Here is a 110,059-nt window from a genome sequence, read left to right as displayed (position 1 = left end):
AGGACGCGGACGGCACGCCCTGGCGCTGGACCGACGGCGCGGCGCTGATCCCGCCCTCGATGCTGCGCGATGCGGTGGCGCTCGAGGTCACCGTGGCTCAGCGGATGCCGCGCTGGATCGCGCCGGAAACCACCAGCGAGATCCAGGTTCCACCCCGCCCTTCAGGCCGCAGCGCGGCCTGACGCCTTTCCTACCGCCCGAGGCCCGGGATCGCGTTCAGCAGCCCGGGCGGCAGACCCTGCGGCAGGTTCAGCGTCTGGTAGCCGCTGGGGATCTGGAAGCGCGCCGGGTCCTGCGGTGCGTAGGCAACCGCTGTGGCCTCGATCCCGCCGCTCTTGCCGTTGGCGGTGCCCTCGCCGCTCAGCAGCACGCCGTCCGCGGTGAGGCAGGCGCGGCCCTGGGCATTGCCCTCGCTGTAGCGCCAGTAGGTGCAGGGCAGGCCGGCCACCCGCCCCGGTCCTTCGCGCAGGAAGCGGGCGTTCGGCCCCGGGGCGGCGGGAATGCCCATCTCCGCCAGCTTCTCGGCCGGCAGCTCGGTCACGAGGCGCATCCCTTCCATCACCATCCGGGCCTGCCCCGTGCGACGGTTCAACAGGCCCCAGCCCCCCTGGCGTGGCAGGTCGAGCCGCAGGGTCCGCGCCGAGGCCAGCCAGGCAGCCTGCACGGTCTCGGGCCTGTTGCCGGTGGTGCGATAGGTCACCGCCACGTCGCGCGTGGGCTCCAGCTGCGGCGTGTTCTGCGCCACTGCCGGAACGGCCAGGAGCGGGAGGGCAAGGAGAGGGAGAAGGCGGAAGGGTGCGCGCATCGGCTATCGGTCCCACGACTCGGGGCGCGCGGGCAAGGCACGGAGCGTTTCAGGCGGGGAGATCCGGTCCCCATCCCTGGGAAGACAGTCCTTCGTGGGCAGGCGCCGGGTGGTTGGGGGCGCTCCCAGGGGAGAGAAAGAATTCTCTCCCCCGGACCCCCACTCATCTTTTTTCGGGACGCTGCCGCGTGGCGGTGGGAGCCGGTCGCGGAAGGACTGCCACCGGTTCTGCCCGGAATTAGAAAAAGCATGTTGTCAGCGCTGGCTGACGGGTTCCTCGCTCCGGCTCGGCGAGCCGGAGCGCACTGCCCTGACCACACGCCTGCGGCAGCGTCTCAAACAAAGATGAGGGGCGAGGGGTCCGGGGAGGGGGAGAAATCCTTCTCCCTCTCCCCGGCCACGGTGCGAACCGTCAGTCCTCGCGCCCGCGCGTCAGGACCTCGCGCTTGCCGACATGGTTGGCCGGGCCCACCACACCTTCCTTTTCCATCTGCTCGATCAGCTTGGCGGCGCGGTTGTAGCCGATGTTGAGATGGCGCTGGACGAAGGAGGTGCTGGCCTTGCCTTCGCGCGTCACCAGATCGACCGCTTGCTCGTAGAGGCCGCGCTCGCCGCCCTCGCCGCCGCCCGGGGCACCGGTCGGGGCGTCGCCGTCGTCCTCGACCTCGGTAACTTCCTCGATATAGGCGGGCTCGCCCTGCTCGCGCAGGAACTCCACCACCGCCTCGACCTCGGCATCCGAGACGAAGGGACCGTGCACGCGGTTCATGCGGCCGACGCCCGCCATGAACAGCATGTCGCCCTGGCCCAGCAGCTGCTCCGCGCCCTGCTCACCCAGGATGGTGCGGCTGTCGATCTTGGAGGAGACCTGGAAGGAGATGCGGGCCGGGAAGTTCGCCTTGATGACGCCGGTGATCACGTCCACCGACGGGCGCTGCGTCGCCATCACCACGTGGATGCCGGCGGCGCGCGCCATCTGCGCCAGGCGCTGCACCGAGGCCTCGATCTCCTTGCCGGCCACCACCATCAGGTCGGCCATCTCGTCGATCACCACCACGATCATCGGCAGCGGCTCCAGCGCCAGCGGCAGGTCCTCGAAGACCGGCTTGCCAGTGTCGGGATCGAAGCCGGTCTGCACGCGGCGCGTCAGCACCTCGCCCTTCTCGCGCGCGCCGGCGACCTTCTTGTTGTAGCCGGCGATGTTGCGCACGCCGAGCTGGCTGAGCGCGCGGTAGCGGCGCTCCATCTCACGCACCGTCCACTTGAGCGCGCCGATCGCCTTGGGGCTTTCGGTCACGACCGGCGCCAGCAGGTGCGGGATGCGGTCGTAGACCGACAGTTCCAGCATCTTCGGGTCGATCATGATGAAGCGGCACTCGTCGGGCCGGTAGCGGTACAGCAGGCTCAGGATCATGGTGTTGATCGCGACCGACTTACCGGAACCGGTGGTGCCCGCGACCAGCAGGTGCGGCATGGTGGCGAGGTCGGCGATCACCGGGCTGCCGCCGATATCCTTGCCCAGCGCCAGGTTCAGCCGCCCCTGCGCCTCGTCCCAGCTCGTATCCGCCAGCAGCTCCCGCAGGTACACGGTTTCGCGCTTGGCATTGGGCATCTCGATGCCGATGACGTTGCGGCCCGGCACCGTCGCGATGCGCACGGCCGTGACGCACATGGAGCGCGCCACGTCGTCGGCCAGGCCGATCACGCGGGCGGATTTAGTGCCCGGCGCCGGCTCCAGCTCATACAGCGTGACCACCGGGCCGGGACGCACCTCGCCGATACGGCCGCGCACGCCGTAGTCTTCCAGCACGCTTTCCAGCAGGCGGGCATTGTTCTGCAGCGCCTCCTCGGTGGGGCCGCTGTCGCGGCGGCGCGGCGCCTCGCTCAGCAGCTCGAGCGGCGGCAGTTGGAAGCCCACCTTGGCGATCTCGGCCGGCTGCGGCGTCAGCCGGCGCGGCGGGGTGGGGGCTGGACGCGGCGGGGTGCGGGCGATGTTCGGGCGGAGCGCCTCGTCCTCGGCCTCGTCGTCGAGCAGCTCCGGATCCGGCTCGCGCGCCGGGCGGCGGCTGATCCCAAGACTGGAGCCCACCGCAGCGCCGCCGAGTCGCGGGGCGATCCGGCGCTGCTCCGGCGCGTCCTCGTCGCGGTCCCGCCTACCCAGGCCCAGGACGCCGCTCAATCCCCCCGCGAGGCCACCCGCGATTCCGCCGGCGCGCGAGGCCGCACGCGGCATCGGACGCGGCATCGGACGCGGCGCCACCACCTCGTCGTCGAGCGGCTCTTCCGGGCGGCCGCGCAGGGTGGGGCGGCCGTCCTCTTCCTCGTCGCGCGGCACGCGGATGCGCGGCGCGGGGCGGCGGCTGCCGGCCGGGGCCTCGGCGGCCGCGTCGGCGGCGCTCAGCAGGCGCTGCAGGTCGGGCGAGGCCGGGCGCTGCCGGTTCAGCAAGCCCTGGAAGGGGCGCAGCAGTGCGCCGAGCCCGGCACCACGGCGCCCGGACCGCGCCAGGCGCTCCCGCCGGCGGGCCGCGCGACTCGACAGCTCGGCCCCCAGCGTCACGCCGCCGCGCGCCGCGGCGAGGCTCCCGGTGGCGGCCACGCGCCCGGCCCGGCGCCAGGCCAGCAGCGGCACGCCCAACGCCACGAAGCCCAACAGCAATGACAGCACCACCAGCGCGCCGGTCGCGGCGGTGCCGCCGAAGGGACCGAAGGAGCCGCGCGCCACGCCGTCCACCGTGTCGTGCACCAGCCGCCCGGCCGCCCCGCCCGGCGCCATGGTGGCGGTGCCGGGAATGCCCAGCGAGAGCGCCACCGCTGCCAGGATCGGCAGCGCGGCCAGCATCGCCGCGACCCGGCCCGCGAAGGGCTTGAGGCTGTTGTGCGTGCCCAGCCGTAGCGCCCAGCACAAGAGGCAGGCGGCGGGCAGCCAGCCGGCCCAGCCGAAGCCCTGCAGCAGCACGTCGGACACGGTGGCGCCCACCGGCCCGGCCAGGTTGTGCGTGGCGCGTGCCGTGGCGGTGGAGAGCGAGGGGTCGCGCGAGTCGTAGCTCAGCAGCGCCACCACCAGCGCCAGCCCCATCAGCCCCAGCACCACGCCCAGGAATTCCGCCCCGCGCCGCCGCATGGCCGCCTTCACGGCCGGCGAGGCGAAGCGCTGCGCCGCCCCGGTCAGGCGTCCGTCGGGAGAAGGGGAACGATCGGCAACGCTGCGCGGCATAGGAAACCCAGGCTGAGACGTGCCCGTAGCCTAGCACGGCAAGCCTCTGTTGCACGGGGTTTTCCGCAATCGAAGCAAAGGGCTGCGACGGTGTGGCCGGGAATCCTGCCCGGATCTTGCCGGCTGTCGGGGCGCGGCGCCCCACAACCCCGGCGACCGCGCGCCGTTCTTGCGACCGGACCTTGCGCGTGGGTCAGGCCTGCGTCCCGCGCCCGAAGCCTCAGGAGAGTGCCATGCGCCTTGCCCCCATCCCGCCGGGCCAGCTTTCGCCCGAGCAGCGGTCGCTGGACCAGCAGCTCCGTGCCGGCATCGCCGAGCATCTCAAGGGCTTCGTGTCGCAACGCGCGGACGGGGCGCTGATCGGTCCCTTTATCCCGATGCTGCACTTTCCCGAGTTCGGCGCGCCGAGTTGGGAGATGATCACCGCGCTGGCCCGCGGGAGCACCCTGCCCAAGCCGGCGCACGAGGTCGCCATCCTGGTGACCGGAGCACGCTTCCGCTCGCGCTACGAGCTTTATGCCCACGAGAAGGTAGCGGAGCGCGCCGGCCTGTCGGCGGCCAAGATCGCCACGATCGTGGCGGGCCAGCGCCCGGGCGACCTGACACCCGAGGAAGCGGTGGCCTACGACCTCGCCAGCGTGCTGACCGGCGGCGGCCAGTTGCCGGAAGCCACTTTCCGCGCGGCGGTGGCGGCCTTCGGTGAGCGGGGCGTGGCGGAGATCGTGTTCCTGATCGGCAGCTACTGCATGGTCTCGGTCATGCTGAACGCCTACGACGTGTCGGTCCCGGGGCGTGAGGAAGGGCTGGGCTGACGCCAGCCCTCCCCTGCGGCGCCCGCCCGGATCAACGGGTTGGTGCCAATGAGTCGCGCCACGGCAGGCGCACGGCTGTCGGCGGGGTACCGTTCAGGCGCCCGTGCCACCTTTGGTTCCCCGCACCAGCACCCCGCACCCTGAAGGTAGGCCGGGCGCCCGATGTCCCGGCAGCGCGCCCCTCAGCCGGCCGGGTCGCGGAAGATCGCGATCTCCGGCGCCGCTTCGCCGCGCGCCAAGGCGCGGTACATGCCCTCGGTGCCGATGGCGATGCCGGGCCGGCCCTGCGCGTCGATCACGATCATGCCGCCGGAGCCGCCATTGGCCGGCACCTGCCGCAGGATCACCTCCTCGGCCGCCTCCTGCGCCGTCAGCCCGCGGTAACGGATCAGCGAGGCCACCTCGTGCGCCGCGGCACAGCGCATGAAGGCCTCGCCCTGACCGGTACAGCTGACCGCGCAGGTCGCGTCCTCGGCCCAGGTGCCCGCGCCGATGATCGGGCTGTCGCCTACCCGGCCGTCGCGCTTGTTGGTCATGCCGCCGGTGCTGGTGGCCGCCGCCAGGTGCCCGTCGCGGTCGATCGCCACCGCCCCCACCGTGCCCATGCGCGACGCGGCCGGCAGGTCGTGGTCCAGCGCCACGCGCCCGGCCTCGATGGCGGCCGCGAGCTGCGCCTGGCGGTGCGGCGTCACGAAGTAGTCCGGCTCCACCATCGTGAGGCCGGCTTCGTCGGCCAGCGCGTCGGCCGCCGGGCCGATCAGCATCAGGTGCTTCGTGCGCTCCATCACCGCGCGGGCGGCCAGGATGGGGTTGCGCACCCGCCGCAGCCCCGCCACCGCCCCGGCCCGCCGCGTGGTGCCTTCCATCACCGAGGCATCGAGCTCCGCCTGGCCCGAGGCCGTCAGCGTGGCGCCGCGGCCGGCGTTGAACAGCGGCTCGTCCTCCAGCCGCAGCACCGCGGCGGTCACGGCTTCCAGCGCCGAGCCACCGGCGCGCAGCACGCGCTGCCCGGCCAGCACCGCGTTCTCCAGCCCGGCGCGATAGGCGGCCTCGCGCTCGGAGGTCATCTCGTCGCGCCGGATGGTGCCGGCGCCGCCGTGGATCAGGATGATGGGTTCCATGCGGCGCAGGATGCCCCCGATCGGCCGGGTGGGCGAGAGGCGTTGGCTGCGCTGCGCACCGTTGAGGACGCAGGCGCGCCACGCGCGGCCATGGCGTGGGCCCGGCATCTCAGGCAGCACCGCGCCGGCCGCGAAAACGCCACCGGACCGGCCGGGCGGCCAGCAGCGCCGCCAGCGCGGGCGTGGCGTAGACTGGCAACGCCGCCAGCGCCATCAGCAGCCGCCCTTCCGGCGTCAGCACCGGTTCGCAGGCCACCCAGACCAGCGAGATGTTGCGATAGCCGCCCAGCAGCAGCGCTTCCACCGGCCGCTGCCCGCGCGAGAACAGCAGCAGCACCGCGAACCCCGCGAGGCCGGGCAGGCAGGCCAGCCCCAGGAGGCGCAGCGCGCCCAGCGGATCCGCCGCGATCACCGGTCCCAGCCCGTGCATCCGCGCCAGCGCCGTCATCGCCAGCACGGCCATCGCCGCCACGGCGCAGCCCCGCCGCATCCGCCCGCACCCCACCCCCAGGCGACGGCACAATGGCCAGGCCAGCAGCGCCGGAAGCACCGTCAGCAGCCAGAGCCGTTCCGCCAGCAGGGCGGGCATGGCACCCAGCATCAGCCAGGAAGCGGCGCCGACACCCTCACCCATCGCCGCGCCGTCCGGCAGCAGGGCCGCGGCGGCCGGAACAGCGGCCAGCAGCGGCAGCGTCAGCAGCGGCAGCAGCACGGGTGCCAGCGCCGTGGAGGCGATCACCGCCACCACCGCCCGCCCCCCGCAGAGCCCGAGCGCGACCGAAACGCCGATCGCCCCGGTGCCGACCGGCGCCCCGGCCGCCAGCACCAGCCAGGGCCTTTGCGCGGGATCGACCCCCAGCGCCCAGGCCGCCGCCCAGCACAGGAGCGGCGCCGCGAGGCCCAGCCCCAGCACCGCGGGAAGCGTTGCCGCCACGGCTCCTCCCGCCTGCCGCGCGGGCAGCAGCAGCACGCAGAGCAGCGTGGTGGCGGCCAGCCAGAACGGCGTCGCGCGATCCGCCAGCGCCGCCAGTTCCGGCACGAGCAGCCCCAGCAGCATGGCCAGCAGCGGAAGTCCCGCCACCGACCGCGCCAGGCCGCGCCGCACGGGGGACAATCGCGTGCGAGGCAGCGGCGGCATCGTGGCGGCCGTCACGAGAACCGGCGGCGTGGGCGGCGGCGGCGGCGGCACAACCGGAGGCGGCAGGATCGGGGATGGCTCCGCGCCCGTGCCCCGGCCGGGAGATGGCGTGACGATCCGGACGGGTCTTACCAGCGCCGCTGACACCGGAACGATGCCGGCAACACCGCCCGTCACCACGTCCGGGACATCGGCGGCTGGGAATCCCGGCGGGTCGTCGGGCGGGGCGCTGAGAAACAGAACAGGGTGGGCAGCGGGCAAGATGCCCTCCCGTGCGGTGAAGCACCGCCGACCGGCCCTTCGGCCGCGGCGGAACAACCGCAACACGCACCCAGCTTTCGTTTCCGTCCTGAAACTTCTCTGGTGCGGAGCCGAAAAATATCCGAAATTCCGGTTTAGCAACGGGGTTCGGAAGTCACCCTCATGCACGACTCCGTGCCGCCACGACGCCTGGGCGGCTACGTCCTAGACAACAGCCGCGCGACCCTGCTCGACCCGCACGGGCAGCCCGTGGCGCTGCGGCCGAAAAGCTTCGCCCTGCTGAACCTGCTGCTCGACCATTCCGGCCGGCTGGTGCGGCGCGAGCAGATCCTGGAAGCACTGTGGCCCGGGCTGAACGTCAGCGACGACAGCATCACCCAGTGCATCAGCGAGATCCGGCGCGCCCTCGGCCAGCAGGGGGTGCAGTTGCTGCGGACCGTGCCCCGGCGCGGCTACATCCTGGAGCTGCGGTTCCGCGAGGATGCCGCCTCGCCCTCTCCACCATCCGAGGCGGGAGCAGCGCCCGCGGCACCCGGCGCTCCCCCGGAAGGTGACGCGGCCCTGCCCGGCTCGGGCCCGGCGCCGGATTACGAGCCACCCGGTCAGTCGGCGATGGCGGGTGAGGCACCGGCTGGCCAGGAGGCGGCTCACATCGCCCCGTCCGACGAGGTGCCGGGCCGCGCGAGCATCGCACCGGCCGGTGAGGTAGCGATCGGAACGGTGCCGATCACCACGGCCCCCATCGGCACGGCACCCATCCGCATGGCACGAGGCGGGACGAGGCCGACGAGCCGGGCGCCGGGCGGCCCGACCCGAGCGGGTGCGGAAACAGGCGAGGCGGCGGCATGGCGGCAGGAACCAGCGCGACGGATCGCCTCACGCCTCGCGGCTTGGTCCGGGCCGCGCGCCTGGGCCCTGGCCGGGCTGCTGGTGGCGGGCGCGGCCGGGGCGATGACGCTGAGACTGGACGCCTCCGCCCCCCCGGAGCCCGCCGCAGCCGAAGCGCCCGCCGGCCTCTCCGCCGCGTCGCGCCCGGATCTTGTGGCGACCTCGCTGTCAGGTCCGGTGGCACCTGCGGCAGTCGTCGCACCCGCCGTCCTGTCGCCCACCCCGGTGGCGAGCGCCTCGCCGTCACCCCTGCTGCAGGCCCAGCAGCTCTACGACAAGGGCCGTGAACTGGCTTATCGGCCGAACGGTCTCCGGCGCGAAAATTGGCAGGGCGCCCGCGCCTTCTTCGAGCAGGCCATCGCGGTGGCGCCGGATTTCGCCCCTGCCTATGTCGAGGCCGTGTTCACCCACACCAACATGGCCACCAGCGGCCTCGCCGCCGATCCCGCCGCCGAGCTGCGCGCCGCGGAGGCGCTGGTGCGGGAGGCCGCGGTCCGCGCCCCCGACCGGGCCGACGTGCAGTCCGCACGCGGCGCCGTGCTGCGCCTCCAGCGCCGCTCGGCCGAGGCGATGGAGGCTTATCGCCGCGCCGTGGCGCTGGACCCGGGCCAGCACGCCTCGCGCGCCAACATAGGATTGATGCTGATCCTCACCGGCCATCCCGAGGCGGCGGCGGAGCCGATCCGCACCTCGCTGGCGCTGACCGGGCCCACCCATCCCTACGTCGGCACCTGGCTCACCTATCTCGGCATCGCCGCGCTGCAGATGGACGAGGGTGACCGGGGTGCCACGCTGTTTCAGCAGTCGCTGGAGCGTCAAGCCTTCCTGCCACCCGACACGCGCCGGCTCTGGCTGGCATCGGCGCTGGCGCTGAGCGGGCAGGGCGAGGAGGCACGCGCGCTGCTGGCCGAGGTGCGGAGCCGCCAGCCGGCGCTGTCCGCCACGGCGCTGCGGCGGGGGGAGCTGTCGGACGACCCGACCTACCTCGCGCGGCAGGAGGTTTTCTACCGCGGTCTGGCGCTGGCCGGGCTGCCGGAGTGAGAGCGGCGTCGCCCCCCCCTCTCAGGTCAGCTCAGATCGAGCCGTCGCTACCGCTGCTGCCGCTGCTGTCGCCGCTGCCATCGTTCATGAGCGGGCTGGGCGGCTTCAGGATACCCGTCAGCCTCTCGATCTGCCGCTTCAGCACGCCGACGGTATCCGACAGTTCCTGGAACTCGGCGCGCGTTACCGGGCCGCCCGAGGGCGGGAGCGGCAGGGTTGGGCTGGACAAACCGGTCTCCAGCGCCGTCCCGCCTCCGTCGGACAGCGTGGTGGCCGCCGCACCTGAGCGGGCGGCGCGCTTCGGGGGTGCCTTGGCTGCTGGCTTGGCGGCACGCTTCGGCGCGGCGGCCTTGCTCTTCTTCGTGGTCCCTTCCGTGCCGCTCTTGCGCGTCGCTGCCATGTTTCGCCTTCCAATCCACCCGGATTCTGGCCGGTGGCGGACAGTATGATAACGAAACGACATTCTTGTCATCCCCGCGCAGGGCACGCCGGAACGGAGGCGACGGGCAGGAGCACGCGTGCCGCGGCAACCGGTTTTCCGCCACGGCCCTGGCCGGCCAGCATCGACCCATGATCGCGCCGGACAGCCCGCCCAACGCGGCGGGGATGGCCGGTCCGCCCCGGCCCGGCAGGAACAGCCCTCAGTTCGCCCGGTGCACCTGCATCGCGTAGGTCCCCTCGTCGCGCCGCGGCTCGTAGCGCAGGTCGGCGCGGGTGGCCCAGCTGTTGATCAGCAGGAACAGCGGCACGAAGGCGGTGTCGTCGGTGGCCATGCGCACGGCCTCGCGCAGCAGCGCCTCGCGCTGCCCGTCGTCCAGCGTGCCGAGCGCCCGGTCGCGCAGCGTGTCCAACGCGGGGTTGCTGTAGCGCACGGCGTTGGACGCGCCGGTCCCCTTCTCGCGGTCGTAGGTGCCGATGATGCCCACCAGCAGCGAGGAGGCGTCGCCGCTGGTGCTGCCCCAGCCCGCCAGCCTGGCCGCGAAGTCCTGCTTGGCCGAGCGCGGCGCGAAGCCGGCCCAGGGCAGCGCCTCCACCTGCGTCTGCACGCCAATGCGGGTCCACATCTGCGCCACCGCCTGCGCCGTGCGCGCATCGCCGGGATAGCGGTCGTTGGGGCTATGCAGCGTCAGCCGGAAGCCTTGCGGGTAGCCCGCTTCGCGCAGCCGCCGCCGCGCGCCCTCCGGATCGGGCTTGGGCACGGTGATCGAGGGCTCGTAGCCGAAGGAGCCCGGCGGCAGCCACTGGCCGGTGGCGGAGGCGGTGCCCTCCATCACGCGCTCGGCCAGTGCCTCGCGGTTGATGGAGATCGACAGGGCGCGGCGCACGCGCACGTCGTCGAAGGGGTTGCGCGGCAGCGGCTTGCCGTCGTTGTCGGTGACGAAGGGCACCTCGGCCCGGCGGGAGCGGTCGAAGTTGATGTACATCACCCGCTGTCCCTGGGTTTCCGCGATCCGCACCTTGGGGTCGCGCCTGAGGCGTGGCAGGTCGGCCGAGGGAACCTGGTCAATCACGTCCACGTCGCCCGACAGCAGCGCCGCGGTGCGCGAGCCGTCGGAGGCGATGAAGCGGTAGCTCACGGCCTCCCAGGGCTGCGCCCAGGCCGGGTCCTTGGCGCCCCACCAGCCGTCGTAGCGGGTGAACTCCGCCCGGTCGTTGGCGCGATACAGGCCGAAGCGGTAGGGGCCGGTGCCGATCGCCGCCTTGCCCGAGGAATAATCCTCGGTGGCGGCACCCTCGCCCGCGTGGCGCGACACGATGAACAGGCTGGCGAGGTCGGAAGGCAGCATCGGGTAGGGACCCGGCGTCTCGATGCGCAGCGTCAGCGGGTCCACCGCTTCGACCTTGCGGATGCCGCGCACGAAGGCGGCGAAGCTGCCCGGGCTGTTGGGCACCTCCGGCACGCGTGCCAGGGTGAACACCACGTCGTCGGCGGTGAAGGGCACTCCATCATGCCAGGTGACGCCGGGGCGGAGCTTGATCTCCCACACCGTCTCGCTCACCGGCTTCCAGCTCAGCGCCAGGCCGGGCTGCATCGCGCCCTGCGCGTCGCGCTGGATCAGCCGCTCGAAGACGTGCGCGCTGGCCGAGGAGTTGGGCGCGGCGTTGTAGAAATGCGGGTCGAAGCTGATCACCGAGCCGCCGATGGCGATGCGCAGTGCCTCGGCCCGAGCGGATGGCGCAGCGGGTGGCGCGGCGAGCAACCCCGTCGCGAGAGATAAGCCCAGCACGGTGCGGCCGAGATGACGTCGAAGGGGAGGAATGGGTCGCGGCATCACGGAACTTCCGACGCAGGGAGTGAAGGCGCGGAAATTAGCGGCTCACGCCGGCCGGGAGCGAGGGTTGGTTACCGGTGGACGCGAGAAAGTGTCGTCGCAATGAACAAGAGGTTGCTGGTTTGTCAGGCAAGGTGAGGCCGATCGCGCTACCCCTTAGGCAGGCGGCGCCTCGTTCCCTAAAGGCACCGAAGCCTGAGCGGCGTTGAAACGGCGATCGCGACGGTCACCGCGCCAGCGGGCCGCACGGGACCCGGGGCACCGGACGAAGGCCCCGCCCCGCGCCCCGATATCCCACCGGTCGCCGTCACTCCCGCCGGGCAGCCCTCAACCCAACGCCCGCCAGCCGATGTCGCGGCGGCAGAAGCCTTCTGGCCAGCGGAGCGCGTCCACCGCCCGGTAGGCCGCGTCGCGCGCCGCACGCAGGTCCGGCGCCGTGGCCGCCACGCCCAGAACGCGCCCGCCGGTGCTCAGCACCGTGCCGTCCGGTCCCGGCGCCGTGCCAGCGTGGAACACCACCGCGCCGGGCACCGCGGCCGCCGCATCGAGGCCGCCGATCACGGTGTTCTTCACGTAAGCGCCCGGATAGCCCCGCGCGGCCACCACCACCACCACGGCGGGGTCCGGGCTCCAGTCCAGCTGTACCTCGCCCAGCCGCCCTTCGGAGGCCGCCAGCAGCACCGGCAGCAGGTCGGATTGGAGGCGCAGCATCAGGGTCTGGCATTCCGGGTCGCCGAAACGGACGTTGTACTCGATCAGCTTCGGCCCCTCCGCCGTCAGCATCAGCCCGGCGAACAGCACGCCCCGGAACGGCGTGCCGCGGCGCGCCATCTCGCGCAGCGTGGGGCGGATCATCCGCGCCATCACCTGATCCTGCAGGGCGTCGGTGAAGGCCGGCGCCGGGGAGTAGGCGCCCATGCCGCCGGTATTGGGGCCGGTGTCGCCATCGCCCACGCGCTTGTGGTCCTGCGCGCCGGCCAGCGGCACCGCGTCCTCGCCGTCGCAGAGCGCGAAGAAGGACACCTCCTCGCCGATCAAGCACTCCTCGATCACCACCGAGGCGCCGGCCGCGCCGTGGATCCCGCCGTCGAGCATGTCGCGCGCCGCAGCTTCGGCTTCCTCCACCGTGGCGGCCACCACCACGCCCTTGCCGGCGGCCAGGCCGTCGGCCTTGACCACCACGGGCGCGCCGCGCTCGCGGATGTAGCGGCAAGCGTCATCGCTGCCGGTGAAGCGCGCCCAGGCGGCGGTGGGCACGCCGGCCGCGTCGGCCACCTCCTTGGTGAAGGTCTTGGAGCCTTCGAGCTGCGCCGCGGCCGCGCCCGGCCCGAAGCAGCGCAGCCCCGCCTCGCGGCAGCGGTCCGCCAGCCCCAGCGTCAGCGGCGCCTCGGGCCCCACCACCACGAGGTCCACGCCCCGTGCCACGGCGAACTCCACCAGCGCCGGGACGTCCTCGGCCGCGATCGGCAAGCATTCCGCCACCGCGGCGATGCCGGCATTGCCCGGCGCGCACCACAGCGTTTCCAGCAGCGGCGAGGCCGCCAGCTTGCGCGCCAGCGCGTGCTCGCGCCCGCCACCTCCGACCAGCAGCACCTTCATGCGTGACAAACCCCCGAAGCGTTTTCCGGCGCGGGCGACGGTTTCGGATGAACCCGCGCACCATCCGGCCAATGCATGGGCGGCGGGCACGTTTCAGCCGCACCCCCGCCCCTGCCCGGCCGGCGCGCGAGCCCCGAAAGCCCGTCGCACCTTTGTCCGACGCCGCGCCGCGTAGCATAATGCCCGGCGATGAGCGATGCCGCCCCCACACGCCGGCCCGCGCGCGGCCGGACCACCGCCGCGACGCTGACCGACAGCCTCCTCGACGCCCCTGCCGGCTCCGGCGCGGGCGTGTCCGGCGCAGGCGGGGCCGCCAGCAACGTGCCCGAGTTCACCGTGGCCGAGATCTCGGGCGCGGTGAAGCGGACGCTGGAGACGACCTTCGGCCGGGTGCGCATCCGGGGCGAGGTCACGGAATGCCGCCCCTACGGCCCCAACCGCTTCTACTTCTCGCTCAAGGACGAGGGCGGGCAGATCCGCGCCGTGATCTGGAGCTGGAGCGCCGGCCGGTCCGGCATCAAGCCCGAGAACGGCACCGAGGTGGTCGCCACCGGCAAGATCACTGCTTACGGCGACCGCTCGACCTACCAGATCGTGGTGGACCGCCTCGACTACGCCGGCGAGGGCGCGCTGCTCGCCCGGGTGGAGCGCCTGCGCAAATCCCTGGAAGCCGAGGGCCTGTTCGCCGAGGAGCGCAAGCGCCCCCTGCCCACCTTCCCGCGCGTGATCGGCGTCGTTACCTCGGCGCAAGGGGCGGTGATCCAGGACATCCGCACCACGCTGCTGCGGCGCTTCCCGTCGCACGTCATCCTCTGGCCCGTGGCCGTGCAGGGCGTGGGCGCCGCGGAACAGGTCGCGGCCGCCATCGCCGGCTTCAACAGCCTGCCCTTCGACATGCCGCATCCCGACGTCATCATCGTGGCGCGCGGCGGCGGCTCGCTGGAAGACCTGATGGCCTTCAACGAGGAAATCGTGGTGCGCGCCGCCGCGAACAGCCGCATCCCGCTGATCTCGGCCGTGGGGCACGAGACCGACACCACGCTGATCGACTTTGCCTCCGACCGCCGCGCACCGACCCCTACCGCGGCGGCCGAGCTCGCGGTGCCGTCGCGCACGGAACTTCTGGCCCAGGTACAGCAGCGCGCGCTTCGCCTGACCCGCGCCGGGCAGAGCACGATCGACGGGGTGCGCTATCGCCTGGCCCGCGCCGCCGCCCTCCTGCCGGACCTGCCGGGCATGCTGCTCAACGCCAGGCAGCGGCTGGACGACCGTGGGGAGCGCCTCGCCCTCGCGCCCCGTGCCCTGCTGCAGACCCGGCGGGCACGGGTGAACGACGCGGCCGGACGCCTACCAGACCTGCCGGCCATCCTGCGGGAATCCCGCGCCCGCCTGGGCGACCGGGCCGAGCGCCTGGCGCTGGCCCCGCGCGGGCTGCTGCGGGCGAAGCGCGCCGCGCTGGGCGACACCGCCGCGCGCCTGCCGCATCCACGTGAAACACTGAACAACCGCCGCGCCGCCCTGCGCCTGCTCGAAGCCCGTGCCGGGGCCGGCGCCGCCCGGGCGCTGGACCGCGCCGCCCGCGCCTTCGGCCGCGTGGGCGACCCGGCGCCGCCGCTGCGCTTCCGCCTGCGCGAAGCCCGGCTGGCGCTCGATGGGCTGGGGGCACGGCTGGAAGGCGCCTCCTACCAGGGGCTGCTGGAACGCGGCTTCGCACTGGTGCGCGACGAGGCGGGGCAGCCCGTGACCCGCGCCGCCCAGGTCACGCCCGCGGCGCGGCTGCGGGTGGATTTCGCCGATGGCACGATCGCCGTTGCCGACCTGCGCGGCGCGCCCCTGCACGGCACCGGTGCCGCATCGCAACCGGACGGTGGTGGTGGGGCCGCGGGCAGCACGTCCGGAGCGGGATCGCCGTCGGGCGAGCCCGACGCGGCGACCCGCCCGGCGCGGACGCGCGGCGGTGCCCGCAGCGGAACCAAACCAACCGAGCCGCCGGCCGATCAGGGAACCCTGCTGTGACCACGACGCGCCGCCTGCTGCTGCCGCTGCCCGCCCTCCTGCTTACCCGCTGCGCCGGCTCCGCCGAGCCCGCGCGCCAGGTGGGCGCCGCCGGCCCGCCGCCGCTGCGGATGAACGAGGCCAACCTCGCCCAGGGTGCGCTGGTCACCGCGCATACCGCGCCCGGCACCGCGGTGACGCTGGACGGGCGCGCGGTGCCGGTTTCGGTGGAGGGCGTTTTCGCGTTGGGTTTCGCGCGCGATGCCGCGCCGGTTTCCACGCTGGTGATGACGCCGCGCGACGGCGTGCCAGACACCCGGCGCCTCGTGATCCGCAAGCGCGAATGGGACATCCAGCGCATCAACGGCCTGCCGGAGCGGCAGGTGACGCCCAACGCCACCGACCTCGCGCGCATCCGGGCGGAGCAGGTGCGCCTCAACGCCGCGCGCGCCGTCTCCACTTCGGTGCCGCACTATGCCACCGGCTTCAGCTGGCCGGTGCGCGGGCGCATCAGCGGCGTTTACGGCTCGCAGCGCATCCTCAACGGGCAGGAACGGGCGCCACACCTGGGCCTCGACATCGCCGGCCCCGCAGGTACGCCGGTGGGCCCCGCCGCGGCGGGGCGCGTGACGCTGGCCGAGAACCTTTACTTCACCGGCAACACCGTGCTGGTGGAACACGGCCAGGGCGTCACGACCCTTTACGCCCACCTGTCGCGCATCGACGTGCAGCGGGGGCAGGAGCTTGCCCAGAACGAGGTGCTGGGCCTGCGCGGCATGACCGGCCGCGCCACCGGGCCGCACCTGCACCTGGGGCTGTTCTGGCATGCCACCTCGCTCGACCCCGCCACGGTGCTGGAAGGCTGAGGCCCGGCAGCGGAGAGCGGGGCGCGGCGATGGTGTCGCTGGCCAGGCGCGGCGAGGACGGAGGGGATCGTGCCGGGCCGGCACCGGAGCGGGCGGGTGGCTGAGCGGTTGCCGGACGCGGCATCCGATCGCGTGCCCGACCAGTCACCGGAGCAGCCGTCGGGACGGTCGCCGGTTCCGGCACCCGGCCCGTTATCCAACCGGGAGGCCGGCCAACTTTCCGGCAGCCCCTCCCCCCAGCCTTCCGACCGGGTGCGGCTGGTGCGCGACGCCAGCGGCGTGGAAGCGATCCACGCCCGTTTCCACGCCCATGCCTACGACCTCCATCGCCACGCCGAGTGGCTGGTGGGCGTCACCGACCATGGGGTGCAGGACTTCCTGTGCCGCGGCGCCCGCCGCCGCTCCACCCCGGGCCGCGTCATCCTGATCGAGCCCGAGGAAGCGCATGACGGGCAGGCCGGGGCGGCCGGCGGCTTCAGCTACCGCATGCTCTACCTGCCGCAGGACTGGCTGCGCGGCGCCCTGAACCACGGGCCGGGCGGCGTTGCGCGCGAAGGCGGCTTCCGCGCCAGCCTCTGCGACGACGCGCCCCTGGGCGAGGCGATCCGGCGCGCCTGCCGCCTCCTGGAACAGCCGGGCGAGCGCCTCGCGCGCGACGCGGCACTGGACGCGGTTGTCGGGCGCCTGCGCCCGCAGCTGGGCCTCGCCCCGCGCCGCGATCCGGCGCACGGCGCCCCGCCCGTGGCGCGGCGGGCGCGGGACTGCCTCCATGACAACCTCGCCGCTGATCCCGGCGCCGATGCCCTGGCCCGCAGCGCCGGGGCGGCGGACCGTTTCCAGCTGGCGCGGGCCTTTCGCGCGGCCTACGGCACCTCGCCTCACGCCTACCTCGTGCAGATCCGCTTGCTGCGGGCACGGCAACTGCTGTCAGAGGGCGAGCGCCCGGCCGCGGTGGCGGCGGCCTGCGGCTTCGCGGACCAGAGCCATCTCGGCCGGCGCTTCCGCGGCGCCTACGGCGTGACGCCCGCCCGCTTCCGCGCACTGTGCACGGATGTTCCAGACAGCGCCGCCGTGCCGGGCTGATATCGGCGAAAGGTTCCGGCTTTCCCTGGCCAGGGCGCGCATCGGCGTGGCGGGGTGGCCGCGCCCGACATCATGCCGCCCACTCCTGGGGCGTGGAACAAGGACGCGACATGCAGTTCGACACGAAGGTGGCCATCCTGGTGCTGGAGGACCTGGCCGTGTGGCAGAAGCTCAATGTCTGCGCCTTTCTGGCCACCGGCATCGCGGGCGCGGCACCGGAGGCCATGGGCGAGCCCTACGAGGACGCCGAAGGCCGCCCTCACGCGCGGCTCCTCGGGCAACCCATGCTGATCTTCGCGGCCACGCCGGAGGTCCTGGCGCGCGCCTGGCGGCAGGGCATCGAGCGCGAGTTGACGCGCGCAGCCTATGTCCGCGCCATGTTCTCGACCGGCCACGACGCGGCCAACCGCGAGGTGTTCCGGGCCGAGCCGGCAGAGGCGCCCGATCTCGTGGGCCTCGCGCTACGGGGCCCGAAGCGTGACGTCGACAAGGCCACCAAGGGCGCCACGCTGCACCCTTGAGGACCGGCGGCGCATGTGCCGCCGCCCGTGATCCCGTCGCGACGGGCGGGCGTTCCGCCGCGCGGGTGGCCGTGGCTCAGCCGGTGCCGCCGTCGTCGGTCTTGTCGCTCTCGGCCACCCGGCGCAGTTCCTCGCGGCTCAGCCCCGCTGGCACCGAGCCGGTGAGCGCGCCGTCGCCCGCATCCTCGTGCGCGCTGTCCTTGGGCGCCCCGCCTTGCGTGTGGTCGCGGTCCGCTTCGCCCTGTTCCGCACCGGGCTGCGCGTCCTTCTGGTCTCGCCGCTCGCTCATGATGGTGTTCCCTTCCGGCATCTGTGGGAAACAACGCCCGGACGACGCGGCGGATGCCGGCGAACCCGTCCGACAATGCGGCGGCAGGGCACCATGGGAGCTCGACACGCCCGACATGGCTCCGGAGCCTACCGTCACGCTCCCCTTCGCTGCCTGGGGCCACCCGCTCCGTACCGGGAAGCAGCCAGGCAGCGGAAGCGCGACGCCGGCCGAGAGGCTTTGGACGCCCGACGGCCGCTCCTTCTCAGCCCTGTTCCGCCGCCATCAACCCGCGATACGCCAGCTGATCCGCCTGCATCCGCCGGAACACGGCGTACTTCGCATCGTGGTAGCGCCGCACCGCCTCGTCGCCCGGGGCCAGCACGCTGCCGGCGCGGCTCATCGCCACCATGGCGGCCGGCAGGTCCGCGTGTGCGCCACCCGCCACCGCGCCCAGCATGGCGGAGCCCAGCAGGATCGCTTCCGGCTCGTGCGGCAGGACGAGGCGGCAGCCGGTGGCGTCGGCGTGCTCGCGCAGGAACACGGGGTTCTTGGTGCCGCCGCCGCAGGCCAGCACCGTGTCGATGCGGTAGCCCTCGGCGTTCATGGTCTCGATGATGTGGCGCGTGCCATAGGCCACCGCCTGCACCGTGGCGAGGTAGAGCACCGCTAGGTCGTCCGGCCCCGCCTGCAGCCGCAGCCCCGACACCATGCCGCGCATCGTGGCATCCGCCAGCGGCGAACGATTGCCGTGGAAATCCGGCATGACGTGCAGTTCCGCCGTCAGCAGCGCCGGGAAGCGGAGCCCTGCCGCCAGCCGGGCCAGGCGGTCGTTGAGCAGCGCGTAGATCGTGGTGCCCGCCGCGCGTGCTTCCTCCGCCATCGCCGGGTAGGCGGCGTGGGTGGTGATGACGTGGTCGATAAGGGCGCCGGTGGCGGACTGCCCGCCCTCGTTCAACCACAGCCCGGGTTGCATCGCGGAGAAGTAGGGGCCCCAGACGCCCGGCACGAAGCGCGGTTCCGCCGACACGGCCATGTGGCAGCTCGAGGTGCCGCCCACCAGCGCCACCCGGCGCCGCAGCGCCGCCGCGTCCGGCGCCGCGCCGTCCAGCGCCACGCCGATCACGCCGAGGCCGCCGGCATGGGCGTCGATCGCCGAGGTTCCCACCGGAATACCCGCCTCCAGCCCGAGCTCCGCCGCCGCCGCGGCGCTGAGGCCGCCTGGGATCGGGGAGCCCACCGGCAGGATCTCGGTGCCCAGGCGGCGGAAGCCCTCGTCCGCCACCTCCGCCAGCCCGACCGCCCGGAAGAACCCGGCATCCCAGCGCTCCTCGTGGCTGAGATAGGTCCACTTGCACACGGTCGAACACAGCGAGCGCGTGGTGCTGCCGGTGGCGCGCCAGGTCAGGAAGTCCGGCAGGTCGAAGAAATGCTCGGCGCGCGCCCAGCACGCGGGCAGGTGGCGCTTCAGCCAGAGCAGCTTGGGCACCTGCATCTCGAGCGAGATGCGGCCGCCGACGTAGCGCAGGACCTCGTGCGGGCCGGCGTTGATGTCCTCCGCCTCACCCCCCGCACGGTGGTCCATCCACAGCACCACGTCCTGTTCCCGCTCGCCATCCGGGCTGACCGAGACCGGGGCGCCGGCCGCGTCCACCGCCACCAGCGAGCAGGTGGCGTCGAAGCCCAGGCCGCGCACCCGCACCGGACCGACCTTGTTCTCGGCCTCGCGCAGCGCGGCGCGCACGCTCTCGCACACGGCAGCCCAGATGTCGGCCGAAGACTGCTGCGCGAAGCCAGGCCGCGGCCGCCACGTGCGGATCGGTCGCACGGCTTGGCCCAGGCTGGTGCCGTCGGGGGTGAAGGCGCCGGCGCGGGCGCTGCCGGTGCCCACGTCCACGCCGATCAGGAGGTCCTGCATCGCGTTCGCTTTCCTTGGGTGATGTTCGGGAAGTGCCCGGCACCGCTCATGCTTCCCCGCCCGCCGCGAGGTCGAGCCGGCTGCCGGCCTCGTGCAGCAGCGTCGCCACGCGGGGCCGCACCGGCGGGTTGGCCACCACGCGCTCGAAGGCGGCGACGGGCGCGAAGAAGGCAGGGCGCAGCCGGCCGAACTTGCTGCTGTCCACCACCAGCACGGAACGGGCGGCGGAGCCCATCGCCACCTGCTTCACCGCGACCTCGTGGAAATTGGTGCAGGTGACGCCGCGCATGGCATGGACGCCGCCGGCCGAGATAAAGGCCGTGTTGATCCGCAGGCGGCGCAGCGTGTTCAGCGCTTCCTCGGATGCGAAGCTCGCCGAGGCCGGGTGGAACAGCCCGCCCAGCAGGATCAGCTGCGTCCGCGGCCGGCGGCTCAGGATCGCCGCGACGTTCAGCGCGTAGCACAGCACCGTCAGCGGGATGCCGGGCGGCAGCGCCTCGGCCAGGTGCGGCGTGGTGGTGCCGCAGTCGATGAAGATCGTATCGCCCTCGTGCACCAGCGCGGCGGCGTGGCGCGCGGCGCGGCGCTTGCCTTCGGCATGGGTGTCCTGCTCGTGCTCCAGCACGTAGCGGGCGCGGTGGCTGCCCTCGCCCGGCGGGGTTTCGCCCGCCCAGCCCTCACTTGGCGGGACCTCCCCCGAGAGGGTATCCCCCGGCAGCGGCAGGACGTGGCCGCCCAGCAGCACGAAGGGCTGGCCAGGCGCGGCAAGGTCGCGGCGCAGCGTCATGGAGGACACGCCCAGCGCGGTGGCGGCCTCGCGCAGCCGGGTCGGCCCGCCGCGACGGAGGAGGTCGTGCAGCTGGGCTAGCCGGGCGTTGCGCCGGGCGCTCACCAGTCCCGGCCCCTCCACACCCGACATTCCCACTCCCCTGCACGACGGTCCGCTTGACGGCGCGGCCGGTTAATGTGACGTTTGTCACAACAGTTAAAAGACTAACACATCGGGGGTCAACGGCAGCCGCGGGGGGTTTAATCCCGTTCCGGGCTTCCACGAACCCCCAGGGGAACCCCCTCAGGGAATTTGCCGCCGTGACAGCCACCGCCACCCCGCCCGCCGACGCTGCCGCGCTGGCCGCCCTGATCGACCACACGCTGCTGAAGCCCGACGCCACCGCCGCCGAGTTGCGCCGCTGGTGCGACGAGGCGCGCGAGCACCGCTTCTGCTCGGTCTGCGTGAATCCGGTGAACGTCGCCACCGTGGCCGCGGCGCTCGAGGGCAGCGGCGTGAAGACCTGCTCGGTGGTGGGCTTCCCGCTGGGTGCCGCCCTGCCCGAGATCAAGGCCGCCGAGACCGCGGCCGCGGTGCGCGACGGCGCCGACGAGATCGACATGGTGATCAACATCGGCGCCCTGAAGGACGGGCAGCTGGACGCGGTGCGCGACGACATCGCCGCCGTGCGCGCCGCCTGCAGGGGCCAGGTGCTCAAGGTCATCATCGAGACCTGCCTGCTGACCGACGAGGAAAAGCGCACCGCCTGCCGCCTGGCGGTGGAGGCCGGTGCGGATTTCGTGAAGACCTCCACCGGATTTTCCACCGGCGGTGCCACGGTGGCCGACATCGCGCTGATGCGCGAGGTCGTGGGGCCGGCGCTGGGTGTTAAGGCCTCGGGCGGGGTGCGGAGCTGGGACGCGGCGCAGGCGCTGATCGCTGCCGGCGCCACCCGCATCGGCGCGAGTTCCGGCGTGGCGCTGGTCACCGGCGCGCCCGCGGCCAAGAGCGGCTACTGAGCAACCATCGGGAGGAAAGCAAGATCATGACCGGTATCAGCAGGCGCTCCTTCGGCGCCCTTTCCGCGGCGGCCCTCCTGGCCACCGGCACGGGCCTTCCCGCCTGGGCGCAAGCCTCGGCGGCCGTCGACGCCAGCAAGGTGTCGGCCGACATCAACGCCAAGGCGGGCAAGAAGCGCACCATCGCCACCGTGGTGAAGGTGGACGGCATCGCCTGGTTCGACCGGATGCGGGTCGGTGTCACCCAGTTCGGCAAGGACCAGGGCCACGACACCTGGATGGTGGGCCCCAGCCAGGCCGATGCCGCGGCGCAGGTGCAGCTGGTGGAAAGCCTGATCGCCCAGGGCGTGGACGCGATCTGCATCGTGCCCTTTTCGGTCGAGGCGGTGGAGCCGGTGCTGCAGAAGGCGCGCAACCAGGGCATCGTGGTCATTTCCCACGAGGCGTCGGGCCTCACCAACATCGACTACGACATCGAGGCCTTCGACAACCACGCCTACGGCGCCAAGCTGATGGAAGTGCTGGGCCGCGACATGGGTGGCGAGGGCAAGTACGTCGCCACCGTGGGCTCGCTGACCTCGCAGTCGCAGATGGAATGGATCGACGGCGCCGTCGCCTACCAGAAGGAGCACTTCCCCAAGATGCAGGAGGTGACGCGGCGCATCGAGACCTACGACGACGCCACCACCGACTACAACAAGCTCAAGGAAGTTCTCACCGCCTATCCGGACCTCAAGGGGATCGTGGGCGCGCCGATGCCGACCTCGGCCGGTGCGGGTCGCCTGATCGCGGAGCGCAACCTCAAGGGCAAGCTGTTCTTCTCGGGCACCGGGCTGGTCTCGGTGGCGGGCCAGTACCTGCGCAACGGCGACGTGAACTACATCCAGTTCTGGGACCCGGCGGTGGCCGGCTACGCCATGAACATCCTGGCGGTGATGGCGCTGGCCAAGAAGGACATCAAGCCAGGCCTCGACCTCGGGCTGGCGGGCTACAACAGCCTGCAGGCGCCCGATGCCAAGAAGCCCAACGTGCTGGTGGGCCAGGGCTGGGTCGGCGTCACCAAGGACAACATGGCGCAGTACAACTTCTGACACGGCGCCGGCGCCGCGTTTTTCCGGCCGGGGTGGCATAGGCGCCGCCCCGGCCTTCTTTACTGTTTCGGGCTTCACTGTTTCGGGTTCGCATGACCGCTCCGCTGATCGACCTGCGCCATATCGGCAAGAGCTTCGGCGCCGTGCGCGCGCTGGATGACGTGTCCCTCGCGATCGGTCGGGGCGAGATCCACTGCCTGGCCGGCGAGAACGGCTCGGGCAAGTCCACGCTGATCAAGGTGATCTCCGGCGTGTGGCAGCCCGACCAGGGCGAGGTCCTGATCGATGGGCAGCGCGTCGAGGGCATGACGCCCCGCACCGCCATCGCCCACGGCGTTCAGGTGATCTACCAGGACTTCTCGCTCTTCCCGAACCTGTCGGTGGCCGAGAACCTGGCGCTGAGCACCGAGCTGCAGGAAGGCCGCAAGCTGGTGCGCTGGGGCCGCGTGCGCCGCATCGCGGCGGAAGCGGTGCGCAAGCTGGGCGTGGAGCTCGACCTCGACGCGCCGGTGGAAACCCTGCCCACCGCCGGCAAGCAACTGGTCGCCATTGCCCGCGCGCTGATGTCCGACCCGCGCCTCCTGATCATGGATGAGCCAACCACCGCGCTGACGGGCCGGGAGGTCGAGGCGCTGTTCCGCGTGGTGCGCGACATCCAGAGCCGCGGCATCGCCGTGCTGTTCGTGTCCCACAAGATGCGCGAGATGCTGGAAATCAGCGAGCGGCTGACGGTGATCCGCTCCGGCCGCGTGGTGGCCGCCGGTCCCATCCGCGACTTCGACGAGGCCGCGATCACCCGTGCCATGACGGGGCAGGAAATCGCGCCCGAACCCTATCGCTGGGAAGCCACGCCCGGCGCCGCGCCGCTGCTGGAGGTCTCCAACCTCACCGTTCCCGGGCAGCTCGACGACGTGTCGCTGCGGGTGATGCCGGGCGAGATCGTGGGCATCTCCGGCCTGCTCGGCTCCGGCCGCACGGAGCTGGCGCTGGCCCTGTTCGGCATGAAGCCCGGCCACGCGGGCGAGGTCCGCATCGACGGCCGCCCCGTGCGGCTGAACAGCGTGCAGGACGCCATCCGCCACGGCATCGCCTACGTGCCGGAGGACCGGCTGACCGAAGGGCTGTTCCTGACGCAGACCATCGACCGCAACATGCTGGCGACGTCGCATGCGCGGCTCAGCCAGGGCGGCGTCATCCGCTGGGGCCAGGCGGCGCGCGAGGCCGCGGGCATGATCCGCGAGATGGCCATCGCCACGCCCACCGGCGACCGGCCGGTGACGCAGCTCTCGGGCGGCAACGCCCAGCGCGTGGTGATCGGCCGCTGGCTGCTGAACGACCCGCGCCTCTTGATCCTCAACGGCCCCACCGTGGGCGTCGATGTCGGCTCCAAGGCCGGCATCCATCGCAAGATCCGTGAACTCGCCCGCGCGCGCGGCCTGGGAGTGCTGATGATCTCCGACGACCTGCCGGAGCTGGTGGACAACTGCAACCGCATCCTGGTGCTGCACCGCGGCCGCGTGGTGTCCGATACGCCGGTGGAACACACGAGCGAGGCCGCGCTGGCCGAGCAGCTGGGAGCCCTGGCATGAGCACCACCACGGGAACCCCCACGGGCACCCCCGCGCCCACCACCGCCACCGGCGGACTCGCCCTGGCACTGCGCCGTTATCCGGAGCTGATGGTGGCCGCCGTCCTCCTCGTGGCCGTGGTCGTCATCGGCACGATCAACCCGGTCTTCTGGCAGCCGGCCAACCTGTTCAGCCTGCTGCGCGCCTCGGTCATCACCGGCATCCTGGGGCTGGCGGTGATGATGGTGATGCTGTCGGGCGGCATCGACGTGAGCTTCCCGGCCTTCGCCATCGCCGCCATGTACCTGACGGTCAAGGCGATGATCGCCTGGGGCTTCGACGGCGTGCTGCTGCCCTTCCTGATGGCCACCGCGATCGGCACCGGGCTCGGCCTCGTGAACGCGGTGTTCGTCTACTACTTCCGGATGATCCCGCTGATCGTGACGCTGGGCACCGGCACGGCGGTGCGCGGCTTCATCCTGGGCGTGGTCGGCACCAGCCAGATCAACATCGACCAGATGCCACCGCTGCTGATCAACTTCGCCCGCGGCGAGTTCCTCCACGTCACGCAAGGCGACGGCTCCACCGCCGGCTTGTCCTCCATGGTGCTGGTCTACGCCGCCATCGCGGTGCTGGTGCACCTGATGCTGCGCCACACCATGATGGGCCGCTCCATCTACGCGCTGGGCGGCGGCGAGGAAGCGGCGCGGCGCGTCGGCTTCAACGTCCGCCGTACCACCTTCTTCATCTACGGCCTGGCCGGCGCGCTGGCGGGCTTCGCCGGCCTCCTGCACGGCGCGATGATCTGGACCGCCAACCCGCGCGACATGGTAGGGCTGGAGCTCGACGTGATCGCGGCGGTGGTGCTGGGCGGCGCCTCCATCTTCGGCGGGCGGGGCAGCGTGATCGGCACGGTGCTGGGCGGGCTGACGCTGGTGGTGATCACCAACAGCCTGATCATCTTAGGGGTAGACACCACCTGGCAGCGCGTCGTGGTGGGGCTGATCGTGATCGCGGCGACCGCGGCCACCGCCTGGCGCGACCGCAAGCGCCTGGCCTGAAGGGAGCCAACCGCATGAGTGCCCTCGCGCAGCGCCTGCGCCGCTTCGACACCAACCTCCTTCAGCTGCTGCTGCTGACGGTGGTGATCTTCGCGGGCATGGCGGCGCTGAACCCGGACCGGTTCCTGCGCCCCTACGTCTTCGAATCCCTCACCTTCGTGGCGCCGGAGCTCGGGCTGCTCGCCATCGCGATGATGGTGGCGATGCTGACCGGCGGCATCGACCTGTCGGTGATCGGCATCGCCAACCTGAGCTGCATCCTGGCCGGGCTGTTCTTCCACTCCGTCGGCGCGCCGCGCGGGCCGGACCTCGTGAACCTGCCTTGGCCCCTGGTGGCCTCCGGCATCGGCATCGCGCTGGGCACCGGCCTCGTGGCCGGGGCGATCAACGGCTTCCTGGTGACGCGCGGCCGCGTGACGCCGATCCTGGCCACGATCGGCACGGGCCAGGTCTTCACCGGCATCTGCCTCGTGCTGACCGGCGGGCCGGCGGTGGTGGGCTTCCCGGCGCTCTGGGGCCAGATCGGCAACGGCACGGCCTTCGGCATCGCGGTGCCGCTGATCGTGTTCCTCCTGGCCGGCGCCGCGGTGTGGTTCATCCTGGCCCGCACCGCCTTCGGCATCGAGCTGGCGCTGATCGGCACCAACCCACGCGCCGCGGCCTTCGCGGGGCTTCGCACCGGGCGGACGGTGTTCTTTTCCTACGTGCTGACCGGGGTGCTCGCCAGCATCGCCGGCATCCTGCTCTCGGGCCGCACCAACGCGGCGAAGTCGGACTACGGCGTGAGCTACCTGCTCCAGGCCGTGCTGATCTCGGTGCTGGCGGGCACCAACCCGGCCGGCGGGCGCGGCAGCGTGGTGGGCGTCGGGCTGGCGCTGGTGGCGCTGATGCTGCTGTCCTCGGGCCTGCAGATGATGCGCTTCTCGAACTTCCTGGTGGACCTGATCTGGGGCGGCTTCCTGCTCCTCTCGATCGCGCTCGCCGCCTGGCGGAACCGGGTGCGCTGATGATCGCGACGATCCCCCTCTTTCCCGGCCTGGCCAATGAGACCTCGCGCGAAATCCTCCGCGTGGGTGAACTCTCGGCCACGCTGTTCCGCTTCCGCACCGGCATCCCGGCGCTGCGCCTGGCGAACACGCGGGGTGAGGTCGTGGTGCTGCCCTGGATGGGCGGCATGGTCTGGTCCGCCCGCTTCGACGGCGTGGAGCTCGCGATGGAGAGCGGCTTCGACGCCCCCCGCCCGGCCACCACCATCGCCGAGACCTATGGCTGCTTCGCCTTCCACAGCGGCATCCTGCGCAACGGCGTCCCTGCCGCGGAGGACACCCACCCGGCGCATGGCGAGTTCCCCTGCGCCGCGATGGACCACGCCTGGCTCGAACTGGATGAGGACGCGGAAGGCCCCAGCCTGCGCGTGGTCAGCGCCCGCGATCACGTGATGGGTTTCGGCGCGCACTACCTGGCGCAGCCCTCGGTCACGCTGCGGCCGGGCAGCACGCTCTTCGACATCGGCCTCGCGGTGGAGAACCGCTCCGGCAAGCCGATGGAGCTGATGTACATGTGCCACGTGAACTTCCGCTTCGTGGCCGACGGGCGCTTCCTCCAGCCCGCGCCCTTCACGCCTGATCGCACCGCGGTACGCCGCGCCGTGCCCGCGCATGTCGAGCCCAACCCCGACTACCTCGCGCTGATCGACGCGCTGGCCGGGGACCCGGCCCGCATGGAGGTCCTGCACGAACCCGCGCTCTACGATCCGGAGCAGGTCTTCTACCTGCGCGGCCTCGACACCGACGCGGCGGGTGACACGACGCTCGCGCTGCAACGGCCGGGCGGCGACGGCTTCGCGATGCGCTACGCGCCGGCGAGCTTTCCGCACACGGTGCGCTGGGTGCTGAACGACCCGGACCAGAAGGTTGCCGCCTTTGCCCTGCCCTCGACCTGCGAACCCGAGGGCTACGCGGCGGAGAAACGCAAGGGCAACGTCCGGGTGCTGCCGCCGCACGGGCGCGCGGCGTTCACGCTGCGCGCCGGATACCTCGATCAGGATGCCATGACGCGAACGGCCGCGGAGATCGCCGCACTGGGAGAACGAGCCGCATGAAAACGCGCATCGGCGTGGTCGGCAGCAACATGGTCGACCTCGTGACCTATACCGACCGGATGCCCGAGGCCGGCGAAACGCTGGCCGCACCCTCCTTCTCCATGGGCCACGGCGGCAAGGGCGCCAACCAGGCCGTTGCCGCCGCGCGCCTGGGCGCCGACGTCATGCTGGTCAGCCGCGTGGGCGAGGACCTGTTCGGTGAAGGCACGATCAAGAACTTCCGCTCCGTCGGCATCGACGCGCGCCATGTCCGCCCGGTACCGGGCACGCAGAGCGGCGTCGCGCCGATCTTCGTGGACCCTTCGGGCGAGAACCGCATCCTGATCGTCAAGGGCGCCAACGACCACCTGCTGCCCGCCGACGTGGACGAGGCCGCGGCCGACCTGCGGGAATGTGGGCTGATCCTACTCCAGCTCGAGATCCCGTTGGAAACCATCTACTACACCGTCGCCTGGGCGGCGCGCGAAGGCATCGAGGTGCTGCTCAACCCTGCGCCGGCGGTGCCAGAGCTCGATGTGGAGCGCATCCTTCAGGCCACCTTCCTGGTTCCCAACCAGACCGAGCTCACCATCCTGACCGGCATGCCGGCCGACACGCGGGAGCAGGCGGAGGCCGCGGCCCGCAGCCTGGTGTCTCGCGGTATCCGCACCGTGATCGTGACGCTGGGTGCCGAGGGCGCCCTCCTGGTGAGCAGCGCCCCCACCGTCCACATTCCTTCCGTGCCCGTGCGGCCGCACGACACCAGCGGCGCCGGCGACGCCTTTATCGGCGCCTTCGCGCAGCACTACGTCCGTTCGCACGACGTGGCGGCGGCGATGCGCCAGGGCGCCGCCTATGCCGCGGATTCCATCACCCGCCCTGGGACTCAGAAGGCCTTCGCCGACGCGGAAGGCTTCGCGCGCTTCCGCGCCTCGCTGGGCGAGCAGGGCTGAGGCGCGACAGCGCTGGTTGAGCGCTGCAGGCCCCGGGGAGGGGGAGAAGGAATTCTCCCCCTCCCCGGACCCCTCCGCCCTCATCTTTGTTTGAGACGCTGCCGCGGGAACGTGGCCAGGGCGGTGCGCTCCGGCTCACCGAGCCGGAGCGAGGGACCTGTCAGCCGGCGCTGACAACATGTTTTTCTAATCTCGGGTAGAACCTGTGCCGGCCGTTCCGCGACCGGCTCCCACCGCCACGCGGCAGCGTCCCGAAAAAAGATGAGTGGGGGTCCGGGGGAGAGAATTCCTTCTCTCCCCTGGCCACGGCCCGCGCCCGGTCAACCCTCCGCCAGCAGCTCCCGCACCATCGGAATGACCCGCCGCCCGTAGAGTTCGATGCCCCGCATCATCCGCGCGTGGCTCAGCCGGCCGTGGCTGTACTTCAGGTCGAAGCGCGCGAGGCCGAGCGTGCGCACCGTCGCCGCGATCTTGCGGGCCACCGTGTCGGGGGCGCCGACGTAGAGCGAGCCGCGGTCGCACTCCCGCTCGAAATCCGCGCGCTGCATCGGCGGCCAGCCGCGCTCGGAGCCGATCTGGTCATGGTGCTGCTTGTAGGCGGGCCAGAGGGCCTCGCGCGCCTCCGCGTCGGTGTCCGCGACGTGGCCCGGTGAGTGGACCCCGATCGGCTGCGGCGTGCGCTCGTAGTGCCGGTAGGCGCGCTCGTGCAGTTCGACGTGCTGGCGGAAGCGTGCCGGATCGCCGCCGATGATCGCCAGCATCAGCGGCAGGTCGTAATGCGCGGCGCGGACCACCGATTCCGGGGAGCCGCCGGCACCGATCCAGGTGCGCAAGGCGCCGTTCTCCACCGGCGGGAAGACGGGCTGCGCTTCCAGCGCCGCGCGGGTGCTGCCCTGCCAGGTGACCGGCCCGCCTTTCCGCAAGAGCGAGAACAGCTCCAGCTTCTCCTCGAACAGCCGCTCGTAGTCGCGTAGCTCGTAGCCGAAGAGGGGGAAGGACTCCGTGAAGGAGCCGCGCCCCAGGATCACCTCCGCCCGGCCGCCCGACAGGGCATCGAGCGTGGAGAAGCGCTGGAACACACGCACCGGATCGTCCGAGCTCAGCACCGTCACCGCCGTGCCCAGCCGCATCCGGCGCGTCTGCCCGGCAATGGCACCCAGCACCACCTCGGGTGCCGACACGGCGTAGTCGGCCCGGTGGTGCTCGCCCAGGCCGAACACGTCCACGCCGACCTCGTCCGCCAGCACCGCCTCGGCCACCACGTCGCGGATGACCTGGGCGTGCGGGGTGGGGATAGCTTCGGCTGCCCCGGCAGCGCTGCCGCCCGAAGCATCGTCGGCCGTGACGTCGCCGAACGTATCGAGCCCGAGTTCCAGTGCCTGTACCACCCGCATGTCCCCGCTGTGCAGCGCCGGGTTCAACTAGGCCATCGCGGCAGATGTCTTGCACCCCCTGCCGCCGCGTTGCGGCCTCGCACCTACACCATGGCGCCCACCATGGCGCCGGGTCGTTCCGGCTCGCGAAGCGCCCACTGCCGTCGGACCGGCGGCGCGGCCCTGCTTTCGCAGCCTACCCCTTTCCGCCTGCAGGATGGGGTGAGGAACGACCCGCCGCCCACTTTGCGCTGCCCCGCATGGCGGGGAGCCATCATCCCGCAACTCCACCAGCACAGGATGAGAGGGCGCGCCGGACATACCGTTCTGTATAGATCATCAAAATAAAGCACACGGCTTTGCGACCTTGAAAACGCACAGCTCTCTCGCTGATCTGCCCCCGATGCGGCATGATGGCGGATGGGCACCTGCATGTGGCAAAGCCCGGATGCCTGCCAGACAGGGTGTGACGCCTTGATGGCGCGCCCGACCGGGCACGGCGCCCACGAGGATTGGGAGTAACCTGCCGTGCCGAAGACCGGGAGCGCCGTGCTCCTTCCCGACACCAGCGCCGCGCCGCACGAGCGGATCATCACCGTGGCGCGAGAGTTGTTCTGTCGCGACGGGATTCACGCCACCGGGGTGGACCGCATCCTTTCCACGGCCGGCGCCTCCAAGATGACGCTCTACACCCGTTTCGGCTCCAAGGAGGCACTGATCCGCGCGGCGCTGCGCCAGGAAGGCGAAGACTGGCGCCGGGATTTCGCGGAGCGGGTGATCGCCGCCTCGGACACGCCGCTGGGGCGGCTGCGCGCGATCATCCCCGCGCTGGGCGAATGGTTCGGTGGCGGACGATTCTACGGTTGCGCCTTCATCAATGCCGTGGCCGAGCACACCAAGGGCGATCCCGGGCTGCGCGCCCTGACCGCGGAGCATCACGACGCCTGCCGCAAATTCCTGACCGGCCTGGTTCAAGACGCGGGCTTCGCGGCGCCGGAAGACTTCGCCCGGCAGCTGATGCTGCTGATCGACGGCACGGTGACGACGCTGATGGTCAGCGGCGACGAAGGCGCGCTGCACGTTGCGGCGCGGACGCTGGAAACCTTGCTGGCGGCTGAAGCACGAAACGCCGCGCCGCAGCCCGCCGCCGCCACCGGCTGATCTCGGACGCCCCGAACCAGGGATGGGCAGCGCTGCCTTCAGCGCTGCCCCTTTGATCCCCGGCCCTCGTCCCGGCCAGCCTCCGGCAGATCACGAGACGATGCGGCGCCGCGGAACGAACGGGTCAGGCTGAGCCTGCGGGTCGGTCCGGATCCGCGCCGCACCGGCCGCGAGCGCCGGCCAAGGTGACGTGGGCACGATGCGCCGGATGCGAACGACTCGCGAAGAGAGTCGTTGCGGCAACCCCCGGCGGTCACGTACCGTTCTGTACCGGACTTCCAGCCAGAGCAGACCATGACACCTTCCGATCAAACGGGGTTGTCGCGGCGTCTCCTTCTGGGCGGCACCGCCACCGTGCTGACCGTCCAGCCGCAGTTCGCCCGCAGCGCCCCGATGCCCCCGCCCGCCGCGCCGGCAACGGCCCCAGCACAGGCAAACCAGATGAAGATTTCTCTCAACGTCAACGGCGCTCGGCGCGATCTCGAGATCGACACGCGCACTTCGCTGCTCGACGCCCTGCGCGAGCACCTGCACCTGAGCGGCACCAAGAAGGGCTGCGACCACGGCCAGTGCGGCGCCTGCACGGCGCTGGTGAACGGGCGGCGCATCAACACCTGCCTGACGCTCGCAGTGATGCATCAGGATGACGAGATCACCACCATCGAGGGCCTGGGCACGCCCGAGCATCTCCACCCGATGCAGGCGGCCTTCGTGAAGCACGACGGCTATCAGTGCGGCTACTGCACGCCGGGGCAGATCTGTTCCTCGGTCGGCGTGCTGCGGGAGATCGAGGCCGGCATGCCCAGCCACGTGACCGCCGACCTGAACGGCGAGGTCCGCGCCACGCCCGAAGAGATCCGCGAACGCATGAGCGGCAACATCTGCCGCTGCGGCGCCTACTCCAACATCGTCGAGGCCATCACCGAAGTGGCGGGGAGCGCGGCATGAAAGCCTTCACCTACGAGCGCGCCACGACGCCGGCGGCCGCCGCGGCCGCGGCCGCGCGCAACCCCGAGGCGCGCTTCATCGCGGGCGGCACCAACCTGCTCGACCTGATGAAGCTGCAGATCGAAACGCCAACGCAGCTGATCGACGTCAACGGCCTGGGCCTCAACAAGATCGAGCCGACGCCCGAAGGCGGGCTGCGCATCGGCGCGCTGGTGCTCAACGCTGACCTCGCGGCCGACCCGCGGGTGCGGCGCGACTACGCCGTGCTGAGCCGCGCCCTGCTGGCGGGTGCCTCCGGGCAGCTGCGCAACAAGGCGACCACGGCTGGCAACCTGCTGCAGCGCACGCGCTGCCCGTATTTCTACGACACCGCGCAGCCCTGCAACAAGCGCACGCCGGGCTCGGGCTGCTCGGCGATCGGCGGCTCCACCCGCGGCCTGGCCGTGATCGGCGCGAGCGAGCACTGCATCGCCACCCACCCCTCCGACATGGCGGTGGCCATGCGCGTGCTCGACGCCACCGTGGAAACGGTGAAGGCCGACGGCACCACGCGCGCCATTCCGATCGCGGAGTTCCACCGCCTGCCCGGCGACACGCCGCACATCGAGACCGCGCTGGAAACCGGTGAGTTCATCACCGCCGTCACGCTGCCCCCGCCGGTCGGCGGCGCGCAGAGCTACCGCAAGGTGCGCGACCGTGCGTCCTACGCCTTCGCGTTGATCTCGGTGGCCAGCGTGGTGCAGCCCGATGGCAGCGCCCGCGTGGCGGTGGGCGGCGTCGCCCACAAGCCCTGGCGCGTGGAGGCCGCCGAGGCCGAGGTAAAGCGCGGCGCCAGGCCCGGCACCGCGGCGATCCTGGCGGGCGCCAAGCCCACGGACGAGAACGCCTTCAAGATCCCGCTGGTGGAACGCGCCCTCGGCGTGGCCCTGGCCGAGGCGAGGAGCTGAGCGCCATGAAGTTCGACACCCCCGCCACCACCAATCCGATCGACCGCATGCGCGTCGTCGGCCAGCCGCACGACCGCATCGACGGCCGCTTCAAGACCACCGGCACGGCCCCCTACGCCTATGAGCGGCACGACGTGGCACCCGATGCGGCCTACGGCTTCATCCTGGGCGCCGGCATTGCCAAGGGCCGCGTGGCCGCCATCGACACCGCCGCGGCCAAGGCGGCGCCGGGCGTCCTGTCGGTGATCACCACGCTCGACATGCCGCAGTTGCCCAAGGGTAAGACCAACACCGCCGCGCTGTTCGGCGGGCCGGTGATCCAGCACTACCACCAGGCGATCGCCCTCGTGGTCGCCGAAACCTTTGAGCAGGCGCGCGACGCGACCTCGCTGCTGCGCGTGGACTACGCGCCGGAAGGAGGTGGCCGCTTCGACCTCGCGGTCCTGGCGCCCAGCGCGCCGCCCGTTCCCGGCGACAGCGGCGAGGGCAGCGGCGGCCCGCCCGAGGACCGCACCGGCAACTTCGAGGAAGCCTTCGCCCAGGCTCCGGTGAAGCTCGACGAGACCTACACCACGCCCGACGAGAGCCACGCGATGATGGAGCCCCACGCCTCCGTCGCGCGCTGGGACGGTGACCACGTGACGGTGTGGACCTCGAACCAGATGATCGCCTGGGGCAAGCGCGACCTCGGCATCACGCTGGGCATCCCGGCCGAGAAGGTGCGCCTCGACAGCCCCTATGTCGGCGGCGGATTCGGCGGCAAGCTGTTCCTGCGCGCCGACGCCGTGCTGGCGGCGCTGGGCGCGAAGGCGGTGGGACGGCCGGTGAAGGTCGCGCTGACGCGGCCCATCATGGCCAACAACACCACCCACCGTCCGGCCACCATCCAGCGCATCCGCATCGGTGCCGGTCGTGACGGGAAGATCACCGCCATCGCGCATGAAAGCACCTCGGGCGACCAGCCCGGCGGCCAGCCCGAAACCGCGGTGTCGCAGACCAAGCTGCTCTACGCCGGCGCCAACCGCCTCACCGCGATGCGCCTGGCCGAGATGGACCTGCCCGAGGGCAACGCCATGCGCGCCCCGGGCGAGGCGCCGGGCTTGATGGCACTCGAGATCGCGATCGACGAGATGGCCGAGAAGCTGAACCTCGACCCGATCGAGTTCCGCGTCCTTAACGACACCCAGGTCGACCCCGAGCATCCCGAGCGGCCCTTCTCGCAGCGCCAGCTCATCCGCTGCCTGCGCGAAGGGGCGGAACGCTTCGGCTGGGACAAGCGCAATGCCAGGCCCGGCACCCGGCGCGAAGGCCGCTGGCTGGTGGGCATCGGCGTGGCGGCGGGCTTCCGCAACAACCTGCTGCAGAAGTCCGGCGCCCGCGTGAAGCTCGACGCGCAGGGCGTGGTCACGGTGGAAACCGACATGACCGACATCGGCACCGGCACCTACACCATCATCGCGCAGACGGCCGCCGAGATGATGGGCGTGCCGATCGAGAAGGTGGTGGTGCGCCTGGGTGACAGCGACTTCCCCGCCTCGGCCGGCTCGGGTGGTCAGTGGGGCGCCAACAACTCCACCGCCGGCGTTTACGCTGCCTGCGTGAAGCTGCGCGACGAGGTGGCGCAGAAGCTCGGCTTCAACTCGGCGGATGCGGTGTTCGAGGACGGACAGGTCCGCGCCGGCAACCGCAGCGTGCCGCTGGGCGAGGCCGCGGGCGCGGAGGGCATGGTGGCGGAGGATGCCATCGAGTACGGCGACCTTGCCAAGAAGGAACAGCAGTCCACCTTCGCCGGCCACTTCGTCGAGGTGGCGGTGGACGCCGCCACCGGCGAGGTCCGGGTGCGGCGGATGCTGTCGGTCTGCGCCGCCGGGCGCATCCTCAACCCCAAGTCGGCGCGTTCACAGGTGATCGGCGCGATGACCATGGGCGTCGGCGGCGCGCTGATGGAGGCGTTGTCGGTGGACACGCGGCGCGGCTTCTTCGTGAACCACGACCTCGCCAGCTACGAGGTGCCGGTGCATGCCGACATCCCGCACCAGGAAGTCGTGTTCCTGGATGAGACCGATCCGATGTCCTCGCCCATGAAGGCCAAGGGCGTGGGCGAGCTCGGGCTGTGCGGCGTGGGCGGTGCGGTGGCCAACGCCATCTACAACGCCACCGGCATCCGCGTGCGCGACTACCCGATCACGCTGGACAAGCTGATCGACCGGCTGCCCGAGGTCGCCTGACGACCGGCGGGGCGGGTCCGTCAGGGCCGGTCCTCGCCCGCGAAACGACACGGGGCAGCGGGGGCGCGAAGTCTCTGTCCGGCAAGGGGCCGCGGCACCCGCCGCTTCCAAGACGCCGCCCGGCCCGGCCTGGGCGGAACAGCGGAACATGCTCTAGCCTGCTGGGCATGAGCCATGCCGAACGCCCTACCCCGCCACTTCCCCTGGCGCGCCTCGAAGCCGCGCTGGCCGCGCTGCCCGGGCGCTATCCCGGCCCCGGCGGCGCGGTGGCCGTGGTGCACCGGGGCGAGGTCCTTCTGCGCCACGCCTGGGGTTGGGCCGATGCGGAACGGCGCATTCCTTTCACGCCACGGACCCACGCGCTGATCTGCTCCATCACCAAGCAGTTCACCTGTTCGGTGCTGCTGGACCGCTTTCCCGACCCGACCGTGCTGGACGACCGGGTTCGCGACCACCTGCCGCGGCTGGAAGGGGAGAGGCTGGGCATCCTCGACCTCGCCAACAACCAGTCGGGCCTGCGCGACTACTGGGCGACGGCCATGCTCTGCGGTTCCCCGGCCGAGGCGCCCTTCGGCCCGGCGGAGGCGAAGCGGCTGATCGGGCGCACCCGCTCGCTCCACTTCGCGCCCGGCACGCGCTCCTCCTATTGCAACCAGAACTTCCGCATCCTCAGCGACATCCTCGAAGGGGAAACCGGCCAACCCTTCGACGCGCTGCTGCGGCAGCACGTCTTCGACCGCGCCGGCATGGAGGACGCGGTCCTCAATCCCGACACCTCCGCCGTGGCGGGCGGCACGGTGGGCTACGAGGGCTCGGTGGAAGCGGGCTTCCGCCCGGCGGTGAACCGCATCCACTGGACCGGCGATGCCGGCCTCGCCGCCACGCTGGACGACATGATCGCCTGGGAGCGCTTCATCGACGCCACGCGCGACGAGGACGGCGGGCTGTACCGGCGCCTCGGCACCCCCAACCGCTTCCGCGACGGCACCCCGGCTGGCTACGGCTTCGGCCTGGGGCGGCCGACGGTCCTGGGGCGCGCCGCCACGGCTCATGCCGGGGGATTGCGCGGCTGGCGCTCCTTCCGCTGCAACCTCCCGGCCGAGCGGCTGTCGGTGGTGGTGCTGTTCAACCACATGGCCGACCCCCGCGCCGCGGCGCTGGACCTCTTGCGCGCCGCGCTGGACGAGCCCGCGTCCGGCGACGCCGGGGCGGACCTCCCTGCCCTGCCGTCACACTGGCAGGGCGCGTTCGAGGACGGTGAGATGGGGCTGGGCATCCGCCTGTCCCGTGACGCGCAGGACCGGCTTCGCATCGACCTGGGCAGCGGCTTCGAAACCCTCGCACCCCAGCCCGACGGCAGCGCGGCCGGTGCCTCGAACCGGCTGCGCGAGGAGGACGGGGTCCTGTGGCTGGAACGTCCCAACGACAATCTCCGCAGCACGCTCCTGCCGCTGCCGGAGGCCCCCGTTCCCCAGGGCTTGGCGGGCCGCTACCACTGCGCCGAGCTGGACGCGACGCTGCACATCGAGGAGGCCGGCGGCGTGCTCTACGCCGCCCCGTCGGGCGAACTCGGCGGCGGCATGATGCAGCCGCTGATCCCACTGGGCGGAGCCGGCGGGCGCGGGGACGGTGAGCGCACCGACATCTGGCGCATGCCCTGCCCCCGCGCCCTGGACTTTGCGCCCCCGGGCGATTGGACCATCGCGGCGCGACGCGACGGCACCGGGGCGGTGCGGGACCTGCGCGTCGGGTGCTGGCTGGCGCGCGGGCTGGACTACCGCCGCGTTTGAAACGCCGCGGCGGCAGGGCCAACGGTGCCGGCGCACCCGACAGCGGCGCCGGCAATGACGCCAGCGCCGGGGCGGGAACACCGGGCGGGAACACCGGGCAGGAACACCGGGGCGGTCCGGTGGCGGGCCCGATTATCTCCCGCGAACGTTTCGCGCCGGTCCGCGGCTTTACTTTTGCCCAGCCTCGGGCGGAATGGCAGCGATGACTCCCGATGCCGAGCGGACGGATTCCCCGCAGCCTCCCGCCCCGGACTCCGTCGCCGAGATGGCCGCCGCCCCCGACTGGCAGCGCACCCTGTTCATCATGATGGGCATCCAGGTCGGCATGAACATCGGCTTCACCGTGCTCAGCCCGGTGATGCCGCTGTTTCTGCCGGAACTGGGCGTCCAGGGCGCATCGCAGATCAACCTGTGGTCCGGCATCCTGGCCGCGGTGACCCCGCTGGTGGCCACCTTCGCCTCGCCGCTCTGGGGCCGGGTGGCGGATCGCCGGGGTCGCAAGCTGATGGTGCTGCGCTCCTGCTTCGCCATCTCCCTGTTTATCGGGTTGATGAGCTTGGCGGCCAACGTGTGGCAGTTCCTGGGGCTGCGCGGCCTGATGGGGATCTTCGCGGGCTTCAACGCGGCGGCGATCTCGCTGGTGGCGAGCCAGGTGCCGGCGCGGCGTCTGGGCTACTCGCTGGGCTGGCTCAGCACCGGGCAGCTCGTCGGCACGCTGATCGGGCCGCTGCTGGGCGGCCTTATCGCGGACACCACCGGCTCCTATCGCGCGCCCTTCGTGTTCACCGCCGCCATCTGCGTGCTGTGCGGCGTGCTCACGCTCGTGCTGGTGCGCGAACGCTTCACCGCGCCCAAGCCCACGGCGGCCAAGGCCACGATCTTCCAGAGCTTCGCGGTGCTGGCGCGCGCGCCCGGGCTGATGCCGCTCTTCGTGGTGCTGCTGCTGGCGCAGTTCGGCGTACAGGCGGTGCAGCCAGTGGTGACGCTCTACGTGGAGGAGCTCGTGGGCCCCGTGGGCGCGCTGGCGACGCTGGGTGGCCTCGCCTTCTCGGTGACCGGCCTCGCGGACCTCATCGCCTCGCCCTTTCTCGGGCGCCGGTCTGACACGCTGGGCTATCGCCGGGTGCTGCTGATCTCGCTCACCGGCGCGGCGCTGGCCAGCGCGCCGCAAGCCTTTGTTCCGGACTACTGGAGCTTCGTCGCGGCGCGCTTCGCGCTGGGCCTTTTCGTGGGCGGCATCCTGCCCACGGCCAACGCGCTGGTGGGTCGGCTGGCCCCGGCCGGGGATCGCGGCCTGGTCTACGGCGTCACCGCCTCGGCCATGTTCCTGGGCTCGTCGCTGGGTCCGCTCTCGGGCGGGGCGATCGCGGCCACGCTGGGGCTGCACTGGGTGTTCCTGATCACCGCGCTCCTGCTCGCGATCAACCTCGCCTGGGTCTGGGTCAAGGTGCCGGAGGTCCGCTAGACCTCACGGTCAGGCCGCGCCGCCTCCCGCCGCGGCGACGTGGCCGGCACCCCGGCCGGACTAGCAGGCAGGACGATGCGGCCGAGGTAGCACGGGGGTTCACCGAGGGCTTTCGGGTGCGGGAGGCAGCACCGCGCATCATGAAGGCCGGACCCGCAGCACGGCCGCGGATGGCTTCGCGGCCGCCGGAGGACAGGTCCTTCCGCGTCGCTCAGGCGAACAGGATCCCGAACTGCGCCGCGTTCTCGCTCATGATGTTGGGGGCGGTCAGTGCCTCGTGCTCGGCACTTTCGGAGAAGCCGATCACCACCGCGCTGCGGCCGGCAGCCCCACTGTCGAGCAGATGGGTCCAGTAGTCCACGCCACCCGCATCGCCGGCACGGTCCAGGGTGTTCTGGTAGACCTGCTCGACGAAGGCGCGGTTGGACAGGGAACCGTAGGTTGCCTGGAACTCCTGCGAGTTCACGAAGGCAGTGGCCAGATCGGTGAGCTGGGCCGTGCCGGAGTCGATGGCACCGCGCCAGTAGCTGAGCCCGCCCGCGTCCGGCAGGCGCCCGAGAGCGGTATCGTAAAGGCGCGCCACCTGGGCCGCGGTCTCCGAAAGGTCCCAGATCCCGGCGGACACGACCGAGGCGGTGGCACTCCGGTTCTCATCGCTTTCCGAGATGCTGGCCAGCACCTGCCCGCGGTCGGAGCCACCGTCGAGCTGCCCCGTCCAGAAGCTCAGCCCGCCGGCGTCCGGCGCACGTCCCAGCACGTTCTCGTAGATCTTCGTGACGAAGCCCGCGTTGCTGAGGCCCGTGCCGAAGCGGGCGGTGAACTCACCGGACGTCGCGAAGAAGTCGGCGAGCGCCGAGAGCGGTGTACCGTGCTGGATCTGATCGATCCAGTAGTTGAGGCCGCCCTGCTCAGGCTGCCGATCGAGCGCGGCCTGGTACAGGCGCACGACCTGTGCCGCCGGGTCGGAGGGGTCGAAGACCTCGCGCCCGTCCACGAAGGAGACGACCTCGACGTTGCTCAGGGTGTCCACCGAACCGTCGGCATGGGTGAACAGCGACGTGCCGCCCGATCCGGCGGCGAAGCTCACGGCGCGCCGACCTTCCAGACCGGCCGGCACGACATCGTGGCCCGCGCCGCCGTCGATCGTGTCGTTGCCGGCACCGCCGTCGAGCACGTCGTTGCCGCCGCCGCCCTGCAGCGTGTCGGACCCCGCACCGCCCAGCAGCGTGTCGGCCCCGGCCCCGCCGATCAGCAGGTCGTCCCCCCCGGCGCCGTCCAGATGGTTGCCGCCATCCCCGGCATGGAGCGTGTCGTTGGTGTCCGTGCCGGTGACCGGCGTGGCGGAACCGCCGTCGTTGCCGATCAACCCGCCCTGGATATCCTTCAGCGCGTCCAGCTTCGCCTGCACCGGCGTTGTCCAGTCGTCCTGCAGGATGCCGCCGGTGTCGCCGGAGTTGGGATTCCAGGACCACCAGGCCCAGGACAGGCCGGCGGCCGGCGCGCCGGCATCCACGGTGCCGTCGTTGTTGAAGTCGCCCTGCAGCGTGGCGGTTAGCGCGTCGAGCCAGGCGAGATCCTTGGGATCGCTCAGCTTGGAGCCGAACTCGCCGAGCAGCACCGGCGCGATGCCTTCCGAGGACAGGTAGGCCCAGTGCTCGTTGAACACCGAGGGCAGGCTGGTCTCGAGGTTGGAGCCGCTGAACCAGGGCTGCGCGTAGACCGAGTTCGGGTAATCGTGCGCCGAGTAGACGAGCTTGTTGGCGACATCGAGTTCCACCGGGTGGGTGGCCGCGCCCTCGAGGTTGCCGCCCCACCAGTAGTAGTCACCGTTATACTTCTCGATGCCCTCGACGATGATCAGCCAGTTCGGATTGACGGACTGGATGGCATCGCCGGCGCGCTCGGCCGCCGCGGCCCAGTCGGTGGCGGTGCCGTCGCCCCAGGTGGCGTTGCCATGCGGCTCGTTCTGCAGGTCCGCGCCGATCACCGCGGTGTTGCCGGCGTAGTGCTGCGCCAGCATCTTCCAGTCGTTGATCCAGCCAGCCTCGGTATAGCCGTTGTCGTACCACAGGCCGTTGCCGTTCGGCCCGTCGCCCGCCGCGGAGCGGTGGTGGTCGAGGATGATCTTCAGCCCGATCTGTTCGGCGTAATCGACGATCTTGTCCATCAGCGCGAGGCCGGACAGGCCGGCGAGATCGGGGTTCAGGCTGTAGTTGATGCCCGTGGGCTGGAGGTTGGTGTCGAGCAGCTCGGAAGAGAAGGGCAGGCGGATGGCGTTGAAACCCAACGACACCATCTGGTCCATCATGTCGTGCCAGTTGCGGACGTTCAGCCCGTCCGGCGCGCCGCGCGAGGTCTCGAAGCCGAACCAGTTGACGGCGGACAGGCGCACCGCATTGCCCGCCGCGTCCACGATCTCGTTGCCCTGGGTGGACAGGAAGCCGCCGGCACTCGTCGTGACGCCGTCGTCCCCGCGGATCGTGCCGGTGCCGGTGGCATCGGCCAGCGTCGCGCCGCTCGGGTTCGTCAGCACCACCGAGAAATTCTCGTTAGGCTCCGTCGCCGTGTCGCCGAGCACGGGAACCTGGAAGTTCACGCTGGTCTGGCCGGGGGCGAAGACGATGTCGCCTCCCGTCGCCGTGTAGTCCGATCCCGCCGTGGCGGTACCGTCAACCGTGGCCCAGTGGACGAAGACGGGGCTGTCGGAAGCGTGGGACAGCGTCGCGGTGAAGGTCATGGGTTGGGTGCCGGAATTGCCTTCCACCAGCACGGCATCGCTGACGGACAGCGACGGCAGGTCCGGCCCGGTGACGGTGCCACCGCCACCCGCGTCCAGCGCCGTGAAGCCCGGCGCCTCGGGCGTGCCGTTGGCGGTGAAGCCCAGCGTGACGCTGCCGCCCGGCGAGATGGTGCCGTCATAGCTGGCGTTGCTCAGGGTGACCGTGCCGTCGGCTGCCACGGTTTCCACCGCGTCCCAGACGGAGCTGATGGTCCAGGAAGCCGCGAGGTTGAAGGCCCAGCTGTTCACCGCGCTGCTGCCGTTGTTGGTCACGGTGATCTGGCCCTGGAACCCTCCAGTCCAGCTGTTGGTCGCGCGAAAGACGAACTGCAGTGCCATGACGAACGCGTCCCCTCGGGCGGCACCGCTTCCGGCGCCGTCTCAATATTTATCTGATGTCTCCAAAAAACCTCAACCGACCCAGGGTTGTGTTTGGTAAACACCGCTCGGACGTGATCCGGCGCCCAATGTGGCGCAGGTCGCGTCGGCCGGCACAGAGGCAGTCCTTACCCGCGATAGCTGCGCCCAAGCATGGCTGCGCCATGGCACGGCCTACCTCTTCATCAGCCACGACCTGAAGGTCGTCCGGGCGATCTGCCACCAGGTCATGGTCATGCGGAAGGGCCGCATCGTGGAGAGCGGCAACACCGAACTGACCATCTCCTCGCCGCGTGAGGATTACACCCGCAGGCTGGTCAACGCGGCTCTCACCGTGGAAGCCTGGGGTTCGCAGCGGCAGGCGCTTGTCCGTCAGCGCCGACCCTCTGCCCCGACCCTCTGCCCTGACCCTCTGCCCCTCCGAAGTGCGGGCGCAGGGCTTGGCATCGACCTGTTGCAGCCCTCGGCCTCGTCATCGCGCCGGTCGCGGTGACCAAGAACTGCGGCTCTGGCAGCGGCGGCGACGCGACGTCAGATAAAGGGCCGGCGATCCAGGACCAGGCGCAGCGGCACCGCCGTGCGCACCATCCCCGGCAGCGCCGCCTGCAGTTCAGCCAGGGCGCAGAGCACGCCGAAACATTGGTGCAGGTCCAGCAGCCCCTCATCCGCCTCGGGCGTGCGGAGGAAGCCGACATACTCCTCCGTGAAGGCCTCAAGGGCAGCGCGGCACGCCGTGGCACGGTGGTGCGACTGCCGCAGGGCGCGGTTGAGGCAATACACCCAATCGACCTCGGCGAAGCCGACGCGACGCGCGAGGGGAAAGGCGCCCTCCGCCCGAACCGCGAGGCAGGTGTCCACGAGGGAGGCGGGGAAGGGCAGCGGCCGGCGCGCGTACTCGTGGTTGAAGAGGTAGTGGAAGGTGCCTGCGAGGTGCGGCATCAGCGTGGCGACGCCGTTATGCGGCACGGGCGCGACCTGCCCGCGCCGCCACAGGCCGGTGGCCGGATCCGCTTGCCCGGCGAACCAGCTGAAATAGGCTTCCTCCCAATCCGGCGATGCCTCGCCCGCGACGACGAGGGCGGCGTAGAGGCCGGCACCCTGGTGGGAGGCACGCCAGGGATTGCTGCGCCATTCCAGCTTGCCCAGGTAGCTGTGGAGCGCATCCGGCGCGAGGTAGCGGTGCAGGCCGGACAGCGGGCGTTCGGGGCGCGCGTCGAAGAGTTCCAGCGCGGCAACGCAATGAGCCGTGGTGTGCACGGGGTGGTGCGTCGACTCCCGGTACAGCCCGTCCGTCGGGTCCTGCAGGCCGCGCAGCGCCGCGACCCAGCCCGCGCGTTCCTCCGGCTCTCCCGGGAAGCGGCCGATGGTGTAGAGGATGTTCGCGGCATCCGCGCAGCCGTAGGGATTCACGCCGGGCTCACCCCCTTCGGCCCAGCGCCGGTAGGAGCCGGGGGAGCCGAGGTTGCAGCGCGCGACCGTTTCCGCCGCACGCTCCACGATGTCGTCGATCCGCAGCATCTTCACTCCGGTCATGTCCTGTGAGGCGGTGGACACGAAGATCCCCCATCGCGCGCGACGTCGCGGAAACGAACGGGGCTGCCGATGACCGGCCTGCGTCCTCCCGAGACCTGCGGAAGTACCGCAAATCCCATGTTATTTCGCAATAAGAACTAAATGCCTTGACGAGGCAATCCGGCCGGCGCGACGTTCTGGAAAACAAACGAACAAGGGACGGATATGCGCCTCCTGGCACGCGTTCTTGCGCTGGTGCTGCTGCTGACCACGGCCGCCCGGGCCCAGGATCTCATGATCTGGCACGACAAGGGCGACGACGGCGTGCGCATGATCGAGCGGATGGCCGACGTCTTCCAGCGCGAGAACCCCGGCGTGCGGATCCGTTCCCTGTCTTTCCCGACGGAGCAGTGGTTCTCCCGATCCATTGCCGCGCTGAACACGAACACCGGCCCCGACATCCTGTTCAACGACAACACGCGGATCATCACCGTGCAGACCGCAACGCGGCGGCTGATGGTGATGGACGAGGTGATCGCCGCGATCCCGGAAGCCGACCGGCGCTTCATCACCGAAGGCGACCTCGCGGCCTCCCGCCTCGACGGCCGCGCCATCATGGTGCCCTTCCAGCGGGTCGTGGCGGGGTGGGGCATCCGGCGCTCCTGGCTGGAGCGCCTGCACGAGCCTGTGCCGACGAGCTGGGCCGACACGATCCGCGTCGCCCGCCGCTTCGTGGCCGAGGACCCCGACGGCAACGGCCGCGCCGATACCTTCGGGATCGCGATGCAGGCGGGGAACGCCAGTTCCATGCTCGGCGCGGGGGTGGACCTCTTCGTCTTAGGCTCCGGCGCGCCCCATCCGCTGATGAACGAGAACGCGGAGATCGTGGTGGACCAGCCGGAGGTCGCGCGCCCCACGATCGAGTACCTGCGGATGTTCACGGAATACCGCGTCGTGTCCCCGGAAACGGTGAACCATTCCTTCACCGACATGTACCAGATCATCGAGGGCGGGCGGGCCGGCATGTTCCGCGTGCTCAACCTCAACGTCGCGAAGTGGGACGTGGAAGGGCCGCGCGGCGACTACCAGGTGCTGCCCTGGCCTTCCTTCGGCAACCAGCCGGGCGCCTTCGTCGTCGGCTCCGTCCGCGGCATGGCGATCCCGACTGCCAGCCGGAACCGGGAGGCCGCGGCGCGCTTCGTGCGCTTCATCGTGTCGCGGGAGGCGCAGCAATTCTCGCTGGAGCATATGGGCGGCGTGATCCGTGACGACCTGGACACTTCGGGTGTCACGCCCTCCATGCGTCCCTTCCTGGCGCCCGACCTGCGCCTGCAGACCGACGACTTCCTGTCCGCCCGCTACCCCTGGTACGCGCAGCTGCGGGAGGCCTATTACCGCGAGCTGATCGGGGCGGTGAGCCGCCCGCCCGCGGACTGGGATGCCTTCATGCGCGACACGGCCGTGAAGATGCGCGCGGAAGTCGCGCGGCTCCGGGCCGGCTGACACGTGCCGGCGCAAACAACGACCGCCACCCTGGCGACCTCCGCGGCAGGAGCGTCGCCCCGCCCTGTCCCGATCTTCCTTCGTCGCGCGAACGACGCCTGGCGCAACCGCGTCCTTTACCTGTTCCTGCTGCCCTTCGCGGCGCTAACCGCGCTGTTCGGCCTGTGGCCGATCGGGGAAAGCATCGTCGTGGCCTTCACGAGGTCCGCAACCGCGCTGAGCGACGCGCCGGAATGGGCGGGCCTTGCCAACTTCCGCTCCGTGCTAAGCGATCCCGCCTTCCTTGCCTCGCTCTGGCGTACGCTGTTCTTCACGGTTGCTTCCGTGGCCCTGAACCTCGGCCTGGCGCTCGCCCTCGCGCTGCTGCTGGCGCATCCGCTGCTGCGACGGGGCCGCACCCTGTTCAAGCTCGCGGTTTTTCTTCCCGTGGTCACCCCGGACGTGGCGGGCTTCATCACCTGGAAGTGGCTCGTGAACACGAATTTCGGCGCGCTCAACGCGGTGCTGCTGAGCCTCGGCCTCGCGCCCTTTCCAGGCGTCACGCAGCCCTGGACCGCCTTCGGCACGTTGGTGGCCGTGGAAGCCTGGCACAATGTCGGGCTCTACGCCCTGATCTTCCTCACGAACCTGCAGCTGCTGGACCAGGGCCTGACGGAGGCCGCGCGGATCGACGGCGCCAATGCGTGGCAGCGCTTCCGCTACGTCGTTCTTCCCCAGCTGCGACCCGCCATCGCGGTGAACGCGGTCTACGCCCTGATCCAGTTCCTGAAGACCTTCACCGTGGTGGTGGTCATCACCAAGGGCGGACCGAACTACGCGACCAATTTCGTGTCCTACTATGCCTACTCGAAGTTCGACGTGGCGCTTTACGGAGAGGCTACGGCGATGGCGACGATCCTCTTCACGATGGTCTTCGTCCTCGCGGCCGCCGTGCTCTGGCTTGGTGAAAGGGGAGAGGCGCGATGAGGAAGCTCCTGGCACAAATCGGCCTCTACGCCCTGGCATCGGCGGTCGCGGTCTTCTTCGCCTATCCGTTCTGGTGGATGTTCGTGGCATCGTTCCGGACGCAGGAGCAGATCCTTTCCGCCCCGCTGCGCCTCCTGCCCGAGCGGTTCGACCTCGCGGCCTGGCGCTCCATCCGGCGCCTGGGCGGCGAGGATCTCTCGACCTACGCGATCAACTCCTTCGTCCTGACGACGGCGGCCACCCTTCTCGGCGTCGCGGTCATGGGGATCGGCGCCTACGCCCTGTACCGCCGCCCCAGCCTGCCCGGCTTCCGGCCGGTGCGCTACGGTTTCATGCTGACGATCATGTACCCGCACATGCTGCTGGTGATCCCCCTCTACTTCGTCACCTACCGCCTCGGGCTGCTCGGCACCTGGGCAGGGCTGGTCCTGGTGCTGGCGCTCGTGCCGCTCGTCTTCTTCCTGTTCGACCAGTTCTTCCGCGCCATCCCGCGCGAGATGCTGGAGGCCGCGCAGATGGACGGGGCGAGCGAGGCCCAGACCTTTCTGCGCGTCGTTCTGCCGATCGCGCGTCCCGTCGTGACGACCTCCGTCCTGATCGCCTTCCTGCTGACCTGGAAGCAGTGGTTCCCGATCCTGGTTCTTTCGGCGGGACCGGACACCTACACGCTTCCGGTGGCGCTGCTCGCGCTGAATTCCGAGTGGGGGATCAATGTCCAGGCGACGATGGCGCTGTCCACGCTGACGACGCTGCCCGTGATCGTCCTCTTCGTCCTGACGCAGCGCAAGGTGATGAGCGGGTTCCTTGCCGGCGCCACGAAGGGGTGAACGGCAGGCCGCGCTCGCCCGCGACGCAGCCGCAAGCATTTCTTCGTGATGTCCAAGCCTTCCATAGCCGTGACAATCAGACGTTGAAACGAACCTTCAGCCCTCGTCGAACGGTCAGGCTATCCCGCAAAGTCAATTGCTGCTTCACCGGATATTGCACTGACCAGTCGTTCGATACCGCTCACAACTTCAACAAGCAGCGCGCGCCTGTGAGCCTGACACCCACACCCCCTATGCTGGGGCGTTGAGTAGCATGAGCTCCTGGCTCGGCTCGGGCCGATCATGGGCCAGCAAATGACTTACCTGGGGTGAATGACGGATGGCCACGATCTCCCTGTCTGTGAACGGCGCGACCCACGCCGTTGACGTTCCAGCGGATATGCCGCTGCTGTGGGTCCTCCGCGACGTCATAGGGCTGACGGGAACCAAGTTCGGCTGCGGCGTCGCCCAGTGCGGCGCCTGCACCGTTCACCTCGAGGGCAATCCGGTGCGGTCCTGCATTCTCCCCGTGGGCTCCATCGGCCAGCGACAGGTCGTGACCGTGGAAGCGGTCGGGCAGAGCCCGGTGGGAAAGAAGATCCAGGAGGCCTGGGTCGACCTCGATGTGCCGCAGTGCGGCTACTGCCAGTCGGGGCAGGTGATGTCGGCCGCGGCCCTGCTGGCACGCAAGCCGCAGCCCAACGACACCGACATCGACTCCGCCATGTCCGGCAACATCTGTCGCTGCGGCACCTACACGCGCATCCGCGCGGCCATCAAGCAAGCCTCCCAGGCCTGAGGACGCGCCGCATGGAACCGCTTCGCACCGGCCCCTCCTACGCCCGGGTCGAGTCCGCACCCCCGTCGCGCCGGCATGTCCTGACGGGTGGCCTGGTTCTCGCCTTCGCCGCGCTGACACGTCGGAAGGCGCACGCCGCCGGCGAACAGCCAGGCCTCCAGGCCCTCCAGCAGGAAACGGGCGGGGGCGACACGGGTGATGCCTTCCAGGGCTTCGCCCCCGGTGGCTTCATCCGCATCGGCCGCGACGGCACGGTGACCCTGATCCTGCCCAACGTCGAGATGGGACAGGGGATCTACACCGGCGAGGCCACGCTGCTGGCGGAGGAACTGGAGGTCGGCCTCGATCAGGTCCGCCTCCAGGCCGCCCCGCCCAACGAGGAGCTTTACCGCCAGCCCCTGCTGAAGTCGCAGTCCACCGGCGGCTCCACCTCGGTCCGCGGCGCCTGGGTGCCGCTGCGCCAGGCGGGCGCCGCGGCCCGCACCATGCTCGTCGGCGCCGCCGCCGCCCGCTGGGACGTGCCCGCCGGGGAATGCACGGCACGGCGCGCGACCGTTACCCACGGCCCAACCGGGCGCAGCATCGGCTACGGCGACCTCGTGGAGGATGCCGGCCGGCAGCCCGTGCCCCACGACGTGCCGCTGAAGACGGCGCAACAGTGGGAGATCATCGGCAAGCCCGTGAAGCGGCTGGACAGCCCGGGCAAGACCGATGGCAGCGCGATCTTCGGCATCGACGTCCGTGTTCCCGGCATGAAGGTCGCGACCGTGGCCGCCTGCCCGGTGTTCGGCGGCACGCTGCGCGGCGTGGATGACAAGCCGGCCCGTGCCGTGCCCGGGGTGCGCGACGTGATCCGGACCGCGGACACCGTCGCCGTCATCGCCGATCACTACTGGGCCGCGAAGAAGGGGCTGGAGGCGCTGCGGATCGACTGGAACGGCGGCCCGCACGCCAATCTCTCGAGCCGCGACCTGGTTGAAACGCTCAAAGGTGCCTACGGCAAGCGCGCCGCGGTGCAGGCGCGGCGCGTCGGCAACCCGGACGAGGCCTTCGGGCGGGCGGCCAAGCGCGTCGAGGCGGCCTACGAACTGCCCTTCCTCGCCCACGCCACGATGGAGCCGATCAACACCACCATCCATGTCCGCCCGGACGGCTGCGACATCTGGGTGGGCACGCAGGTTCCCACCGTCGCGCAGACCGTGGCGGCCAAGGAGCTGGGCCTGCCGCCCGAGAAGGTGATGGTTCACAACCAGCTCCTCGGCGGCGGCTTCGGGCGGCGGCTGGAGGCGGATTCGATCAAGCAGGCCGCGGCCATCGCCAAGCAGGTCAGCTACCCCATCAAGATCATCTGGAGCCGCGAGGAGGACATCCAGCACGACCTTTACCGCCCCGCCTACTACGACCGGATTTCCGCGGCCCTCGATGCCGATGGCAAGCCGATCGCCTGGGTGGATCACGTGACCGGCGGCTCCGTGATGGGACACTACTTCCCGGGCGGCCTGGCCGAAGGAAAGCTGGACGCCGATGCGGTGGAGGGGGCGCAGGAGCCGCCCTACGACCTGCCCGTAGTGCACGTGGACTGGACACGGGAAGACCCGCCCATCCCCATCACCTGGTGGCGCGGCGTCGGCCCGACGCACAACGTCTTCGTCGTCGAAAGCTTCATGGACGAGCTGGCCCATGCCGCGGGCCGTGATCCGGTGGAATACCGGCGCGCGCTGCTGTCGGGCAAGCCGCGTGCCCGCGCTGTGCTGGACCTCGCGGCCGAGAAGTCGGGCTGGGGCACGCCGCTCCCGGCCGGGGTCGGGCGGGGCATCTCCCTGCATGACAGCTTCGGCAGCTACCTCGCCGTGGTGGTGGAGGCGGAGGTATCGCCACTGGGCGAAATCAGGCTCCGGCGCGTCGTCGCGGCCGTGGACTGCGGCGAAACGATCAACCCCGACACCGTGGCCGCGCAGATCGAGGGCGGGCTCGTCTTCGGCCTTTCGGCGGCGCTCTACAGCGACATCACCTTCGAAGGCGGCCGCGTGCAGCAGAACAACTTCAACGATTACCGCATGATGCGCATGAACGAGACCCCGCCGATCGAGGTCCACCACATCCGCAACAACGAGAATCCCGGCGGCATCGGGGAATGCGGCACGGTGTCCGCAGCCCCCGCCCTCGCCAACGCGGTCTTCGCCGCCACTGGCCAGCGGCTGCGGCGCTACCCCCTGAACCGGCAGGAACTGGTCCGTGACACGGCCGTGCGGACATCCTCCGCTCCCGTGGGTCGTGGGCCCGCTCTCGCCAGCGCGGCGCGGTAACGCCCCCGGTGCGCCGCGTCCTCCGTTATCTCCTCGCCCTGGTCGCCCTCGCGGTGATCGGGGCCGCTGCCTTCTTCTTCTGGCCCGCTTCCCTGCCGGACGTGAGCGCCGCCAGGGCGCGCGTGCCGCAAGGCGAGGCCTCGATCCGCCGGGGCGAATACATCGCGCGCGCGGCCGACTGCGAGGCCTGTCACACGCTGGGCAACGGCGCGCGCTACGCTGGCGGGCTGCCGTTCCACCTGCCCTTCGGCACGATCTACGCCTCGAACATCACGCCGGACAAGGAAACCGGGATCGGCCAGTGGAGCGACGCGGAATTCGTGCGCGCCGTGCGCCAGGGTGTCAGCCGCGACGGCCACAACCTGTATCCGGCATTTCCCTACACGGCCTACGCGCTGATGAGCGACGAGGACGTGCTGGCGCTGAAGGACTATATCTTCAGCCTGCCCCCGGCCCGCTCCGTGGCGCCCGCGGCCGATCTCAGCTTTCCGTTCAACCAGCGCTACCTGATGCGGGGCTGGAACCTGCTGTTCAAGCCTTCAGGCCCTTATCAACCCGACCCGCAGCGCTCTCCTGAGTGGAACCGCGGCGCCTACCTCGTGGAGGGTCTCGGTCACTGCGGCGAATGCCACACGCCGCGCAACCAGCTCTTCGCGCGCGACGAAGGCAGGAAGTTCGCCGGCGCGCTCACGGCGGGATGGATGGCCTACAACCTGACCTCCGACCGGGAGGTCGGCATCGGCGCCTGGTCCGATCAGCAGATCGCCGACTACCTGTCCAAGGGCCATGCGGAAGGACGCGGTTCCGCCTCGGGCAGCATGGCCGAGGCCGTGGAGTACAGCCTCCGCTTCCTGACCTCCGACGATATCCACGCCATGGTGACCTACCTGCGCACCGTGCCGCCGCAGCGCGGCGGAGCGGACATCACGGTCAACACCGATCCACCCTCGCTCAGGGCCTCCACCGCCTTCTCCCCACCCCCTGAGCAGACGGCGGACGCAACGCTCGGCCTCACCCTGTTCCAGGGCGCCTGCGCGAGTTGCCATGGCTGGAACGGAGAAGGACTGCAACATTCCCACGCCGCCCTGCGCGGGAGCCAGACCGTCAACGATCCCGCGGCGACGAACCTGCTCCAGGTCCTCATCCACGGCAGTCACATGGAAACGAACGACGGAAGCGTCTTCATGCCTGCCTTCGGCCGGGCCTATTCCGATCCCGAACTGGCCGCGCTGGCGAACTACGTCATAGGCCATTTCGGCGGGAAGCCTTCCAAGGTCACCCCGGCGGATGTCGCCAAGGCGCGGAACATCGATTAACGTTCGTGTGAATTACTGGCGTTCACCATCATCTGGTGAACGCCAGTTCCAGTATTATCGGGTCGTCCGGCTCCTGTTTTTCTTGCAGGCAGGAGAACTCTTGACCCATCTTCCGCCATTTCGCACTGGAAATACTTTTAGGCCATGCTCATCGGGCTGGCGAGCACTCGCTTTCCCGCCCGCAGAACAGCGGAGGCGACAGGGCCCGGCACCAGGCTCTCCCTACCCAGGCGCAGGCAGATCCGGACGCGCCCATCGGAGGCTCGACCGTTCTCGTTCCGCCCTCCACCGCATCGGCATGGCTGGTCTGCTACGAGCAGCAAAATGTTGACGTCAGCGCCCCGCGGCAGAAGTTTCACCGCCATGCAACAAGCCGCCTCCCCGCCCTCCGACGACCGGCTGATCCAGACAGCCGCCAAGCTGACGCGCGACCTCGGCGTGGCGCGGCCGGCGCTCTACTGGTCAGACCTGCTGCTTTCCGTGGCACTCGGCTACGGCGCACTGGCGCTGGCCGTCCTGTTGGCGCCCTGGCCGGTGCGGCTGCTGGCGGGCGCTGTTTCCGTGTTCGCGCTGTACCGGGCGCTGAGCTTCATCCACGAGCTGACCCACCTGAAGGCCGGCGCCGTACCGGGCTTCCGCACGGCCTGGAACCTGCTCGTGGGCGTGCCGCTGCTGGTGCCGTCGTTCATGTACGAGGGCGTGCACAACCTCCATCATGCCCGCACCCGCTACGGCACCGCCGAGGATCCGGAATACCTGCCGCTGGCGCTGATGCGGCCCTGGACCGTGGCCTTGTTCCTGATCGGCTCGGCCCTGGCGCCCCTGGCGCTGCTGCTGCGCTACGCCGTGCTGGCGCCGGCCTCGGCGCTGGTGCCGCCGCTGCGACGGGTCGTCGTGGCGCGTTATTCGGCGCTGGCGATCGATCCCGCCTTCCGGCGCAAGCCGCCCGAGGGCCAGGCGCGGCGGGACTGGATGCTGTGGGAAGCGGTGGCCTGCGTCTGGGCCTGGGCACTGGTTGGCATCGGCTTCGTTGCCTCGGGTGCCTTCGTGACCTTCCTGCTGGTGGCCTCCGGCGTGGCGGTGCTGAACCAGTTGCGCACCCTGGTGGCCCACCTCTGGGAAAATGAGGGCGAGGCCATGAGCATCACCGAGCAGTACCTGGACAGCGTCAACGTGCCGCCGCCGGGGCTGCTGCCGGCGCTCTGGGCGCCGGTCGGGCTGCGATACCACGCGCTGCATCACCTGCTGCCCGGGCTGCCGTACCACGCCCTGGGCGAGGCGCACCGCCGCATCGCCGCCGCCATGCCGGAAGCCTCGGCCTTTCACCGCGCCAACTACAAGGGCATGTCCGGGCTGCTGGTGCGGCTGTTCGGCGGCATCGCGCCCGCCGCTCACGTGCAGGAGGAGGTTCTGACGCCCTAGCCTCGGGGCAAGCCCGGAGCCTCGGCGGGGGTCCGGCAACCCATCAGCGCTGCCTCGCCGCCTGGTGGGAAGGTCACCAACCGCTCCTCCACGTCGTCTGCCTTCGCGTGCCTGGCGACGAGGTCGAGCAGCACCTCCGCCGGCAGGTGGTTCTCGCCGCAGCAGGGACAGGCCCTGCAGGCCAGGCCGGTCGACGGGATCTCCCACGGCGTGCCCCGGCCCGCGACGCAGCGCTCCGGCACCCCCCCACCCAGGCCCAGCACCTGGAAGAAGCCCGGGCCGCCGTCGAGAGTGGCTGGCTTGCCCGCGAAGCCGGCGCGGGCCCGTGGCACGGCAACGCTGCCGGGCGATCTCGCCCGATGCGCTGCGCGACAGCGCCCGCACCGGGCGCCTCTGCCACATGCGCAATTCGACAAACCCATAAGGTGCTGCCCAGCCGCGGCCGAGTGCGGCATGCTCGTTGCGGAATCGGCGCGTCTCCTAGCGCTGATCCTGCCGCGCGGTCGCTCGTCCCGCCCGCGCCACGAAAACGGAGGAAGCATGATCAATCATTCCCTGGGCCGGCGCACGCTGCTGGGCGCCGCCGCCACGGCGGCTGCGCTGCGCCAGGTCCACGCACAGTCGCCCGCCCTGCCCAGCGCGCCCATCGCGCTGTCCATCATGGATGTCGCCGGCGCGCTGCAGATCGACCGCCCGGCCATCGAGCTGTTCCGGCAGCAGAACCCGAAACTGATCTCCCGCCTCAACATCCAGGTCGCGCCCTCTCCGGAGCTGGCGCCGAAGCTGAAGGCGCAGCAGGATGCCGGGCGCGTCGACATCGACTTCGTGCTGCTGGGGCTCGGCCCCCTGTCGGACGGCATCAACCAGGGTGTCTGGACGCAGATGCTGCCCGCCTATTCCGACGTGCTGCCGGACCTCGACAAGATCCTGGTGCCCGGCGCGAAGATGCTGCAGGAGAATTTCGGCCGCGGCTACGGCGTCGAGGTGTCCTACACGCCCTCCGGGCCCTTGTTCGAATACATGCCCGACCGCATGACGGCCGCGATCCGCACGCCGGAGGATCTGCTGGGCTGGGCCCGCGCACATCCCAGCCGCTTCGTTTATGCCCGCCCCGCCAATTCCGGCCCAGGCTGGACCATGCTGCAGGGCCTTCCCTACATCCTGGGCGACAAGGACCCGTCGGACCCGCTGAATGGCTGGGACAAGACCTGGGACTACCTGCAGACCATCGGCGAGACCATCAACTACTATCCCACCGGCACCGCCGCCACCATGCGCGAGTTCGGCGAAGGGTCGCGCGACATCATCGCGACCGCCTGCGGCTGGGACCTGAACCCGCGCGTGCTGGGCATCGTGCCGAAGGAAGCCAGGGTCTTCATGCTGGATGGCACGCACTGGCTGCCGGACGCGCATTTCATGGCGGTGCCCAAGGGCGTGGCGCCGGAGCGCGTGGCGGTGGCCGCCCGGCTGATGGCCTTCCTGCTGGAGCCGAAGCAGCAAGCCATGACCTATGACAAGGGCTACCTGTATCCGGGGCCGGTGATCGCGGACGCGCCGCTGTCGATGGCGCCGCAGGAAAGCCAGGACGTGGTCCGGGAGTTCGGCCGGCCGGAATACGAAACCTGGTTCCGGGAACGCCCGACCGCCAGGCCGCTGACGCCCGACCGGCTGGTGGCGGCCTTCCGCCGCTGGGACGAGCAGATCGGCTCCAAGAAGCCGAAGCAGTAGAAATCTGGCAGGGCGGCGCTGTGCCGCCCTGCCGGTGTCGGTCAGTGCGCCTGCTGCTGCTTGGCGCGCGCCACGATCTGCGTCGGGCTGACGAAGCGCAGCGCGATCACCAGCCAGACCAGCGTGGCCAGCATGTAGATCACCGCCATCGCGTCCACCGACTGCACCGCGCGTACGCCCGCCGCGAAGACGGAGTAGTACAGCGCCACCACCAGCGTCTGGCTGGTCGGCCCGGCGGTCAGGAAGGTCAGCTCGAACATCGCGATGGTGCGCACCAGCACCAGCAGCAGCGCCGCCAGCACGCCCGGAAGCAGCAGCGGCGTCAGCACATGGACGAACAGCCGGAAGGTGCCGGCGCCGAAGACGCGCGCCGCCTGCTCGATGCGCGGATCGATCTGTTCCACGAACGGGATCATCACCAGGATCACGAAGGGAACCGTGGGCACCAGGTTGGCCAGGATGACGCCGGCCAGCGTGCCGCCGAGGCCGGTCTGGTACAGCACCGTCGCCATCGGGATGCCGTAGGTGATGGGCGGCACCAGCAGCGGCAGCAGGAACAGCAGCATCAGTGCCTTCTTGCCCGGAAAGTCCCGCCGCGCCATGGCATAGGCCGCCGGCACGCCGAGCAGCCCGGACAGGATCACGACGGAGAACGCGACCTGAAAGGTGGTGAGCAGCACGTCGTGGAGCTGGAACTCCTCCCAGGCGGCGAAGTACCAGCGGGTGGTGAAGCCCGCCGGCAGCCAGGTGCCGAGCCAGCGCGTGCCGAAGGAGCTGACCACCACGGAAGCGATCAGCGCCAGCAGGTTGAGGACGAAGAAGCCCACCGCCACCCACAGGGCGGCCGCCCAGAGGCGCGTGGACAGGCTGGGATTGCTGTGCATGGTTCGCGCCTCCTCAGCCTTTGCCGCCGCCGGCGGGGCCGCGGTAGAAGAATTGCCGCGACGCCAGCACGGCGACCACGACGGCGAGCTGCGTGAAGCCCATGATCATCGCGATCGCCGAGGCGAGGGAATAGTCGTATTCCTCGAAGGCTGCCTGGTAGGCCGCGATGGAGATGACGCGGGTGATCCGTGCCGGCTCGCCCACCAGCACCGCGGACGGGAACACCGAGTAGGCCTGCACGAAGCTGAGGCAGAAGGTGATGGCCAGCCCCGGGATCAGCAGCGGCAGGAAGATGTGGCGGAAGCGCGAGCGCGGCCCCGCCCCCAGCGTCGCCGCCGCCTGCTCCAGCGAGGAATCGATGCCGGTGACGTAGGACAGCGTCAGCAGGAAGGTGAAGGGAAAGCCGGTGATCAGCAGCGACAGGAACACGCCGATATAGCTGTTGGTCAGCTTCAGCGGTCCGGATGTCAGGCCGATCGTCATCAGCGTGCGGCTGAACCAGCCCTGGGCGCCGAAGTAGAACAGCATGCCTTCCGCCACCAGCACCGTGCCCAGCGTGATCGGCAGGATCAGGATGGTGGTCAGCAGGCGCTGGCGCCGCATCAACCGCACGCGGAAGGCGACGGGGATGGCCAGGATCAGGTTCAGCAGCGTCACCGGCACCGCCAGCCGCATGGTGACCCAGATGGTGTCGTACAGGAACGGGTCGGAAAAGAAGCGGGCGTAGTTGCCGAGCAGGCTGCCATCCTTCGGCCGGAAGGACAGCCACAGGCCGTAGAGGAACGGGTAGAGGAACAGCGCCAGGATCACGAAGGCGGCCGGGATCACCAGCAGCGCCACGGAATCCACCCCGCGCGCCGCCAGCCGCAGCCGCAGCGACGGGCGCGCGGTGTCGACCGCGGCGCTCATGCCGCCCCCGCGAAGACCAGGGCGCGCTGCGGCTCGGCCGCCAGGTTCACCTGGGTCCCGGTTTCCACCGGCAGGTCGGTGTGGAAGAACAGGTCGATGCCGCCCGGCGTGGTGGCGATGCCGTGGAACTCGCGGCCGCGATACTCGATGGCACGCACGGTGGCGGGCACGCCGGAGGCGTTCTCGGCCGTGGTGGTCATGTCGTCCGGGCGCACGGCGATGACGCCGGTATCGCCCAGAGGTTCCCGCAGCGTGCCGGTCAGGCGGCCGCCATGGCCCATGTCCAGCGTGACGAGGTTGCCTTCCCGCGCCGCGATGCGGCCGGGCAACCGGTTGCGGTAGCCCATGAAGTCCGCGACATCGAGATGCGCGGGCTGGGCATACAGTTCCTGCGGCGTGCCGACCTGCCGGATCTCGCCTTCGCGCATCACCACGATGCGATCGGCCAGCGACAGCGCTTCCTCCTGATCGTGTGTCACGTAGATGGTGGTGGAGCCGAGCCCTTCATGGATGCGGCGGATTTCCGCGCGCATCTCCAGCCGCAGCTTGGCGTCGAGGTTGGAGAGCGGCTCGTCCATCAGCACCAGCGGCGGCTCGATGACGATGGCGCGGGCGATGGCCACGCGCTGCTGCTGGCCACCGGAAAGCTGCCCGGGAAGCTTTTCCGCCTGCGCCTGCAGCCGCACGGTGGCCAGCGCCTCCTCCACCCGCTTGGCGGCCTCGGCCTTCGGCACGCCCTTCATCATCAGCCCGAAGGCCACGTTGCGCCGCACCGTCATGTGCGGGAACAGCGCGTAGTTCTGGAACACCATGCCGAAGCCGCGTTCCTCCGGCCGCAGGGTGTCGATGCGCCGGTCGTCCAGCCAGATGCTGCCCCCGGTGAGGGGCAGCAGGCCGGCGAGGCAGTTCAGCGCGGTGGACTTGCCGCAGCCGGAGGGGCCCAGCAGCGCGATGAATTCCCCGCGCGAGATGCGGAGGTCGATACCCTTCAGGGCATTGAGGTTGCCGAAGGCGCGCTGCATGCCGTCCAGGCGCAGCTCGCGGAAATTGGCCGCCGATGTCATGCCCGGGGTCCTCCGTCGCTCACTTGGTTCTCCGCGCGCCGATTTCCTCGTCCCAGCGACGGAAGGCCAGCACCATCTTGTCGGCGTCCAGCGGCAGCTCCGTGGGCGTTTCGGCGATCAGCTTGTCGTATTCGGGGCGGCCGAACTCGCGGATGGCGTCCTGGCTTTCCTTGGGCGCCATGTCGAGCGTGACGCCCTTCACCGCCGGGCCGGGATAGAAGTAGCCCTCGTCAAAGGTATAGGCCTGACTTTCCTTGGTCAGCAGGAAGGAGGTCAGGTCCAGCAGCACGCGCAGCCGTTCCTCCGCGATGCCCTTGGGGATGACGAGGTAGTGGGCGTCCACCACCCAGCGGAAGTTCTTGAGCGTCGCGACCTTGGCTTCCTTCGGCACGATGCCCAGCACGCGCGGGTTGATGTCCCAGCCCGTGGTGCTGATGATCATGTCCCGGGTGCCCTCACCCAGTTCCTTCATCGTGACGCCGGTGCCCGTCGGGTAGTATTCGACGTATTGGCCGAGTTCCTTCAGGTAGCCCCAGGTCTTGTCCCAGCCGCCCATCGGGTCGGACGGATCCTTGTCGCCCAGGATATAGGGGAGGCCCATCAGCCAGGTGCGGCCGGGACCGGAATTGGCCGGGCGGGCGTAGGAGAACTTGTTGGGATTCTGCTTGGCCCAGGCCAGGAGCTCCTCGGCGCTGCCGGGCGGCGTCTTCACCTTGTCGGGCATGTATTCCAGCAACGGACCGGAGGGGTAGTAGGACACCACCACGCCCTGGTTCTGCGCCAGGCCCTGCATGCGCCAGGCCGGCTCGAGGAAGATGTCCTGCAGGTTGGGCAGGGCCGCGGCATGGGTCTTGGTCAGTTCCGCCCAGAGCCCCTGCTGGATGCCGGCGGAAAGCGCGTCGGTGCCCACGATCACCATGTCGATGTCGAGGCGCCCGGCATCCTGCTGCGCCTTGATCTTGCCCGGCACCTCGGGCGCCGGCGCCTTGGTGAAGACCATGCGCGACACCATGCGCGGCTTGGCGCGGCGATAGTTGTCGAAGGCCTTCTGCGTCAGGGCCAGGTTGCCCGCCGCGTCGACGATGTTGAGCGTGAGCGGGCTGCGAGGCTCAGGGGTCTGAGCCTGGGCAAGGCCCATGCCGCCCAGCAGCAACCCAGCACTGCCGCTCAGCACGCCGCGGCGTGAAGCATACTGCATCTTGTTCCCTCTTTCTTAGCCACGGCGGTTCTGTCGGGCGGCGGAGAACGCCACCCGGCCCAGGCCATCCGTTATTTGGGAACAATGTTAGAGACCCCTAACATTCCGCGCTACTGCCGCGGCGGATTCGTTGTTCTTAACAGGGCGTCATAATCCTGCCCGCCAGCCCAGGGGATGCCTCGTCCTTGAGACAGGCCGTTGCTGAGGCAGCGGCCGGGCGCCTCGCGCGTTCGGGTCGGAGTAGGCAAGGATCCTGACATGAAGGCGATGGCGCTACGCTCCCCAGGCGGGCTGGAGCGGCTGGTGATGGAAGACAGGCCGGATCCTGGCGATCCTGGTCCGGGTGAAATCCGGGTGGCACTGCATGGCAGCTCGCTCAACTTCCACGATCTCGGCATCGCGACCGGGCGCATGCCCAGCGCGGACGGGCGCGTGCCTCTCGCCGACGGGGCGGGCAGCGTGGAAGCGGTCGGTCCCGGCGTGACGGAGTTCGCGCCCGGTGACGCCGTGGTTTCGTGCTTCTTTCCCGACTGGCAGGACGGCACGCCAGTGGTGGAGGACTTCCGGAGCACGCCGGGCGACGGCACCGACGGCTTCGCACAGGAGCACGTGGTGATGCCCGCGACGGCCTTCACCCGCGCACCCAGGATGTTCGATGCCGTCGAGGCCGCGACGATCACCACCGCCGGCCTGACGGCGTGGCGGGCACTGGTGGTCGACGGCAAACTCAAGGCGGGCGACACGGTGCTGCTGCTGGGCACCGGCGGTGTCTCAATCTGGGCGCTTCAGATCGCCAAGCTGATGGGTGCCACGGTCGTGATCACCTCCTCCTCCGGACAGAAGCTGGAGCGGGCAAAGGATCTGGGGGCGGACTTCACGCTCAACTACCGCGAACAGCCTCAATGGGGCCGCGCCGTGCGGGACTGGACCGGCGGACGCGGCGTGGACCACGTGGTCGAGGTCGGCGGTCCCGGCACGCTCGCCCAGTCGATCGAGGCGGTGCGCGTCGGCGGGCATATCTCGCTGATCGGTGTCCTGACCGGAGCGGCCGGCGAGGTTCCGACGGCGGCGCTGATGGTGAAGCAGGCGAGGCTCCAGGGCATCATCGTCGGCAGCCGGCGGGAACAGCAGGACTTCGTGCGCGCACTCGACAGCGGCGCGATCCGGCCCGTGATCGACAGGCGCTTTCCGCTCGACCAGCTCGGCACGGCCTTCCAGTACGAGCTGGACGGCGGGCATTTCGGAAAGATCGGGATCGAGTGGTGATCGAGACCCGCAGGACGCTGACCACCAGTTCAGTCGAGATCTTCGGCGGTGTCGGTTCCGGCCCGCCTGATCTCGCGTTCTGAGCGGTTCACGCCAGCAGGACACCTAAAGGTTATTGCGGCATCGCGCCGTGGGGGCGCGATGCCGGACGACCGCTCCGCGATGCGGGGATGTTTGCCTGGCCTCCGGGCTGCCGAGCCTGATGTACTTCCCGGCCCGGCTCGGGGTGCCCTTGGCCGAGCTCAGAGTGGCAGGGATCGCAGCCTGGACACGGCGACCATCACCCCACGCAGTTCCGCCAGCCCCTTCAGCCGGCCGATGGCGGAATAGCCCGGGAAGCTCCCCTTGCCGATGTCGTCCAGCAGCTCGTGACCATGGTCCGGGCGCATGGGGATGCGCCACTCGGCCTCGCCGCCCTCACGACGCCGCCCCTGCTCGCGCAGGAGCGTCTCGATCACGGCAACCATGTCGGTGTCGCCGCCCAGGTGATCGGCCTCCATGAAGGAGCCGTCCGGCTCCTTGGCGACGTTGCGCAGGTGCGCGAAGTGCACCTTCGGGGCGAAGCGCCGCGCCATCGCCGGTACGTCGTTCTGCACGCCCGCGCCGAGCGAGCCCGTGCAGAAGGTGATGCCGTTGCTGTCGGACTCCACGGCACCGGTGATGAACTCCAGGTCCTCGGCACCGGAAACGATGCGCGGCAGGCCCATGATCGACCGCGGCGGATCGTCCGGATGGATCGCCATGCGGATGCCCACCTCCTCGGCCACCGGAATGACCTCGCGCAGGAAGCGGGCCAGACGCTCGCGCAGCACCTCCGCCGTCACGCCCTCGTAGCGCTCCAGCATCCGGCGCAGCGCCGGGATGTCGTAGCGGTCGAAGGCCCCGGGCAGGCCCGCCATGATGCTGGCCAGCAGGGTGGACTTGTTGCTCTCGCTGGCGCTGTTGAACCAGGCGCGGGCGCGGTCCATGACCTCGTCGGAATACTCCGCTTCCGCGCCCTTGCGCCCGAGCATGAGGCATTCGAAGGCAGCGAACTCGTGCGCGTTGAAGCGCAGCGCCAGCGCGCCGCCGGGCAGCCGGCGCCGCAGCTCCGTGCGCGTCCAATCCACCACGGGCATGAAGTTGTAGCAGATGGTCTTCACCCCGCAGGCGGCGAGGTTGCGCATCGACTGGCGGTAGTTGTCGAAGATCCCCGTCAGGTCGCCTTCGCCGAGCTTCACGCGCTCGTGGATCGGCAGGCTTTCCACCACGTTCCAGCGCAGCCCGAGTTCCGGGTCGGCCGCGATCTGCGCCTGGCGCTCGCTGATCGCCTCGACGCTCCAGACTTCGCCATAGGGGATCTGGTGCAGGGCGGTGACCACCCCCGATGCCCCGGCCTGACGGATCGCGTGCAGCGGCACCACGTCATCGGGACCGAACCAGCGCCAGCTTTGTTCCATTGTTTCCTCCAGCTCAGGTCGCAGCCGCGGCGCGGGCGCCCTGCGCCAGCAACCGGGCATAGGCCCCGCCAACGGCGGCCACGAAGGCCGGCTGCCGCGGCAGGTCGGTGCCGAACACCGCCTCGGTTTCCAGGATCGCTTCGACGCGCCCTTCCGGGGCAGCGCCCTCCAGGGTCGCGCGCAGGCTGGCGGCCAGGGGATCGCGCACGTCGATCGGCCGGCCTGCCTCGTCGGTGCCGCCGACGTAGCGGATCCAGCCCGCCACCGCGAGCGCCAGGCGTGGGATCGGGAGGCCCTCCGCCAGCCGGTCGCGGATGGTCGACAACAGCCGCTGCGGCAGCTTCTGCGACCCGTCCATCGCGATCTGCCAGGTGCGGTGGCGCACCGCCGGATTGGCAAAGCGCGCGAGCAGCTGCGCGGCGTAATTCCCCATGTCCACGCCGGGCGGTGGCGGCACCGCGGGAATGACCTCCTCCCGCCACAGCGCCTCGACGTAGGTGCGGAACACGGGATCGGCCACGGTGTCGGCAATGGTCTCGTGCCCGGCGAGGTAGCCGAGATAGGCCAGCGCCGAATGCGCCCCGTTCAGCAGGCGCAGCTTCATGTGCTCGTAGGGCAGCACGTCCGTGACGAGCTGCGCGCCGACGCGCTCCCAGGTCGGGCGGATGCCGTCGACGAAGCGGTCCTCGATCACCCATTGCCGGAACGGCTCGTGGCTCACCGCCGCAGCATCGTAGAGGCCCGTCGCCGTTGCGGCCGCCTCGACGTCGGCCGCCGTCGCGGCCGGCACGATGCGGTCGACCATGGTGGAGGGGAAGGCAGCATTCGCTGCGATCCAGCCGGCGAGCCCGTCGTCGCGCAGCGCCGCGAAATCCGTCACCAGCCCGCGCAGCATCCGACCGTTGTGCGGCAGGTTGTCACAGCACAGCACGGTGAAGGGCCGCTGCCCCGCTGCTCGGCGTGCCGCCAGCGCCGCGGTGATCAGCCCGACCGCGCTGCGCGGTGCCGTCGGGTTCTCCAGGTCGTGCCGGATGTCGGGATGCGCCGCGTCCAGCTGCCCGGTGGCGGGATCGTGGCAGTAGCCCTTCTCGGTGATGGTCAGGCTGACGATGCGGCAGGCCGGGTCGGCCATGCGCGCCACCAGCCCGGCCGGATCCTCCGGCGCGACCAGCGTGTCGCGCAGGCAGCCGATGATCCGCGCGTGGGCGCCGGCACCGTCGCGCTGCAGCGTGGTGTAGAGCCCGTCCTGGGGTGCCAGCAGGTCGCGCTGGTCGGGCCGGCGCAGGCTGACGCCGGTGATGCCCCAGTCGCCCGGCTCGATCGCCAGCAGGTCGTCGGTGTAGGCCGCGACGTGTGCCCGCACGAAGGCGCCGAGGCCCAGATGCACGATGCCCGTGCCGAGCCGCGCGCGATCGTAGCCCGGCAGCGTCACGCCGGGCCGCACATGCCCCAGCGTCGCGGCCGAGAGCCGGGGCAGCGAGGAAGCGATGTCGGTCATGCAAAGTCCAGCTGCACCTTGATGGTGCTGGCCGGGTCGTTCTCGATCAGGTCGAAGGCGGCCTGCGCCTCGCGTGCCGGAACCGTCTGGGTGATCATGCCGGCGGGCTGCAGCTTGCCCTCGGCCAGCCATTCCACAACCTGCGGGATGAAGCGGCGGTTGAGGCGGGAGCCGACGATGGTCAGCTCCTTCTTGACGATCTCCTGCTGGCTGATGTTGCAAGGCCCGGGCGAGAAGCCGAGCAGGCCGATGCGGCCGGCGGGGCTGGCGACGCGGCAGGCTTCCTCCAGCAGTGCGGGGATGCCGGCGCCGTCGATCACCAGGCTGGGCCCCAGCCCCTCGTTCTCGTCGCGCACCGCCTGCGGGAGGTCGGTTTCGCGCGGATTGATTGTCACCGCCGCGCCGAAGCCGCGCGCCCGTTCCAGGCGGCTCTCGTCCACGTCGGAGATGATGCAGCGCGCCCCGTGCAGCCGCGCCACCTGCAGCGCCGTCAGGCCCACCGTGCCCGCGCCGTAGATCAGCACCGTGTCCTCCGCGCTGATCCCCGTGCGCGACAGGACGTTGGCCGCCACCGCGAAGGGTTCGGCCAGCGCCGCGATCTCGATCGGCAGGCTGTCCGGCACCTTCACGCAGTTGCTGGCGGGCAGCACCACGTGGTCGCGGAAGCCGCCGTCGCGGTGAACGCCCAGCACCTCGAGGTTGCTGCAAACATTCGGGCGGCCGATGCGGCAGGGATAGCAGTGGCCGCAGGCCAGCACGGGATCGGCCACCACGGCGTCACCGGCCACCAGCCCCTCAACGCCCTTGCCGGTTTCCACCACGTGCCCCGCGAACTCGTGGCCGATCACGCGGGGGTAGCGGGCGAAGGGGTTGGAACCGTGCAGGATGTGCATGTCCGAGCCGCAGATCCCCGCGCGCCGCACGCGAACCAGGACCTCTCCTTCACCGGGATGAAGGGAGGCCTCCTCCGTCCGGATTTCCAGCATTCCGGGTTGGGCAACAGCAATGCTCACCATGGCCGGGTTCTCCCGTCGGGCGCGAGGCCACACAAACGTCGTTCCGCTATCTTGTCGACTAGTCGACAGATGTCTTATAGATGTCGCCAGCCACCGCGGCAAGGATGCCCTGGGCAACCTCGTCGCCAAAAAACCTGTGCGCTGGCCGCGGGCCGGCGAGCCTTCGCGAGCCCTGGAGGAAACGGAATGTCGGTTCTCATGACGCGGCGCGGCCTGGGGGCCGTTCTGGGGGCGGGTGTCCTGTGTGCTCCCTCGCTCCGCCGGGCGCAGGCGCAGAGCGCGAAGTACCGGCTGCGCTACGGCACGGCCTTCCCGTCCGACCATCCCGGCGTCAAGCGCATCCAGGAAGCCGCGGCCGCCATCAACAAGGACACCGGCGGCCAGGTCGACCTGCAGGTCTACCCGAACAGCCAGCTGGGCGGCGAAGCCGACATGTTCACCCAGACGCGCTCGGGCGCGCTGGACTTCATGTCGACCTCGGGCGTGAACCAGACCGTGGTGCCGGTCGGCGGCATCAACGCCGTCGCCTTCGCCTTCGAGAGCTACGACAAGGTCTGGGCCGCCATGGACGGCGACCTCGGCGGCTTCGTTCGCGCGCAGTTCGGCAAGGTCGGGCTCTTCGTGCTGCCGAAGATGCTGGACAACGGCTATCGCAACATCACCACCAGCGCGCGCCCGATCAACAACCCCGGCGACCTGAAGGGGCTGAAGATCCGCGTTCCCGGCAATCAGCTCTGGGTCACGGCCTTCAACGCGCTCGGCGCCTCGCCCACCTCCATCAACTTCGGTGAGCTCTACGCCGCCCTGCAGACGCGCGTGGTCGATGGCCAGGAAAACCCGCTGGCGCTGATCGACAGCGCCAAGCTCTACGAAGTCCAGAAGTACATCGCCCAGACCGGTCATATCTGGGACGGGCACTTCATCTTCGCCAATGCCCGCCGCTGGAACGGCATGCCGGCCGAGATCCAGAACGCCGTCGCCAGGAACCTGACCGACGCCGCCGAGAAGCAGCGGGCCGACATCGCGACGCTGAACGACAGCCTGGTGCAGTCCCTGACCAAGGCCGGGGTGACCTTCAACACGCCGGACAAGCAGCAGTTCCGCGAGGTGCTGAAGAACGCCGGCTTCTACACGGACTGGAAGAAGCGCTTCGGCGACGAGGCCTGGTCGATGCTGGAAAAATATACCGGCGCTCTCTGATCCGGCCGGGGAGGCGCCCCGGCGCCCTCCCCATCCAAGCCCGACAGTGCTTCAGGATCAGGATCCCCCCTCATGAGCCACCTCCCCACGGATGTTGCCGGAGCCGATGCGGTCGGCAGCGCGGCCGCCTCCCCCGGCGCTCAGGTCCTGCGCTTCCTTGACCGGGCGGTGACCAAGGTCACGGAAGCCGTGGCGGCGATGCTGGTCCTGGCGGAGGTCGTGGTGCTCGGCTCCAGCACCGCGGCGCGCTACCTCTTTGACAGCCCCTTCACCTGGTCGGACGAGCTGGCGACGCTGCTCTTCATCTGGCTGGCGGTGCTGGGCTCGGTGGTGGCGCTGCGCCGTGGCGAGCACATGCGCCTGACCGCCTTTATCCGTGACATGGCGCCGCACCGCCGCGCCTGGCTGGACGCGGTGGCGATGATGCTCGTCGCGGCGGTGCTGCTGTCGCTGGTGCTGCCGGCCTACGAGCATTTCGAAACGCTGAACGAGGGGCTGAGTCCGGTCCTGCAGATCAGCGAGGGCTATCGCGGCGCCGCGATCATCACGGGCGTCGTGCTGATGCTGATCACCGCCGTGCAGAACCTCGCGCGGATCGCCAACTGGAAGCAGATGCTGGTGGCGCTGCTGCTGGTCGGCGCCGCCACGGCGGTGCTGGAGTATTTCGGGCCCACGATCGAGGACATGGGCAACAGCAACCTGGTGCTGTTCTTCGTGGTCTTCGTGGTGGGCTCCATGGTGATCGGCATGCCGATCGCCTTCGCCTTCCTGCTGGGCACCGTAGGCTTCGTCGCCTTCGCCACGACGATCCCGGTCTCGATCGTGCCGGGGCGAATGGATGAGGGCATGTCGCACCTCATCCTGCTGGCCGTGCCGCTCTTCGTGCTGCTGGGCGCGCTGATCGAGATGGCCGGGCTCGCGCGCGCCATGATCGCGCTGCTGGTGGCGATGATCGGTCACCTGCGCGGCGGGCTGCAATATGTGCTGCTGGGCGCGATGTACCTGGTGTCCGGCATTTCCGGCGCCAAGGCCGCGGACATGGCGGCGGTGGCGCCGGCCCTGTTCCCTGAGATGCTGAAGCGCGGCAACAAGGAGGGCAACCTGACCTCCCTGCTTTCGGCCTCCGCGGTGATGTCGGAAACCATCCCGCCCAGCATCGTGCTGATCACCGTGGGCTCGGTCACCGGCGTGTCCATCGCGGCGCTGTTCACCGGCGGGCTTTTCCCGGCCGTGGTCGGCATGGTCGCGCTCTGCGTCGTGGTGTTCCTGCAAACGCGCGGCGAGGACGTTTCGCACGCCCCGCGCTACGGCTGGGCACAGCGCTTCCGGCTGCTGCTGGTGGCGCTGCCCGGCCTTGGCCTGCCGGTGGTGATCCGCACCGCGGTGGTAGAGGGCGTCGCCACGGCGACCGAGGTGTCCACGATCGGGATCGTCTACACCGTGCTGATCGGCCTGCTGTTCTACCGCCAGTTCGACTGGCGCAGGGTTTATCCGATCCTGGTCGAGACCGCGTCCCTGTCGGGCGCGATCCTGCTGGTGGTGGGTGCCGCGACGGCCATGGCCTGGGCCCTGACGCAGTCGGGATTCTCGCAGGACCTGGTGCAGCTGATGGCGGCGGTGCCGGGCGGCAGGATCGGCTTCCTGCTGGTGTCCGCCCTGGCCTTCGTGATCCTGGGCAGCGTGCTGGAGGGCGTGCCCGCCATCGTGCTCTTCGGGCCGCTGCTCTTCCCGATCGCCGGCATGATGGGCGTCAACCCGGTGCACTACGCCATGCTGGCGGTCTTCGCGATGGGCTTCGGCCTGTTCACGCCGCCCTTCGGCGTCGGCTTCTACCTGGCCTGCGCGATCGGGCGCGTGTCGCCCGACGTCGCGATCCGCTCGGTCTGGCCGCACCTGGCTGCCTTGTTCGTGGCCCTGCTGCTGATTACGCTGATCCCCTGGATCTCGACCGGCTTCCTGTAGGATGTCGTCGTTCTCCCCGGCCGGGATGGAGGCTGCCGCGACCCAAGGCACTGATGCTTATTCCTGGCGGTCGATCTACACCGCCCTGCGGCAGGAGATCGTCACGCTCCGCCTGCGGCCAGGGGAGCGACTGTCCGAGAACGAACTCGCGGCACGCTTCGGCACCAGCCGCGCCCCGGTGCGCGAAGCGCTGATCCGCCTCGTCGAGGACGGGCTGATCGACGTGCGTCCGCAGCGCGGCAGCTTCGTGAACCGCATCTCGCTGAAGTCCATGGAGCGTGCCCGCCTCGTACGCGAAGCCCTGGAGATCGCCATCATCCGCCGCGCCGCGGAGCAAGGCATCTCCGAGGCGTCCCGCGCGAAGCTGGAGGATGCGATCAAGCGTCAGCAGGCCGCGGCGGACGACCCGGAAGCTTTCACGCGGCTCGATGACCTGTTCCACAGCGGCTTCGCGGCCGGTGTCGCACTTGAGGGCGTGTGGAGCATCATCGAGCGCGAGAAGGTCCAGTTCGACCGGATCAGGTTCCTGAGCCTGCCCCTCGTGACGCCGGTGGAGGTCCTGATCGAGCAGCACCACGCGATCCTGCGCGCCGTGGTCGAACGTCAGCCCGCCGAGGCGGAAGCAGCCGTGCGTCGCCACATGCATGAGGTTCTGCGCATCGCGGACGGGCTGGCGCAGAAGCACCCGGACCTCATCGTCGTCGACAACGACGTGGACTGCTGAGGCCGTTCTCCGGCCGGCTGCAGCATTGCCAGGTTCCCCTCAGCGGCCGACGCCTCGAGGCAGTGTCGCCGCTGATTGGCTAGCCGCCCCGTGTTCCAGCGCCACTGTTCCTCTGGGCCAGCCACCGGTCGCGCAGAGCCACCACCACGGTGAGCACCATGAAGCCCACGGCGGCGCCGAAGACCCAGCGCGGCGCCTCGTGATCGAGGATCCAACCGAACAGGAGCGGCCCGAGGGCGCCACCGATATTGAAGCCGGTCGAGACGATCCCGAAGACCCGCCCAGACCCGCCGGGGGGCGCGGCCGCCTGCACCATCATGTCGCGTGACGGGGCGATGACGCCGGACAGGAACCCCGCGGCACCCATGACAGCCATCAGCACCACCGGTCCGAGATCGGCCACGGCGACGAGCAGGGTCAGCAGCGCCGTCAGCGCAAAGGCGACGGCGGCGACGTCGCCGTGCCGCCGCGTCCGGTCTGCCAGGAAGCCGCCGACCAGGACGCCAAAGGCGCTGAGCATCAGGAACGCCGTCAGGACGGCGTTGGCCTGGGCCAGGGTTATCCCGTAGCCGCCGACCAGGGCCGCCACCGAGAAGTTCTGGATCGCTCCGGTGGAGAAGCTGAGCAGGGTGAAGAACACCGTCAGCGAGACGATCGCCGGGGTGACGATCGAGCCGCCCGCCGCGGTCGGGCTGCCCGCCGGTCGCCGCCGGGCATCGGCCCCGTCCTGCGCCGCGGGCACGCGCATCGGCAGGATGAGGCCCACCAGAAGAACGCCCGCAAGCCCCACCACGCCGAGTGCCAGACCGGGGCCGCCCAGGAGGGCCAGGCCGATCAGGACGGCGGGCGCGATGGCCGTGCCGAGATAACCGGCAAAGGTATGCAGCGAGAAGGCCCGCCCCAGTTGCGTCTTGGGGATGCCGGCCGAGAGCAGGGCATAGTCAGCCGGGTGGAAGGCGGCATTGGCCAGGCCGGTCAGTGCCGCACCGAAAAGCAGCCAGGGATAGGTCCCGACCAGCCCGATGGACAGGAGGGCCAGCCCTCCGAGGCCCAGGCCGGCCGCGAGCACGCGCCGGGCTCCGATCCGGTCCACCAGGAAGCCGATCGGCGCCTGCGCCACGGCCGAGACGACGTTGAAGACCGTGAGCGCGAGGCCGAGCTCGACGAACCCGACCTGCAGCCTGTCACGAAGGAAAGGGAAGAGGGGCGGGAGAGCAAGGATGTAGACGTGGCTGATCAGGTGCGCCAGGGACACGAGCAGCAGGAGCTGGGTCGTCCCCGCCGGCTGCCCGCTTCCCGGACGCGACTGGGCCTCTTCGCCAACGACGTTCAAAGGGGCCTGACTGGATGACAACGGCCTTCCCTCCCTCATTCCTTGCGATGCTGACCGGATCACTGTTCAGTTTGCCCGCAGTTCGGCGGCCACGCATCCCGCAGCCGGGTGTCGGTACCATCCGGTCCGGATCCGAGCCTCGCTGTGGCCCGCCCGCAGTCCCGCGCCGGGCGGCGGCAGGACGGCGCTCGCCTGGGGCGGCTGAACGTCGGATGGAAAACGTCGATGGCCTGATCCCCGAACCGCCGCAGTCGGCGCAGGGCCGCCGCAACGGGCTTTGAGCGCGAGCAGGCCGGCTGCCTGTGGCAAGCAAGCAGACCACGGCGAGCTTCCCGGCGTTTCCGAGGGCTCAGTCCTCAAGGCCGAGCGGCTTCAGCGGTGCCGGACCTTCCCCACGGTGAACGCTGATGCCGAGGCGGAAGGAGTTCGCGACCCTTTCGGCACGCTCGACCATGAGTGCCGCCACGGCGGGAGGGCAGACCTCTTCGGCGGTGGTGCGGAACAATGCGAGCCAGCGCCTGAAATGCGCGTCCCCGACATCGGGCAGGGCCAGGTGCTTCGGCAAGGGCCTGCCATTGTAGCGACCGCTGCCGAGCAGCAGGGAACTCCAGAAGTCGGCGATGGTGCCGAGATGTGCCTGCCACTTCTCGTCAGGAATGGCGCTCCTGAAGACGGGACCGAGGACCTCATCCTCGCGCACCAGGGCATAGAAGCGGTCGACGACCCGGCGGATCATCGCCTCGTCGATTTTCCCGGAGAACGAAAAGCCCGCCTGCGGCCGGTCGGTCGAAGTCGGGTGTGCCGTCATGCGCGGGCCTCCATCTGCCGGACAACCGGGGTACAGGTCCGGAAACCGCTGCGGTATCCGGAGGGCGTCAGACCCGCAAGCGGCGTGCGTACCTCACGAGAGGCTTCCGTTGACCGGTCGCTCAGCCGCGGCACAGGCGCTCGACCGTGGCACGCCCTGCTCCGTCGCCTGCCGCCTCAGGCAGGTTGCGGCTGGCCGCGGCCTGCGCGATCAGGCGATCCCCATCCGCCGGCAGCAGCACACGCGACGCCACGTCCCGCCTTACCGCGGCCCGGACGGTGCACAGGTAGCCTTCCTGGCTGCCGTAGCGCTCCTCGAGCGAGGGGCGCGGATCACCGGCCGCTTCCCGCTCGGCCCTGGTGCGGGCGAAGGGGATGTACCCGCCGGTGAGCCCGCCGCCGCAGGGCTGGCCGCGGAAGAAGCCGTCGGCGACCACGTTCCAGCCGGTATAGGTGCCAAGCGGCGCCTGATGCAGGACCGAGGGCACGCCCACCGTCTCGTTGCCGTCGGCGTTCACCTTCGGCATCAGCGGCGGGATGGTGCCCCGGATCAGCGGCGGCTGGCGGGTGATGACGCCGGAAAAGTCGTTGTAATTCAGCGCCGTTCCGAAATCGTAGTCCATCACCCCCACCGCCAGCTCGTCGGGCCGCGGCGAACCGGGAATGGCGGGAAAGCCCATCGCCTGCGCCGTGTTGGGGGCGAGCTGCCCGTCACGCAGCGTGGGATAGGCGCTGGGCGGCGGTTCCGTCCCCTTGGTTACCCAATCCACCAGCGCGACCGCGAGCGCGCTCATTGTTTCGGTTTCAGGGTTCGGGTTGCGCGGCAGCACGCAACCGGGCGCCGCGGCCGGGGCGAGCGCGAAGCCGCCCACCTTGTCCCCGTCATGCGTCGTGCCGGGGAAGTAGTAGCGGCGCACGTTGGACGGCAGCGGCAGGTCCTCGTGGCCAGAGGTGCCGGTCAGGGCCGCCGTCATCAGGCGCGCGTTGAACTCGGTGGCGCCGAAGGTTTCGAAGATCAGCGGGCAGGTGTTGCTGGCACGGCAGCGGTCCAGCAGGCCCGCGGCGGGGCGGCCGCGGGCCTTGTCCTCGTAGTGCTCCCACCACAACACGCCCTCGCCACCGGGTTCGTAGAGCGTGCCGCTGCCGCTCGGAACACCGAAGCGTAGGTTCACTGCCGTCAGCCGCCCGGCGATGTGCGGATTGGCGCCGTCGAACACACGCCGCCTTGCCTCGTCCCGGTTGAAGCCCAGGTGCAGAAAGGTCTTCAGCGCGTTGCCGGACTGCGAGATCCCCTGCACGACCGCGTGGGTGATCCGGCCCGCCACCGGGTTCGGCGTGCCGGTGTCGTCCCGCGCCTCGTAGCGGAAGAAGGTCGCGACGTCGCGCATTGCGGCCATCCCGACGCCAAGCACCTTCGGATCACGGGCTTCGTAGCGCAGCTCGTAGAGGAGGGCGGGATCGAAGCCGTCCTTGAGGCAGAGCATCCGCGGGTCCGGCTTGCCGGGAAACGGCGTGTCCGTGCAGTCCGCGAAGGCGAAGTCCGACGACGGCACCTCCCGCACGCCTTCCACCACGCCCGAACGTGTTTCCGACACCTTGGTGACCAGCTGTGCCCGCGTGGTGTCGAGCGAGGCGGCGTCGTAGGGCACCGCGGCCCCCAGCACGACGAGCGGGCGGGAACGCGTGCCCGGCTTCGAGTCGGCCATGCGCGCGATGACCGGGCCGGTGATCGGTGAGCCGTCCGCGTTGGTGGCCGTGGGCACCTGCACCGCCCAGTTGCGGTCGGTCTGCACGAGGTCGCCCTGCCAGCCGCTGATGAGCGCGACGTGCCCGAAGTCGCCGGGCGTGCGGGCGCCCTCCCCGGCCTGCACCGGCGTGCCGCGGTTCACCAGGTCGTACCAGAGCACGCCGCTGGCGCGCGTCATGTTCACGGGCTTGGTGAGGCTGTAGCGGGCCACGTAGTCCACGCGCCCTCGGGCGTTGCGGGGTGCCAGCGTCAGGTCCGTGATGATGCTGTTGGCCGGATCCTCGGGATCGAGCTCGCCGAAGGCCTGACCCGTCAAACGCTCCTGCGGGATGGCGCCGGCGACCGGCTCGGTCGCGTCAACGGTGATCCGGGTGACACGCGCCGCGGCCTCCCGCGTGAACAGGCCGGTGCAGCCCAGAACAAGGGCTCCGAGCACCCACGTCGCCGACCGCAAGCGCGAAGACGTCACGATATCCTCCGTATTCTGTTGTTCTTTCTCGGCAGGAGGTCATCGCCCCCGCACGGAGTCAAGCGGAACGGCGGGCGCCGCTGCCCCGGGGTTGCTCTTGACCACCCCCAGGGGTGGTTCCTAGCGTTCCGGCCACACTGGCGCGCGTGACACGACCTGCGCTGGGACGAACTCCCGGGAAACCAGATGGCCACGCACCGCTTTCATCCGCTCCGCTACTTCAACGTCATCGGCACCGCCGAGCCATGCCTGCGCATCTCCGACGGCGACACCATCATCACCGACACGGTCGACGCGTCCGGCCTTGACGCGCACGAGGCCGCCGTCGCGCAGCGGCCGAACCCGATGACGGGCCCCTTCTTTGTCGAAGGCGCCGAACCCGGCGACACGCTCGCCGTGCGCATCGACCGGCTGACGCCGAGCCGCGCAACGGGCTGGACCTACTCGCCCCTTTCCCACACCGTGCTGGACCCGGCCGCGATCGCCGATCAACCGTCGCAGCAGCGCGCGGTCTGGAGCATCGACCGCGAGGCCGGCACCGTCCAACTGCGGGAGCCCGTGAAAGGGCTGGAGACCTTCTCCCCGCCGCTGCAGCCGATGATCGGCTGCTTCGGGGTTGCTCCGGCCGGCGGGCAGGCTCTTTCCACGGCGACCAGCGCACGCAACGGCGGCAACATGGACTACCGCCTGTTCGCGCCGGGAACGACCGCCTGGTTTCCGGTGTCCGTGCCGGGCGCCCTCTTCTATCTCGGCGATGGCCACGCCTGCCAGGGTGACGGGGAGATCGTGGGCACGGGGATCGAGACCTCCTTCGAGATGGAGGTCACGCTGCGGGTCCTGAAGCGGACGATCGGCTGGCCGCGCGGCGAAACGGCCGACGACATCTTCACCGTCGGCAACGCCCGGCCGCTCGATCAGGCGCTGCAGCACGCCACGACGGAGATGCTGCGCTGGCTCGGCGAGGACTACGGCCTGGACAGCCGGGCGGCCAGCCACTTGATGGGGCAGGTCGTCCGCTACGACGTCGGCAACGTGTTCAATCCCGCCTTCACGGTCGCCTGCCGCATCGCCAGGCAGTGGCTGCCGAAGCTGTAGCGCGAAGGCTGCCGGAACCTGCTTCGCGCACGCCGCCACCGGAGCGACGTCCGAGGTGGCCTCAGCCTGCGAGCCGGATCTACCCGCGCCGATGGCAGCCAGTCAGGCTGCCATCCGCCAGTTCGGCGACGCGACGCTTCTGATCAGCCACGCACGAGGGACACACGGGCAACGCGCCCCTGGTCGATGCGTGCGACTGCCCGGCCTGCGCCTTGCCCACCGTGGCTGGCACAGGCCCGGTCACCGCCTGGCTTCCGGTGGCGGAACGGCCCCTCGCCGGCGACGGGCCGGGCCCTACGCCTCAGCGGCCGCGAAAGCCTGCGCGACCGGCGCTTGACCATGCGCCATCCTGGCGATGCTCTAGGTCCCGTCATGCAAGCGATGCCTCAGGAGGTCGACCCGCTGCGGCAGGCGATGGATGCGGTCGCCGCCATGGTCGCCCGCAGCGACCAGCGCCATTGGGCCGCGGTGCTGGAAGGGCTGGCCCGGCGGCTGGAGCGGGAGCCCGCCGCCGTCGCCCGCGCCGTCCTCGCCCTCTTCGAAGGGCCGGGCGCCTGGAACCGGGTGGTGACGGAAGGCGACTGGGCGCTGGACAGCATCGTCCTCACCACCGATGGCGTGGCCAGGGACCGCCCCGGCGTGAGCTGGGAGGAGGTGCTCGCCTATCCCCGCCTGCGCCACGCGATGTACCGGGCCGCCCTGGCCCTCTGGCTCGCGCGCGGGGAGCACGCGCCGCTGCCGCGCGGCGAGGGAGCGCCGGAGAAGCTCGCGGACTACGGCTGGGGCTGCGAGATCTGGGCGCGAGGAGGCCGCTTCCATGCCCGCTACGACCGCGGCGGGCATCAGGCTGCCTGGCGGGTGGATGAGATCTCCGAGGATGAGGCCCGGCAGGGCCTGCTCGGCGGCAAGCACTTCTCCTTCCTGCTGATCGCGATCGAGGCGCGCCTGAAGGCCTCGGGGATCGACCCCTACGAGGGCAGCCCGCATCCCCTGCCCGCCCCCTGACGGAGCCGTTGAATGGACCTGGACACTGCCCTCGACAGCTGGCTGCGGCGTCACGCGGAGAATGGCTCCGCCGTCAGCGCCTTCCTCAACCCGCCCGCGACCGGGGCCGCCCTCGACGCGGCGGAGGAGCGCATCGGCCTCGCCCTGCCGCCAGACCTGCTCCGCCTCTGGCTGCGGGCCGACGGGCAGCGGGCCGTCTTCGACATCACCGACCCCTCGCCGGGCCGCCTCCTCTGCCCGCTCTTCGGCAGCTACAGCTTTCTTTCCCTCGGTAAGGCGCTGGAGGCCTACGCGGGCTGGCTGGACGTGTATGCCGGCGGCGGGCCGGAGTTCGATACGGCCTTCAACGACGAGGTGAGTGTCCAGCGACGCGACGGGGATCCCGTGTACCGGGAATACTGGCGGCCGGGATGGCTGCCCTTCTCGGAAGATGGTGGCGGCAACGCCTATGCCGTGGACCTTTCGCCAGCACCGGGTGGCGCCTACGGGCAGGTGATCGTGATCGGCCCCGACGAGGACCTGCGCCGCGTCCTGGCGCCCTCCCTGACCGCCTTCCTCGCCGAGGCCGCCGCACGCATCACGGTGTTCGCCTCTTCCAGCGGCGAGGGCCCGATCCTGTTCTTCGACATGGAGGACCGGTGATCCGCCACTGATCCCTGCCGCTCTCCTCTCGCCATGCCGGCCTTGGCAGCGGAGCTGCCACGGGACGTGGTGGCCTTCATCGCCCGGCGCGACCGCTGCGATCACGTCCGCGGCGAGGAGGCCGACGATCCAGCCCGCGCCGCCGTCCTCGCCCGCGCGCTGGAGCGGAATTGCAGGGGCACGGATGCGGATCTGGCCCGGCTCAAGCGCCGCCACGCCGGCAACCCCGCCGTCCGGAGCCGGCTGGACGGCTACGACCCGCGGATCGAATGATGCGCCGCCCCCTCGTTCAGCCGCCGGCACTCCGAGGAACCCCGCGCAGGCCGCGCATCCTGTTGCGACCAACCACCTCGCAAGGCTTCGACCGCGCCCGGCACCGATGAGACCCTGCATGGCAAGGACACCGCAGTGACCGCCGACCTCAACGCCTTCACCCATGGCCCGCAGCCACGCCTCGCCGGTACGCCCGGTGGTCCGCTCGCGGGCCTCAGCTTCGCGGCCAAAGACCTGTTCGACGTGGCCGGGTTTCCCACCGGCGCGGGCAATCCGGACTGGGCCCGCACGCACCCCGTACCGCAGCGCCACGCCGCCGCCGTGGCCGCGATGCTGAGGGCCGGCGCCGAGCTCATCGGCAAGACACAGACCGACGAGCTCGCCTTTTCGCTCAACGGCGAGAACGCGCATTACGGCACGCCGGTGAACCCGCGGGCACCGGGCCGCATCCCGGGTGGTTCGTCCTCGGGCTCGGCCTCGGCGGTGGCGGGCGGGCTGGTGGACACGGCGCTGGGCACCGACACCGGCGGCTCGGTGCGGGTTCCAGCCTCCTATTGCGGGTTGTTCGGCATCCGCACCACGCACGGCGCCGTGTCGGTCGCGGGGCTGGTGCCCTTGGCGCTCCGCTTCGACACGGTGGGCTGGTTCGCCCGCGATGCCGACACCCTGCGGCGCCTGGGCCCGGTTCTGCTGCCGGAGGGTTCCGCGCCACCGGCCGCGCGGCTGGTGGTGCCGCGCGACGCCTTCGCGCTGGCGGACAGCGCCGTGGGCGCCGCGCTGGTCCCGGCGCTGGAGGCTCTGTGCGCACGGCTGCCGGCCACCGAGGCGGTGCTCGCGCCGCGTGGGCTGGCAGCCTGGATGGCCGCCTTCCGCACGCTGCAGATGCGCGACATCTGGCGGACCCACGGCGCCTGGATCGAGCGGACGCAGCCGCGCTTCGGCCCCGGCGTGCGGGAACGCTTCGCCGCCAGCGCCAAGATCACCGACGCCGCGGTGGCGGAGGCCGAGGCCACGCAGGCCGAGGTGCGTGCCCGGCTGGACGAGCTGCTCCTCCCGGCGACGCTGCTGGTGCTGCCCAGCGCGCCGGGCATCGCGCCGCGCCTCAACACGCCGCCGGCAGAGCTGGACGAATTCCGCGCCCGCGCCATGTCGCTCACCTGCATCGCGGGGCTGGGTGGGTTGCCGCAGGTCTCGGTGCCCCTGGGGGAGGTGGAGGGTTGCCCCGTGGGGCTCTCGTTCATTGCGCCTCGTGGGGCCGACCGTGCGCTGCTCGACTTCGTGGCGGAACATGCCGCCGCGAGAAGAGCGGGCTGCTGATCGGCCCGGGACGGAAGTTCCCCATGGTTTCGTGTCAGCGCGGGTCCTTCACCAGGCGAGGCGCATGGCTGAGGCTTGCGGCCCTGAGCGCAGCAAGGAATGGCGCATCTGGAGCACACCACGTTGCTTATCCCCGATGGGTCACCAGGATCTGCGCGAGAAGCCGGGGAACTTCGATGAGCCGCACACTCTGCACCGTGCGCCTCGCCTTTGCTGTCTGCCGCGGCTGCCTTGCCGGAACAAGCCTCCGCACAGAGCGGCCCCACGCCGCTGCGGATCGAATCCTACGTCCCCGGTATTGCCTTCTCCGCCATGCAGGCACTGCCTCGCGCGGCGGCCACGCAGTGCGCGGACTGTGTCCAGCTCATGGGCAGGACAACCTCGCCCGCCGCCGCCCAGGTGGCCGCCGCGGGCTGGGCCGTCACCGGGGAGGCCACGCTGGGCCGCTTCCGGGCGGTGGCCTTCGTCGGGCGCGCGCAGGAAGGCACCAGCGGGAGCTGCCTGCTGACCCAGGGCAACCTCGCCGTCTCACTCCCTTGGTCTAGACACGCTTCCGACCCGGCGCGGCAAAGGCTGCAGCATTTCTTCTTGAAGCGGTCCTGCTGACCACCGCCGTGCTCCCCCGCACCATCAGCTGGTAATCCAGGTTGAGGCGACGTGACCTCAAGGAATCCCCTTCCAGCGCCTCGAGCAGCAGGGTCGCCGCAGCGCGCCCCATCAGCAGCCGTGGCTGACGAATCGTCGTCAGTGGCGGGTCGTAGGCAGCGGCGAACTGGATGTCGTCGAAGCCGGTCACCGAAAGATCACCGGGCACCGACAGCCCTGCCAGCCGGGCGCTGCGGACGACGCCGATGGCGATCTCGTCACTGCAGCAGGCCACGGCCGTCACCGGCCCAAGCGCCGGATGCGTCTGCAGGAGCAGGTGCTGGAGCCCCTTCGCCCCCGCTTCCATGGAATAATCCGCGTGGATCAGCAGGGAAGGGTCGAACGCCACCCTCGCCTCCAGCAGCGCGGTGCGAAAGCCCTTCTCGCGCTCACGGGTCAGGATGTTGTTGGCCGCGGCGCCGATGAAGCCAATCCGGCGATGACCCAGTTGCAGCAGGTGGCGGGTCACGGCGGCCATGGCCCTGACATTGTCGATGGACACCGCCGGTATGCCCGATCGCGGGATATGCTCCGAGATCGCCACGATCCGTTGGCGTAGCTGCGGCGCCTCCGGCACCCCCAGCGGCCTCTGACCCGTGAGCAGCAGCAGCCCGTCCACGGCACCGGTCAGAAGCTGCCGGGTCAATCCTTCCTGACGATTGGGTTGATCGCCCGTGCTGCCGATCAGCACGCCGAAACCGGCCGCCTGCGCCGCCTCCTCCACGCCCAGCACGATCTCCGCGAAGAACGCGTTGGCGATGGTGGGCAGGATCACCAGCAGCTGACGGCTGCGCTGCAAACGGAGCCCGCTCGCGGCCGAATGGACCACGTAGCCGGTACTTCCCACCGCGTGGCGCACGCGGTCGCGCGTTTCCGCGTTCACGAGACTCGATCCGGACAGGACCCGGCTCACCGTTGCGACGGACACGCCCGCGAGGCGCGCCACGTCCGACATCTTGGGACGCTCCCGTGCGTCGCCGCTTTCCACCTTGCCGGGTTGTATGGCCATGAATGCGATGATGCGTCGGCCCCGCGCGGCGGTCCAGAACTTCCGCAACGCAGCATTGAAATCGATTGCATAACCCTCCCGGAACGCGGTAGCGATGGGAAACGGCATCGAAACGGTGCCTTCGCCCCCTCTCGTCCCGGGGGCGCCAAGAAGAACGAGAAGCACAACGCTCTCGGGAGGCAACGCATATGCGTATCGGGTTCCCTGCCCTGGCCGGCGGTGTTGCCGTGGTCATGGGACTTCTTTCCACCCCTGCATCGGCGCAGCGCGCCGACGTCATCCACTGGTGGACCTCGGGCGGCGAGGCCAAGGCGGTCGGCGTCTTCGCGCAGGAATACGGCAAGCGCGGCGGAACCTGGATCGACAGCGCCGTGGTCGGCGGCCCCGCCGCGCGTGCCGCGGCGATCAACCGAATCGCCGGCGGCAACCCGCCCACCGCGATGCAGTGGAACAACCTGGTCAGCGTCCGGCAGCTCGCGGAACAAGGGCTTCTCGCGAATCTCGACGACATCGCCAAGCGCGAGAACTGGGCGGCGAACCTGCCGCCGCTGGCGAATGAGCGCATCCGCAACGACGGGCACGTCATCGCCGTGCCGCTGAACATCCAGGCGGCCAACATGCTGTTCTACAGCACCAAGGTCTTCAGTGACCTCGGGCTGCAACCGCCGAAGAACTGGGACGAGTTCTTCACCGTCGCCGACAAGATCAAGGCGGCGGGGATCATCCCGCTGGCGCTGGGCGTGCAGCCGCCGCAGGTCGTGGCCCTGTTCCAGACGGTGCTCCTGGGATCGGGCGGTGCCGACCTGTACCGTCAGGTCTGGGCGCAGCACGACGCCAAGGCCGCGGGCGGGCCTGAGGTGATCAAGGCCTTCGAGATCCTGCGGCGCCTCACCGGCTACGTCGACGATGGCAGCCCGAACCGCCGCTGGAACGACACCACCTACCTCGTGCAGAACAACAAGGCCGCGATGCAGATCGTAGGCGACTGGGCGAAGGGCGAGTTCATCGCGGGCGGCCTCCAGCCCGGCCAAGGCTTCGGGTGCACGCTGGCCCCCGGTAATGCCGGCTACTACATCACGGTGATCGACGTCTTCGCCTTCCCCAAGGCGACCGGCGCCGAGCAGGTCGCGGCGCGCGAGAAGCTCGCGGCCACGGTGATGGACCCGGCGGTACAGGTCGCCTTCAACCAGCAGAAGGGCGGGCTGCCGGCACGGCGCGACGCGACGATGCCCGCGCTCGACGACTGCAGCCGCCTGGGTGCCGAGATCATCGCGCAGCACCCCGAGAACCTGCTTCCCAACGTCGGCATGGCCTACAACGCCGATGCGGAAGGACAGCTCGGCGACCTGATGATCCGCTACTGGACCACCCCGCGCATGACGGCCAAGGACGCCGCGGCGGAGCTTTCCGACATCGTGGCCGGCGCGGAACGGTAGCGCCGGCGAGAGGCCGAGCACGAGAGGAAGCGGCATGCGCGATTCCTTTTTCCGGAACCTGACCCCACGGCTCGTGGTTCTGCCGGTCGTGCTGGTGATGCTGGTGTGCTTCTACGGCAGCATCGTCTGGACGGCCTACATCTCCACCACGCGCTCGGGGATGCTGCCGAACTACGATTTCGTCGGCTTCACGCAGTACGTGCGGCTTTTCGCGACGCCGCGCTGGATCACCGCCTACGGCAACATGTTCATCTTCGGCGTTCTGATGGTCCTGGGCACCCTGGCGCTCGGGACCCTCCTGGCGATCCTGATGGATGCCAAGCTGCGCTTCGAGAACCTGTTCCGGACGGTGCTGCTCTACCCCCTGTCGATGAGCTACATCGTCACCGGCCTGGCCTGGCAGTGGGTGCTCTCGCCCTCGATCGGCGTGCAGAACTTCGTGCGCCAGCTGGGCTGGCCCGACTTCACCTTCGACTGGATCGTGCAGCGCGACTACGCGATCTACACGCTGGTCTTCGCCGCGGTGTGGCACCAGGCCGGTCTGATCATGGCGATCATGCTGGCGGGCCTGCGCGGCGTGGACGGCGAGATCTGGCGTGCCGCCCGGATGGAAGGCCTTCCCCGCGCGCGCGTCTACTGGAGCATCGTGCTGCCGATGCTCAGGCCACTGATGGTCACCTGCGTGGTGCTTCTCGCGATCGCCGTGGTGAAGAGCTACGACCTCGTGGTCGCCATGACCGGCGGCGGTCCGGGCAACGCGTCCGACCTGCCCGGACGCTTCGTGGTGGACCTGACCTTTGAGCGCGCCAATCTCGGCCTCGCCTCCGCCGCGGCGGTGGTGATGCTGGGCACGGTGATCGCGGCGCTCGCCCCCTACTTCTACTTCGAAACCAGCCGGAGGAGCCGATGAGCGACCTCACCCTCGGCATCCCGCGCGCCATCGCGCGGTCCCGCGGCTCGCGCTTCGCGGGCTCGCAGCGGGCCGGCACCTACGCCTTTCTCCTGCTGGTCTCGCTGGTGTTCCTGATCCCGCTGGCGGTGATCCTGCTGACGGCGGTGAAGCCGATGGCCGAAATCCGCGCGGGCTCCATCTTCCTGCCGCCGATGGCCCCGACGCTGGAGCCCTTCGCCAAGGCCTGGTCCAGCGCCTGCACCGGCCTGTCCTGCAACGGCGTCAGCGCCGGCTTCTGGAACTCCGTCCGCATCGTGGTGCCCTCGGTGCTCCTTTCCGTGCTCGCAGGGGCGATCACCGGCTACGCGCTGGCCCAATGGCGCTTCCGCGGGGCCGACCTGATCATGACGGCGCTGATGCTGGGCGCCTTCATCCCGTATCAGGTGATCCTGTACCCCATCGTGCGGATCTTCAGCACGCTGTCCCTCTACAACTCGCTCGCGGGCATCATCACCATCCACGTCCTCTTCGGCCTGCCGGTGATGACGCTGATCTTCCGCAACTTCTACGTCGGCCTTCCGGTGGAGCTGGTGAAGGCGGCGCGCGTGGACGGCGCCGGGTTCTTCCGCATCTTCTTCAGCATCATGCTGCCCATGTCGCGCAACATCCTCGTGGTGGCGATGATCATGCAGTTCACCAGCATCTGGAACGACTACCTGCTGGGGCTGATCTTCGCGGGGCGCGACAACCTGCCGATGACGGTGCAGCTCAACAACATCGTCAATTCCACCATGGGCGAGGTCGAGTACAACGTGAACATGGCGGCGACGCTGCTCACCGCCCTGCCCCCTCTCCTCGTCTACTTCCTGTCCGGCCGCTACTTCGTCAGCGGCATCACCGCCGGCGCCGTGAAGGGGTGATCCATATGTCGGGTATCAGCATACGCGGCCTGAACAAGTCGCACGGGCCGCTGCACGTCCTCAAGAACATCGACCTCGACGTCGCACCGGGGGACTTCACGGTGCTGCTGGGTCCATCGGGCTGCGGCAAGTCGACGCTGCTCAGCGCCGTCGCGGGCCTCGACCCGATCGACAGCGGCAGCATCGAGATCGGCAGCGTGGACGTCACCGAGACCGATCCCAGCCGGCGCGGCATCGCCATGGTGTTCCAGTCCTACGCCCTCTACCCCACCATGACGGTGCGCCGGAACCTGTCCTTCGGCTTGCAGGTCAAGGGCACGCCGCGCGCCGAGATCGAACGTCGCGTGGCGCGCGTGGCCGGGATGCTGCAGATCGAGCAGCTGCTGGACCGCAAGCCGGCGGCCCTGTCGGGCGGGCAGCGGCAGCGCGTGGCCATCGGGCGGGCGCTCGTGCAGGAAGCGCGCGTCTTCCTGTTCGACGAGCCGCTGAGCAACCTCGACGCCAAGCTGCGGACCGAAACACGGGTGGAGCTCAAGCGCCTGCACGGGCAGCTCGGCGCCACCATGCTCTACGTCACGCATGACCAGATCGAGGCGATGACGCTGGCGACCCGCGTCGCGGTGATGCGGGGCGGTCAGGTGGAACAGTACGCCACGCCGGAGGAGCTCTACGAACGCCCCGCGACGCTGTTCGTGGCAGGCTTCGTCGGATCGCCCGCCATGAACTTCCTTCGTGGCACGCTGCGCGCGGACCGTGGCGTGGAGGTGGGCGGACACGTCCTGTCGCTGGAGGACTACAACTTCCTGGCACCCCCGGCCCCGGGACGCGAGGTGATCCTCGGCCTGCGGCCGGAACACGTCCGTCTGGCCGGCGCCGGGGATACGGACACCGTGCCGGCCCTGACACTCTTCATGGAGCCGATGGGGGCCGACACGCTGGGCTGGTTCGACCTGGCCGGGCAGCGCCTGTCCGCCCGCCTTTCGCCGCAGCGGGCCCGCGGTACGGAAGGTCCCGTGCAGCTCGCGCTCGACCTGGGGCACGCCTCGCTCTTCGATCCCGCGAGCGGGGAGCGCCTTTGATCATGACCGTTGCCACAACCAAGGGAAACACCGTGACCGACACCGATCAGCTCTCCATCCAGCTCTACACGCTGCGCAGCATGGGCGAGGTCGACCGGGTGCTCGACGCCGTGGCGGAGGCCGGCTACCGCCACGTGGAAGCCGTGGGCGGCCACCTGGAGGATGCCGCTGGCCTGCGCGCGAAGCTGGACTCGCGGGGGCTGCACACCTCGTCGTCCCACGTCAGCATCGCGGCGCTGCGCGAGAAGCCGGAGGCGATCCTCGAGGCCTGTCGGACGCTGGGCTTCGAGGACCTGTTCATGCCCTCCGTCCCCCCGGCGGAGCGCCAGTCCGGCGCGGACTACTGGCGCTCGCTCGGCGCCGAGCTCGGGGCGCTGTCGGAGCGCTTCGAGCGCGAAGGGGTCCGCCTCGGCTACCACAACCACAACTGGGAGCTCACGCCCAAGGAAGGCGGTCGCAACGCGCTGGAACTGCTGTTCGAGGCCGCGGGGTCGAGCCCGCTGCGCTGGCAGGCGGATCTCGCCTGGCTGATCCGCGGTGGTGCCGATCCGGCCGATTGGATGGCGCGCTACCGCGACCGCCTCACCTCCGTTCACGTCAAGGATCTTGCTCCTGAAGGGCAGAACGCCGAGGAGGATGGCTGGGCCGACGTGGGGTCGGGCGTGATGGACTGGCCGACCCTGTGGCGCACGGCGCGTGAGAACGGCGCGCGGTGGATGGTGGTGGAACACGACAAGCCCGCGGACCCCGCCGCCAGCGTGCGCAACAGCTTCCGCTTCATCAGCGGCATGAAGGGCTGAAGACCGATGCGTGAAACGGTGATCGGCATCATCGGCTGCGGCGTCATCAGCGAGGCCTACCTCAAGGGTGCCGGGCGTTCCGACCTGCTGCGCGTCAAGGCCGTGGCGGACCTGCGGATGGAGGCGGCGCAGGCACGCGCGGCGGAATACGGCTGCGCCGCTCTGTCGGTGGACGATCTGCTGGCCGACCCAGAGATCGAGATCGTCCTGAACCTTACCGTGCCGGTGGCGCACGCGCCGGTTGACCTGCGCATCCTCGCGGCGGGCAAGCACATCTACTCCGAGAAGCCGCTGGTGGCGCGCTTCGCGGAAGCGCGCGAGGTGTTGCAGGCGGCCACCGCCCGGGGCCTGCGCGTCGGCTGCGCCCCCGACACCTTCCTCGGCGCCGGGCATCAGGCCTGCCGCCGCGCCGTGGATGAGGGCCGCATCGGGCAGGTGATCGGCGGCGCGGCCTGCGTCGCCTCGCGTGGCATGGAGCGCTGGCATCCGAACCCGGAGTTCTTCTTCAAGCCTGGCGGCGGGCCGGTGCTGGACCTCGGTCCCTACTACATCACGCAGCTGGTGAACCTTCTCGGTCCCGTGTCGCGCGTGGCGGCCGAGGCGACGCGCGGCTATCCCACGCGCACCGTGGGAAGCGGCCCCTTGAGCGGCAGCAGCATCGAGGTGGAGGTGCAGACCACGGTCAACGGCACGCTGCTCTTCGCTTCGGGCGCCAATCTTTCGATCACCACGAGCTGGGACACCTGGAAGACGCGCCGGCCGCCGATCGAGATCTACGGCACCGGGGGAAGCCTGCAGAACCCGGACCCCAACTTCTTCGGCGGCGAGCCGATGCTGACGCGGGAGGACGGCGAGTGGGAGCCGCTGCCGATCGGGGCGCATCCCTTCGGCATCAACAACCGTGTCACCCGCCTGGGCAAGGAGGTCGCGGACTACCGGATCATCGGGCTGCTGGACATGGCCGCCGCGCTGCAAACGGGCCGCCCGCACCGCGCCAGCGCCGAGATGGCGCTGCACGTGCTGGAGGTGCTGGATGCGCTGGAACGCTCCGCCGCGGAAGGCCGGCACATCCACGTTGAAAGCCGCTGCGAACGCCCCGAGGCGCTGCCCACCGGCACGGGCGAGGAGGTGTTCCGCTGATGCAGACCATCCGGGGTCCCGCAATTTTCCTGGCGCAGTTCGCCGGCACGGAAGCGCCGTTCAACACCCTGCCGGCGATCGCGCGCTGGGCTGCCGATCTGGGCTTCGTGGGGGTGCAGATCCCCTGCACCGGCGCCGACTTCATCGACCTCGACCGCGCCGCGGAAAGCCGCACCTATTGCGACGAGCTGCGCGGCACACTGCGGGAAGCGGGCGTGGAGATCACCGAGCTTTCAACCCACCTGATCGGGCAGCTCGTGGCCGTTCATCCTGCCTATGACGAGGCCTTCGACGGCTTCGCCCCGGCCGCGCTGCGCGGCAACCCGCGGGCGCGGACCGAATGGGCGACGGCGCAGATGCACAAGGCCGCCCGTGCCTCCGCCAACCTCGGCCTGTCGGCGCACGCGACCTTTTCCGGCGCGCTCGCCTGGCCCTACATCTATCCCTGGCCGCAGCGCCCGGCAGGGCTGGTGGAGGGTGCCTTCGCCGAGCTCGCACGGCGCTGGCGGCCAATCCTGGACAGTTTCGACGACGCGGGCGTCGACGTCTGCTTCGAGCTGCATCCGGGCGAGGACCTCCACGACGGCGTCAGCTACGAGCGCTTCCTCGCGGCGGTCGGCAACCACCCGCGGGCCAAGATCCTGTACGACCCCAGCCACTTCGTGTTGCAGCAGCTCGACTACCTCGGCTTCATCGACCACTACCACGAACGGATCGGCGCCTTTCACGCCAAGGACGCGGAGTTCAACCCTTCCCCGCGCCAGGGTGTTTACGGCGGCTACGCATCCTGGCTGGAGCGGGCGGGACGCTTCCGCTCGCTGGGCGACGGGCAGGTCGATTTCGGCGGCGTCTTCTCGCGCCTCACGCAGCACAATTTCGGGGGCTGGGCGGTGCTCGAATGGGAATGCTGCATCAAGGCAGCCGAGGTCGGAGCGCGCGAGGGCGCAGCCTTCATCCGGCGGCACATCATCCCGGTGACGGAACGCGCTTTCGACGACTTCGCGGCCGCCGGCACCGACGAGGTGGCCAACCGCCGCATGCTGGGCCTCGACCGCTGAGCACAGCCCGTGCCGACCGCTTCCAGGGGTGCTCCAGTCCCCGGGCGGCCGGACAAGCTGGTCCGCCATCCTTTCTCACCCGTGCTCGGGTCCGCGAAATACGTCGCGGCCCTCCACGGGCGGGATCGCCACCGGCGTGCCCTCGCGCGCGGAGCGGTAGATCGCCTCCATCAGCACCTGGTCCTGCACGCCCTCCTCGCCCGGTGTCCGCGGCTCGTGGTCTTGCAGGATGCAGTCGGCGAAATGATCGATCTCCAGCGCGAACTGGTTCTTCGCACCCAGGCGCAGCTCCTCCACCGCTTCGTCGTCGCCCTTCCGGCGCGCGATCCGCATCCGCTGGCCGCGATAGGCGAAGGCGTTCTCCAGATCGATCCAGCCCTTCTCCAGCCGGATGCGCAGGTCCTTGCTCTCGTGCGCGCCGTAGCTGGCGGCACAGTTGGCGATGGCGCCGGACGGGAAGCGCAGCATGAACACCGTCGTCTCATCGATCTCGGCGTAACGATCGTCGCCCTGCGGGTTCACGATGCGGGCGAAGACCTCCACCGGCTCCTCGCCCAGCACCGCGCGCACGCCGTTGAGGCAGTAAAGGCCGATATCCGGCAGCGCGCCGCCGCCGGCGAGCGCCGCCTTCAGCCGCCACTGGTCGGCCGGACCCTGCACCTGCGTGTTGGTAGCCTCCAGGACGCGCGGCCGGCCGAGCTCGCCGGAGCGGACGAGGCGGACGGCCTCGCGGTTGAAGGGTTCGTACTGGCAGCGGTAGGCGATCATCAGCTTCACGCCGGCGGCGCGGCAGGCCTCCACCATCTCGCGCGCCTCGGCGGAGGTATTGGCCATCGGCTTCTCGCACAGCACGTGCTTGCCGGCCTTCGCCACCGCCAGCACGTTGTCGCGGTGCCGGCCGTTGGGCGTGACGACGTAGACGGCCTGGACTGCGGGGTTTTCCGACAGGCGCGCCACCTCGTCGTAGCCGTACACGCTGTCCGCCGCGATGCCATGCTGCGCCGCCACCGCCCGAGCCTTTTCCGGGCTACCGGAAACCAGGGCGACGGGGCGTGCTGCCTTGCACTCGGCGAAGGCGGGCAGGATCTCCTCCAACGCCAGGCGGCCGAGGCCCATGACCGCGAAGCCCACGCGCCGTTCCGGTGGCATGGGCGCGGGCGGCGGCGGTGCGGGCTTGTCGGCCTCGCCCTTCCAGTTCTCGAACACCACGGCGCCGCCTTCCACGCCGCCCCGGTCGATCGAGGATGGCGGGGGCGCGGCGGCAGGCGCCGCGGCGGGCAAGGCAGGCCCCTCGGGCGTACCGGGGCCGGTGGGACGAATCGGGTAAGAATCTTGGGTCATGCGGGTTCCTTCGCGAAGGTGGGAGCAGGTCGCGGCCACAGCAGCACGGCCACGGCGGCCAGGGTCGCCGCGCCGGCCGGTACCGCCAGCGCGGCGGGGCCGAGCGCGGCATTGCAGGCAGCGCCAGCCGCGGCGCCGCCAAGCAGGGCGAGCCAGCGCAGGAGGTTCTTGCCCGCCTCCACGGCCTGGCCAGCGGCCAGGTCGCGGGCCAGGCGCACCAGCGCACCGGTCACGAAGGTCACGCCCGGATCCTTCCGCAGCGCCTGGTTCACCGCGCCCATGGCCGCTGCCGTGGCGAGAATGGTGGGGAGGGGCCACGCCCCGTTGGCCAGGAACAGCCCCAGGAAAAGAAGCAGCCCGGCGAGCAGCAGGGGCGGCAGCGCATGGCGCCTCGCCCGCCCGCCAAGCCAGGCCGCCAGGGTGCTGGCGGCGAGAAAACTCGTGACCAGGGCCGCCAGCGGCCAGGCATCAAGCCAGCGCTCACCGGCCAGGGTCGTCGCGAGCTTCGTGGTGTCGCCCGTGACGTAGACCGGCAGAAGCGCCCCTCCGCGAGCAACAACCAGCGCGTCCACGCAGCCTGCCAGGGCGGTGAGGGCCCAGGCCGCCAGCACGGGCGGCGTTTCGTCAGCTCCCCCGGTGGTTCCCGCTGATCGGCTGGCTGGCACGTCGTGCTCCTCGCACATCTCCGCGGTCGGCCTCGCGGCCGCGGCTGCTCCCGGCCCGGCAGGATGCCCGGGCAGTCGCGGAGCAAACGGCGCGGTGGCCCTGGCGGATGGCTGACGGTCGGGAAACAAAGCGTATCGGTCTGCCCGAGACCGGTCCCGGAACCCTCTTCAGGCGGGAGGGCACGGCTTAACGTGCCCTCCCTGCCCTGGGGCCCAACCGCGCCATCGCCCGAAAACTCCAGAAAACAGCCCCGTATGTCGAAGCCAGCCGGCGCGAGCGGCGGCCGGTCGATGGCGCAGCGCGATGCACAGCACCGCTGCGCTGGGCAGAGGCCAGATGACCTTCGTGAGGTGTGGAGGCCCCCCGCTCCCCAGCCGTGGCGCAACGTGCCGAGGCCCATCCGGTCGCCCCGTCACGACGCGGCCTCTCCACACCGCCACGCCATCACCTGCGCACGGCAGCCCGGATCATTTAGTTACGCAACAGATACGATGTTGTACGCTCACGCCCGGGAGCAAGCGAGGTCGTGCCATGCCCATAACGGAGACAGTTCCGGCCACCACCGCCACGCACGGGACCGCAGGGCCACTTCTGGCCGCGTTCGACGCGATCGCCGACAAGGGCGGTGATCCGAAGGAGATCGCGGGCCGCCAGTTCCGGTACATCCTGGATCAGATCCGCGGCAACGCGCTGCCCTTCTTCGGGGAACTTCGCGAGGACCGGCCCATCCTCGTGAGTCCGGCGGCCACGCTCGTGTCGCGGTTCCGCGACGTGGAGGAGATCCTGCATCGCGAAACGATCTTCTCCGTCAGCCCGTACCTGCCACGGATGATGGGCGTCATCGGTCCCTTCGTCCTCAGCCAGGACGTCACGCCGCGCTACGACCACGACATCTCGATCATGCGCCTCGTCGTGCAGCGGGAGGACCTGTCGCGCGTGAAGCAACTCGTTTCGCACCGCGCCGCCAGGATCGTGGAAACCCTGGCGCGAGGCCACGGCCCGTTCGAGATCGTCCAGACGCTCACCCGCAAGGTCCCGGTGCGCCTGGCCGCCGAATACTTCGGCTTCGCCGCGTCGGACGACGCGCAGATGATGGAATGGGCACGCGCCGGCTTCCGCGAGTTCTTCATCAACCTGCGGGATGCGCCCGAGATGCGTGCTCCCGCGGTGGCGGCGGGTACGGAGATGCGCGCCCGGCTCGACGCCCTGCTGGCGGAGCGCATCGCCGGACGCGGGGAGCACAAGGACGACGTCATGGACCGGCTGCTGCGCCTGCGGGCCGCGGGCGTCGTCGATGACGAACTGATCCGCCGCACGCTCGCCGGGCTGGTGATCGGCATGATCGAGACGACCTCGCAGGCCGCGGTGCAGGCGCTGCTGGTGCTGTTCTCCATGCCCGACGCCCTGGCCAGGGCCGCCGCCGCAGCCCGCGCGGACGACGATGCCGCCCTGTCGGACCTCGTGTTCGAGGCCCTCCGCTTCCGTCCCATCAATCCCATGGTCGTGCGGGTGGCCAGGGAGGACTACCTTCTCGCGGCGGGCGAGCCCCATGCGACCCTGATCTCCAAGGGCTCGACGGTCTTCGCCCTGACCTGGTCGGCCATGTTCGACCCGCGCGTGCTGGAGCAGCCGGAAGAGTTCCGGCCCGGCCGGCCCGGTCACCACGTCCTGCACTTCGCCACCGGGCTGCACAGTTGCTACGGCCGTTACATCAGCCAGATCCAGATCCCGCAGATCCTCAAGCCCCTGCTCAGGCTGCCGGGCCTGCACCCGGCCGGCGCGCCGGAATACGACGGCACCTTCCCGCAGAAGCTTCTCGTCAGTACGTCTTGAGGAACTCCAGCAACGCCATGCGGTCGGGCTCCGACAGGTCGGTGCCCCACAGGTGGCCACCATTGCCGTCGCCCGTCCGCGTGGTGTCGACGAGGCAGTCCTGCTGGCCGCAGGAGGTCTCGACGACGAAGCCCAGCCTGACCGGGTCATACTGGCGCGTGCCGAGCGCGAAGATCTTGGGCCGGCGCTCGGGCGGCAGCAGCAGGTCGTACAGCGTCGGCACCGATCCGTTGTGCAGGAACGGCGCCGCCGCCCAGATCCCGTAGATCGGCCGCGCCGCGTAGGGGCCGTAGGGCGCCTTGGTATCGAGCAGCGTGTCGCGCCAGACAACGGTTTCCCGCCGGTCGAGATCCTCCATCACGCGCCGCTGCGCCGCGTCGATGCCGGCCGCCGCGTAGGCCTTCTGCTTGATCCCGTCCACGGCGGCCTGCACGGTTCGGGCAAAGGAAGCGCCCTGGAACGCGGTGCCCGCCGTCACGCCGGCGCAATCCCGCAGCAGCCGCGATTCATCGGCGCTGTAGGAACGTGGCGGGATCGAAAGCGCACCGGTGTCGGGCACCGGGCAGGAAATCCGCAGCGCGGCGACAGGGTCGGTGCCGACCTCCTCCGGATGCATGCCGCGCAACCGTATCAGCCCGGCCGGCGTGCGCTGATCGCTGCCGTACTCGTGGCATCCGGCGCAGCTCCTGCGGAAGATCGCCCCGCCGGTCGCGGCCAGCTCAGGCCTGATCGCGCCGAAGGCCGCCTCCGGCCAGCGGGGCGGGTCGATGTAGTAGGCCAGCCATTCGAGCGCGTGCATGTTCGCCATCGGGATGGAACTGTCGAACAGCGAGTTGGTCCGCCCGGGATCGAGCACGACGCTCGCACCCGCCCCCAGCGTTTCGGTGAAGTTGCGCTCCATCACCGTGTTGGTGTCGATGGTCCACTCGACCCAGTCGTAATCCTTGAAGCCCCAGACGGCGGGGAAGCGCCCGGGCTGGTCGCGGTACGCCTCCACCGGCTCCGGCGGCGCGGCCTTGCGCGACCAGAGCGGCGGGAACTTCACCGCCGCGTCGAGCCTGACCAGGTTCGCGCGGTTGACCTCGAAATTCCCGCCCGCATCGGCCTTGCGCAGCCGCGTGAACAGGAAGTTCCGGGTGCCGTCAAACGCGTCGAGGCGACCGAAGCCGGAGGTCGGGTGCTCCGCGTCGCGCTGCTCCTTCGCGACGCGGATCACGTCGATCAGTTCGAGCCGCGCATCGAGCCTGTCGCGATGCAGCAGAACATTGGCGCCGTAGTAGACCAGGGTCGCAGGGCGGATGAAGGGAGCCCCGATCCCGTAGCGCGCCCAGTCCTGCCGCCCCAGGCGCTTCAGCGCGTTCCAGAGCTTGCCGCGGTCGCTGGTGGTCGCGAGCATCGCGTCGACGGCCTGCGAGTAGAAGAGCTGCAGGTTGAACATGTTGGGCGCGCCGTCGACCCGCACGGTTCTGCCGTTGTGGCGCAGCTCGCCCACGTGGCACGCCGCGCAGTTGACGCCCACGAAATCCATGCCGAAGGTGAAGGGGTTCGTCGCGACCGTCAGGCCGACCGGCAGCCCGTCGTCGCGGCCAGGGTCGGGCAGCAGGCCGAAGCGCGAAAGGTTCTCGACGAAGGGCTTGCTCGAGCCGGGATCGGCAACGTCGACCGCGGTCAGCAGGATCCAGGGCAGGATCTCCGAGCCCTGCGAGACGTGGTAATAGGATTGCCGCTGCTGCGGCGACAGACCGTTGCGGTAGTCGGCGATGACCGCCGGGTCGGCGCGGTCGAACGTCACCGCCATGCCGCGGTCGAGCGCGCCGCTCACGACCGGGATCGCGTAGAGCACGGCTGCGAGCAGGTAGACGCCCAGGACCGCAGCGAGCAGAAGCCGGACGAAACGCACGGCATTGTCCTCCCCGGATTTACTCCGCGACGAACGCCCTCAAGGCGCCGAGCAGCGCCTTCGGATCGTGCCGGCCCTGGTAAACGGGCGGCGGCGCGGGACCGCGCCGCAGCAGGGTATGGATCGCCTCCCAGGCGGTGCGGGCCGAATATTCGATGGTGAAGGCCACGTCCTGCTCGACTTCGACGTACTGGCCGATCAGGCCGAGATTGGTGGACCCTTCCGGAACCGGAGGGGGACGATCGGTGCGCCGGCGCGGCATCCAGATGTTGTTGACGTAGGGCATGTCGCAGGGAATGCAGATCGAGGACGCCATGATCGCGTCCAGTTGTCCGTCGAAGCGCAGCTGCCGCAACACCTCCTCGAGGATCTCCGCCCCGGTGCACTCGTCCATGCGCTTGCGCACGAAATCGCCGCTCCGCTCGGGATACAACCCGTAGCCCCACCAGACCTTCGTGCCGTCCGGCTGCCCGATGACCTCCGGCTGGTGAAAGATCGAGAGCGACACCACCCAGCCCGAATCCTTCAGCGTCACCAGCCCGCCCCGCCCGGGCTCGCTGCCCGTGATCGCGGTCATCCGGTCGATGAACTCGTCCCCCGTGGTGGTGACCGTGAAGGTGACCCAGCGCGAGTCCGGCAGCACCGCGTCGCTGAAGAACACCTCGGGGTCGCCGAAGCCCGGGCGGCTCCGTGCCAGGCGCTGCCACAGCGACCAGGAGGAACGGCCGTCCCGCTTCGGCGGCGGCTCGGTCATCGATCCGGCCGAAAGGCCCGCCGCCTGTGAGCCGGTTGTCAGCAGCACGATGTCCTCCGGCCCGAGCGTGACCGTGCTCACCGCCCCGCCGCGCTCGATCTCCAGCCGCTCAACCGTGATGCGATCGCGCACCGGAGCAAGGCCGATGTCGCGAACCGAGGTGCCCGTCTGGAACGTCACGTCGCGCTTGCGCAGCCAGGCGGCCAAGGGCTCGATAAAGGCCTGGAACTGGCAGATCGGCGTCCGCAGGATGTGCTGCATGTCCGACAGGTCGGGAAACAGGTTCAGGGCGCGGTTGATGTAGCGCCGGAACTCGGCCGCGCCGTGCTGCGGCAGCGATCCCATGATGGTCGACCACAGCAGCCAGAACTCGGTCCGGAAGAAGTCGTCGGGAAAGAACTCCTCGATCCGGCGCCCGTCCAGAAGGGCTTCCGGCATCAGCGAGAGCTTCACGAGATCGATCCCGTGGCGCAGGCTCAGCCCGTAGCGCGGCGAGTGCAGGATCCGGCCCTCGCGGTCGATGATGTGTGCCCAGTCATGGAACGGATGCTGGGCATTGAAGGTGAAGAACTCGTCCCGGACCGACACTGCGGGATCGCGGGTCGATGGCACGTCCGCCAGCAGGCCGAAGGTGCAGCGGAACTCGCTGTCGAAGACGGAGCCTGGAAGATTGTAGCCGCTCTGTGCGTCGCCCCCCAGGAAGAAGCCGCCGCCGAGCCGCGCCTCCGCCTCGTAGATCGTGATGTCCGGGCCGGGCACGCCTGCGTTCCGGATCAGGTAGGCGGCCGCGGCCAGTCCGCCGAACCCACCGCCGACGATATGCGCCCTCATCGCCCTTCCCTCCGGTTGCCGGGTGCGCCATCCAATAGTTACTATATCGGAACTTTTTTTGATCGCCACGAGCTTCCGTCACGGCTGGCCCTGATCAACCTGGCGGCCTCTCATCGGCCAGCGGGCAGCGCTTCGGTCCCGCAGATCGTTTGATCTGGCATCACGGCCGCGGATGCCTTTCAAGCGGAGCCAACTGGCGATCAGGTCGGCAGCCAAGGCGCAGGCCACAGCCCGAGCCCGCGCGCAGGACGGCGTGCCGCGCACCAGATCGGTCAGCCGTCAGATGTCCCGGCCCCGCGTACCGGGTCGGTGCCGTCCGTGGCTGCGCTGGGGCTGCCTTGGGGCTGCCCTGGGGCTGCCCGCTAGGCGCCGGTTCAGATCGCGGTGCGCCGATCCCAGCGCAGCACCCCGCCCAGCGCCTCGCCGAGCGCCGTGCAGCTCTCCGGCTTTACGAAGGCGGGCACGATGGCGCGCGCCCCGGTGTCGCGCGCCAGCGCCAGCGTGTCGCGCCGGCGCGGATGCACGTTCCAGCCGAGCCAGCGCGCCGCGCCCGCCTCCAGCAGCCGCGCCGCCGGGGTGCCGCGCGGCACGTGGCCGGTGAACACGAAGCGGAAGCCTTCCGCCTCGCGCGCCAGCAGCGCGGCGGCCGTGCCGCTCGCCGCGTTGGCCGTCGTCGCGATCACCACGTCCGTCGGCGCCATCGCCCCCTCGCCCAGCCCTTCCCGCCGCAGCGTGCCGAGCGCTTCCCGCGCCGGCGCGTCGATCAGGCCGGTGGTGTCGGCGGCCAGCATCTCCACCTCCGCCAGCAGCACGGGGCAGAGCTTGGGCCGGAAGCCCAGCCGTGCCAGGCGCAACGCCAGTTCCGGCCCGCGCCCGGCCGCCGGCACGGGCAGCACGGCGCCCGCCGCGACCTCCTGCGCGATGATCCCGGCCTGCTCGTCTAGCCCGGTGTCGCGGTCGCCGTAGGAGGCATCGGTCACCACCAGCGCGGCCGCCGGCGGCGAGTCGTAGGGAAACACGATCGACTCCGGCGTCCAGTCGCCGGTGTAGAGCACGCCCTCGCCTAGTCCGACATGGATCCAGACCCCGCCCGGCGCGTGGCCGTCGCGGCCGGTGCGCAGCGGCAGCCCGAGCAGCTCGGCCTCGCCGCGCAGCGGCAGGAGGTGGCGGTCGCCCTCGGGCACCGCGTCGCCCCGGATCTGCGCCCAGGTCGCCGCGGTGGCATAGACCGGCGGGTTGCCCAGCCGCGGCCGGAGGTCCAGCGCCCCGGCATGGTCGCCGTGGGCGTGCGACAGCACGATCGCGTCCACCGGCCCGACCCCGGTGATGTCGGGCCGCCCGCCCGGCTCCGGCCCCTCGCCCAGGTCGAACAGGATGCGCACCCCGCCGGCTTCCAGCAGAAAGGCGGCGGGCTGCTTGCCGCCCAAGCCGCTGACGGCGGTCAGGATGGCGGTGTGGGTCTCGTCGGGCATCGTCGTCTCCGGGCAGGTCGTCACGGCTGTTCGGCGCGGCGCAGCACGGCCAGCACCGTCAGCGGCAGCAGCGTGGTCACGGCCAGCGCCACGAAGGCCATGGCCATGCCGACGCCGACCGAGCCCTGCTCGAACTGCCGCCAGATAAAGCCCGCCACCGTCAGCATCCCGACCGGCGCCACCAGCAGCGAGGCGACCAGTTCCCGCGCCGCCACGGCGAAGACCAGCAGCATGGCGGCCACCAGGCTCGGCGCCATCAGCGGCACCAGCACGCGCAGCATCACGCGCCAGGGCGTGGCGCCGCTGACCCGCGCCGCGGCTTCCAGGTTCGGGCCGATCTGGCGCAGCGCCGCCTGGGCGTAGCGCAGCGGATAAGGCAGCAGGATGCAGCCATAGGCCAGGATCAGGATCAGCGGCGTGTTGTAGGGCGTGATCGGCAGTGCCGGCTGGTTCCAGGCCAGGATCAGCCCCACCGCCACCACGATGCCCGGCAGGGCGTTGGGCAGCATGGCCAGCGCGTCCAGCGCCGCGCGCCCGCGCATCTGCCCGCGCACCATCAGCACGGCCGCCGCGGTGCCCAGCACCCCCGTCAGCAACGCCGCCGCCAGCCCGAGCAGGAGGCTGTTCAGCAGCGCCTGCCAGGCGTCCGACCCTTCGCCCAGGATCGCCGCGAAGTTCTGCAAACCCAGGTTGTTGAGCGCCAGCCCACCCGAAACCCGCCGCGCCAGCGCCGCCGCCAGGATCGCCGCGATCGGCAGCAGCGTGGCGAGGATGGCCGCCACGGTGAAGCCGCCGAGCACCGGCACGGCCCAGCGGCCGAGCGGGCGCTTGTTCAGCGGCTGCGGCTTGCCGGCGGTGGTCTCGAAGGAGCGGCGGGCCAAGAGGCGCCATTGCAGCGCGAAGGCCGCCACCGACAGCAGCACCAGGATCAGCGACAGCGTCGCCGCCCCCGGCAGGTCGATCGGCCAGTCCGACACGCGGTGGTCGATGGCTGTCACCAGCACCTCGAAGCCGAAGGAGCGGCCGAGCGCGGCGGGGGTGCCGTATTCCTCCACCGCCATGGCGAAGACCAGCAGCAGGCTCGCCGCCAGCCCCGGCCAAGCCAGCGGCAGGGTGACGCGGCCGAAGGCGCGCCAGGGCGAGGCGCCGAAGACCCGCGCCACGTCGGCCAGCCGCCCGCCCACCGCTTCCAGCGTGCGCGACACCGCGAAGTACACCACGGGAAAGGCGTGCAGCGCGATCACCACGGCGATGCCCGGCATGGAAAACAGGAAGCCCGCCAGGTTGAAGCCCACGAGCTGCTGGAGGTAGCCGCGCGGCTGCAAGGCGGCGATCCAGCCCAGCGTCGCGATATAGGGCGGCAGCATGAAGGGCAGCAGGAACAACAGGTCCCAGAGCGGCGCCAGGGGGATGCGGAACAGTGCCCGGCAGGCGCCCAGCGGCAGGGCGATCACCGCCGAGAGCGCCACCACCGACAGCCCCAGCGCCAGCGTGTTGCCCAGCAACCCGGGCAGCCGCGGATCGGCCAGCGCCGGCCCCAGCGCGCTGAACGGCGCCGCCAGCGAACCCGCGCCCAGGCGGGGAAACACCGCCTGCAACACCACGAAGAGCACGGGCAGCGCCACCAGCACCAGCAGCGCCGCGACGGTCAGCGGCGCCAACGGCGAGGCGCGCCCCATGCCGCCCGCGCGCATCCCGCGCGCCATGCCGGCAGCGCGCATGCTGCGAAACGCGCTGCCGGCGCGCACCCGGTCAGTGCCCGTTGGCGCGATTGAAGGCGGCGAGGATCTCGTCGCGCTTCGGATACACCACGCTGGCATCCACCGGCAGCACGTTGAGGTCGCGCATCAGCGGCCGGTCGGCGGTGATGTCGGAGCGCGCCGGCATCAGCATGGCGGCGGCCACCGCGGCCTGGCCCTTGTCCGACAGCACGTAGTCGATGAAGCGCTTCGCCTCGTCCGGGTGGCGCGACCACTTCATGATCATCATCGGCCGCGGCGCGACCACCGTGCCGGATGCCGGAAAGATCACCTCGATGGACTCGCCGTTCCGGCGCCCGTCGAGCGAGATGTAGTCCACCGCCCCGAACACCGCCGCCTTGGCGCCCTGCAGCACCGGGTTCAGCGCCTGCGCGTTGGCGCCGGACACCACCGCGCCGTTCCCGTGCAGCTTCTCGAACAGCTCCATGCCCAGCTTGTTCTGCAGCGCCGCCACCAGCTCGAAGGAGGCGCCGGACTGCGACGGGTCGGGGATGGTGACGAGGCCCCGGTATTCCGGCTTCGTCAGGTCGGCCCATTCCGCCGGGCGCGGCGTCTTGCTTTCCGGGTTCCAGGCGATCGCCAGGGCGGAGACGCCCTGCGCCACGGCGGTCTCGGTTTTCAGGCTGGCGGGCACGCTGGCGGCGTTGGGGCTGGCATAGGGCAGCAGCCAGCCGCGCCGGGTGAAGTCCGTCGCCGTGTCCCAGGAAGCGGAGATGAGCACGTCCACCGCCGGGTTCGCCGCCTCGGCCTCGATGCGCGCCATCACCTGCCCGGTGGTGCCCTGGAAGACATTGGCCTTCACGCCCGTTTCGGCCGTGAAGCCGGCGGCGAGCTGCTTGATCAGCCCGGCGGGACCGGCGGTGTAGACGGTGACGTCGGCCCGCGCCGCGACGGGCGCGACGAGGGCGGCCAGCGCCAGGAAGCCGGCAACCGTAGCCTGTTTCAGCATGCTCTGTGTTTCCTTCACCAAGATCATGGGGGCGACGCGAACCAGCACAGCTCTTCCGTCGCGACGGCGATCCCTACCGTTTCGCCGGGCGCAGCCCGCCGGGCACTGTCCAGGCGCAGATCGAGCGGCGGCGCGCCGGGAAGCTGCACCGTCACCGCGTGCCGGTCGCCCGCGAAGAGCGAGCCCGTCACCATTCCGCGCAGCGCCGCTTCGCCCAGGGGCACCAGCCGCAGCGCCCGGCGCGGGATCAGCACCTGTTGCGGCGCATCCGGCGCCGGCCCGGTTCCCCGCGGCAGGATCGGCGCCTCGCCGCCGGGCAGCCACCAGCCATCCGCGCGCGGCGTCACGGTGGCCAGCGTGCCCAGGCGCAGGAACTCCGCCACCGCCGGCGTGGCCGGCCGCCCCACCAGCGCTTCCGGCGCGTCGAGCTGGGCGATGCGTCCGCCCCCCATCACCGCGACACTGTCGGCGAGCGCGAAAGCCTCGGCCTGGTCGTGCGTGACGTAGAGCGCCGACAGGCCCAGCCCAGCCACGAGCTGCGCGATCTCGCCCACCAGGCTTTCGCGCAACTCGCGGTCGAGGTTGGAAAGCGGCTCGTCGAACAGCACCAGCCGCGGCTCGGCGACGATGGCGCGGGCGATGGCCACGCGCTGCTGCTGACCGCCCGAGAGTTCCCCCGGCTTGCGGCGCGCGAAGCCGTCCAGCCCCACGCGCGCCAGCGCCGCGGTGACGCGACGCTCTCGCTCGGCCCGCGCCATGCCGCGCATCTCCAGCGGAAAGCCGACATTGCCGCCGACGCTCAGATGCGGCCAGAGCGCGTAGTCCTGGAACACCATGCCGAGGCCGCGCCCTTCCGGCGGCACGAAGGCCCCTTCCGCCTCCGCCACCACCCGCCCGTCGATCAGCAGCGCGCCGCCGGTGGGTCGCAGCAGCCCGGCCACCAGCCGCAGCAGCGTGGTCTTGCCGCAGCCCGACGGCCCGAGCAGCGCCAGCACGCGGCCGGGCTGCAGCGCGAAGCCGATGTCCCGCAGCACGGGCTTGTCGCCGTAGCTCTGTTGCAGCCCGCGCGCTTCCAGGATCGGCGACGCCGCCGTCGCGGCGAGGTGGCCGCGCCCTTCCACCGCGTTCATCGAAGCCGCGCGCGGATGAAGGACGGCGCGAACGGCCACCGGAACAGCGTGGAGGCCGGCAGCAGCGCCACGGCGTCGCCGAAGCGCTTGCACACGGCCCCCAGCCGTATGGCGTCCCAAAAACCTGCAGCGGCTGTCATCGGCGCGGCAGGTAACGGCTTCGTGCGTCGCTCAGATGACGGTTATGTTTCACTTCCGTGAAGGGGACGTGACCCGTCTCTCGTCATGACCTCCACTTCGACGGCGCAGATGGTTGCGCCATCGGGTAGCGCCTCCAACCAAGCCTTGAGGCTGATGACGCCGTTGCCCCCAGCCCGCTTCTTCACCACCACGGACTGACCACCCGGCACGGCGCTGACCGCGGCCTCACCGAGGCCAACTGTTGGCCAAGCCTGTCACCGCGGCGCGCCTGCCACCCCGCCGTGCCGCCCTCTCCAGCCTGGGTGGCGGTGCCGCGCTCCTCCAGGTCGCCATAGCGGCGCTGCTGACCTGCTACGCAATCCCGGCCACCTACAACGAAAACCGCAAGGCTGCCGGCCGCAAAAACCTGTTGCCCGGCGCGGCCGCAGGCACAACCCTCTTGCGAAAGAGAAGCATTCTTGGGAAAGGCCGGCCCGGTGCGGCCACCAGCCCTTTCTCGGCCGCCATCTCACATTCTCAGCAACGGACCGCTCCCATGCTGGCTGCCTTCCTGATCATGCTGCGAGAAGGCCTGGAAGCCGCGCTGGTGGTGGGCATCATCGCCGGCATCCTGCGACGCACCGGGCGGGCCGCCTGGCTGCCGCTGGTGGGGATCGGGGTGGCGGCGGCGGTGCTGGTGTCGCTGGGGGCGGGCTTCCTGCTCGACCTTCTCAGCGCCGAGTTCCCGCAGCGCCTGCAGGAACTCTTCGAGGCCGGCGTGGGGCTGGTGGCCGTGGCGATGCTCACCGCCATGGTGTTCTGGATGCGCCGGGCGGCCGGCTCCATCCGTGCCGAGCTGGGCCGGCGCGTGGAAGCCGCCTTCCTGGCGGGTGGCGGCGACGGGTCGGGCAACGGCCGCGAGGCGGCACTGGTGGGACTGGTGTTCCTGGCGGTGCTGCGCGAAGGGCTGGAAGCCGTGTTCTTCCTGTTGGCGGTGTTCGGCCAGGCCACCGGATCGCCGGACGGCGCCCCAGGCCTGTCCTACGGGGCGCCGCTCGGCGCGGTGGCCGGGCTGCTCGCGGCCGCGGCGGCGGGCTGGGCGATCTCCTGGGGCGGCGTTCGGCTCGACCTCAGGCGCTTCTTCCGCTGGACCGGGCTGCTGATCCTGCTGGTCGCGGCCGGGTTGCTGGCGGGCTCGGTGCGCGCCCTGCACGAGGCCGGGCTGTGGAACCACCTCCAGGCGCCGCTCTTCGATCTCAGTGGTATCCTGCCCGTGGACGGCATCCCCGGCACGGTGCTCTCTGGCCTGCTCGGCTACCAGGAACGGCCAGCCGTCGGCGAGGCGCTGGCCTGGGCGCTCTTTCTCCTCGCGACGCTGCCCGTCTTCCTGTCCGGGCGGGCCGCGCGCCCCGGCGCCGCGCCATCCCCTTCCGCCACGCTCCGCCCGGCAGCGGCCCATCCCGGCCCCTCACGTCCCGGCACCCCAGCGACCGCGCCGCGGGCGGGGCGCTGAGGCCCGCCGTGTCGCTGCGACGCGCGATCCGCCTCGGTCTGGGCGGCACCGTGATGCTGGCGCTGGGCGTGGGCGTGCTCGGCTATTACGCCGTCCAGCACCGCCGCACCGCTTCCGCCCCGGCGGCCGAGGGCGTGACCGTGACGGTGGGGGCGCAGCGCTGCGATCCCGACCGCCTCGCGGTCGAGGCCGGCTGGAACAGCTTCACCATCCGCAACAACAGCGCGCGGGTGATGGAATGGGAAATCCTGGACGGCGTGATGGTGGTGGAGGAGCGCGAGAACATCGCCCCCGGCATGACCCAGCGCCTGCGCGCGAAGCTGGCGCCGGGGCGCTACAGCATCACCTGCGGGCTGCTGAGCAACCCGCGGGGCGAGCTGGTGGTGCGCCCCGCCGCCGGCGGCGGTGACGCGCCGCGCGGCGCCGATCCGGTGGCGCTGATCGGCCCCAGGGCGGAATACAAGGTTTCCCTGATCCTGGGCTCCGATGATCTGGTTGAGGCCGCGGGCGCGCTGCGTGACGCCGCCGTGGCGGGCGATGCGGCAGCGGCCACCGCGGCGCTGCGGGAGGCACGCACCGCCTACGGCCGCATGGCGCCGGTGCTGCGGGTGGTGTTCAGCGACCTCGACGCCCGCATCGACGGCCGCGCTGCGCTCTACCCGGCGGGCGCATCGGACCCGGGCTTCACCGGCCTGCGCCACCTGGCGCTCTTGCTGGGCGGGGAAGCGGACGGCGCGGCGCTGCGGCCCCTCGCCGACGCGCTGGTGGCGGATGCGGCGGCGCTCCAGGCGCGGCTGGAAGGCATCACCGTGCCGCCGGAGCGCATGGTCTCCGCCAGCCAGCGCTGGCTGCGCGACATGAGTGACCGCCTCGCCCCCGACGCGCCGCCCGGCGTGGAACGGCCCGACCCGGTGGAACTCGCCGCCGGGCTCGAGGGTGTCGGCAAGGTCGAGGCGCTGCTGCGGCCGCTGGCGCCGGCCACGCGCCCCGCCGATACCGCGCCCGCTTCCCCGGCCGGCGCCACCGGCCCGGACGAGGCGGCGCAGGGGCTGGTGACCCGCGCAGCGGCGCTGCAAGCCCTGGGCGCCGCCCTGGGATTCGAGGAGAACGCGCCGTGAGCCGGGCCGGAGACCCGACAAAGGGCCGCTGCCCTTTCCACGCCGCCATGGCGGGGGCGGACGGGGGTCGCACGCCCGGTCCCGGCGTTCAGGCACTCAGGGCCGGGCGGCGCGGGGTGCTGCTGGGCCTGGCGGGGTTCGGGGCCGCGGCCGGGCGCGCCGGCGCCGAGCCCGCGCCGCTGATGCAGGAACCCCCGGGCCGCGACGCCGGGGCCGCCGGTCAGGCCATCGCCTTTCACGGCGCGCACCAGCCCGGCATCCTGAACCCGCCGCCCGCCGCAGCGCTCGTGGCCGCCTTCGACGTGCTGGCGCCCGACCGCGCGGCGCTGGAAGGGCTGTTCCGCACGCTCACCGCGCGCATCCGCTTCCTGATGGCCGGCGGCACCCCGCCCGAGGAAGACCCACGCTTCCCGCCGGTGGATTCCGGCATCCTCGGCCCGCGGGTGGTGCCCGACGCGCTGACCCTGACCGTGGCGGTGGGCGCCTCGCTGTTTGACGGGCGCTACGGCTTGGCGGAACGCCGGCCGCGCCGGCTGCAGACCATGGCACGCTTTCCCAACGACGCGCTGGAACGCGACCGCTGCCACGGCGACCTGCTGCTCCAGATCTGCGCCAACACGCCGCAGGCCGTGCTGCACGCCCTGCGCGACGTGGTGAAGAACACCCCCGCCACCCTGCGGCTGCGCTGGATGCAGGACGGTTTCCTGCCCGAAGCCAAAACGCCGGAACATGCGCCGGGGCAGGCGCGCGAAACCCCGCGCAACCTCCTGGGCTTCCGCGACGGCACCGCCAACCCCGACCCCACCGACGCGGCGGAGATGGCGCGCATCGTCTGGATCCGGCCAGGGGACGAAGAAGGCGACGAGCCCGCCTGGACGGCCGGCGGCACCTATCAGGTGGTGCGCCTGATCCGGAACTTCGTGGAGCGCTGGGACCGCACCCCGCTGGGCGAGCAGGAAGCCATCATCGGCCGCCACAAGAACACCGGCGCGCCCCTGGGCCTCGCCGACGAGCACGCGCTGCCGGACTATGCCGACGACCCGGAGGGGCAGCGCACCCGCCTCGACGCGCATATCCGCCTGGCCAACCCGCGCGACGCGGCCGCGGCCAGCAGCCTGATCCTGCGCCGGCCCTTCAACTACGCCCGCGGCGTCACGCGCGCGGGGCAACTCGACATGGGGCTGCTGTTCATCTGCTTCCAGCGCGACCTGGAGGCCGGCTTCATCACCGTGCAGCGCCGCCTCGATGGCGAGCCGCTTGAAGAATACATCAAGCCCACCGGCGGCGGTTACTTCTTCGCGCTGCCGGGCGTGACGGGGCCCGACGATTTCCTGGCGCGCGCGCTGCTGGCCGGGTGAACCGCATCCCATGAAGGACACCGCGACCATGCGAAGCCATTCCCCCTCCGCGCCGCCGCGCCCCCGCCCGTCACCCGCGCGGCGGGTTCTCGCGCGTGGCGCGGTGGCGGTGGCGCTGCTGGGCTGGAGCCTGATGGCCCCGGCGCCGCTGGGCGGTCCTCTCGGTGCCGGCCAGGCCTGGGCCGCGGGTCCCGCCGTCGCCCCGGCCGAACTCGCCGAGCCGCTGGCGCAGTACAAGCTCTACGTCCTGCGCGAGGCCCGTTCGCTGGTGAACAAGGTCGACGCCTTCACCGCCGCCATCAGGGCCGGTGACCTCGACACGGCGCGCAAGCTCTACGCGCCCACGCGCCTGCCCTACGAGCGCATCGAACCCATTGCCGAGCTGTTCAGCGATCTCGATACAAGCATCGACAGCCGCGCCGACGACCATGCCGAGGCCGAGAAGGACCCGGGCTTCACCGGCTTCCACCGCCTGGAATACGGGTTGTTCCACGAGAACTCGACCGAAGGGCTGGCGCCGGTCGCCGACAAGCTCAAGGCCGACGTGGCCGAGCTGCAGGGCCGCATCGCCGCGCTGACGCTGCCGCCGGAAAAGGTGGTGGGCGGCGCCGCGGCGCTGATCGAGGAAGTGGCCGCCACCAAGATTTCCGGCGAGGAGGAGCGCTACAGCGGCACCGACCTATGGGACTTCCAGGCCAATATGGAGGGCGCGCGCAAGATCGTGGAGCTGCTGCGTCCCCTGCTGGCGCGCGCGGACGCGGCGCTGCTGGCCAAGGTCGAGGCGAACTTCGGTAGCGTCGACGCCGTGCTGCGCAAGTATCGCACGGGCGACGAGGGCTTCGGGAACTATGAGAGCCTGACCACCGCCGACCGCAACGCGCTGCAAGGCCCGGTGACGGAGCTGGCGGAAGACCTGTCGCGCCTGCGCGGCACGCTCGGACTGAGCTGAGCCAAGCGCGCGACGCCTGAACGGCCGTTCCGGCGCGGCCGGAGGCGAGGCCGCGACGTGGGAAGGCGCCGCGATGCCGCGCCTTTCCCGGCCGCGGCACCGCCACCGGTGACGCGCCACGGAAGCCGTTGTCCGGCCGGCGCTGTCAGGGTCGGCAGACGAACCGTTGTCAGGCGCGCCTGGGTTGCCAGAACCGGCGGACGACCCGCCGCAGTTTCAGCCGTGGGGAAAACCCGCGGACCGTTCCGCCCTCACGGCGTCCGGCCGCTGAACTTCGCGTGGAACCAGTCGTCGAGCATGGCCTTTTCCGAGAACAACCGGTCGCCGGAGGTCAGGCGACCCGGGCGCATCTCGAAGGTCTGGTCATGGACGTCGTCCTCGCCCGACCGGATCACCCGGTCTCCCTCGACGAGGCGGTAGCGCAGCCGGATGCGGGGCCAGGTCGCCGACGTCACGATGCGCGTGCTCTGCGCGTCGATGCGCCAGGGCTCGTAGCGCCCCGCCAGATCGACGTCGGTGACCTCCACCTCGAGCGTCTGCCCCGCCGGCAGCCCGCGCCCGGCCAGCCGTTCAATGAAGCGGGCCAGCTCCTGCAGGGCCGGTGCGTCCGCGCCGACGCGGTGATCCCCGTTGATGCTGGCGTCGGTGAAGCGCTCCGGCGCCACGAAGCGCACGCTCGCCTCGCCCGCGCGGGCGTCCTGGAGCGCCACCATCCCGGCGAGCAGGGAACCGAGCAAGGCAGGACCGATGCGAAGCAAGAACCTCTCCGACCATCATGGGAACACCGCTCCCCAGATGGGATGCCCGGCCTCATTCCCAACCTCGCTGCCGGAAAACAGGCCGGACCAGCCCCCACCCCCGTCTCCGTCGCCAGCTTTGGCCCGAGCACCGTCGCGAGCCGAGGCCTGCCAAGGGGCTGCCCTCCGGCGGGCGCGGCGCTCAGCCTTGCACCGAGAACTTGCCGAGCCACAGCGTCAGCCGGTTCGCCCAGTTCAAGAAGGCGGCACCGTGGATCACGTCGGCGATCTCGAACTCGTCCAGCCCCGTCACGAAAGCCGCCACGGCGAAGCGGTGCCGGAGCGGCACAGCAGCGGGTCCGGCGGGCGTGCCGCCCGCGACCGAGCAGGTGGCCTGCAACGCCCTGCCTTGCAGTTGCGGGGCCGGCGGGGTGGCGGCGAACCGCCCCGGCGCGACCCGTCGCCGCCCCTGGTGTCCGGCAGTCCGCCGCGTCGCGCAGCCTAGAGCTTGACGGTCGCCATCCCGGCCGCCGCGTAGCGCGGGCCCGCCGTGCCGCCATTCGGCGCCACCGCCTCGATCGCCGCGAGGTCCTCCGCGGTGAGCGTGACGTCGGGGGCGCCCGCGCTGTCGCGCAGCGTTTCGCTGCGCTTCACGCCGGGGATCGGCACGATGTCGTCGCCCTGCGCCAGCAGCCAGGCCAGGGCGACCTGCGCGTTGGACACGCCGTGGCGCGCGGCCACCGCCGCGATCGCGTCCACGATCGCGAGGTTCTTCGGCATGTTCTCAGGTGAGTAGCGCGGGTCGTTGCGCCGCCAGTCACCGGCGGGCAGCTCGTCCAGGCTGCGGATGCCCCCCGCCAGGAAGCCGCGGCCGAGCGGGCTGTAGGGCACGAAGCCGATGCCGTTCTCCCGACAGGCGGCGAGGACGTCACCCTCGACGTCGCGCTCCCAGATCGAATACTCGCTCTGCAACGCCGCGATCGGATGCACCTTGGCCGCGCGCCGCACCGTCGCGGCAGCCGCTTCGGAGAGCCCCAGGAAGCGCACCTTGCCCTCCCGCACGAGCTCGGCCATGCCGCCCACCGTTTCCTCGATCGGCACGTTGGGATCGACGCGGTGCTGGTAGAACAGGTCGATCGTGTCGATGCCAAGCCGCTTCAGCGATCCCTCGCAGGCACGGCGCGCGTTCTCCGGGCTGCCGTCGATCCCGGCCGGCCTGTTCCCGTCCCAGCGCATCGCGAACTTCGTCGCGATCACCAGCCCCTCGCGCCGGCCCTTGATCGCCGCGCCGACGAGCTCCTCGTTGCGGAAGGGCCCGTACATCTCGGCGGTGTCGAAGAAGGTGATGCCAAGGTCGATCGCCTCGTGGATCGTGCGCGTCGACACCGCATCGTCGGCGGTGCCGTAGTTGATGTTGCCCTCGCGGATCATGGGCATGCAGCCGATGCCGATCGCCGACACCTCGAGACCCTGGCCAAGCCTGCGGTACTTCATGGGGTCATCCTTTCCGAAACCTGCGCGCCGCGACGCGGCGCCGGCGCGAACCGCCCGCCGCACCCGCCATCCCGGCACCGGCGACCAGATCGGCGCCGCCCCTGTTTCCGCAAAGCCCGATCGTCTCGATCTCTTGCCCGATCCTCTCACCGATGCCCTGTGGCACCCCGTGGGAGGCGGAACCCACTTGCCTCCGCCGCGGCACGGCGCGATGGGGGAAGCATGCAGGACCAGCTGACACGGATGCGCGAGATCGCGGAGCGCCACGCCGAGGGCCTGCGTCACCAGACCGGCCTGCCGCGCGTGCTGGTGCACAGCGGCCAGGTCACGCCCAGTCCGACGCACGGCCTCTACGAGCCCTCGCTCGTCCTGGTTCTGCAGGGCGCCAAGCAGATCACGGTCGGCCGGCGCACCCTGCGCTACGACCCGGCGAACTACTTCATCGCGACCGTCGAGTTCCCGGCCTCGAGCTGGGTGATCGAGGGCACCCGGGCGCAGCCCTACCTGGCCTTCAGCCTGAAGCTGGACCGGGCGGCGCTGTGCTCGCTGATCCTGGACATGCCGCCCGCCCCCGAGGGCGAAACCACCGGCTTCGCGGTCAGCGCCGTGACGCCCGACCTGCTCGACGCCCTGTCGCGCCTGCTGCGGCTGCTCGACACGCCCGACGACATCCCGGTGCTCGCGCCGGTGCATGAGCGCGAGGTGCTCTACCGCCTCCTGAAGGGGCCGCAGGGCGGCGCGCTGCGCCAGGTCGCCCGCGCCGACAGCCAGCTGAGCCAGGTCCGTCGCGCGATCGCCTGGATCCGGGCGCATTTCGACGAGGCGCTGCGCGTGGAACAGCTCGCCGAGCTCGCGGGGATGAGCCCGGCCTCGTTTCACCGCCACTTCAAGGCGGCCACGGCGATGAGCCCACTCCAGTACCAGAAGATGCTCCGCCTCCAGGAAGCCCGCCAGCTCCTCGGCAGCAGCGCCGACGTCGCCCGCGCCGGGCACATGGTCGGCTACGGCAGCGCGTCGCAGTTCAGCCGCGAATACGCCCGCATGTTCGGCGCCCCGCCGGGACGCGACACGGAACGCCTGCGCGGCCGCAGGGGCGCGGACGCCTCGAGCGCCGGCTGAGACCAGGGGCACCGCTCCGGAACTGGCGGCGGCCGCGAAGCATCTTTCCCCCGATGCTCCGCCGCGGCGGGGCGGGGATGCTGCCGGACGCGCGTCGAATGGCGCTAGGGCATCAGCGCCGCCGCCGGAAGGCCCCCAGGACGGGCAGCGGCAGAGTCATGAGCAGCAGGACCCAGAGCAGGGCGTAAACGGCATCCAGCCCCTCGTCCTGCAGATCCACGTAGAGCTTCACCGGGATCCCTTGTGGGAAGTAGGCGAAGACCATGACGATGCCGAACTCGCCGATGAGCCGCACCCAGGCGAGCACCAGCCCGCCCAGCAGCCCGCGCGCGGCGAGCGGCAGCGTGACGCGGCGAAACGTCTGCCAGCCATTGGCACCAAGGCTCTGCGCGGCCTGTTCCGCGACGGGGCTGAAGGCCTCGAAAGCATTGCGCGCCGCCAGCACGTAGTAGCCGATGCCGGCATAGACCTGCGCCAGCACGAAGGCGGCGGGATTGTTGTTGAGCGTCAGCCCGAGCCGCGCCAGCCCGCCCCCCACGCTGCCGTAGGGGCCGTAAACCGACACGAGCAGGATGCCCATGGCCAGCGGCGGCGTCGCGGCCGTGGCGAGCACGAGGGCGTCCACCAGCGGCCGGATGGCCGCGCGCGTGCGGGCCTGCCAGAGCGCCAGCGGCGTTCCGAGCAGGGCGATCGCGACGATCGCCACCAGCCCCAGCCCGAACGAGGTTCCCACCGCGCGCGCATCGCCGTAGGCCAGGGTGAAATCCCGCCAGGATGTTTCCCGCAGCAGGGTGGCGAAGGGGGCCAGCATCAGCAGGCAGGCCGGGATGAGCAGCCAGGCGAGCACGCGCGGCGCGGAAGACCTGGGCAGGGGTCCGGTGGTCATGTTCCGTGGTCCGGCGCGGCCGGAACGGGAGGGACCCGTCCGGCCGCACTGCGGTCAGGGGGCGAGGTTGTCGCCCTTGGGCGGTCCGTAGCCGTTTTCGCGCAGCAGCGCCTGCCCTTCGGCCGAGGTCATGAAGCTGACGAACCGGCGGGCCTCGTCCGGGTGCGGGGCGTTGCGCAGCACGGTGGCGTAGAACACCAGCGGCTGGGTGTGCAGCACCTGCTCCTTGCCGTCATGGCCCTTGATGCTGAAGGAAACGGTGTCGTACCACTGCCGTGCCATGGCCGGGTTGCTCAGGTTGATCTCGTCGGGCAGCACGACGTAGGGCAGATGCGCCGAGATCGTGGCGCTCTCGTAGCCGCCCGCCGCATCGATCTGGCCGGCCCGCAGGCGCGTCAGCAGCCCGCCCTCGCCGGAAATCTGCGCCTCGTTCTGCGGGTCGCCGAGGATGGCATGGGCGAGGCCGGGCTGGCGGTAATACTTCTCGGCGAGCAGCGTCGTGAAGATGATGTTCTGACCGCCGGGATCGGAGGCCGGGTCCGTGCGGCCGAGATGAAAGCCCGGCGTCATCAGGATCTTCCACCAGGGCTCGGCGGGCGAGGGCCGGGAGGCCGCCTCGAAGCGCGCCGCGTAGGGCCCTTGCGGATTATAGGCGATGACCATGCGCGTGCTGGCGACCGGCACCGCCTCGTCCATCAGCCCCGCTTCCTTGAGGATGCTCATCGGCCCCGGCGTGATGGAAACGAAGACGTCCGCGGTGACCTTGTGGGAGGCGAGCAGCCGGGCCATGCCGTAGGCACCCTCTCCCTGCCCCTCATAGGTCAGGTGTTCCTGCCGGGCGAAGGCCGGGCCCAGGGCCTTGTCCATGACGACGCCCATGGAACCCGCATAGGTGACGCGGAACGCCTCGTCGGCATGGGAGGGCGCGGCGGCGCCGGTGAGCAGCAGGCCCCCCAGCACGGCCGAGAGCAGACGCTTGCGGTACATGACTTCTCCGCTCGATCACGATATTCCCGAACGGGAACAGCGGTTAGCAGACGCAGCATGGCTTGGCCATGGCACGCACCCGGCAAACGACGCCGAGCGGCAGCCCCTTCGACCCAGGCGGCACGCGGCCGGTCGGGGAGCCGCGTGCGAGGCTGCCGCCGCGGCTTCGGCGGATCGTGTCCGGAGGGGGCCTGCGGCCGCACGGGATGTCCAGGGGCGGAGGCGCCGGCGAACGGGTCTCCAGGCTCACCCACCGGCACCCGCAGCCTGGTTGCGGGCGGGAACCCGTCAGCCGCGGCGGCATCCCGGGCCGCGAGCGGAGCCGCCCACCGAGCGAGAGGGTGATGATGTTCCGCCTGGCCGGGGCTTGATCAACCGGAGACCGGCTGATCTTCTGCCAGCAAGGCTCACGACAGGAGCGGCCCCTTTGAGTTTCACAGGTATCTTCGCGCAGCTCGTGGCCGCGGTCGGCTCCGCCACGGTGGCGGTCCGCCGCATGACCGACGGGACGCCGACGCCGGCCTGGGGCAAGGCCCCCGCCATCCCGACGGCCAAGCCGCAGGGTGCCATCCCGACCCTCAAGATGCCGACGGCCCGGGGCTGGCACGGCGGACGCAAGCCGATCGCGGCACCGGGGCTGAAGGTCAACGCCTTCGCGACTGACCTGGAACACCCGCGCTGGCTCTGCGTCCTGCCCAACGGCGACGTGCTGGTGGCGGAGTCCAGCAGCGTCACCAGGCCCGCCAAGAACCTGTGGGACTATGCCCAGGTCGCGACCATGAAGCGCGCCGCCGCCATGGGCGTCAGCGCCAACCGCATCACCCTGCTGCGCGACGCCGACGGCGACGGCATCGCCGAGATCCGGCACAGCTTCCTGGAAAACCTCAACCAGCCCTTCGGCATGGCGCTGGTGGGCAACACCTTCTACGTCGGCAACACCGACGGCCTCGTGGCCTTCCCCTACGAGCCGGGCGCCAACAGCATCAAGGCACCGGGGCGCAAGATCTGCGACTTCAAGCCCGGCGGCCACTGGACGCGCAGCCTGCTGGTCAGCCCGGACCAGACCAAGCTCTTCGTCGGCGTCGGCTCGATGACCAACATCGCCGACAACGGCATGGAGGAAGAAGAAGGCCGCGCCGCGATCCACGTGATCGACCTCGCCACCGAACAGCGCCGCATCTTCGCCACCGGCCTGCGCAACGCCGTGGGCATGGCGTGGGAGCCCAAGACCGGCGCGCTCTGGACCGTGGTGAACGAGCGCGACGGCCTGGGCGACGAAACCCCGCCGGACTACCTGACCAGCGTGGTCGACGGCGGCTTCTACGGCTGGCCCTACTGCTACTGGGACCGCATCGTCGACGACCGGGTGCCGCAGGACGCCGCCAAGGTCGCCAGCGCCATCACCCCGGACTACGCGCTGGGCGGACATACCGCCTCGCTCGGCCTGTGCTGGCTGCCGGAAGGCACGCTGCCCGGCTTCCCCGAGGGCATGGCGATCGGCCAGCACGGTTCCTGGAACCGCAGCCTGCTCAGCGGCTACAAGCTGGTCTTCGTGCCCTTCGCCGACGGCCACCCGAGCGGCCCGCCGCGCGACATCCTGTCGGGCTTCCTGGCACCCGACGAGAAGGAGTCCTACGGCCGCCCGGTGGGCGTGCACATGGGCCCGGACGGCGCGGTGCTGATGGTGGACGACGTCGGCGACGTCGTGTGGCGCGTCACCGCCGGTTGACGCGCCAGACCAGCTCCGGCGCCGGCGCCTCGCTGGCGGCCAGCGCCGCCAGCACCCGCTGATGATGGGGCGAGCGTTCGCAGACCGGGTCGGCGGCCGCAGCGTCGCCGGCCAGCGCCAGCGCCTGGCATCGGCAGCCGCCCCAGTCGCGCTCCTTCAGGGCACAGGAGCGGCATTCCGCCGGCATCCAGTCGGTGCCGCGGAAGCGGTTGAACGCCTCCGAGTGCTGCCAGATCTCGCCCAGCGCGTGTTCCCGCACGGAGGGGAACAGCATGCCCGGGATGGTTTCGGCGGCGTGACAGGGCAGCGCCAGACCTGACGGCGAGATGTTGACGAAGCGCTGCGCCCAGCCACCCATGCAGGGCTTGGGCTGCGTCGCATGGTAGTCGGGCGTGACGTAGTCGATCGCCATCCGCCCTGCGTGACGAAGGCGCGCGGCCTCGACGGCGGCGGTCGCCGCTTCCAGCTGCGCGGCGCTGGGCAGCAGCGCGTCGCGGTTCACCAGCCCCCAGCCGTAATACTGCGTATGGGCGATCTCCACCCGGCGCGCGCCGAGCTCCGCAGCCAGCTCGATCATGGCGCCGACATTCGCGACGTTCTCGCGGTGCACCACGAAGTTGACCGTCAGCGCCAGGTCGGCCGCGCGGATCATGCGGGCCGCGGCCAGCTTGCGCGCCTGCGCGCCCCGTAGCCCGCCGATGCGCTCGGCGCTGTCGGCGTCGACATCCTGGAAGCTGAGCTGGACGTGATCGAGCCCGGCCTCGATCAGCGCGGCCAGCCGCCCCTCGGTCAGGGTGACGCCGGAGGTGATCAG

90 protein-coding genes (1 of these 90 only partly in view) are annotated in these 110,059 nt (G+C 70.8%); 52 read left to right on the top strand and 38 right to left on the bottom strand.

Annotated elements, in window-relative coordinates; translation table 11 throughout:
• On the top strand, positions 1-182 hold a 182-nt coding region (locus tag ACFFGY_RS01765), incomplete at its 5' end, for a hypothetical protein (protein ID WP_377042647.1).
• A gap of 8 nt (positions 183-190) precedes the next feature.
• Here ACFFGY_RS01765 and ACFFGY_RS01760 read toward each other — a convergent pair.
• Together ACFFGY_RS01760 and ACFFGY_RS01755 are read right to left on the bottom strand one after the other, a co-directional pair.
• Complete coding sequence (locus tag ACFFGY_RS01760) at positions 191-805, bottom strand: hypothetical protein (RefSeq protein ID WP_377042646.1); 615 nt, start codon at positions 803-805, stop codon at positions 191-193.
• Positions 806-1,217: 412 nt separating this feature from the next.
• Entirely contained in the window at positions 1,218-4,019 is a 2,802-nt protein-coding gene (locus ACFFGY_RS01755; protein ID WP_377042645.1) for a DNA translocase FtsK, read from the bottom strand.
• Positions 4,020-4,252: 233 nt separating this feature from the next.
• Here ACFFGY_RS01755 and ACFFGY_RS01750 point away from each other — a divergent pair, with 233 nt between their 5' ends.
• Positions 4,253-4,831, top strand: coding sequence for a carboxymuconolactone decarboxylase family protein (locus ACFFGY_RS01750; RefSeq protein WP_377042644.1), 579 nt, complete (start codon positions 4,253-4,255; stop codon positions 4,829-4,831).
• Between the two features lie 182 nt (positions 4,832-5,013).
• On the opposite strand, the gene ACFFGY_RS01745 is transcribed toward ACFFGY_RS01750, so the two are convergent.
• Together ACFFGY_RS01745 and ACFFGY_RS01740 are read right to left on the bottom strand one after the other, a co-directional pair.
• The gene (locus tag ACFFGY_RS01745; protein ID WP_377042643.1) at positions 5,014-5,952 is read right to left on the bottom strand and encodes an isoaspartyl peptidase/L-asparaginase family protein; all 939 of its coding nucleotides are present in this window, start codon (positions 5,950-5,952) and stop codon (positions 5,014-5,016) included.
• A gap of 109 nt (positions 5,953-6,061) precedes the next feature.
• Complete coding sequence (locus ACFFGY_RS01740) at positions 6,062-7,351, bottom strand: hypothetical protein (RefSeq protein WP_377042642.1); 1,290 nt, start codon at positions 7,349-7,351, stop codon at positions 6,062-6,064.
• A 162-nt stretch (positions 7,352-7,513) separates the two neighbouring features.
• Between ACFFGY_RS01740 and ACFFGY_RS01735 the strand changes: the two genes are divergently transcribed.
• Positions 7,514-9,280, top strand: coding sequence for a winged helix-turn-helix domain-containing protein (locus ACFFGY_RS01735; protein ID WP_377042641.1), 1,767 nt, complete (start codon positions 7,514-7,516; stop codon positions 9,278-9,280).
• A gap of 31 nt (positions 9,281-9,311) precedes the next feature.
• On the opposite strand, the gene ACFFGY_RS01730 is transcribed toward ACFFGY_RS01735, so the two are convergent.
• From ACFFGY_RS01730 to purD, 3 genes are all read right to left on the bottom strand, one after another.
• The gene (locus ACFFGY_RS01730; protein WP_377042640.1) at positions 9,312-9,680 is read right to left on the bottom strand and encodes a hypothetical protein; all 369 of its coding nucleotides are present in this window, start codon (positions 9,678-9,680) and stop codon (positions 9,312-9,314) included.
• Between the two features lie 241 nt (positions 9,681-9,921).
• Entirely contained in the window at positions 9,922-11,553 is a 1,632-nt protein-coding gene (locus tag ACFFGY_RS01725; protein WP_377042639.1) for an ABC transporter substrate-binding protein, read from the bottom strand.
• Positions 11,554-11,880: 327 nt separating this feature from the next.
• Complete coding sequence (gene purD, locus ACFFGY_RS01720) at positions 11,881-13,152, bottom strand: phosphoribosylamine--glycine ligase (protein WP_377042638.1); 1,272 nt, start codon at positions 13,150-13,152, stop codon at positions 11,881-11,883.
• 189 nt (positions 13,153-13,341) lie between these two features.
• On the opposite strand from purD, the gene xseA reads away from it, so the two are divergent.
• The 4 genes from xseA (at position 13,342) to ACFFGY_RS01700 (ending at position 17,617) form a co-directional block, all read left to right on the top strand.
• Entirely contained in the window at positions 13,342-15,168 is a 1,827-nt protein-coding gene (gene xseA / locus ACFFGY_RS01715; RefSeq protein ID WP_377042637.1) for an exodeoxyribonuclease VII large subunit, read from the top strand.
• Positions 15,165-16,013 (top strand): M23 family metallopeptidase, encoded by an 849-nt coding sequence (locus ACFFGY_RS01710; protein WP_377042636.1) that lies wholly within the window; start codon positions 15,165-15,167, stop codon positions 16,011-16,013. The genes xseA and ACFFGY_RS01710 overlap by 4 nt, the downstream gene beginning before the upstream one ends.
• 261 nt (positions 16,014-16,274) lie before the next feature.
• On the top strand, positions 16,275-17,096 hold the full coding sequence (locus ACFFGY_RS01705) for an AraC family transcriptional regulator (RefSeq protein ID WP_377042635.1): 822 nt from the start codon (positions 16,275-16,277) through the stop codon (positions 17,094-17,096).
• Positions 17,097-17,206: 110 nt separating this feature from the next.
• A complete protein-coding gene (locus tag ACFFGY_RS01700; protein ID WP_377042634.1) occupies positions 17,207-17,617 on the top strand; it encodes a DUF2000 family protein in 411 nt (136 codons plus the stop codon).
• Between the two features lie 76 nt (positions 17,618-17,693).
• Here the strand turns inward: ACFFGY_RS01700 and ACFFGY_RS01695 are convergent, their stop codons facing one another.
• The 3 genes from ACFFGY_RS01695 to ACFFGY_RS01685 form a co-directional block, all read right to left on the bottom strand.
• On the bottom strand, positions 17,694-17,906 hold the full coding sequence (locus ACFFGY_RS01695; RefSeq protein ID WP_377042633.1) for a hypothetical protein: 213 nt from the start codon (positions 17,904-17,906) through the stop codon (positions 17,694-17,696).
• Positions 17,907-18,150: 244 nt separating this feature from the next.
• Positions 18,151-19,803 (bottom strand): FGGY-family carbohydrate kinase, encoded by a 1,653-nt coding sequence (locus ACFFGY_RS01690; RefSeq protein ID WP_377042632.1) that lies wholly within the window; start codon positions 19,801-19,803, stop codon positions 18,151-18,153.
• Positions 19,804-19,849: 46 nt separating this feature from the next.
• Positions 19,850-20,722, bottom strand: a complete 873-nt coding sequence (locus ACFFGY_RS01685; RefSeq protein ID WP_377042631.1) for a DeoR family transcriptional regulator — start codon at positions 20,720-20,722, stop codon at positions 19,850-19,852.
• Between the two features lie 170 nt (positions 20,723-20,892).
• Between ACFFGY_RS01685 and deoC the strand changes: the two genes are divergently transcribed.
• The 7 genes from deoC (at position 20,893) to rbsK (ending at position 28,344) form a co-directional block, all read left to right on the top strand.
• Positions 20,893-21,591 (top strand): deoxyribose-phosphate aldolase, encoded by a 699-nt coding sequence (gene deoC / locus ACFFGY_RS01680; protein WP_377042630.1) that lies wholly within the window; start codon positions 20,893-20,895, stop codon positions 21,589-21,591.
• 26 nt (positions 21,592-21,617) lie between these two features.
• Positions 21,618-22,682 (top strand): autoinducer 2 ABC transporter substrate-binding protein, encoded by a 1,065-nt coding sequence (locus tag ACFFGY_RS01675; RefSeq protein ID WP_377042629.1) that lies wholly within the window; start codon positions 21,618-21,620, stop codon positions 22,680-22,682.
• A 92-nt stretch (positions 22,683-22,774) separates the two neighbouring features.
• Positions 22,775-24,271 carry a sugar ABC transporter ATP-binding protein gene (locus tag ACFFGY_RS01670; RefSeq protein ID WP_377042628.1) on the top strand — a complete coding sequence of 499 codons (1,497 nt, stop codon included), beginning with the start codon at positions 22,775-22,777 and terminating at the stop codon, positions 24,269-24,271.
• Positions 24,268-25,311, top strand: coding sequence for an ABC transporter permease (locus ACFFGY_RS01665; protein WP_377042627.1), 1,044 nt, complete (start codon positions 24,268-24,270; stop codon positions 25,309-25,311). The genes ACFFGY_RS01670 and ACFFGY_RS01665 overlap by 4 nt, the downstream gene beginning before the upstream one ends.
• A gap of 14 nt (positions 25,312-25,325) precedes the next feature.
• Positions 25,326-26,318, top strand: coding sequence for an ABC transporter permease (locus tag ACFFGY_RS01660; RefSeq protein ID WP_377042626.1), 993 nt, complete (start codon positions 25,326-25,328; stop codon positions 26,316-26,318).
• Positions 26,318-27,412: an aldose 1-epimerase family protein gene (locus tag ACFFGY_RS01655; RefSeq protein WP_377042625.1), complete on the top strand. Its 1,095-nt coding sequence runs from the start codon at positions 26,318-26,320 to the stop codon at positions 27,410-27,412. Before ACFFGY_RS01660 ends, ACFFGY_RS01655 begins: the two co-directional genes overlap by 1 nt.
• Positions 27,409-28,344: a ribokinase gene (gene rbsK / locus ACFFGY_RS01650; protein ID WP_377042624.1), complete on the top strand. Its 936-nt coding sequence runs from the start codon at positions 27,409-27,411 to the stop codon at positions 28,342-28,344. The genes ACFFGY_RS01655 and rbsK overlap by 4 nt, the downstream gene beginning before the upstream one ends.
• Before the next feature lie 320 nt (positions 28,345-28,664).
• Here rbsK and ACFFGY_RS01645 read toward each other — a convergent pair whose 3' ends face one another.
• The gene (locus ACFFGY_RS01645; RefSeq protein ID WP_377042623.1) at positions 28,665-29,738 is read right to left on the bottom strand and encodes an LLM class flavin-dependent oxidoreductase; all 1,074 of its coding nucleotides are present in this window, start codon (positions 29,736-29,738) and stop codon (positions 28,665-28,667) included.
• A 507-nt stretch (positions 29,739-30,245) separates the two neighbouring features.
• Between ACFFGY_RS01645 and ACFFGY_RS01640 the strand changes: the two genes are divergently transcribed.
• From ACFFGY_RS01640 to ACFFGY_RS01615, 6 genes are all read left to right on the top strand, one after another.
• Positions 30,246-30,878, top strand: a complete 633-nt coding sequence (locus tag ACFFGY_RS01640) for a TetR/AcrR family transcriptional regulator (protein WP_377042622.1) — start codon at positions 30,246-30,248, stop codon at positions 30,876-30,878.
• 294 nt (positions 30,879-31,172) lie between these two features.
• Positions 31,173-31,826 carry an aldehyde dehydrogenase iron-sulfur subunit PaoA gene (gene paoA / locus ACFFGY_RS01635; RefSeq protein ID WP_377042621.1) on the top strand — a complete coding sequence of 218 codons (654 nt, stop codon included), beginning with the start codon at positions 31,173-31,175 and terminating at the stop codon, positions 31,824-31,826.
• The gene (locus ACFFGY_RS01630) at positions 31,823-32,773 is read left to right on the top strand and encodes an FAD binding domain-containing protein (RefSeq protein WP_377042620.1); all 951 of its coding nucleotides are present in this window, start codon (positions 31,823-31,825) and stop codon (positions 32,771-32,773) included. The genes paoA and ACFFGY_RS01630 overlap by 4 nt, the downstream gene beginning before the upstream one ends.
• Before the next feature lie 5 nt (positions 32,774-32,778).
• Positions 32,779-35,001: an aldehyde oxidoreductase molybdenum-binding subunit PaoC gene (gene paoC, locus ACFFGY_RS01625; RefSeq protein WP_377042619.1), complete on the top strand. Its 2,223-nt coding sequence runs from the start codon at positions 32,779-32,781 to the stop codon at positions 34,999-35,001.
• A gap of 167 nt (positions 35,002-35,168) precedes the next feature.
• Positions 35,169-36,791 (top strand): D-aminopeptidase, encoded by a 1,623-nt coding sequence (locus tag ACFFGY_RS01620; RefSeq protein ID WP_377042618.1) that lies wholly within the window; start codon positions 35,169-35,171, stop codon positions 36,789-36,791.
• Between the two features lie 202 nt (positions 36,792-36,993).
• The gene (locus ACFFGY_RS01615) at positions 36,994-38,256 is read left to right on the top strand and encodes an MFS transporter (protein WP_377042617.1); all 1,263 of its coding nucleotides are present in this window, start codon (positions 36,994-36,996) and stop codon (positions 38,254-38,256) included.
• 211 nt (positions 38,257-38,467) lie between these two features.
• On the opposite strand, the gene ACFFGY_RS01610 is transcribed toward ACFFGY_RS01615, so the two are convergent.
• Positions 38,468-41,374 (bottom strand): DUF4214 domain-containing protein, encoded by a 2,907-nt coding sequence (locus tag ACFFGY_RS01610; RefSeq protein ID WP_377042616.1) that lies wholly within the window; start codon positions 41,372-41,374, stop codon positions 38,468-38,470.
• 130 nt (positions 41,375-41,504) lie between these two features.
• Between ACFFGY_RS01610 and ACFFGY_RS01605 the strand changes: the two genes are divergently transcribed.
• A complete protein-coding gene (locus tag ACFFGY_RS01605) occupies positions 41,505-41,906 on the top strand; it encodes a hypothetical protein (RefSeq protein ID WP_377042615.1) in 402 nt (133 codons plus the stop codon).
• Between the two features lie 38 nt (positions 41,907-41,944).
• Here the strand turns inward: ACFFGY_RS01605 and ACFFGY_RS01600 are convergent, their stop codons facing one another.
• Positions 41,945-42,967: a hypothetical protein gene (locus ACFFGY_RS01600; protein ID WP_377042614.1), complete on the bottom strand. Its 1,023-nt coding sequence runs from the start codon at positions 42,965-42,967 to the stop codon at positions 41,945-41,947.
• Between the two features lie 183 nt (positions 42,968-43,150).
• On the opposite strand from ACFFGY_RS01600, the gene ACFFGY_RS01595 reads away from it, so the two are divergent.
• The 8 genes from ACFFGY_RS01595 (at position 43,151) to ACFFGY_RS01560 (ending at position 53,771) form a co-directional block, all read left to right on the top strand.
• A complete protein-coding gene (locus tag ACFFGY_RS01595; protein WP_377042613.1) occupies positions 43,151-44,428 on the top strand; it encodes an ABC transporter substrate-binding protein in 1,278 nt (425 codons plus the stop codon).
• Positions 44,429-44,431: 3 nt separating this feature from the next.
• Complete coding sequence (locus tag ACFFGY_RS01590) at positions 44,432-45,394, top strand: carbohydrate ABC transporter permease (protein ID WP_377042612.1); 963 nt, start codon at positions 44,432-44,434, stop codon at positions 45,392-45,394.
• The gene (locus ACFFGY_RS01585; protein WP_377042611.1) at positions 45,391-46,221 is read left to right on the top strand and encodes a carbohydrate ABC transporter permease; all 831 of its coding nucleotides are present in this window, start codon (positions 45,391-45,393) and stop codon (positions 46,219-46,221) included. The genes ACFFGY_RS01590 and ACFFGY_RS01585 overlap by 4 nt, the downstream gene beginning before the upstream one ends.
• 319 nt (positions 46,222-46,540) lie before the next feature.
• Entirely contained in the window at positions 46,541-46,999 is a 459-nt protein-coding gene (locus ACFFGY_RS01580; RefSeq protein WP_377042610.1) for a (2Fe-2S)-binding protein, read from the top strand.
• Positions 47,000-47,010: 11 nt separating this feature from the next.
• On the top strand, positions 47,011-49,305 hold the full coding sequence (locus ACFFGY_RS01575) for a xanthine dehydrogenase family protein molybdopterin-binding subunit (protein WP_377042609.1): 2,295 nt from the start codon (positions 47,011-47,013) through the stop codon (positions 49,303-49,305).
• A gap of 8 nt (positions 49,306-49,313) precedes the next feature.
• Positions 49,314-50,621 (top strand): c-type cytochrome, encoded by a 1,308-nt coding sequence (locus ACFFGY_RS01570; RefSeq protein ID WP_377042608.1) that lies wholly within the window; start codon positions 49,314-49,316, stop codon positions 50,619-50,621.
• A 363-nt stretch (positions 50,622-50,984) separates the two neighbouring features.
• Positions 50,985-52,043 (top strand): fatty acid desaturase family protein, encoded by a 1,059-nt coding sequence (locus ACFFGY_RS01565; RefSeq protein ID WP_377042607.1) that lies wholly within the window; start codon positions 50,985-50,987, stop codon positions 52,041-52,043.
• Positions 52,044-52,583: 540 nt separating this feature from the next.
• A complete protein-coding gene (locus tag ACFFGY_RS01560; protein ID WP_377042606.1) occupies positions 52,584-53,771 on the top strand; it encodes an extracellular solute-binding protein in 1,188 nt (395 codons plus the stop codon).
• Positions 53,772-53,812: 41 nt separating this feature from the next.
• On the opposite strand, the gene ACFFGY_RS01555 is transcribed toward ACFFGY_RS01560, so the two are convergent.
• The 4 genes from ACFFGY_RS01555 to ACFFGY_RS01540 are packed head-to-tail and all read right to left on the bottom strand — an operon-like array spanning position 53,813 to position 57,827.
• On the bottom strand, positions 53,813-54,655 hold the full coding sequence (locus tag ACFFGY_RS01555; protein ID WP_377042605.1) for an ABC transporter permease: 843 nt from the start codon (positions 54,653-54,655) through the stop codon (positions 53,813-53,815).
• A 13-nt stretch (positions 54,656-54,668) separates the two neighbouring features.
• Positions 54,669-55,565 (bottom strand): ABC transporter permease, encoded by an 897-nt coding sequence (locus ACFFGY_RS01550; protein ID WP_377042604.1) that lies wholly within the window; start codon positions 55,563-55,565, stop codon positions 54,669-54,671.
• The gene (locus tag ACFFGY_RS01545; protein WP_377042602.1) at positions 55,562-56,629 is read right to left on the bottom strand and encodes an ABC transporter ATP-binding protein; all 1,068 of its coding nucleotides are present in this window, start codon (positions 56,627-56,629) and stop codon (positions 55,562-55,564) included. The genes ACFFGY_RS01550 and ACFFGY_RS01545 overlap by 4 nt, the downstream gene beginning before the upstream one ends.
• 19 nt (positions 56,630-56,648) lie before the next feature.
• The gene (locus tag ACFFGY_RS01540; protein WP_377042601.1) at positions 56,649-57,827 is read right to left on the bottom strand and encodes an extracellular solute-binding protein; all 1,179 of its coding nucleotides are present in this window, start codon (positions 57,825-57,827) and stop codon (positions 56,649-56,651) included.
• Positions 57,828-58,085: 258 nt separating this feature from the next.
• On the opposite strand from ACFFGY_RS01540, the gene ACFFGY_RS01535 reads away from it, so the two are divergent.
• Positions 58,086-59,093: a zinc-dependent alcohol dehydrogenase family protein gene (locus ACFFGY_RS01535; RefSeq protein WP_377042600.1), complete on the top strand. Its 1,008-nt coding sequence runs from the start codon at positions 58,086-58,088 to the stop codon at positions 59,091-59,093.
• A gap of 242 nt (positions 59,094-59,335) precedes the next feature.
• On the opposite strand, the gene uxuA is transcribed toward ACFFGY_RS01535, so the two are convergent.
• The 3 genes from uxuA to ACFFGY_RS01520 are packed head-to-tail and all read right to left on the bottom strand — an operon-like array spanning position 59,336 to position 63,046.
• Positions 59,336-60,532: a mannonate dehydratase gene (gene uxuA, locus ACFFGY_RS01530; RefSeq protein ID WP_377042599.1), complete on the bottom strand. Its 1,197-nt coding sequence runs from the start codon at positions 60,530-60,532 to the stop codon at positions 59,336-59,338.
• 13 nt (positions 60,533-60,545) lie between these two features.
• Positions 60,546-62,030, bottom strand: coding sequence for a mannitol dehydrogenase family protein (locus tag ACFFGY_RS01525; protein WP_377042598.1), 1,485 nt, complete (start codon positions 62,028-62,030; stop codon positions 60,546-60,548).
• Positions 62,027-63,046: a Zn-dependent oxidoreductase gene (locus tag ACFFGY_RS01520; RefSeq protein ID WP_377042597.1), complete on the bottom strand. Its 1,020-nt coding sequence runs from the start codon at positions 63,044-63,046 to the stop codon at positions 62,027-62,029. Before ACFFGY_RS01520 ends, ACFFGY_RS01525 begins: the two co-directional genes overlap by 4 nt.
• 186 nt (positions 63,047-63,232) lie before the next feature.
• On the opposite strand from ACFFGY_RS01520, the gene ACFFGY_RS01515 reads away from it, so the two are divergent.
• The 3 genes from ACFFGY_RS01515 (at position 63,233) to ACFFGY_RS01505 (ending at position 66,932) form a co-directional block, all read left to right on the top strand.
• Positions 63,233-64,246, top strand: coding sequence for a TRAP transporter substrate-binding protein (locus ACFFGY_RS01515; protein WP_377042596.1), 1,014 nt, complete (start codon positions 63,233-63,235; stop codon positions 64,244-64,246).
• A gap of 72 nt (positions 64,247-64,318) precedes the next feature.
• Positions 64,319-66,208, top strand: coding sequence for a TRAP transporter large permease (locus ACFFGY_RS01510; RefSeq protein WP_377042595.1), 1,890 nt, complete (start codon positions 64,319-64,321; stop codon positions 66,206-66,208).
• A gap of 1 nt (position 66,209) precedes the next feature.
• Entirely contained in the window at positions 66,210-66,932 is a 723-nt protein-coding gene (locus ACFFGY_RS01505) for a GntR family transcriptional regulator (protein ID WP_377042594.1), read from the top strand.
• Between the two features lie 79 nt (positions 66,933-67,011).
• Here the strand turns inward: ACFFGY_RS01505 and ACFFGY_RS01500 are convergent, their stop codons facing one another.
• From ACFFGY_RS01500 to ACFFGY_RS01490, 3 genes are all read right to left on the bottom strand, one after another.
• Positions 67,012-68,328: an MFS transporter gene (locus ACFFGY_RS01500; protein WP_377042593.1), complete on the bottom strand. Its 1,317-nt coding sequence runs from the start codon at positions 68,326-68,328 to the stop codon at positions 67,012-67,014.
• A gap of 286 nt (positions 68,329-68,614) precedes the next feature.
• Positions 68,615-69,073 (bottom strand): group III truncated hemoglobin, encoded by a 459-nt coding sequence (locus ACFFGY_RS01495; protein ID WP_377042592.1) that lies wholly within the window; start codon positions 69,071-69,073, stop codon positions 68,615-68,617.
• A gap of 121 nt (positions 69,074-69,194) precedes the next feature.
• A complete protein-coding gene (locus ACFFGY_RS01490; RefSeq protein WP_377042591.1) occupies positions 69,195-71,255 on the bottom strand; it encodes an alpha/beta hydrolase domain-containing protein in 2,061 nt (686 codons plus the stop codon).
• A 219-nt stretch (positions 71,256-71,474) separates the two neighbouring features.
• On the opposite strand from ACFFGY_RS01490, the gene ACFFGY_RS01485 reads away from it, so the two are divergent.
• The 5 genes from ACFFGY_RS01485 to ACFFGY_RS01465 all read left to right on the top strand — a co-directional run bounded on the left by ACFFGY_RS01485 (position 71,475) and on the right by ACFFGY_RS01465 (position 75,620).
• Positions 71,475-72,383 carry an acetamidase/formamidase family protein gene (locus ACFFGY_RS01485; protein ID WP_377042590.1) on the top strand — a complete coding sequence of 303 codons (909 nt, stop codon included), beginning with the start codon at positions 71,475-71,477 and terminating at the stop codon, positions 72,381-72,383.
• Between the two features lie 372 nt (positions 72,384-72,755).
• Positions 72,756-73,388 carry a hypothetical protein gene (locus ACFFGY_RS01480; RefSeq protein WP_377042589.1) on the top strand — a complete coding sequence of 211 codons (633 nt, stop codon included), beginning with the start codon at positions 72,756-72,758 and terminating at the stop codon, positions 73,386-73,388.
• Positions 73,389-73,400: 12 nt separating this feature from the next.
• Positions 73,401-74,030, top strand: coding sequence for an SMI1/KNR4 family protein (locus ACFFGY_RS01475; protein ID WP_377042588.1), 630 nt, complete (start codon positions 73,401-73,403; stop codon positions 74,028-74,030).
• A 66-nt stretch (positions 74,031-74,096) separates the two neighbouring features.
• Entirely contained in the window at positions 74,097-74,303 is a 207-nt protein-coding gene (locus ACFFGY_RS01470) for a hypothetical protein (protein WP_377042587.1), read from the top strand.
• A gap of 135 nt (positions 74,304-74,438) precedes the next feature.
• Complete coding sequence (locus ACFFGY_RS01465; protein WP_377042586.1) at positions 74,439-75,620, top strand: amidase; 1,182 nt, start codon at positions 74,439-74,441, stop codon at positions 75,618-75,620.
• Between the two features lie 541 nt (positions 75,621-76,161).
• On the opposite strand, the gene ACFFGY_RS01460 is transcribed toward ACFFGY_RS01465, so the two are convergent.
• Entirely contained in the window at positions 76,162-77,382 is a 1,221-nt protein-coding gene (locus ACFFGY_RS01460) for a LacI family DNA-binding transcriptional regulator (protein WP_377042585.1), read from the bottom strand.
• 80 nt (positions 77,383-77,462) lie between these two features.
• Between ACFFGY_RS01460 and ACFFGY_RS01455 the strand changes: the two genes are divergently transcribed.
• The 7 genes from ACFFGY_RS01455 to ACFFGY_RS01425 are packed head-to-tail and all read left to right on the top strand — an operon-like array spanning position 77,463 to position 84,599.
• A complete protein-coding gene (locus ACFFGY_RS01455) occupies positions 77,463-78,710 on the top strand; it encodes an ABC transporter substrate-binding protein (protein ID WP_377042583.1) in 1,248 nt (415 codons plus the stop codon).
• Positions 78,711-78,744: 34 nt separating this feature from the next.
• The gene (locus ACFFGY_RS01450) at positions 78,745-79,620 is read left to right on the top strand and encodes a carbohydrate ABC transporter permease (protein ID WP_377042582.1); all 876 of its coding nucleotides are present in this window, start codon (positions 78,745-78,747) and stop codon (positions 79,618-79,620) included.
• Positions 79,617-80,522: a carbohydrate ABC transporter permease gene (locus ACFFGY_RS01445; RefSeq protein WP_377042581.1), complete on the top strand. Its 906-nt coding sequence runs from the start codon at positions 79,617-79,619 to the stop codon at positions 80,520-80,522. Before ACFFGY_RS01450 ends, ACFFGY_RS01445 begins: the two co-directional genes overlap by 4 nt.
• 5 nt (positions 80,523-80,527) lie before the next feature.
• Complete coding sequence (locus ACFFGY_RS01440; RefSeq protein ID WP_377042580.1) at positions 80,528-81,601, top strand: ABC transporter ATP-binding protein; 1,074 nt, start codon at positions 80,528-80,530, stop codon at positions 81,599-81,601.
• A 2-nt stretch (positions 81,602-81,603) separates the two neighbouring features.
• Positions 81,604-82,401 carry a sugar phosphate isomerase/epimerase family protein gene (locus ACFFGY_RS01435; RefSeq protein WP_377042579.1) on the top strand — a complete coding sequence of 266 codons (798 nt, stop codon included), beginning with the start codon at positions 81,604-81,606 and terminating at the stop codon, positions 82,399-82,401.
• Positions 82,402-82,407: 6 nt separating this feature from the next.
• Positions 82,408-83,541, top strand: coding sequence for a Gfo/Idh/MocA family protein (locus ACFFGY_RS01430; RefSeq protein WP_377042578.1), 1,134 nt, complete (start codon positions 82,408-82,410; stop codon positions 83,539-83,541).
• Positions 83,541-84,599: a sugar phosphate isomerase/epimerase family protein gene (locus tag ACFFGY_RS01425; RefSeq protein WP_377042577.1), complete on the top strand. Its 1,059-nt coding sequence runs from the start codon at positions 83,541-83,543 to the stop codon at positions 84,597-84,599. Before ACFFGY_RS01430 ends, ACFFGY_RS01425 begins: the two co-directional genes overlap by 1 nt.
• A gap of 75 nt (positions 84,600-84,674) precedes the next feature.
• Here the strand turns inward: ACFFGY_RS01425 and ACFFGY_RS01420 are convergent, their stop codons facing one another.
• Together ACFFGY_RS01420 and ACFFGY_RS01415 are read right to left on the bottom strand one after the other, a co-directional pair.
• A complete protein-coding gene (locus ACFFGY_RS01420) occupies positions 84,675-85,940 on the bottom strand; it encodes a Gfo/Idh/MocA family oxidoreductase (protein WP_377042576.1) in 1,266 nt (421 codons plus the stop codon).
• Positions 85,937-86,551, bottom strand: coding sequence for a DUF1275 family protein (locus ACFFGY_RS01415; protein ID WP_377042575.1), 615 nt, complete (start codon positions 86,549-86,551; stop codon positions 85,937-85,939). Before ACFFGY_RS01415 ends, ACFFGY_RS01420 begins: the two co-directional genes overlap by 4 nt.
• Before the next feature lie 586 nt (positions 86,552-87,137).
• On the opposite strand from ACFFGY_RS01415, the gene ACFFGY_RS01410 reads away from it, so the two are divergent.
• Positions 87,138-88,439 (top strand): cytochrome P450, encoded by a 1,302-nt coding sequence (locus ACFFGY_RS01410; RefSeq protein WP_377042574.1) that lies wholly within the window; start codon positions 87,138-87,140, stop codon positions 88,437-88,439.
• Here ACFFGY_RS01410 and ACFFGY_RS01405 read toward each other — a convergent pair.
• From ACFFGY_RS01405 to ACFFGY_RS01380, 6 genes are all read right to left on the bottom strand, one after another.
• Entirely contained in the window at positions 88,426-90,339 is a 1,914-nt protein-coding gene (locus ACFFGY_RS01405; protein ID WP_377042573.1) for a di-heme-cytochrome C peroxidase, read from the bottom strand. The two genes, ACFFGY_RS01410 and ACFFGY_RS01405, sit on opposite strands and share 14 nt — an antisense overlap.
• A gap of 19 nt (positions 90,340-90,358) precedes the next feature.
• A complete protein-coding gene (locus ACFFGY_RS01400; RefSeq protein WP_377042572.1) occupies positions 90,359-91,924 on the bottom strand; it encodes an oleate hydratase in 1,566 nt (521 codons plus the stop codon).
• 374 nt (positions 91,925-92,298) lie between these two features.
• A complete protein-coding gene (locus tag ACFFGY_RS01395) occupies positions 92,299-93,396 on the bottom strand; it encodes an MBL fold metallo-hydrolase (RefSeq protein WP_377042571.1) in 1,098 nt (365 codons plus the stop codon).
• A gap of 20 nt (positions 93,397-93,416) precedes the next feature.
• Complete coding sequence (locus ACFFGY_RS01390; RefSeq protein ID WP_377042569.1) at positions 93,417-95,117, bottom strand: ABC transporter permease; 1,701 nt, start codon at positions 95,115-95,117, stop codon at positions 93,417-93,419.
• A gap of 31 nt (positions 95,118-95,148) precedes the next feature.
• Positions 95,149-96,105 (bottom strand): ABC transporter substrate-binding protein, encoded by a 957-nt coding sequence (locus tag ACFFGY_RS01385; RefSeq protein ID WP_377042568.1) that lies wholly within the window; start codon positions 96,103-96,105, stop codon positions 95,149-95,151.
• A 23-nt stretch (positions 96,106-96,128) separates the two neighbouring features.
• On the bottom strand, positions 96,129-97,235 hold the full coding sequence (locus ACFFGY_RS01380; protein ID WP_377042567.1) for an ABC transporter ATP-binding protein: 1,107 nt from the start codon (positions 97,233-97,235) through the stop codon (positions 96,129-96,131).
• A 676-nt stretch (positions 97,236-97,911) separates the two neighbouring features.
• Here ACFFGY_RS01380 and efeU point away from each other — a divergent pair.
• Genes efeU through efeO form a run of 4 tightly spaced genes read left to right on the top strand, consistent with a single transcriptional unit; the run spans position 97,912 to position 102,293 of the window.
• Positions 97,912-98,868 carry an iron uptake transporter permease EfeU gene (gene efeU / locus ACFFGY_RS01375; RefSeq protein ID WP_377042566.1) on the top strand — a complete coding sequence of 319 codons (957 nt, stop codon included), beginning with the start codon at positions 97,912-97,914 and terminating at the stop codon, positions 98,866-98,868.
• Between the two features lie 8 nt (positions 98,869-98,876).
• Complete coding sequence (locus tag ACFFGY_RS01370) at positions 98,877-99,986, top strand: cupredoxin domain-containing protein (RefSeq protein ID WP_377042565.1); 1,110 nt, start codon at positions 98,877-98,879, stop codon at positions 99,984-99,986.
• Positions 99,983-101,344: an iron uptake transporter deferrochelatase/peroxidase subunit gene (gene efeB, locus ACFFGY_RS01365; RefSeq protein ID WP_377042564.1), complete on the top strand. Its 1,362-nt coding sequence runs from the start codon at positions 99,983-99,985 to the stop codon at positions 101,342-101,344. Before ACFFGY_RS01370 ends, efeB begins: the two co-directional genes overlap by 4 nt.
• Before the next feature lie 10 nt (positions 101,345-101,354).
• Positions 101,355-102,293, top strand: a complete 939-nt coding sequence (gene efeO / locus ACFFGY_RS01360) for an iron uptake system protein EfeO (RefSeq protein WP_377042563.1) — start codon at positions 101,355-101,357, stop codon at positions 102,291-102,293.
• A gap of 251 nt (positions 102,294-102,544) precedes the next feature.
• On the opposite strand, the gene ACFFGY_RS01355 is transcribed toward efeO, so the two are convergent.
• The 3 genes from ACFFGY_RS01355 to ACFFGY_RS01345 all read right to left on the bottom strand — a co-directional run bounded on the left by ACFFGY_RS01355 (position 102,545) and on the right by ACFFGY_RS01345 (position 104,524).
• Positions 102,545-103,051: a DUF3016 domain-containing protein gene (locus ACFFGY_RS01355; RefSeq protein WP_377042562.1), complete on the bottom strand. Its 507-nt coding sequence runs from the start codon at positions 103,049-103,051 to the stop codon at positions 102,545-102,547.
• Positions 103,052-103,232: 181 nt separating this feature from the next.
• Positions 103,233-103,430 (bottom strand): hypothetical protein, encoded by a 198-nt coding sequence (locus ACFFGY_RS01350; protein ID WP_377042561.1) that lies wholly within the window; start codon positions 103,428-103,430, stop codon positions 103,233-103,235.
• A 101-nt stretch (positions 103,431-103,531) separates the two neighbouring features.
• Positions 103,532-104,524: an aldo/keto reductase gene (locus ACFFGY_RS01345; RefSeq protein ID WP_377042560.1), complete on the bottom strand. Its 993-nt coding sequence runs from the start codon at positions 104,522-104,524 to the stop codon at positions 103,532-103,534.
• 222 nt (positions 104,525-104,746) lie between these two features.
• Between ACFFGY_RS01345 and ACFFGY_RS01340 the strand changes: the two genes are divergently transcribed.
• Positions 104,747-105,643 carry an AraC family transcriptional regulator gene (locus ACFFGY_RS01340; RefSeq protein WP_377042559.1) on the top strand — a complete coding sequence of 299 codons (897 nt, stop codon included), beginning with the start codon at positions 104,747-104,749 and terminating at the stop codon, positions 105,641-105,643.
• A 112-nt stretch (positions 105,644-105,755) separates the two neighbouring features.
• Here ACFFGY_RS01340 and ACFFGY_RS01335 read toward each other — a convergent pair whose 3' ends face one another.
• Together ACFFGY_RS01335 and ACFFGY_RS01330 are read right to left on the bottom strand one after the other, a co-directional pair.
• The gene (locus ACFFGY_RS01335; protein WP_377042558.1) at positions 105,756-106,529 is read right to left on the bottom strand and encodes an ABC transporter permease subunit; all 774 of its coding nucleotides are present in this window, start codon (positions 106,527-106,529) and stop codon (positions 105,756-105,758) included.
• A 54-nt stretch (positions 106,530-106,583) separates the two neighbouring features.
• The gene (locus tag ACFFGY_RS01330; protein ID WP_377042557.1) at positions 106,584-107,516 is read right to left on the bottom strand and encodes an extracellular solute-binding protein; all 933 of its coding nucleotides are present in this window, start codon (positions 107,514-107,516) and stop codon (positions 106,584-106,586) included.
• A 427-nt stretch (positions 107,517-107,943) separates the two neighbouring features.
• Between ACFFGY_RS01330 and ACFFGY_RS01325 the strand changes: the two genes are divergently transcribed.
• A complete protein-coding gene (locus ACFFGY_RS01325; RefSeq protein ID WP_377042556.1) occupies positions 107,944-109,245 on the top strand; it encodes a PQQ-dependent sugar dehydrogenase in 1,302 nt (433 codons plus the stop codon).
• Here the strand turns inward: ACFFGY_RS01325 and pqqE are convergent.
• On the bottom strand, positions 109,232-110,059 hold the 3' portion of the coding sequence (gene pqqE / locus ACFFGY_RS01320) for a pyrroloquinoline quinone biosynthesis protein PqqE (RefSeq protein WP_377042555.1). 273 nt of this gene lie beyond the right edge of the window; 828 of the gene's 1,101 nt are visible here — the last part of the coding sequence; its start codon lies beyond the right edge, outside the window — the gene reads right to left on this strand; the stop codon is at positions 109,232-109,234. The two genes, ACFFGY_RS01325 and pqqE, sit on opposite strands and share 14 nt — an antisense overlap.

This window comes from Roseomonas elaeocarpi, from assembly GCF_042433915.1.
GTDB lineage: Bacteria > Pseudomonadota > Alphaproteobacteria > Acetobacterales > Acetobacteraceae > Roseomonas > Roseomonas elaeocarpi.
The sequence above is the reverse complement of the archived record's forward strand: the minus strand, read 5'-3'. Positions and strand labels throughout refer to the sequence as shown.

What these genes read in the sequence shown, in the direction of transcription:
- ACFFGY_RS01760 (WP_377042646.1), bottom strand. Translation starts at nt 805, where the DNA reads ATGCGCGCACCCTTCCGCCTTCTCCCTCTCCTTGCCCTCCCGCTCCTG.
- ACFFGY_RS01755 (WP_377042645.1), bottom strand. Translation starts at nt 4,019, where the DNA reads ATGCCGCGCAGCGTTGCCGATCGTTCCCCTTCTCCCGACGGACGCCTG.
- ACFFGY_RS01750 (WP_377042644.1), top strand. Translation starts at nt 4,253, where the DNA reads ATGCGCCTTGCCCCCATCCCGCCGGGCCAGCTTTCGCCCGAGCAGCGG.
- ACFFGY_RS01745 (WP_377042643.1), bottom strand. Translation starts at nt 5,952, where the DNA reads ATGGAACCCATCATCCTGATCCACGGCGGCGCCGGCACCATCCGGCGC.
- ACFFGY_RS01735 (WP_377042641.1), top strand. Translation starts at nt 7,514, where the DNA reads ATGCACGACTCCGTGCCGCCACGACGCCTGGGCGGCTACGTCCTAGAC.
- ACFFGY_RS01730 (WP_377042640.1), bottom strand. Translation starts at nt 9,680, where the DNA reads ATGGCAGCGACGCGCAAGAGCGGCACGGAAGGGACCACGAAGAAGAGC.
- ACFFGY_RS01725 (WP_377042639.1), bottom strand. Translation starts at nt 11,553, where the DNA reads ATGCCGCGACCCATTCCTCCCCTTCGACGTCATCTCGGCCGCACCGTG.
- purD (WP_377042638.1), bottom strand. Translation starts at nt 13,152, where the DNA reads ATGAAGGTGCTGCTGGTCGGAGGTGGCGGGCGCGAGCACGCGCTGGCG.
- xseA (WP_377042637.1), top strand. Translation starts at nt 13,342, where the DNA reads ATGAGCGATGCCGCCCCCACACGCCGGCCCGCGCGCGGCCGGACCACC.
- ACFFGY_RS01700 (WP_377042634.1), top strand. Translation starts at nt 17,207, where the DNA reads ATGCAGTTCGACACGAAGGTGGCCATCCTGGTGCTGGAGGACCTGGCC.
- ACFFGY_RS01695 (WP_377042633.1), bottom strand. Translation starts at nt 17,906, where the DNA reads ATGAGCGAGCGGCGAGACCAGAAGGACGCGCAGCCCGGTGCGGAACAG.
- ACFFGY_RS01690 (WP_377042632.1), bottom strand. Translation starts at nt 19,803, where the DNA reads ATGCAGGACCTCCTGATCGGCGTGGACGTGGGCACCGGCAGCGCCCGC.
- ACFFGY_RS01685 (WP_377042631.1), bottom strand. Translation starts at nt 20,722, where the DNA reads ATGTCGGGTGTGGAGGGGCCGGGACTGGTGAGCGCCCGGCGCAACGCC.
- ACFFGY_RS01675 (WP_377042629.1), top strand. Translation starts at nt 21,618, where the DNA reads ATGACCGGTATCAGCAGGCGCTCCTTCGGCGCCCTTTCCGCGGCGGCC.
- ACFFGY_RS01670 (WP_377042628.1), top strand. Translation starts at nt 22,775, where the DNA reads ATGACCGCTCCGCTGATCGACCTGCGCCATATCGGCAAGAGCTTCGGC.
- ACFFGY_RS01665 (WP_377042627.1), top strand. Translation starts at nt 24,268, where the DNA reads ATGAGCACCACCACGGGAACCCCCACGGGCACCCCCGCGCCCACCACC.
- ACFFGY_RS01660 (WP_377042626.1), top strand. Translation starts at nt 25,326, where the DNA reads ATGAGTGCCCTCGCGCAGCGCCTGCGCCGCTTCGACACCAACCTCCTT.
- ACFFGY_RS01655 (WP_377042625.1), top strand. Translation starts at nt 26,318, where the DNA reads ATGATCGCGACGATCCCCCTCTTTCCCGGCCTGGCCAATGAGACCTCG.
- rbsK (WP_377042624.1), top strand. Translation starts at nt 27,409, where the DNA reads ATGAAAACGCGCATCGGCGTGGTCGGCAGCAACATGGTCGACCTCGTG.
- ACFFGY_RS01645 (WP_377042623.1), bottom strand. Translation starts at nt 29,738, where the DNA reads ATGCGGGTGGTACAGGCACTGGAACTCGGGCTCGATACGTTCGGCGAC.
- paoA (WP_377042621.1), top strand. Translation starts at nt 31,173, where the DNA reads ATGACACCTTCCGATCAAACGGGGTTGTCGCGGCGTCTCCTTCTGGGC.
- ACFFGY_RS01630 (WP_377042620.1), top strand. Translation starts at nt 31,823, where the DNA reads ATGAAAGCCTTCACCTACGAGCGCGCCACGACGCCGGCGGCCGCCGCG.
- paoC (WP_377042619.1), top strand. Translation starts at nt 32,779, where the DNA reads ATGAAGTTCGACACCCCCGCCACCACCAATCCGATCGACCGCATGCGC.
- ACFFGY_RS01620 (WP_377042618.1), top strand. Translation starts at nt 35,169, where the DNA reads ATGAGCCATGCCGAACGCCCTACCCCGCCACTTCCCCTGGCGCGCCTC.
- ACFFGY_RS01615 (WP_377042617.1), top strand. Translation starts at nt 36,994, where the DNA reads ATGACTCCCGATGCCGAGCGGACGGATTCCCCGCAGCCTCCCGCCCCG.
- ACFFGY_RS01610 (WP_377042616.1), bottom strand. Translation starts at nt 41,374, where the DNA reads ATGGCACTGCAGTTCGTCTTTCGCGCGACCAACAGCTGGACTGGAGGG.
- ACFFGY_RS01595 (WP_377042613.1), top strand. Translation starts at nt 43,151, where the DNA reads ATGCGCCTCCTGGCACGCGTTCTTGCGCTGGTGCTGCTGCTGACCACG.
- ACFFGY_RS01585 (WP_377042611.1), top strand. Translation starts at nt 45,391, where the DNA reads ATGAGGAAGCTCCTGGCACAAATCGGCCTCTACGCCCTGGCATCGGCG.
- ACFFGY_RS01580 (WP_377042610.1), top strand. Translation starts at nt 46,541, where the DNA reads ATGGCCACGATCTCCCTGTCTGTGAACGGCGCGACCCACGCCGTTGAC.
- ACFFGY_RS01575 (WP_377042609.1), top strand. Translation starts at nt 47,011, where the DNA reads ATGGAACCGCTTCGCACCGGCCCCTCCTACGCCCGGGTCGAGTCCGCA.
- ACFFGY_RS01565 (WP_377042607.1), top strand. Translation starts at nt 50,985, where the DNA reads ATGCAACAAGCCGCCTCCCCGCCCTCCGACGACCGGCTGATCCAGACA.
- ACFFGY_RS01560 (WP_377042606.1), top strand. Translation starts at nt 52,584, where the DNA reads ATGATCAATCATTCCCTGGGCCGGCGCACGCTGCTGGGCGCCGCCGCC.
- ACFFGY_RS01555 (WP_377042605.1), bottom strand. Translation starts at nt 54,655, where the DNA reads ATGCACAGCAATCCCAGCCTGTCCACGCGCCTCTGGGCGGCCGCCCTG.
- ACFFGY_RS01550 (WP_377042604.1), bottom strand. Translation starts at nt 55,565, where the DNA reads ATGAGCGCCGCGGTCGACACCGCGCGCCCGTCGCTGCGGCTGCGGCTG.
- ACFFGY_RS01545 (WP_377042602.1), bottom strand. Translation starts at nt 56,629, where the DNA reads ATGACATCGGCGGCCAATTTCCGCGAGCTGCGCCTGGACGGCATGCAG.
- ACFFGY_RS01540 (WP_377042601.1), bottom strand. Translation starts at nt 57,827, where the DNA reads ATGCAGTATGCTTCACGCCGCGGCGTGCTGAGCGGCAGTGCTGGGTTG.
- ACFFGY_RS01535 (WP_377042600.1), top strand. Translation starts at nt 58,086, where the DNA reads ATGAAGGCGATGGCGCTACGCTCCCCAGGCGGGCTGGAGCGGCTGGTG.
- uxuA (WP_377042599.1), bottom strand. Translation starts at nt 60,532, where the DNA reads ATGGAACAAAGCTGGCGCTGGTTCGGTCCCGATGACGTGGTGCCGCTG.
- ACFFGY_RS01525 (WP_377042598.1), bottom strand. Translation starts at nt 62,030, where the DNA reads ATGACCGACATCGCTTCCTCGCTGCCCCGGCTCTCGGCCGCGACGCTG.
- ACFFGY_RS01520 (WP_377042597.1), bottom strand. Translation starts at nt 63,046, where the DNA reads ATGGTGAGCATTGCTGTTGCCCAACCCGGAATGCTGGAAATCCGGACG.
- ACFFGY_RS01515 (WP_377042596.1), top strand. Translation starts at nt 63,233, where the DNA reads ATGTCGGTTCTCATGACGCGGCGCGGCCTGGGGGCCGTTCTGGGGGCG.
- ACFFGY_RS01510 (WP_377042595.1), top strand. Translation starts at nt 64,319, where the DNA reads ATGAGCCACCTCCCCACGGATGTTGCCGGAGCCGATGCGGTCGGCAGC.
- ACFFGY_RS01505 (WP_377042594.1), top strand. Translation starts at nt 66,210, where the DNA reads ATGTCGTCGTTCTCCCCGGCCGGGATGGAGGCTGCCGCGACCCAAGGC.
- ACFFGY_RS01495 (WP_377042592.1), bottom strand. Translation starts at nt 69,073, where the DNA reads ATGACGGCACACCCGACTTCGACCGACCGGCCGCAGGCGGGCTTTTCG.
- ACFFGY_RS01485 (WP_377042590.1), top strand. Translation starts at nt 71,475, where the DNA reads ATGGCCACGCACCGCTTTCATCCGCTCCGCTACTTCAACGTCATCGGC.
- ACFFGY_RS01480 (WP_377042589.1), top strand. Translation starts at nt 72,756, where the DNA reads ATGCAAGCGATGCCTCAGGAGGTCGACCCGCTGCGGCAGGCGATGGAT.
- ACFFGY_RS01475 (WP_377042588.1), top strand. Translation starts at nt 73,401, where the DNA reads ATGGACCTGGACACTGCCCTCGACAGCTGGCTGCGGCGTCACGCGGAG.
- ACFFGY_RS01460 (WP_377042585.1), bottom strand. Translation starts at nt 77,382, where the DNA reads ATGCCGTTTCCCATCGCTACCGCGTTCCGGGAGGGTTATGCAATCGAT.
- ACFFGY_RS01455 (WP_377042583.1), top strand. Translation starts at nt 77,463, where the DNA reads ATGCGTATCGGGTTCCCTGCCCTGGCCGGCGGTGTTGCCGTGGTCATG.
- ACFFGY_RS01450 (WP_377042582.1), top strand. Translation starts at nt 78,745, where the DNA reads ATGCGCGATTCCTTTTTCCGGAACCTGACCCCACGGCTCGTGGTTCTG.
- ACFFGY_RS01445 (WP_377042581.1), top strand. Translation starts at nt 79,617, where the DNA reads ATGAGCGACCTCACCCTCGGCATCCCGCGCGCCATCGCGCGGTCCCGC.
- ACFFGY_RS01440 (WP_377042580.1), top strand. Translation starts at nt 80,528, where the DNA reads ATGTCGGGTATCAGCATACGCGGCCTGAACAAGTCGCACGGGCCGCTG.
- ACFFGY_RS01435 (WP_377042579.1), top strand. Translation starts at nt 81,604, where the DNA reads ATGACCGTTGCCACAACCAAGGGAAACACCGTGACCGACACCGATCAG.
- ACFFGY_RS01430 (WP_377042578.1), top strand. Translation starts at nt 82,408, where the DNA reads ATGCGTGAAACGGTGATCGGCATCATCGGCTGCGGCGTCATCAGCGAG.
- ACFFGY_RS01425 (WP_377042577.1), top strand. Translation starts at nt 83,541, where the DNA reads ATGCAGACCATCCGGGGTCCCGCAATTTTCCTGGCGCAGTTCGCCGGC.
- ACFFGY_RS01420 (WP_377042576.1), bottom strand. Translation starts at nt 85,940, where the DNA reads ATGACCCAAGATTCTTACCCGATTCGTCCCACCGGCCCCGGTACGCCC.
- ACFFGY_RS01410 (WP_377042574.1), top strand. Translation starts at nt 87,138, where the DNA reads ATGCCCATAACGGAGACAGTTCCGGCCACCACCGCCACGCACGGGACC.
- ACFFGY_RS01400 (WP_377042572.1), bottom strand. Translation starts at nt 91,924, where the DNA reads ATGAGGGCGCATATCGTCGGCGGTGGGTTCGGCGGACTGGCCGCGGCC.
- ACFFGY_RS01395 (WP_377042571.1), bottom strand. Translation starts at nt 93,396, where the DNA reads ATGCCCGACGAGACCCACACCGCCATCCTGACCGCCGTCAGCGGCTTG.
- ACFFGY_RS01390 (WP_377042569.1), bottom strand. Translation starts at nt 95,117, where the DNA reads ATGCGCGCTGCCGGCATGGCGCGCGGGATGCGCGCGGGCGGCATGGGG.
- ACFFGY_RS01385 (WP_377042568.1), bottom strand. Translation starts at nt 96,105, where the DNA reads ATGCTGAAACAGGCTACGGTTGCCGGCTTCCTGGCGCTGGCCGCCCTC.
- ACFFGY_RS01380 (WP_377042567.1), bottom strand. Translation starts at nt 97,235, where the DNA reads ATGAACGCGGTGGAAGGGCGCGGCCACCTCGCCGCGACGGCGGCGTCG.
- efeU (WP_377042566.1), top strand. Translation starts at nt 97,912, where the DNA reads ATGCTGGCTGCCTTCCTGATCATGCTGCGAGAAGGCCTGGAAGCCGCG.
- efeO (WP_377042563.1), top strand. Translation starts at nt 101,355, where the DNA reads ATGAAGGACACCGCGACCATGCGAAGCCATTCCCCCTCCGCGCCGCCG.
- ACFFGY_RS01345 (WP_377042560.1), bottom strand. Translation starts at nt 104,524, where the DNA reads ATGAAGTACCGCAGGCTTGGCCAGGGTCTCGAGGTGTCGGCGATCGGC.
- ACFFGY_RS01340 (WP_377042559.1), top strand. Translation starts at nt 104,747, where the DNA reads ATGCAGGACCAGCTGACACGGATGCGCGAGATCGCGGAGCGCCACGCC.
- ACFFGY_RS01335 (WP_377042558.1), bottom strand. Translation starts at nt 106,529, where the DNA reads ATGACCACCGGACCCCTGCCCAGGTCTTCCGCGCCGCGCGTGCTCGCC.
- ACFFGY_RS01330 (WP_377042557.1), bottom strand. Translation starts at nt 107,516, where the DNA reads ATGTACCGCAAGCGTCTGCTCTCGGCCGTGCTGGGGGGCCTGCTGCTC.